The organism is Micromonospora sp. NPDC049201, from assembly GCF_055586805.1.
This window is the reverse complement of the sequence record NZ_JBVJHM010000015.1, coordinates 57672-173014: the sequence shown is the minus strand read 5'-3', so window position 1 is coordinate 173014 and position 115343 is coordinate 57672. Positions and strand designations below refer to the sequence as shown.

Here is a 115343-nt window from a genome sequence, read left to right as displayed (position 1 = left end):
GTCAACGACGTCCGGCACCGAGCCAGGGGTCTCCGCCTCTCCGGACAGCCGAAACGCAATCTCGACAATCTGTCGAAAGTCCAGCTCAGCCAGCCTCTGCGGCACGGTGGAGCCACCCTCGTCAGGCCGTACCGAAATCTCCCGGACGGCAGGGCCGGCTGAGGCCAGGTCCACAACGACCTTTATCTGCCCGATGCCGCCAATCTGCTCAACTGTGATGAGGTACTCGCTCATCAAAGCTCTCCTCTGTGCGGTGGGCTCGACCATGAGCAGCAGACTGCTACGACGGTTCACCGTTCAGCTTCCGCAGCCGGCCTATCCAACCCTTCGCGGTGTGCCGCGGAACCCCGTAGTGTTCGGCGACGCCGGTGACGGTACCGGCGGCTTCGTACACGGCCCTGACCTCTTCCGCATCAGGCATGCGGCGGTAGGCGCGACCCGATCCCGTCCCCTGACCGCGCGTCGCCTCTGCGGGTTGCACCGCGGCAAGGCGGCCATGATCCGCCGCATCGTCAACCGACTGCTGAGTGTCGGACCGCCCGCGAGTCGAAACCCGACCGCCGGCGGGCGCGCCGGGACCGACGACTCCGGCCGCCGCGCCGGCCCCCACTGCCGAACTACCGGCACGCGAGGCTCCCGCGCCCCCAATGAGTGCCTGCCCGATCGCCTCAAGATCTATCTCAGGCAGCGAGCCGACGGTCAAGCCGGCCGGGCCATTGCTGCGCATCGTTATCTCAGCGATCCGGTGCACGCCGCCGCTGGCTTCAATCCTGATCAGGAGTTGAAACGCACCAGCAGTTTCATCGTCATCCGTTGATATAGCGACACGAAAAGCAGTCATCCCGACATGCTAGTCCTTCGCCTTGCGGTGCCGGCAGTGCCGTCCGCCCTGGTCATGACAGGTTTGACGGCAAGGAGGGAACTTGTGCTCCTCGACCTGTCCAGGCTGCTCGTATCGGTGGCCACCACGGGCGAGGATGCCCGGGTTGGGCCTTCGCTTGGCGTACCTCGGCATGGACCTCCACGACGCGGCTGCCCGGCCCGTTTCCTGATCCGCGATCGGGCCGGCAGACGCCCGGCGCTGTTTGACACGATCCTCGCCGACACAGGGCTGACGGTCGCCCTCACCGGCGTCCGGACGGTTTCCGGCACCCGCGGCGGCGCCAGCGGGATCGGCGCCGCGATGGCGCGCCGGTTAGCCGCTGAGGGCGCGGCCGGCGTCTGAGTGGCGGATCGCGCCGGCGTGCCCGCCGAAACCGGCAGGCGGACGTTCCCGCGCTGGCGACGCGCACCGACGTGGCGGTGTGGAGTACGAGGTCGTCGCGCTGATCGACGCCGTCGAGCGGCAGCACGGGCCGACCGACCTGTGCTGCGCCAACGCGGGCGTCGCGTTCGGCCACGAGGGCTGGACGCCCCGGACCAGGACTGGGCCCCTCACCCGGCAGGTGAACGTGCTGGTCCACGTCCACTCCGCGCGTGCCTGGTGCCCCTGATGTCGGCCCCGCGGTGGCGGTCACCTGCCGCACACCTGCTCGGCGGCCGGTCTGCTGGTGCCCCGGGCGACGCGCCGTACACCGCGACGAAGCAGGCGCGGTGGCGTACGCCGAATGGCTGGCGGTGACCTACGGCGACAGCGGCCTTCGGGTCAGCGCGCTGTGCCCGCAGGGCGTGCGTACCCCATGTTGGTGGCTCGCCGGCCGCGGCGGAGGCCGTCACCGCGGCCGGCGAGCCGCTTGAGCCGGACGACGTCGCGGCGTGGTGGTCGAGGGTTTGGCGGCCGAACTGTTCCTCGTCCTGCCGCGCCCCGAGGTGTCCCGGTACGTGCAGTGCAAGGCCGCCGGGCGGGCGGTCGGAGGGTGGGCGGCCGGGTCAGTGGCGGGCGGTCAGTTTGACCCGCAGCGTGTTCAGGTGATGCTGGAACGGCGAGCTGGCATGCCAGTCCGGTGTCGCGTCGACCGGGTGCAGGTCCGGGAAACGATCAAGCAGGATGCGGAAACACTCGTCCGTTTCCATCCGGGCCAGCGCGGCGCCCAGGCAGTAGGACGCGCCCATGCCGAACGCGGTGTGTCGGTTGGGGGTACGGGTGATGTCGAAGCGGTCGGGTTCGTCGAACACCTCGGGGTCACGGTTGCCGGCCACCATGGCGAGGTAGATGGTCTGGTGCGCCGCAATGGGCACGTCGCCGATCACCACCGGTTCGGTGGTCATCCGCACGACGCCCCCGCCCGGGCCGTCGCAGCGCAGCATCTCTTCCACGGCTGACGGGGTCAGCTCCGGCTTCTCCTTGAGCAGGTCGAGCTGCTCGGGGTTCTGGAACAGCAGGAGCAGCCCGTTCGCGATGAGGTGGGCCGTCGTCTCGTGGCCGGCGAACAGCAGCAGCACGCAGTTGGCGACGATCTCGTCCTCGGTGACCAGGCCGTCCTTCTCGGCGGCCGCGAACGTGCTCAGCACGTCCTCGCGCGGCCGTTGCCGGCGCTCCGCCAGCAGTGGCCGCAGGTAGTCCTGCATCTCCAGGATGCTGCGCTGGCACCGGCGCAACTGGGGCAGGTTGGCGATCTTGAAGACCGTGAGGATGTCCCGCGACCAGGCCTGGAGCAGTTCGCGGTCACGGATCGGCATGCCGAGCATCTCGGCGATGACGTTCGCCGGCAGCGGGAACGCCAGGTCCTTGACCACGTCCATCCGGCCCTGCGGCGCCACGGCGTCGAGCAGCTCGTGGGTCAACTCGCGTACCCGCGGGCGCAGCGCGTCCACTGTGGGGCGCGTGAAGTAGCGCTTCAACAGCTGCTGGAAGCGGACGTGGTCAGCGGTGTTGGTGTGCCCCATCCACATGTCGATCGAGGCGCGCAGCGGCAGCAGTTCGTCCTGCTCGGCGGGACTCAACCGCCGGAGCCCCTGGGACATGTTCGCGTTGGCCAGGCGGCGGTCCTTCAACCCGGCGACGATGTCCGCGTGCCGGGTGACGAGGTACGCGTTGAGCTCCGGAACCCAGGTCACCGGGGTTTCCGCCCGAATTCGGTGGAACAGGCGGGTCGGGTTTTCCAGCGCCTTGAGGGTGAACAATCTGTCCTGCCGAATCGGCCCGTTCATATCCTCCATCCGGTGATTATGACGTGGGACGTACGCCGGCGCCATGCCCGCCAGCCCCCGGGCGCCTGTCGCTCGACCAGCCGGAAAAGCTCCCAGCAAAGCGCAGGAAATTGGCGGGAACCAGGTCGGGGCGGGTTTCGACCAGGGCCTGTCCCCCGATCATGGAAGCCAGATGGTGGCGGTGTCCGGACGCGGCTGGCCGGGGAGATGGATGCGCGTCTGGCGTAGCGGGTGGCCAGGTCACGCCACTGCCTGAGGCGGTTGAAGCAGCGTTTCCCGACGTTGCGCTTGCGGCAGGTCGGGTGGCGCGTCCTTCTTTAACGGAAAGTAGCCGGAGCGCCTTGTCATCACCTGCCCGGGATGGTCACTGAGCTGCAATCAAGCCGCTTATCCTTCATCGAGCGTCGTCACTCCTTGCTAATATTTGGCCCGGGTTTCGGGGGCAACCGGAATCCAGGGTCGGCTGTCCGAAATGCCTGGCCGTGGTGTTCAACCAAGACCGGCTAGGCGGCGGCGTGGACCGTGGGCGTCGGCACGGTCGAGGTCGGTGAGGATTCGCAGGGCGCTGACCGCCGCCGAGCCGACCGGCCACCTCGTACAGCGTCGCTCCCGGTCCGGCCCGCGCGAGCGTCACCCCGGCTGCCGGTCCGCTGGGGCCGGTTCCGACGAGGGCGACGTCGGCCGGGTGGCGGGCGCGGCCAGCCGGTCGAGTATCCATGCGGTGATGAACGCCTCCGCTCGCCACGACCGCTCCCGTCCGCTCGGTCCGCTGTGCCCGCCGTGCATCTCAGTGCGCAGCAGCACCGCTGTGGCCGGTGACAGCGACCGGATGCGGGCCACCCACTTCGCCGGCTCGTGACAGGCGACCCGGGTGTCGTGCAGGCCGGCTGTCGCAAGGATCGGAGGGTACCGGTGCTCGCCGACGTTGTCGTAGGGAGCGTACGACTTGAGGTATGCATAGACGTCCGGGTCGGCGACCGGGTCGCCCCACTCATCCCGGTCCCGCACGGTCAGCGGCCGGTCCGGGTCCAACATCGTGGTGAGAGGATCCACGAACGGCACCTCCGCCACGATCCCGGCGAATCGATCCGGCGCGAGGTTGGCGACGGCGCCGACGAGCAGTCCGCCGGCCGACGCACCCCGCGCCACGAGACGGCCGGAGGCGACCCACCCCGCGTCCGTCAGGTGCTCGGCGGCCGCCAGGAAGTCTGTGAAGCTGTTCTTCTTCGCCAGCAGTCGGCCGCCGTCCCACCAGGAACGTCCGAGTTCCCCGCCGCCACGCGGATGCGCGACGGCGAAGACCACCCCTCGATCCACCAGGGACAGCGTCGTCGGAGAGAACCACGGGTCAGCCGGCACCTGGTAGGCGCCGTAGGCATAAAGAACGCCGCCGGTACGGGGAGCGCCGCGGCGGGCCAGGATGGACACCGGCACCCGTACGCCATCCGGAGCCGTCGCCCACTCCCGGTGCTGCTCGTAGTGTTCGGGCCGGAATCCGCCCCCCACCCTGGTCCGCCGGCGCAGCAGCAACTCGCCCGAGCCGAGGTCGCAGTCGTAGACCGATTCGGGCGTGACGAGCGACGCGTATCGAAGCCGGAACAGTGTGGTGGCGTACTCCAGGTTCCGATCGGGCCGGACGGTGTGGATCGGTTCGGGGAACACGACGTCGCGGATCCCGGTGCCGTCCGGGGACAGGACGCGCAGCCCGGTCAGGCCGTTGCGGCGCAGCGCCAGCACCGTGTGCCGAGCGAACGCGTACACCTGGGTGAGTCGGACACCGGCGACGTGCTCCACCAGGGAATGCCAGGCGCCCGGGGCGGCGGCCGGGGTCCAGGCGAGCGCGAAGTCGGGGGCGCCGGCGTTGTGCAGGACCAGGAACCGGTCTCCTTGGTGGTCCACGGTGTAGTCGACGCCGGGGCGTCGGGGTGCGACGACGACCGGCGGGCCGTCGGCTCGGTCCGCGGCGATCACGTGCACCTCGCTGGTGGTTCGACTACGTGAGGTGATGACGATGAATCCGCGGGAGCGGCTGAGGGCGACCCCGAGCCGGAACTGACGGTCGGGCTCCTCGTGGACCAGCCGGTCGCCGGCCGATGAGCCGATCGTGTGCCGCCAGACCCGGTACGGGCGGCCGGTGTCGTCGGCGGTGACGTAGAACAGCCTGGTTCCGTCGGCGGACCAGGCCGATCCGTAGCTGACGCCGGGCATCCGGTCGGGCAGCAGGGTGCCGCCGCAAAGATCCTTGATCTGTAAGGTGAACCGCTCATCTCCGATGTGGTCGACACCGTGTGCCAGCAGCCGGCCGTCCGGGCTGACGTCGAAGATGCCGAGATTGAAGTACGGCGAGTCACCCGCGAGGATGTTGCGGTCCAGCAGCAGTTCCTCACCGGGCAGGGGGCCGCCGGTCCCGGCCGCACCGCCGAGCTCGGGCGGGGCTGTCGCACCCGTCGACGCCGGGACGCGGCAATGCAGGATGTAGGGCCGACCCGCCTCGGTGCGGTTGTAGTACCAGTAGCCGTCCTTGAGCACCGGCACGGTCAGTTCGGCCGGCGGCGTTCGGGACCGGAACTCGTCCAGCAGCAGGTCCCTCAGGCTGGCCAGGTGCGCCGTCGCCGTCGCCGTGTGGTCGGCCTCCGCACGGAGATAGGCGATCGCGTCGGGGTTGTCACGCTGCTGGAGCCACGCATACTCGTCGATGACCGTGTCGCCGTGGTAGGTGCGCTGGGTCGCGATCTGCTTGGCTCGTGGGGGCACCGGACGCTTCATGCGACCCACGCTAGGGCGGCGCCGGTCGCGGACGATAAGAATGTCTGGGCACGCCGAGCCTTTTATAGTACGGTTGCCGCATCGGGTTGACGTGGTCCCCGACATTCGTCCAGGTGGGCTCCCATCTTGAGGACTGATTCTTTCGCACCGCAATCCATTGCGTGACCAGGTCTATTGGCGCATCGATGGCATTGATTGGAGTGGAGATGGACCAGCCCCGCTGGAACGAGGTCTATCTGATCGCGAGCGCGCGTGGGATCTCGGTGTGCGGTGACCTGCTCGCCGCGACGGCGCTGGCTATCGTGCTCCAGCAGCAGGGTGCCGCCGGATACACCGTAGCCGCGCTGCTGCTCAGTGCGGCCCTGCCGCCGGTGCTACTGGCCCGGTGGACCGGACGGATCGCCGACCGGCTCGACAGCCGGCGGATCATCATGGCGGTCGCGCCGGTGCAGGCGTTGTGCTGCCTGGCGATGCTCACCACGTCGGTCCCGGGGATGCTCATCGCCCTCAACGCGCTGCTGGCATGCGGGGTCGCCGTCACCCAACCGGTGTTCGCCGCGCTCGCGCCCGCGATGGTGGGCGTGGACAACGTCCCACGGGCAAGCGCGATCACCCAGACGTTCACCTCCGCCGGGATGTTCGCCGGGCCCGTGCTCGCCGGCGCCCTCGTCTCGATCGACGGACCGAGGTTGCCGCTGGTGCTCGACGCGGCCAGCTTCCTGGCCGTCGCGCTGGTGGGTCTGGTGATCCGCACCAGCCGCGCCCACCGGCAGCCGGCGCCGTCCGCACCGCACAGCCCGCCGGTCGTGGCCTACCGGGTGCGCGACGACCGCGTGCTGCTCGTCGCGCTGGTCATGGTGGCAGCGGTCGTCGCGGCGGCGAACCTGATGGATGTCGCGGTCGTCTTCTTCGTCCGCGGCACGTTGCATGCCTCCGCATCGATGTACGGCATCGTCATGGGTAGCTGGATGCTCGGCCTGGTGTTCGGGGCCTGGGCGGCGGCGCGTGGCCGGACCGACGACCATGGTTACCTGATCAGGCTGGTCACCGGTCTTGCGCTGGTCAGCGCCGGCATCCTGGCCGGCGGCACCGTCAGCGGGGCAGGCTGGGTGATACCGGCGTTCGTGATCGGCGGGATCGGCAACGGCATGCTGGGCTCCGCGGCCGGAACACTCGTCGCGCGTCGCACCCCGGAGGAGGCGCGGGGGATGGGGTTCGCCACCCTCGGCGCGGTGATCAATGGAGCGATGGTGGCCGGATTCCTGATCGCCGGTGGACTACTGGAGGTCATCTCACCGCGTCTGGTGCTCATCTGGTCCGGCGCGTCCGCGCTGGCCCTGGTGCTCGCAAGTGCGGTGCCGGTCCTGACCATGAGTCGCCGGCAGCGGCACGCGGCAGACGATTCCGTCACGCTGGTTGGTGCAGCAGGCCGGAACGGATGATCACGGCGACCAGCGTCGCCCGATCGACCCCCTTGGGAAGGCCGAGTTTTTCGGCGACATACTTGATGTGGGCGTCCACCGCTCCCGCACTGATCGGGTGTCCCCTGCTGGACAGCCGGCGGGCCATCTCGGCCGACGTGGGCAGCACCGCGTCCATCTCGCCACGCAGCCGTTCCACGCACAGTTCCCCGAGCACCGCGAAGTACGTGGACCGTTGGTCGAGCAGCGGCCTGCGGGCCGCCACCTGCTGGCAAACGGAGCACGGCCTGGGCGACGCGCGAATGTATCGCGGTTCGTGGCCGAACACGGAGACCTTCGGTCCGGAAGACGAAGCGGTCAGGTCGATATGTGCGAGCTCGAACGGCACCGGCACGTCCAGCCGTTCCGGGTCGACGATGACGTACTGGTACCAGTCATCCATGTTCTGCACGGTGACCGGATGCCGATCGGACAGATTGCTGAGCAGCCAGAAGGTCTCCCCGGCGGTGATCCGCCAGCTCAGCGGTGGTGCGCCCGAAGCCAACACCCGCAGATCGAAGGGGCATTGATTGCATTGGCATACGCCAATGGTTGCGCTTTGCCCTGACGTCAAGGTGACCTGACTTGGCTGGACCCCCGGGCGCGTGGGGCCCTGAATAATGATCTTTTTCATTGTCCCCGTTCCAGTGGCTAGACTCACAGTTCACAGTGATATGTCTCACGAGCTGCCATGGAGTGCGACCCGAGCGTGGGCCAGCTTCGCCGAACTTACCTCGACCCCGAGTTCCCAACAAGGACCCGAGTTCCATAAACACGCATCGTAAACGTCCATGATTTGCGACAAGGACATTGACCAGCAGCATTGCCTATCTGGCCGCCATGCGGCATGACGCTCGGTGAGCCGCAGGCCCCTGTCATATCAGAGACCCCGCCCACTGGCAACTGCTGCCCGTCTCGGCTCTCCGCGATATCCGGCACTCTTCTCCTGTGCCAGGCTTGCTCTCGGTTGGCCCAACTGATGCATTTGGTCAGCCAGCTCGTCGATATCGCGAGGCAAATGTTCCGTCGATCACTGATTGGAGGTGTGGAAAATGGACCTCGAATTCATCGAGACCTCCGCCGACCTGCGGGCCCTCTCGTACTTCAACGCGATCGCGTGACCGAAACGTGGTGCTGGTGGAGCGAATCGCTCCACCAGCACCACCTCGCTTGTTACAGTTCTTGAGAATGGATGAAAATGCGTACTCCGACATTCGAGGAGCTCGCCGGCGACGAGGCTGAGTTCTTCGCGAATCACTTCAACCAGACCCCGCTGCTGCGGCGGGCCGCGCTGTCCGGAGACTCCCGCGACGTCCTGTCCGTCGCGGACCTCGACGAACTCCTGCACCTCGAAGCCATCCGCCCGCCGTACCTCGCCATCACCAAGGACGGCGACGGTGTCCCGGAACGGGCATACACCACCCTGACCCGCGTCCAGGGCACCACGGTCACCGACACGGTCGTGGCCGAACGCGTCTACGAGCTGTTCCGCACCGGGGCCACCCTCACCTGGAGTTCCCTCAACCACGTGCTGCCCTCGGTGCGGGCGCTGACCCGGATGCTCGCCACCAAATTCGCGGCCCGCAGCGACGTGGTGGCCTTCCTGACGCCGGCGGGCCGGCAGGGCTTCTCACCACACCACGACCCGGTCGACCTGTTCATCATCCAGCTCGAAGGCACCAAGCACTGGAAGCTGTGGGAGCCGCCGGCGACGCGCCGCGGCGACATCGGACACTACAAGCTCGAAGAACTCGGCACGCCGGTGATCGAGACGACCCTGCAGGCCGGCGACGTGCTCTACCTGCCCTACAACACGCCGCACGTGGCGGCGGCCGAGGACCAGGTCTCGCTGCACCTGTCGGTGATGGTGCGGCCGAGGATGTGGCGCGATCTGCTCGGGCTGGCCGTCGAACGGCTGCTGGACACCGAGGCGTTCTGGCAGTTCCCCTACCTGCACGAAGGCACCGTCACCGACCTCGTCCCGGCCTTCACCGACCACGCGGCGTTGCTGGCCGAGCGGCTGCGGGAGATCGACGTCGAGGCCGAGCTGCGCCGGTTGATGACGCTCGGACAACACTCCGAGGGCACCGCCCAGGGCAACGAGTTCCAGACCATCGCGGCACTGGACGCCATCGGCGGGAGCACGCTGCTGCGGCGTACCGACGTCGCCGTGACGTTCCAGGAGAGCCAGGACGGCCGGACCAAGACCAAGGTCAACGGCCACACCATCGCGATTCCCAGCGCGGTCGCGGCGACCCTCGAACGGATGACAAGCGGCGAGCCGGTCCCCGCCCGGGAAATCAATCCCGATGTCGAGACCGAGCGTTCGGTCGGCATCGCCCAGGCGCTCGCGCGACTCGGCGTCCTCACGGTCGCGCGCTGACCGGGCGGACTCCGATGTACACCCCGACGTTCGCCGAACTCGCGGGCGACGAGACACAGTTCTTCGCACACCACTTCAACCAGGCGCCGCTGCTGCGCCGCGTGGCGCTGGCCGACGATCCTCGGTCCGTCCTCTCGATCGCCGACCTGGACGGCCTGCTGCACCTCGAAGCGCTCCGGCCGCCGTATCTCGGCGTGACCGTCGACGGTCAGGCGACGCCACTGGCGGCGTACACCGCGCCGGTCCGCGTGCAGGGCGCCATGGTGACCGACGTCGTCGTGCCGGAGCGGGTGTACGAACTGTTCCGCACCGGCGCGACGGTGACCTGGAGCTCGGCCGAGCAGCTCAGCCCGTCGCTCCGGGCGCTCACGGCGGTGCTCGCCGAGAGGTTCTCGGCCCGCAGCAGCGTGACCGCCTTCCTCACCCCGGCCGGGCGGCAGGGCTTCTCTCCGCACCACGACCCGATCGACGTGTTCGTCATCCAGGTCGAAGGCACCAAGCACTGGAAGCTGTGGGAGACGCTGGCACCGCGCAAGGAGACCTTCGGTCACTACCGGATCGAGGAACTGGGTGAGCCGGCGTTCGAGGCGGTGCTGGAGCCGGGCGACGTGCTGTACATGCCGTACAACACGCCCCACGTGGCGGTGGCCGAGGACCGGGTGTCGCTGCACCTGTCGGTGAGCGTCCAGCCACGGTTGTGGCGCGACGTCCTGGCGGTGAGCGTACGGCGGCTCCTCGACAGCGGGGAGTACGGCGACGCCGCTCGTCCCGACGAAGCGGCACTGGCCCGCTTCGCCGCCCGGCTGGACCAGCTCGACGCGGCTGCGGAACTGCGCCGCCTGATCGACTCCAGGGAGCTCCCGTGATCCGCAAGGTCCTGATCGGTGCCCTGGGCGCGCTGGTCGCCGCATGGCTGACCGCCTTCGCGGTACCCGCCCATCCCACGCCGACCATCAGGGTGCCCGCCCCCGCCGACGTGCTCGACAGCCGAAACGGCGTGATCTTCGAGTCGCACGACGCGGACGGGGCCAACACCATGCTGCCCGCTGACCAGGCCATCGAGAGTGCGATCGGACAGGTCAATCCACGCCGACAACCCGATTCGGCCAACTCCGACCGCCAGTTCAACTGAAGGGAGCACACGCATGCCGCGGTTGGTGATCAGACCCCCCGGCTGGACGCAGTCCGGACCGGCCCGCGTCGCGCAACGGATCGCCCGCATCCTGCCCCTGCTCGTCGTCATGGCGTACGCGGTGTCCGTCATCGGGTACAACCTGCCGCCGTCACCGCTGAAGGTGCGGATGCAGTCGACCCTCGACGCCGTCGTCGACCCCTACCTGACGCAGCGGTGGCGACTCTTCGCACCCAACCCGCCCAACGGCAACTACGACGGCTGGCTCCAGGTCGAGTACCGCACCGGCGGCACCACGACGACCAGCCCGGTGCTGTCGCTCACGCAGCCGCTGATCGCCGAGGCCAAGGCGCACCGGCTCTTCCCGCCCCGGGTCGACCGCACCGTGCTGAACCTCGGCTATTCGCTCTCCGACATCGCGACCTCGGAGACCAAGCTCGAGCGGCTCATCACCAGTCGACAGAACGGGCAGCCGCTGACCGACCCCGCCGATCCCAGCCACCCGATCAGCGCGCAGGAGGCCAGCATCCTGCCCGCCGGCTGGCAGGAGTTGGAGGGCGCCGGGCAGATGAGTGACGCCGAGTACCTCGCCGCGGCCCGGGAGAGCCTGGCCGGTGCCCGCAAGCAGGTGAGCGGGCAGATCGGCCGGCTCGCCTCGATGATGGTGCCCGGCGTCCAACTCGACGGCGAACCGGTGCGGGTGCGGGTCTTCTACACCTGGACCGCGATCCTGCGCTTCTCCGAGCGGCACGAGGCGAACCCCGAACAGGACCCGCCCATCCGCATCGCCGACACCGGCTGGATGTCCTACCAACCCCCGGAGCGGTGAATGTCCCCCTTCCTCGACCGTTTCGCCACCGGCCGCCGACGACTGATCGGTTTGTCCCTGCTCAGAATCGGGCTCGGCGCCACCACCGCCCTCATCTACCTGGCCAACCTCCCGTACCGGGACGTCCTCTACGGGCCGAACGGGACCACCAGCTTCGCCAGCTTCAGCGCCTCCCAGCACTCCTCCGGGAGCGTCTTCTCCCTCTATCGCCTCAGCGACGGTGACACATGGTTCAACCTGGTCTACCTTTCCGGCCTGGTGGCTGCCTTGGTCTGGACCGTCCTGGGCGGAAGGGCACTGACCCTGGTCAACGCGATCTTCATCTGGTCACTTGACCAGCGCAATCCCAACGTGCTTGACGGCGGCGACAACCTGGCCCGGATCCTGTTGCTGCTGCTGGTGTTCGTCACCACCAACGCGTACCTCAGCCCGCTCGCCGCGCGAACCCGCGCCCGGCTGGCAGCGACAAGCGACCAGCCGACGCTGCTCAACAGTGTGCACAACGCCGCTGCGGTGCTGGTCGTCTTCCAGATCTGCGTCGTCTACGCCGTGTCCAGCTTCTGGAAGATCGTCGACACCCGCTGGCGCGAGGGCAACGCGCTCTACTACATCAGCCAACTGCACCAGTTCCAGTACAGCGACACCGCCACCGCGCTCATGCACAACGCGGCACTGGTGACGCTCGCCTGCTACCTGACCATCACGGTGCAGATGGCGGTGGTGTTGCTGGTGCCCGGCCGCAACCGGCGGCTCCGCGAGATCGCGCTGCTGCTGGTGATCGGCATGCACCTCGGCATCGGGGCCACCATGGGCCTCGTCAGCTTCGCGCTCTACATGATCGCCGCTGACTGTGCGCTGCTGTCCGACGGCGACTACCGCGCGACCCGCGACTGGCTCAGGCGGCGCTTCGCGTCGGTGTACCGCCGGAACGCTCCGGTCTCGCCGGCAGTACCGGCCCCCGAGCCCGACCTGGTCGGTGGTGCACGATGAGTGACTGGTCGTCCTCCGCGCAGTACCTGCGCAACGAGGCCGGGCACTACGACGACGAGATCGGTGCCGGCTGGCCCACCGAGCCGGCGGTCCGATTCCTCAAGGATCTCGTCGGTGCCGGCAGTCGGGTCCTGGAGTTCGGTGTCGGCACCGGCCGTATCGCCCTGCCGCTCGGGTCCGGCTCGGGCCTGAAACTCACCGGCGTGGACAACTCCGCGGACATGCTCGCCGTGCTGGGCACCAAGGACCCGGCCGGCCTGATCCAGACGCGCCACGCGGACATGGTCGACGTCCAGCTCGACGAACGCTTCGATCTCGTGTACTGCGTGTTCAACACCATCTATTCCCTGCCCGACCAGGACACGCAGGTCGCCTTCCTGCGCAACGCCGCACGTCATCTCGCCGACGACGGCCACCTGGTGCTGGAGACCCAGATGATCGGGTTGTCCGACTTCGTCAACAACAAGATCATCGCACCCACGCAGATCCGGCCCGACCGCACCGAGCTTGTCATGATCCTGCACGATCCGGCGGAACAGACCCTGGTGCGGCAGACGGTCAACTTCCGCGCCGACGGCGTGCACCTCGCGCCGTTGCGGATGCGCTACGTCTGGCCCGCCGAGCTGGACCTGATGGCGCGCCTGGCCGGACTGCGCCGCACCGGCCGATTCGGCGGCTGGTCACGGGAGCCCTTCACCGGAACCGGCGTCTGCATCTCGAGCTACCAGCACAGAAGGGATCTACAGTGACGTTCGTCGACATCTTCGGGTCGCCGACCGAGTTCGCCACCGTGCTGGCCCGCGAGGCCGTCGTGCGCAGGCAGGCCATGCGGTGCCCACCGGGTGACCTGCTCACCGTGCGCGACCTGGATCGGCTGCTGCGGTCCCGCACCATCCGCGCGGCGGACATCCGGATCGCCGCCGAGAACACCATCATCGTCCCGGTCGAGTACACCGCCGTGGCCGAGTCCTCGGGCGGTGTGCACGCCGAATACGCGGTGGCCGAGCGGGTGTACCGCTACTTCGAGGCCGGCGCCACGCTGATCTGGCCGCACCTACAGCGCTTCGTGCCGGCTCTGTTCGACCTGGCTCACGACGTGGCGGCTGCCGTGGGAACCCCGACCTGGGTCGACGGCTGTCTCACCCCCGCCGGACGGATGGACCTGGTCGTCCACGACCGGCCGGTGGAGATCGCCATTGTCCAGCTCACCGGTACCCGCCGGTGGCGGGTCTGGCCGACGAAGCCCCAGCACGCCGACACCAGCCGTGTCGGCGCATCGGGTGAGCCGGCCGTGGACACCATCTTGGAACCCGGCGACGTCCTCTACGTACCCTCCCACTCGCCGTACGTGGGTGACTACGGCGGCAACCTGTCGCTGCACGTGAGCGTGACGTTCCGCCAGCCCACCTGGCGGAACCTGATGACGGACCTGGTGGCCGACCTGCTCCTGGACGACGCCTTCCTGGATCGGCCGCTGCCGGTCGACGCGACCGGGCCGGGTCTGCCGGCCCGGCGCGACGCGCTGCTGCGCCGGTTGTCGGCGCTCGAACTCGACGACCTCGCCGCACGACTGCGTACCGACCCGGACGCCACCCCGTCGCTGGCCGTCCTTCCCGACGCGCGACCGTCAGGTGAGCCGGGCCGGTTCGCGCAGTTGGCCGACGCCGACCGGATCGGACTGGACGACGACATCGAGATCGGCCCGTCCTGCACCGTCGCCGACGGCGCGGTGACCGTCGGCGCGACCACGTATCGCCTGGACGCGAAGCTGGTCGACACATTGCGCCAACTGCGCGACACCGGGGGCCGGTGGCCGGCCGGCAAGGTGGCGGCCGTCGTCTCCGCCGATCCGCACCGCGTGATTCGCGCGCTGGTACGGGCCGGCGTCCTCCGCCAAGCCGCGTGAGTCCGACAAGCCTTTCCAGCCCGCGGACCGCCACCCGGGCGGTGAATGGGGACCGTCGGCACGGCCGACCCGACGAGGACGCCCGACATGCAAGCGATCGAGGCCGTGGCCGATGTTTCGCTGGCCACGGCCTCGATCGTGAAGTGCACCGCCCCGTGGTCGCCGCACATGCTCCTGGTCGGCCGGCCGGGCCCGATGCCGGATACCCGACGAATCAGTCGGACGACGGTCGACGCCTCTTCACCTTTTGCGCCACCTCTGCCACCCTGCATTCGCGGCACAACACAGTGGATGGGCGGGTCGAGGGCGATGACAAAGCGTTGGCTGGTCACGGGATGTTCGAGCGGGCTCGGTCAGGCTCTCGCGGCCCGGCTCGCCGCCGAGGGCGACCAGGTGGTGGCGACCGCCCGGCAGCCGGAGACCCTGGACGGGTTGGTCGCCCGGCATCCGAACAACGTGGTGGCCGCCGCCCTGGACGTACGGGATCCGGAGCAGTGCGCAGCAGCGGTCGAGCGTGCGGTGGACGCCTTCGGCGGCGTCGACGTTCTGGTCAACAACGCGGCCTACGGCCAGTTCGGCACCTTCGAGGAGATCTCCGACGCGGAGCTCGCCGCGCAGTTCGCCACAAACGTCTTCGGGCCGTGGCGGCTCACCCGCGCCGTGCTGCCGCTGTGGCGGGCGCAGCGCCGCGGGCACGCCGTCTTCGTCAGCTCGGTCTCCAACGTGGTTCCCATCCCAGGGCTCGCCGCGTACAACGCGAGCAAGTATGCGCTGGAGGGAGCGGCCGAATCGCTGGCCGCCGAGGCCGGGCACCTCGGGGTCAAGGTGACCATCCTGCAGCCGGGCGGCTTCGCCACCGGCTACAGCGGCAACCTGCGGAGACCGGAGCACGGTATCGCGGACTACACGCCGGTCAGCGAGGGCATGTTCCGCGCGCTGCACGAGATGAACACCTATGCGGAGATCAACTCCCCCGAGCTCTTCGCCGACGTGGTCTGGCGGCTCGCTCAGATGGACTCGCCGCCGCTTCGACTGCCGGTGGGATCCGACGCGGAGGCAGTCCTGACGCGCGCCTACGACGCCCGGCGCCGAGAGTACGACCAGGTGGTCAAGGCGGGCCATCACATCGCCCGGTGAGCAGTCGCGCGAGGTGGCCCTCGCCGGCCGAGCCGCCCAGCCGAGCCAGCGCCGTGACGAACCACAGGAGCATCCCGATGGCAGCAGGGCGCACCGGGGACCCGGCGCGCCCTGGCCAGAGTCAGCGAGTGGTTTCGGAATCACGTGCCGATCGCGACTCCGCAGTAGTCCGGCTGAGCGCCCTCAGCGGGTGACGCCTTCCTTGCTGGAGGAGTCGGAGCAGGTCCCAGGCTCTACCGCGGCGCCCAGGGTCTCGTGACCAGAGATAGATCGAGCCGAACAGGAGTGTCGGCGCCATGAGGAAGACGCCGGCAAGACCCAGGAAGTACACCGCCCCACCCCATTTGTTGATCCGTCATTCCCACCATGGGGTGGGCCGGCCCGTGAAGCCAGCCTTCTGACAGACCCTGACGTACGCGGCCAACTCTTTCCACGTGCCCGAGCCCAGGACCCGCCGGGATCGTGGCATGCTGGGTCGCCATGACGACGGATGCGGCGTCGGAGGCCCTTGACCAATTGAGGGCGCGCCTGAACCAGTTGCACCGGGAGAGCGGGGAGCCGAGCAGTCGGGAGGTCTCGCAGCGCACCCGCAGGGCGATCAGCCACACCACCGTGAACCAGGTCCTCCGATGCGCCAAAGCGCCGCGGTGGAACAACCTCGAAGTTGTGGTGGAAGCGCTCGGTGGCAGTATCACGGAGTTTCGCGCCCTGTGGGTCGCCGTCCGCAACGGCGAAAGTCCGGGCCCCGCGTCGGTCAGCCGGCAGCAGGAGATATTTGCGAGCATGGCTCGACGCGGCCAGACGTTGATCGACCAGTTCGCCGAGCAACTCTCGTACATGCAACGCGGCGAACTGGATCCCGGCCTGCATGCGGACGCGCTGGCGCTGGAGAGGATCGCGAACAGAATGCGGCGCCATAATGAGAACCTGCTGCTTCTTGCCAACGTCGACCTCGGTGGCGCCCCGAAGGACCCCGTCCCACTGATCGATGTCATCCGAGCAGCGCAGACCGAGCTCGGAGAGCACCGGCGAGTCGAGGTCAACTCGGGCCATCGAGAGGCGGGTGTCACTCCTTCGACAGCCCGGCCCGTCGTTCGCATCGTCGCGGAACTGCTGGACAATGCCTTTGCGTTCTCCGCTCCCGACGGTCCGCCGGTCACGATAGAGGTGACGCCCGCCAGTTCGGGAGTCGTGGTTCGTATCGAGGATCACGGGATCGGAATCCCCGCCGCCACGATCGCCGACTTCGAGCAGTGGCTCCGGAACCCGGGCAGTGTCGGGACCACGCCATCCCGAACGATAGGCCTGGTCATCGTCGCTCGGCTCGCCGTGCGTCATGCGATCGAAGTCAGGCTGCAACGCAAGGCGTCGCGAGGATCCCTGGCCGTGGTCACCATTCCCGGCTCGGCCGTGGCACGGATCCTGCAGCCATCGGCAAGACCACCCGCGCCCTTCCCCGATCGGGGGCACCGGGCCGTGTTCGCGGCAATGCCAAGGAACGATCGAGCCAAGATCGTCGACCTTCTTCCGCACGAGCAGGTCCGCCTGGTGCTGGCCGGGATCGCAGCCGACCAGGCGCAGTCCAAGCTGGACCGGACGCGGTCACCGGACTGGCCGGCCGCGAAGGAGCCACCTCTTCGTCGCGACAGGCCCGGGCTGCGCCCAGGTTGACGGGGGCCACCACCGTTCCGGCCAACCGGGGAACCTCAGGCCGATCCCTCCCCGGTCACCGGCGCAGGTGGCCGATGCCGTGCTGGTCGAGCCAGGTGACCGTCCGCAGCACGAACGTCGGCGCCGCCGAGCCGGCGCTGACGTCGGTGGCGACCAGCGGTACCTGGGCGGCGACCGGGAGCAGGGTGGACTGCCAGCAGGCCGGCGTGGCGCAGGCCGAGCGGTCGTCGACGCGCCAGGCGGCGGCCACGTTGCGGCCGTCCGGGTCGGCCGGGCGGTATTCCAGCCACCGGCGCAGGTCGTTGCCGCCGTCGATCCCGGCGGCGAGGACCAGGTTGAACGAGCCCCGCACGCGAAGCAGGCGGATCTGCTCCTGCACGCCGAAGGTCGGCAGGCCGGTGCCCAGGCATGCGGGACCGCCGTCGCGCCAGCAGGTCCAGACCACCGCGGGATCGGCACCGCCGGCCGCCGGGAAGTTGTAGGGCGAGATGTCGAGGACCACCGCGTTGTCGTCGCCGAACACCTCCGCCGCCGCGCTCCAGAAGGTGCGGGCGGCGAGATCGTCGCTCTGGCGCAGCGACACGATGGGTGTGATGCCGGCCCGGACGAGCCGGTCGACGTACCGGGCCGCCTCGTCGACGTAGCCGACGCGATTCTGCCTGTCGGTGGGGCTGCCGGTGTAGACGAAACAGGCGTCGCTCAGCACGACCCGCACCGCGTCGACGCCGCGGGCCCGCAGCGCGCCTACGGACGCGTCGTCGACCGGGCCATCCCAACGGATCGGTCCCCACGCGCACTCGCCGGGCGCGGCCGACCGGATGATTCCGCGTGGCCGGTACGGCCTCGGGTCGGTGGTGACCGTGCGGATGCGGTTGCCGATCGCCTTCAGCGCGGGTGCGGCACCGGGTGCCGGCGGCGGGAGCACCCGGATGCCGCGGACCTCGGCGGTGGCCCGGGCGCCGTCGCTGTCGTAGGCGGTGGCGGTGACGCGGGTGCCGCTGTTCGGCGGCGCGCCGCGCCAGTCGAACGCGTACGGCGCGGTGGTGTCCACGGCGAGCAACGTGCCGCGCTCCCGGAACTCGACCCGCTCGATCCGCCGGCCAGCCGCCGCCGTGGCCTCCGCACGGATCGGGATGACGCCCGGCGCGGCGAAGAAGTCGTTGGGCAGGGGCGAGGTGAGCGACACCGACGGGCCGCCCGGCTGCGGGCTGGGCTGCGGGCTCGCCGAAGCCGTCGGCTGCGACGAACCGGTCGGGCTGCCGACGTCCACGTTGCACGGCTGGCCGCTCAGGACCCAGTCGGTCGGCTCGGGCTCCGCATCCCGGTAGTTGCCGCCGAAGCGCACCGTCACCGAGGCGCCGGTCGGCAGCGTGGACCCCGCCGGTGGGCGGAGCATGGTCATCGGGTACAACTCACCGCTGCCGAGCGTGTAACCGTCCGGCAGCCGGTCGAGGCCCATGGTGATCGTTTGGCCGCTGACCTGACGGAACCGCAGCCACCAGTCGGTGACGGGAGGGCCCAGGTTGGTGACGGTGAGCTCGGCCCAGAAGCCGTTGGACCACTCTCGGGCGATGGTGTAGTCCGCCGTGCACGCCGTCGCGGCGTACGCCGGCGGCAGCACCATCGTCATGGCCCCGCCGACGACGACCGCGGCGGCGGTGGCCAGCGCGAAGATCCTGCGTCGCATCATGCCCCGTATTCATCGACAAGTATCGCTTGACACAGCCTCGGCGGTCGGGACTCTGTCTGTCAATACCGTGTGCACGTCACCCGCCACGGGCGCCCGGGTCACGGTCACGGGCCACCCGGCGGACGGCGGGCGGTGGTCAGTCGGGCGGGGCCATCCGGCGACGCAGTTCCCGCTTGAGCACCTTGTGGCTCGGCCCGAGCGGCAGGTCGTCGACGTACCGGACCTGCCGCGGGTACTTGTGCCGGCCCAGATGCTCCCGCGACCAGTCGATCATCTGCTGCTCGTCGGGCAGGCCCGGGCCGGCCGGGTCCGCCACCACCACCGCGCAGACCTCCTCGCCGTGGCGCGGGTCGGGCACCCCGATCACCGCCACCTGGCCGACCGCCGGGTGCCCGGCAAGGACCTCCTCCACCTCGCGTGGGTAGACGTTGAAGCCACCCCGGATGATCATGTCCTTCTTCCGGTCGATGATGGTGATGAACCCGTCGGCGTCCTTGCGTCCCAGGTCACCGCTACGGAACCAGCCGTCCACCACCGCCTCCGCGGTCGCCTCGGGCCGGCCGAGGTAACCGGCGAAGACGTTGTGCCCCCGGATGACGATCTCGCCGAGCTCTCCGGTCGGCAGCAGCTCGATCCGCTCGTCCACCTCCGCGCGGGCGATCTCCACCTCCACGCCCCAGACCGGGTGCCCGATGGTCCCGGCGCGGGTGCCGAAGTGCGGCTGGTTGGTGGTGGCGGTGGGTGAGGTCTCGGAGAGCCCGTACCCTTCGAAGACCGTCGTCCGGAAGGCGGCGTGGAACCGTTCCAGCACGGCCACCGGCAGCGACGCCCCGCCGGAGACGCAGAGTCGCAGCCGGGGCAGGTCGCCCCGGTCCCGGGCGGCGTCGAGCAACGCCACGTACATGGTGGGCACGCCGTGGAAGACGTCCACCCCCTCGCGCAGCATCAGGTCGATGGCGGCCGGCCCGGTGAACCGGCTCAGCAGCACCAGCGTCGCGCCGATCCGGAAGGTGCCGTTCATCGCCACCGTCTGGCCGAAGCTGTGGAACAGCGGCAGGCAGCCGAGCACGACGTCCGTGCTGCGCGCGTCGTTGGCGTCGAAGACGTTCACGGTGGCGTTCATGACCAGGTTGAGGTGGGTGAGCAGGGCCCCCTTGGGAACCCCGGTGGTGCCACTGGTGTAGAGCACCACCGCCGGGTCCTCCGCCGACCGGGTGACGTACGACGGCAACGGTGGCAGCGGGTGGCTCAGCTCCTCCAGGCGGGGCGCGACCGCGCCGCCGGCCGGCGGCCCGACGGTCACCAGCGGCACGCCGGACGCCGCCGCGGCGGCGGCGCCCAGGGCGAGCTGGGAGCTGTGGCACACCAGCAGCTTCGTGCCGCTGTCGGTCAGCACGTGCGCCGCCTCGTCCACGGTCAGCAGCAGGTGCACCGGGACGAGCACCGCGCCGGCGGCGAGGGCCCCGTAGTAGACCCGGGGGAAGTCCACCACGTTCGGGGCCAGCAGGGCCACCTTGTCGCCGGGGCCGACCCCCAGCTCCCGCAGCCCGGCGGCGTAGCTGCGCGCCTCCAGCCACAGCTCGGCGTACGTCACCCGGGTGTCGCCGTCGACCACCGCGACGGTGTCGGCGTGCCGGCGGGCGGACTCGGCCAGCACCATGGCCAGCGACAGCGCGGTCATCGGTCCACGTCCCGCACCAGGCGGCTGACCGTCTCGGCGACGCAGACCGGCTTGCCGCCGGCGTCGCTCTCCAGGGTGACCGCGGTAACCACCTGCACGCCGCCGTCCACCGGTGACACCTCGGCCAGGGTCGCGGTGGCGCGGACCGCGCTGCCGACCCGGAGCGGGGCCGGGAAGCGCACCCGGTTGAGGCCGTAGTTGACCCCCATGGCCACCCCCTCGACCCGGTACAGGCCACCGGCCAGCGCCGGCAGCAGGGACAACGTGAGGTAACCGTGCGCGATGGTGCCGCCGAACGGGCCGGCCGCGGCCCGGCGCGGGTCGATGTGGATCCACTGGCGGTCGTCGGTGGCGTCGGCGAACCGGTCGACCCGTTGCTGGTCGATCCGGAACCAGGGGCCGGGGCCCAGGGTCTCGCCGGTCGCCTCGGCCAACTCCTCGATGGACGCGAAGACCCTCATGCCAGGTGCCCTCCCAGCTTCGTGTAGCCGCGCAGCAGGTCGCGGGAGATGATCAGTCGCTGCATCTCGTCGGTGCCCTCGAAGATCCGGTACAGCCGGACCTGCCGGTACCAGCGCTCGATCGGCAGCTCGCGGGTGTAGCCCATGCCGCCGTGGATCTGCAGGACGCGGTCGACCACCCGATTGACCATGCCCGCGCCGTAAAGCTTCGCCATCGAGGAGGCGTGCCGCGGGTCCATGCCCTGGTCGACGGTCCAGGCGGCGCGCAGGATGAGCCAGCGGGCCGCCTCCAGCTCGGTCTCCGAGTCGGCGATCATCCACTGGATGGCCTGGTTGGTGCCGATCTTCGCGCCGAAGGTCTCCCGGGTGTTGGCGTAGTCGATGGCCATCGACAACGCCCGCTCGGCGATGCCGACGGCGTGCGACGGGATGGTGTAGCGGCCCTTGCCGATCCACTCCATGCCGAGGCTGAAGCCCTGCCCGGGCTCGCCGAGGATGTTGCGCCCGGGTACCCGGACGTCGTCGAAGACCAGCGAGGCGGGGCCACCCTCGCCCATCGTCTGGATGAACTCCGAGCGCCAGCCCATCGACCGGTCCACCAGGAACGCGGTGGCGCCACCGCGGCGGGCGCCCTTCTCCCGGTCGGTCACCGCGATCACGATGGCGAAGTCGGCATCGTGACCGCCGGTGATGAAGGTCTTCTCGCCGTTGAGGATCCAGTCGTCGCCGTCCCGGCGGGCGCTGAGCTTGATGTTGGCCGCGTCGGAGCCGGCGCCGGGCTCGGTGATCGCGAAGCAGCTGCGCCGCTCCCCCTCGATGGTCGGGACCAGGTACTCGCGCTTCTGCTCGTCGTTGGCGTGGAACAGGATGTTGTCGGCCTCGCCGCCGAACCGGAACGGCACGAACGAGCGGCCGAGTTCGGTCCAGATCAGGGACTGGGTGACGGCCGGCAGGTCCATGCCGCCGTACTCCTCCGGGGTGGCCAGCCCCCAGAACCCGAACTTGCGCGCCTTGAGCTGCAACTCGCGCAGCTCGCTGTGCTCCAGCCCGGGCCGGTGCGCCCGTTCCCGCCGCAGCAGTTCCTGCTCCAGCGGCATGACCTCCCTGGTGATGAAGTCGCGGGCGGTGTCGCGGATCGCCCGCTCGGTGTCGGAAAGCGCGAAGTCCATGTTTCCTCCGGGTGCTGGTCCGCCGGCGCGCCTCAGCGCGCGCCGCCGTTGACGTACAGGGTCTGTCCGCTGACGTACGACGCGTCGTCGCTGGCCAGGAAGGCGATCACCGAAGCGATCTCGGTCGGCTGGGCGACCCGGCGCAGCGGGGTGTGCTCGGCGACCATCCGCTGATGCTCCTCCGGGCTGCTGCCGACCCGCTGCGCGGTGGCGGCGGTCATCGCGGTGGCCACGTAGCCCGGGGCGACGGCGTTGACCGTGACGTTGTACGGGCCGAGCTCGATGGCGAGGGTGGCCGTCAGGCCCTGCACCCCCGCCTTGGCCGCCGCGTAGTTGACCTGGCCCCGGTTGCCGAGGGCGGAGCGGCTGCTGAGGTTGACGATCCGGCCGTAGCGGGCCGCGACCATGTGCTGTTGGGCGGCCTGGCAGCAGAGGAACATGCTTGTCAGGTTGGTGGTCAGCACCGCCTCCCAATGTGGCAGGGGCATCTTGAACAGCAGGTCGTCGCGGGTGATGCCGGCGTTGTTCACCAGCACGTGCAACCCGCCGTACGCCTGCACCACCCGGTCGGTCATCGCGGCCACCGCCGCGGGGTCGGTCACGTCGCAGCCGATGCCGACGGCCCGGCCGCCGGCCGCGGTGATCTCGTCGGCGACCGCCCGGCTGCGCTCCTCGTCGAGGTCGACCACGGCGACGGCGGCGCCCTCGGCGGCCAGCCGGTGCGCGGTCGCCGCGCCGATGCCCTGCCCGGCGCCGGTGACGACGGCCACCCGGTCGGCGAATCTGGTCACGGTTCTCCCCTTTTGTTAGAAGGCGTTGACGCCGGTGAGCGCGCGCCCGATGAGCAGCTGCTGGATCTGGCTGGTGCCCTCGTAGAGGGTGGCGACGCGGGCGTCGCGCAGGTACTTGCCGACCGGATACTCGTCGATGTAGCCGTACCCGCCGAAGACCTGGACGGCGTTGTTGGCCGCCCGGACCGCGGCCTCGCTGGCGAAGAGCTTGGCCATCGAGGCCTCGGTGGCGAACGGCTCGCCCCGGTCGACGAGGTCGGCCACCCGCCACACCAGCAGCCGGGCGGCGGCGGTGTCCACGGCGATCGCGGCGAGCAACTGCTGCACCAGCTGGTGCCCGGCGATCGGCTTGCCGAACTGGGTGCGCTGCCCGGCGTAGCCGACCGCCGCGTCGAGGCAGCCCTGGGCGATGCCGACGCAGCCGGCGGCCACCGACATCCGACCCTTGGCCAGGGTGGCCAGGGCCAGCCGGAACCCGCCGCCGGCCGGGCCGAGGCGCGCCGAGTCGGGCACCCGGACGGCGTCGAAGCGCAGCTCACCGGTTGCCTGCCCGCGCAGCCCGAGCTTGCCGTGGATCTCGTTCCGGGTGAGCCCGGCGACGTTGGTGGGCACCAGGAACGCGGTGATGCCCCGGTGTCCGGGCCCGCCGGTGCGGGCGAAGAGCAGGACCACATCGGCCCACGTGCCGTTGGTGATGAACGTCTTCGCGCCGGTGATCAGCCAGTCGTCGCCGTCGCGGGTCGCCCGGGTGGTCAGCGCGGCCGCGTCCGAGCCGCTGTCCGGTTCGGTCAGGGCGAAGCAGCCGAGCGCGGTGCCGGCGCAGAGCCGGGGCAGCCACTCGGCCCGCTGCGCGGCGGACCCGTGCGCGGCGATGGCCTTGGCGACCAGTCCGAGCGACACCGAGACGATGCCCCGGACGGCGGAGTCGCCCCGGCCGAGTTCCTCCAGCACCAGGCAGTAGGAGAGGTGGTCGCCGCCGGACCCGCCGTTCTCCTCGGGGATGGTCAGCCCGAGGAAGCCCAGCCGGCCCAGCTTGTCCACGATCTCCGGGTCGACCGACTCGCGCCGGTCCCAGGCCGCGGCCTGCGGGACCACCTCCCGGTCGACGAACTCGGCGGCGAGCTGACGAACCGCCGCCTGCTCCGCGGAGAGCTGAAGGTCCATACGGCATAAACTAGCGCTGCAAGTTTAAGTACGTCCAGACCCGGTTGTGGCAGAGTTGCCGCGGACCGACGAGTGAGCGAGGAGGCGCGGATGCCCCGGCCGAGGCAGGCGCTGCTCAGCCGGCAGCGGATCGTCGATGCCGCCGCCGCGCTGATCGACGCGAACGGGCTGGAGGCGTTCTCCACCCGCCGGCTCGCCGCCGAACTCGGCGTGAGCGGGCCCTCGCTCTACAACCACTTCGCCACCAAGGACGAGATTCTCGACGCGGTGGCCGACAACGTCACCGCCCAGGTGGACGTCTCCTTCTTCGGCCGCCTCGACTGGCGTGAGGCGCTACGCCGGTGGGGGCACTCGTACCGGGCGGCACTGGCCGCGCACCCGAACATCGTGCCGCACCTGGCCCGCGGGCCGGGCCGGCGGCCGGCGGCGCTGGCGATGGCCGACGCGGTCTACGGCGGACTCGTCGCCGCCGGCTGGCCGCCCGCGCGCGCGACGCACATCGGCGCGCTGATGCGCTACTTCGTGGCGGGCTCCGCGCTCGGGTCGTTCGCCCGTGGCTTCGTCGAGGACCCGGGGTTGTACGACGAGCGGTATCCGCACCTGACCCAGGCGCACCGGCTCGCCGAGCATCAGCAACGGGTGGACGAGGGCGCCTTCGCGCTCGGCCTCGACGCGCTCATCCACGGGCTCTCCCGCACCTACGAGGAGCACATCGGGCCGCTACCACCCCTCCCATCGGCCGATCCGGGGCACTAGAGTCGAAACTTGCAGCGCTAGTTTTCGACCACGGTGAGGGGCGCGATGGATCTCGCACGAACCGACATCTATCTCGACGGAGCCTGGGTCGCCCCCTCCTCCGGGCACACCATCCCGGTGCACAACCCGGCGACCGAGGAACTCCTGGCCCGGGTGCCGGCCGGCACGGCCGCCGACGTCGACCGGGCCGTCGCGGCCGCCCGGGCCGCCTTCCCCGGCTGGGCCGCCACCACCCCGGCGCAGCGGTCCGCCGCCCTGGACCGCCTGCACACGGCACTGGCCAGCCGGGCCGCGATCGTCGCCGAGACGGTCGCGCTGGAGCTGGGCACCCCGCTCAGGGTCGCCACCCGGGTACAGGTCGGCCTGCCGCTGACCGTACTGCGCAGCTACGTCGACCTGGCCGCCCGGCCGCCCGCCGAGGAGACCGTCGGCAACTCGCTCGTGGTCCGCGAACCGGTCGGCGTGGTCGGGGCGATCACCCCGTGGAACTACCCGCTGCACCAGGTGATGGCGAAGGTGGCGCCCGCGCTGGCCGCCGGGTGCACGGTGGTGCTCAAGCCCAGCGAGCTGACCCCGCTGACCGCGTACCTGCTCTTCGACGCGATCCACGAGGCCGGCCTCCCGCCGGGGGTGGTCAACCTGGTGCCCGGCACCGGCGTCGAGGTGGGCGAGGCCATCGCCGCCCACCCGGACGTCGACATGGTCTCCTTCACCGGCTCGACCGCCACCGGCCGGCGGATCTCGCACCTGGCCGCCGACCGGATCGCCCGGGTGGCGCTGGAACTCGGCGGCAAGTCCGCCAACGTGATCCTCGACGACGCCGACCTGGGCACCGCGGTGAAGGTCGGCGTGGGCAACGCCTTCCTCAACTCCGGCCAGACCTGCACCGCCTGGACCCGGATGCTGGTGCACCGGGACCGCTACGACGAGGCGTTGAACCTGGTCGCCAAGGCCGCCGACGGCTACCGGACCGGCGACCCGTTCGCGCCGGACACCCGGCTCGGCCCGCTGGTCTCCGCGACTCAGCGGGACCGGGTGACCGGCCACGTGACCCGGGCGCTCACCGACGGCGGCCGGCTGATCGCCGGCGGCCCGGACGCGGTGCTGCCCGAGCGGGGCTGGTTCGTCGCCCCGACCGTGCTCGCCGACGTCGACCCGGGCAGCGCGCTGGCCCAGGAGGAGGTCTTCGGACCGGTGCTCGCCGTCATCCCGGTCGACGACGAGGAGGCGGCGGTGGCCGTCGCCAACAACTCCCGGTACGGCCTGGCCGGCGCCGTCTGGTCCGCCGACGAGGAGCGGGCGGTGCGGGTCGCCCGGCGGATCCGCACCGGAGCCGTCGACATCAACGGCGCGCCGTTCAACCCGCTCGCCCCGTTCGGCGGCTACAAGCAGTCCGGCCTCGGCCGGGAACTGGGTCGTTACGGGCTCGACGAGTTCCTCCAGACCAAGGCGATCCAGCGGTGAGGGCGCTGCTCGCCCGAGGCGTGGACCAGCCGCTGACGGTGGAGGAGGTGGAGCTGCCGGCACCCGGGCCGGGCGAGGTACGGGTACGGGTACGGGCCGCCGGGGTCTGCCACTCGGACCTGTCCATGGTCAACGGCACGGTCGCGCCGCCGTACCCGCTGGTGCTCGGGCACGAGGCGGCGGGCGAGGTGGTCGAGGTCGGCCCCGGCGTCGACCGGGTCCGGCCCGGCGCGCACGTGGTGCTGAACTGGGCGCCGCCCTGCCGGAGGTGCTGGTACTGCGGTCGCGGAGAGCCGTGGTTCTGCGAGCGGACGGGCTCCCCCGCGACCGCCCGGGGCCGGACCTCGGCCGGGGCGCCGCTGCACGTCGCCCTCGGCCTCGGCGCGCTGGCCGAGGAGGTGGTGGTGCCGCAGGAGGCGGTGATCGACGTTCCGGCGCAGCTACCGTTCGCCACCGCGGCCCTGCTGGGCTGCGCCGTCCTCACCGGGGTCGGCGCGGTACGCCGGACCGCCCGGGTGGCGCCCGGCGAGTCGGTGGCGGTGATCGGTCTCGGCGGGGTGGGCCTGTCGGTGGTCTCCGCCGCCCGGGCCGCCGGCGCCGACCCGGTCCTCGCCGTCGACGTGTCGCCCGCCAAGGCCGAACTGGCCGCCGCCACCGGGGCCACCGACTTCCTCGTCGCCGACGACGCGCTGAGCCGGGCGATCCGGGAGCGTACCCACGGGCGTGGCGTCGACCACGCCCTGGAGTGCGTCGGCCGTGGCGTGACCATCCGCGCCGCCTGGCGGGCCGCCCGGCGCGGCGGCCAGGTCACCGTCGTGGGGATGGGCGCGCGGGACGATGTGGTCAGCCTGAGCGCGCTGGACATCTTCCACTCCGGGCGGACACTGCGCTCCTCGGTGTACGGCTCGTCCGACCCGGACCGGGACGTGCCCGAGCTGGCCCGCGCGGTGCTCGACGGCACCCTGGACCCGGCCGCTCTGATCACCCACCGGACCGGCCTCGACGGCGCCGCGGCGGCGTTCGACCGGATGGCCCGCGGCGAGGGCGCCCGTACCGTCGTGCTGCCCTGACCGTCGCGGCCCGCCGCCGCGCGCCGGGTTCAGTGCAGCGCGCGGGCGAGCTCGGTGCGGGACCGGATGCCGAGCCGGTGGAAGATGTTGCGCAGGTGGTGGTCGACGGTCCGGGTGGAGAGGAACATCCGGGTGGCGATCTCGCGGTTGGTGGCTCCCTCGGCGACCAGCTGCGCGATCCGTAGCTGCTGCCCGGTGAGCAGCCGGGCGGCCGGCAGCTCCGGTGTGCCGACCGACTCGCCGGCGGCCCGCAGCTCGGTGGCGGCCTGCTCGGCCCAGACGGTCAGCCCGAGCAGGCCGAAGGATTCCCGGGCGGCGTGCAGGTGCTCCCGGGCGTCCCGGGGACGGCGGCTGCGGCGCAGTTCCCGGCCGAGAAGCAGCTCAGTGCGGGCCCGTTCGAACGCCACCGCATCCGCCGGGTGCAGCCGCAGCGCGGTGCGGAAGCCGCGTTCGGCGTCGGCGCTGCCGCGCGCGGCCAGCAGCGCGTGGCAGCGCGCGGAGAGCGCCCGCCGGGACGGGCTGGCGGTGCTGCTGGCCCACTTGTCGAAGACGGCGAGCGCGGCGGCGGCGGCCGGTCGCCGGCCCGCGCCGGCGGCGGCCTCGACCAGGTACGGGGTGGCCATCACCTGGATCAGCACCTGCCCTCGGCCGATGCCGGGGCGGGCCAGCGCGGCCAGTCGGGCGGCGGCCGCCTCGTGCCGTCCGTTGACCAGGTCGAGCACCGCGAGCGCCCACTGGGCGAGCGCGCGCGGGCGGCTGTGCGGGGCGGGCGCCTCGCCGATCTCGCGGATCCGGCACAGGCTGGTTTCCCGGTCCGCCCGTACCGCCGCCAGCACCGCCAGCATGCCCAGGTGTACCCCGGCGGAGTTGACCTGGCCGGTGTCCCGGGCGACCCGCAACCCCTCCCGGGAGGTGTCCGCCGCCGCCTCGTGCCGGCCCAGCCAGTACTCCGCGATCGCGCGCAGCTCCAGCGCCCGGGGCAGCGCCGACACCTCGCCGCGGGCACGCGCCAGCTCGACGGCCCGCTCGGCGAGCCGGTGGGCGGCGCTGTCGACCGCGACCAGCAGGCCCGCGACCGCCGCGCCGGTCAGCGCGGCGGGGGTGAGGGCCGGCCCGGTCAGCCGGTTGCCGAGCACGACCGCCCGGCGCAGGGCCGGGCCGCCCCGCTCGTGGTCACCGCGCAACGTCGCCGCCACCCCGGCGGCCAGCGCGGTCAGCAACTCCGCGTCGGGCGGGTCCTCGGGCCGGCGCAGGACCGCCACTCGGCGCGCCACCTCGGCGTAGCGGAACTGGTCGCCGGTGTGGCAGGCCGCCTCACCGGCCCGGACAAGCGCGCCGAGGGCGGCGATGCGGTCGACCCCGGACACCGCCCGGGCGGCGGCGAGCAGGGTGGTCGAGGCCGTCGACGGCGAGCCGCAGCGCAGCTCCAGCTCGCCGCGGAGCAGCTCGGCCCGGCCGGCCGCGACAGGGTCGACCGGGCCGGCCGCGGTGGCCTCGGCGAGCAGCCGCCCGGCACGCCGCGGCTGCCCCGCCGCCCAGGCGCGACCGGCGGCGGCGACCAGGCGGGCGCTGGCCTGCCGCGGCTCGCCGCTGAGTTCGGCGGCCCGGCGCAGGGCGGCCACCCCGTCGTTCCCGCCGACCCCTCCGGCCACGGCCTCGAGTTCCGCCGCCAGCACCGGGTCCGGGCCCTCCGCCGCGGCGGCGCGGTGCAGCGTCCGGCGCAGGTGCTGTCCGGGGCCGTCGAGCACGCCGGCGAGCAGCAGGTGGGCGGCGCGCCGCTCGGCCAGCGGCGCGTTCGCCGCGACGACGGCCCGGGCCAGCGGTTGCGCCAGGGCCACCCGCTCCGGGCCGACCCGGACCAGCCCGGCTGCCTCGGCCGGGGCGAGCGCCTCGATCGCCGTGCCGTCGGCGCGGGCGGCCCGGACCAGGGTGGCCGGATCGCCGTGCTCGTCGAGCGCGGCGAGCAGCAGCACGCGGCGGGTGTCGGCGGGCAGCCCGGCCAGCCGGCCCCGGTACCCGCGACCCAGCGCGCCGTCGAGGGGCGGCCCGTCGGGCAGCGGCTCCTCACCGCGGCACTGGCCCGGGGTGAGCACCTCGGCGAGGTCGGCCAGGGCCTGTGGGTTGCCGCCGGCGACCGCGGTCAGCTCGCGGGCCACCCGGGGGGCCAGCCCGGGCAGCCGGTCGGTGAGCAGCGCGGCGCCGGCCCGGTCGTCGAGGGGGCGCAGCCGGTGCCGGGGCACGCCGGCGGCGACCGCGTCGGTGCCGGCGGTGAGCAGCATGGCAACCGGCAGGTGACGCAGCCGGCGGGCCACGAAGCCGAGCACCTCCGCGGTCGGCGGGTCGCCGCGATCGACGTCGTCGACCGTGCAGAGCAGTGGGCGCTCCCGGGCGGCGGCGGCGAGCAGTCCCCGCACGGCCATCGACAGGGCGAGCCGGTGGTCGGCCGGGCAGCCCGCGCCGGCCAGCGTCCGCCGCAGCACCCCGCGCTGCGGCTCGGGCAGGGCGTCGGCCCGGTCGAGCAGCGGGTCGAGCAGGCGTTGCAGGCCCGCGTACGGCAGCGCGGCCTCGTCCGCCAGGCCAGCGCCGGCCAGCCGGTGACAGCGGGTGGCGTACCGGTGGGCGTAGCCGACGAGGACGCTGCGGCCGGCGCCCGGTTCGCCCCACACCAGCAGCGCTCCCCCGGCGTCCGGCAGGCCGTCGACCAGCCGCCGGACGGCCGCACACTCGGTGTCCCGACCCGGCAGACCAGTTATTTGCACTGACGATGCAGCAACCATGCATCGAGTGTCACCTATCGGAAACCGGATGGAAAGAGTTCGGGCCGGTCAGCGGGGAGCGCCGGCCAGCAGGGCGCCCACCGTCCGGGCCATCACCGCCCGCGCCTGGTCCACACCCAGCCCCAGCCCGTCGCGCAGCATCGACCAGGCCGGCCACATGCTCGCCGCGACCACCGCGTGCAGCACCTGCTCCCGAGCGGACCCGGCCTGTGCCAGCTCGGCCGCGAAGAGCTGCTCGACCTCCTCGCGGACCCGCGAGATGTGCACCAGCCGGTTGCGGTGCAGCTGGTCGGAGACCGGCTCCCGCATCTGCGCCGCCCGCGCGGAGGGCGCGATGAGCTGCAGCAGCCGCGCCCGCTGCCGGCAGTACGCGTCGACCCGCTTGGCCAACGGCAGTGTCGGCGAGATCGGCCGGTACGCGGCGTCCTGCTGGCGGAGCACCTCCGCCCCGCTGGCCTCGAAGAGCGTCTCCATGTCCTTGAAGTTCGTCCAGAGCGTACGCAGCGAGATGCCGGCCCGCTCCGCGATGCGCTCGCCGGTCGGCCGCAGGTCCCCCTCGGAGATGAGCGCGAGGTGGGCCTCGACGATCGCTGCCCGGGTCCGCGCGGCCCGGGCCGTCCGCCCGTCCACCCGGCCGGGCGCCTGCACCCCACCCATCCGCGCTGCCCTCCTCGACGCTGTCACGCCTCACTGCCCGCCGAGTCTAGACGTGCGCCGTCGGCGCGTCGGAGCGGTGTCGGCGCAGCTCGCGACGGGCCAGCGACTGCCGGTGCACCTCGTCCGGGCCGTCGGCCAGGCGCAGCGCGCGGGCCCGCACCCAGAGCCGGGCCAGCGGGGTGTCCTGACTGAGGCCGGCCGCCCCGTGCGCCTGGATGGCCCGGTCCAGCACCCACTCGACGGTCCCCGGCACGGCGATCTTGATGGCCTGGATCTCGGTGTGCGCGGCCTGGTTGCCGGCGGTGTCCATCAGCCAGGCCGTCTTGAGCACCAGCAGCCGGGCCTGCTCGAGCCGGACCCGGGCCTCGGCGATCCAGTCCCGGACCACCCCCTGCGCGGCGAGCGGACCGCCGAACGCGTGCCGGCCGGAGACCCGCCGGCACATCAGCTCGACCGCCCGCTCGGCCATGCCGAGCAGCCGCATGCAGTGGTGCACCCGGCCGGGACCGAGCCGGGCCTGCGAGATGGCGAAACCGTCGCCCTCCGCACCGATCAGGTTGCCCACCGGCACCCGCACGTCGACAAAGTCGATCTCGGCGTGGCCACCGTGGTCGCTGTCGTCGTACCCGAAGGTGTGCAGCCCGCGGCGCACGGTGACACCCGGGGTCTCGCGGGGCACCAGGAGCTGGCTCTGCTGCCGGTGCCGGGGTCCGTCCGGGTCGGTCCGGCCCATCACCACGAAGACCGCGCAGGTCGGGTCGAGCGCACCGGTGACGAACCACTTGCGGCCGCTGACCACGTACTCGTCGCCGTCTCGCTCGATCCGGGTGGCGATGTTGGTGGCGTCCGACGAGGCGACCGCCGGCTCGGTCATCGCGAACGCCGAGCGGATCCGGCCGTCCAGCAGCGGGACCAGCCAGCGCTCCCGCTGCTCCGGACTGCCGAACTGGGCCAGCAGCTCCATGTTGCCGGTGTCCGGCGCCGCGCAGTTGAGCGCGACCGGGGCGAGCGCCGGCGACCGGCCGGTGATCTCGGCCAGCGGCGCGTACTGGAGGTTGGTCAGCCCGGCGCCGTGCGCGCCGGGGAGGAAGAGGTTCCACAGACCGCGCCGGCGCGCCTCGGCGCGCAGCTCCGCGACCACCGGCGGGGCGGCCCACGGATCGGCCCGCCCGCGCGCCTGCCGCTCGAACACGGGCTCGGCCGGATAGATCCGCTCGGCCATGAAGGCGAGCAGCCGCTCCCGTAGCCGCTCGGTGGTCTCGTCCTGGCGGAAGTCCATCAGCGGCTCCGTATCCTCTACCGACCCCGGGCGACCAGCGGCGGCAGACCCGGCCGTCGAGCCGGCCTGAATCTGCATTCACGATGCAAACAGTATGAGGCCCTTCGGTGAACGTCAACGACGAAACTCGCCCAACATCTCACATTCTGTTGACAGGGCTCACGCATAACCGCACCGTCGGTGCAAATATAATGTGCACTCCGGAGAGGACACCGTCATGCCGGAAGCCGTCATCGTCGCCGCCGCCCGATCCCCGATCGGCCGCGCCAACAAGGGTTCCCTGCGCGAGCTGCGCCCGGACGACCTGGCCGCCACCATCGTCCGGGCCGCCCTCGACCAGGTGCCGCAGCTCGACCCCCGGGAACTCGACGACCTGATGCTCGGCTGCGGCCAGCCCGCCGGCGAGCAGGGCCACAACCTCGCCCGGGTGGTGGCGGTGCTGCTCGGACTGGACCACCTGCCCGGCACCACCGTGAACCGGTACTGCTCGTCGTCTCTGCAGACCACCCGGATGGCGCTGCACGCCATCCGGGCCGGCGAGGGACACGCCTTCGTCTCCGCCGGGGTGGAGTGCGTCTCCCGGTACGACCGGGGCCGCAGCGACGGGCACCCGGGCAGCGCCAACCCGCGGTTCGCCGACGCGGTGACCCGGACCGCCGACCGGGCCGCCGGTGGGGTGCCCCGCTGGCACGACCCCCGCGACGACGGCCAACTGCCGGACGTCTACGTCGCCATGGGACAGACCGCGGAGAACGTGGCCCAGCTGCGCGGGGTCTCCCGCGACAGTCAGGACGAGTTCGCCGTACGGTCGCAGCACCTCGCCGAGAAGGCCATCGCCGACGGCTTCTGGGCCCGGGAGATCACCCCGGTCATCGTGCCCGGCGGCGGGGTGGTCACCGCCGACGACGGGCCACGTCCCGGGGTGACCCTGGCGGCGGTGCGCGCGCTGGCACCGGTGTTCCGGCCGGACGGCACGGTGACCGCGGGAAACTGCTGCCCACTCAACGACGGGGCCGCCGCGCTGGTGGTGATGTCCGACGTGCGGGCCCGGGAGCTCGGGGTCACCCCGCTGGCCCGGATCGTGGCCACCGGGCTGAGCGCGCTCTCCCCCGAGGTGATGGGGCTCGGCCCGGTCGAGGCGTCCCGGCAGGCGCTGCGCCGCGCCGGGATGTCCGTCGCCGACGTCGACCTGGTCGAGATCAACGAGGCGTTCGCCGCGCAGGTGGTGCCCAGCGCGCACGAGTTGGGCGTCGACTGGGACCGGCTCAACGTCAACGGCGGCGCGATCGCGGTCGGGCACCCGTTCGGGATGACCGGCGCCCGGATCACCACGACGTTGCTCAACTCGCTGCGCTGGCACGACCGGCAGGTCGGGCTGGCGACCATGTGCGTCGGTGGCGGCCAGGGCATGGCGATGATCGTCGAACGGCTGAGCTGACCGGACCGCCCGGCCGGCGCGGCCACGGTGCCGGGCGGGCGGGTCGTGGGTGACCCCGCCCGCCCGACGCGGTGGCTCAGGACGCGGTCGGGATCCCGTTGGCCGGCGGGGTCACCGGCTGGGCGGTGTACTCACGCACCGGCCCGTCGTGCTCGTCCGTCTCGTACGTCGGCCCGAAGTATGCCTGCACGCCCCCGCTGACCCGGGTCAGCCGCTCCCCGCCATAGCCGGAGTGGTCGCTGTCGGAGTAGCGCAGCGGCGCGAGCCCGGGGCCCTGGAAGCCGCCCTTGGCGACCGCCTTGAGCAGGGCCTCCCGGGTGAGGTCCTGGCCGGCGGCCTGGAGCGCCTGCACGAAGAGGTAGCCGACCGCCATCCCGTAGACGGTGTTGCCGTCGAACGGCGCGTCCCCGTTGTGCTCCTTGTTCACCTTGGTGAAGAGCTGGATCCACGGGTTGGCCGCGTCGTTCTGCATCGGCAGGTAGTTGGCGCCGACCATGCCCTCCAGCAGGCCGGCCGCCGCGCCGAGTTGTTTGGCCAGCGTGGGGTGGTCGGCGCCCACGTTGGAGACCAGCCACTGCGGCTTGAAGCCGAGCCGGGCGGCGGTACCGATCGACAGCGCGGTGAAGCCGGGCACGGTGGCCAGGACGACCACCTGGCAGTTGGCGGCCTTGAACGCGCCGATCTGCGGCGCCACGTTCGTGTTGCTGGTGACGTACGTCTGCTTGACCGCCACCGCGCCCGCGCCGAGCACCTGCTCCACCCCGGCCAGGCTGTCCCGGCCGAAGTCGTCGTCCTGGCCGAGGAAGCAGACCTTCTGGCCGGGCAGCGCGGTCTTCACGTGGTTGGCCAGGATCTTGCCCTCCACCGTGTAGTCGGGGTTGAAGCCGAACGAGCCCGGATACTTGTCCGGCTGGTCCCAGCTGCGGCTGCCGGAGGCGATGAAGAGGTCCGGGACGCGGTTGCTCTTGAGAAAGTCGAGCACGCCGGTGTGGGTCGGCGTGCCGAGCCCGTTGAGCACGGCGAAGACCTTGTCCTGCAACACCAGTTGGCGGACCACCTGCTGGGTGTTCGCCGGGTTGTAGCCGTCGTCCATGATCTTGTAGGTGATCTTCCGGCCGTGCACCCCGCCGTTGGCGTTGACGTAGTCGAAGTACGCCTTGGTGGCCGGGGCGATCTTCGAGTAACCGGCCGAGGCCGGCCCGGTCAGCGGCATGTGGGTGCCGACCACGATCTCGGTGTCGGTCACGCCGGGCACCGTCCCGCGCCCGGCGCCGCCCGGGCCCTCGTCGCCACCGCAACCCGCGGCGGCGACGAGCAGGGCGATGGTGCTGACGACCGCGAGACCACGTCGTGTCGTACGGTGCATGTGGAACACCGACCTTTCTTCGGTCCGGTTCTCCTGAATCGGGTGGTGGGTTGGGTGCCGGCGGCCGCGCCGCCGGGGCTTGCTAGGACCGCCGCCCCGGCCACCGGGCCAGCAGCTCCCGGCCGAGCCGGGACAGCAGTCCCTGCACGCCGCCGGGCGCGGCGATCATGACGACGACCAGGGTGATCCCGAAGATCGCCAACGGCAGGTTGCCCTCCAGCCGCTGCGCCACCGCGGGTGAGACGGTGAACAGGTCGGTCACGGAGTGCGTCAGGTCGGGCAGGGCGACCAGCAGGACGGCTCCCCAGAGCGCCCCGACGAGGCGGCCGAGACCGCCGATCACCACGGCCATGAGCAGGAAGAGCGACAGGGTCAGCGAGAACCCGCCGGGCGAGACGCTCTGCGCAAGCACCGCGAGCAGCGCGCCGCCGAGCCCGGCGCCGGCCGCGCTGACCACGAAGGCCAGCACCTGGGTACGGGCCACGTGGATGCCGGCGAGGCGGGCCGCCACCTCGTCGTCCCGGACCGCCCGGAAGGTGCGGCCGTACCGGCTGCGGACCAGGTTGGCCAGCAGCACCAGGGCGACCAGGGTGGCCGCCGTGGCGATCCAGAGCTGCCACCGCTCGTAGGGGAAGTAGGCGCCGAGCGCCAGCGGCGGCGGCTCGACCGGCACGGAGAGCCCCTGGTCGCCGTTGAAGACGTCGTCGAAGGTGACAGTGAGGGCGGGCACCACGACCGCGACGGCCAGCGTCACGCCGGCGAGGTACGGACCGCGCAGGCGGGCGGCGGCCGTCCCGACCACGGCACCGACGCCCACCGTGACCAGGACCGCCGCGACCAGCGACAGCGGGAGCAGCCAGCCGTCGGTCATCCCGTGGTCGGCGAACGCGCCCTGGCAGAGCGCCACCGTGTAGGCGCCGATCGCCATCAGTGCGCCGTGCCCGAGGGAGAGCTGACCGTTGAGTCCGGTCAGGACGGTCAGTCCGGCGGTCGCGCAGAGGTAGGCGGCCACCGTGGCGAGCTGGAAGTTGCGGAACGGCGCCAGGCCGTAGCTCGCCGCCAGCACCAGCAGTGCCGCGATGGCCGCCACCGCCAGGTGCCGCAGCAGAGTGGACCCGCGGCGGTCGTCGTCGCGCGTGCCGTTGGCCGCCCGCGGCGGCGCCGCCGCCCGGGTGGCGCTCACACCCGCCTCGCGGTGACCGAGGCGAACAGCCCGCCGGGCCGGACCAGCAGCACGGCCAGCAGCAGGACCAGTACCGCGAGCGGGGTGAGGTCGCTGCCGGCGTATCCGCTGACGTAGGAGAGCAGCAGGCCCACCAGCAGCCCGCCGACCACCGCCCCCGGCGGGCTGTCCAGTCCGCCGACCACCGCCGCGGTGAACGCCGAGACGAAGACCAGGTCCATGGCGTTCGGGTGCAGGCCCAGTTCGGTGGGGATCACCAGCATGGCGGCCAGGGCACCCACCCCCGAGGCGAGGGCCCAGCCGAGGGCGAGCATGCCGCCCACGTTGACCCCCAACAGGCGGGAGACCTCCGGGGCGAAGGCCGCCGCGCGCATCCGCAGGCCGACCGGGGTACGCGCGAAGATCCAGGCGAGCGCGGCCATGGTCACCCCCACCGTGGCGAAGACGAACAGGTCGTACGGTGAGCCGACGGCGAACCCTCCGACGGTGAGCGCGGCGCGGCTGAACGGCGTCCCGGCGGGACGGAACTCGTTGCCGTAGACCATGCCGAGGACGGCCTGGATCAACAGGACCAGCCCGAGCGCGACGATCACCGGGTTGAGCGGTGAGGCGTGGTCGACGAAGCGCATCACCGCCCGGTCCACGACCGCGCCGAGCAGCAGACCGGCGGCGAGCGCGGCCAGGAAGCCCAGCCAGTAGGAGCCGGTCGACACGGACACGCTGTAGGCGACGTAGGCGGCCGCGACGGCCATCGCGCCCTGGGCGAAGTTGACGATCCGCGCGGCGCGCCAGATGAGCACCAGTGCCAGCGCGAACGCCGCGTAGACGGCGCCCCGGGAGAAGCCGTCGAAGGTGAGGAAGACGAAGCGCTCCACAGTCCTCCTTCGGAGGAGACGAGGGGTTCAGAATCCGAGATACGCGTGCCGCAGGTCGACGTCGTCGCGCAGCCGCTGCGCCGGGGCGGCGCGGACCACCCGGCCGAGGGACATCACGATCCCCTGGTCGGCGACGGAGAGAGCGCTGCGGACGTTCTGCTCGACCAGCAGCACGGTCAGCCCGGTGCCGTCGCGCAGCTGGCGCAGCAGGGCCATGATCTGGGCGACCACCCGCGGCGCCAGGCCGAGCGACGGCTCGTCGAGCAGCAGCAGGCGGGGCCGGCCGACCAGGGCCCGGCCGAGGGCGAGCATCTGCCGTTCGCCGCCGGAGAGCTGGTGGCCGAGGTGGCCACGACGCCGGGCCAGCGGCTCGAAAAGCTGGTACACCTCGTCCCGGGCGCGGGCGGAGTCGGCCTTGTCGCGGCGCCACAGCCCGCCCAGCCGCAGGTTCTCGTCCACGGTGAGTTCGCCGATCACCCCGCGCCCCTCCGGGACGTGCGCCATCCCCCGGCGCACCAGTTGCTCGACCGGGGTGCCGCGCAGGTCCTCGCCGGCGAGCACGACCTGGCCGGCCAGCGGGCGCAGCATGCCGGACAGGGCGCGCAGCAGGGTGGTCTTGCCGGCGCCGTTCGCCCCGACCACCGCCGCGATGGTGCCGGTGGGGACGGTGAGGTCGACCTCGCGCAGCACCGGCGCGGCGCCGTAGCCGGCCACCAGCCCTCGCACGGTGAGCAGGTCCCCGCCGCTCGCGCCACCGCCGTGCGGGGCCGGCGCGTCGAGCCGGCTGATTCGCCCGCTCATGCGGCGGCCTCGTCCACGGCCGCGCCCAGGTAGGCGTCGGCGACCGCCGGGTCGTCGCGCACCTCGTCCGGTGTGCCGGCGGCGATCACCCGCCCGAAGTCGAGCACCACGATGTCGTCGCAGACGGACATCACCAGATCCATGTGATGCTCGACGAGCAGCACCGCGCAGGGGTCCGGGTCACGACCGGGCAGCTCGCGGATCAGCTCCGCGAGCTCGGCGATGTCCTCGGCGCCGAGGCCGCCGGCGGGCTCGTCGAGCAGGAGCAGCCGGGGCCGGGCCACCAGGGCGCGGGCCAGGGCGGCCCGCTGCCGTACGGCGAAGGGCAGCGTGCCCGGCGCGGCGGCGGCGTACCCGGCGATGCCCAGCCGGTCGAGCACGTCGAGGGCGTCCCGGCGCAGCCGGTGCTCGTCGCGGTCGCTGGCGGGCAGGCCGAGCAGCGCCGGCAGGAAGCCCGCACGGGCGGTGTGGGTGGCGCCGGCCATCACGTTCTCCAGCACGGTGAGCCCGGCGAAGAGCCCGGTGCCCTGCAGCGTCCGGGCGATGCCCAGCCGGGTCAGCCGGTGCGGCCGGGGCCGAAGCGGGCGGCCGTCGAGGGTGAGGGTGCCCGCGTCCGGGGCGACGAAGCCGCAGATGACGTTGAACAGGGTGGTCTTCCCCGCGCCGTTGGGGCCGATCACGCCGACCACCCGGCCGGCGGGCACCCGCAGCGACACGTCGTCGAGGGCGGTGAGACCACCGAAGCGGACCCCGATGTGGTGCAGCGCGAGCCCTTGCTCCATTGGCCCATCCCTCGGTCCGGCGGGACGCGATATTTACACTGGGAGTGTACGTTTCTCGCCTCCGGCGTCAATACCTCCACCCGGTGCCCGCGCCGGGCGGCGTTCCCGGGCCGCCCGGGCACGGCGCACCGGGCACCGGACGGCAGCCGGCCCACCGTCGCGCGGGGCGACGGCGGGCCGGGCCGGGGCGGTCAGGGCCGCCCGACGGGGTCAGGCGCTCGGGCAGGTGTTGCGGTACTCCTCGATCGCCAGACCGGTCGGTCCCGGGCAGAGGAACTGCTCGTACCGGGTGTCGTTGTCGACGAACCGCTTCAGCCAGGCCACCATCTGCCGGGCGGTGGGCGTGTTCACCGTCTGCGGGAAGAAGTGGCTGGCCCCGTTCAACTCCAGGTACGCCTTCTCGGCCGAGGCCGGGATGCTGTTGTAGAAGGGCTCGGAGTGCGTCGCGACCGGGGCGACGGTGTCCGCCTCGCCACCGACGATCAGGGTCGGCACCTGGAGCCCGGACCAGGTCTTGTCCAGGTTCCACGGCGCCAGCGGCACGGCGGCCTGTAGCGAGGGGCGCGACGCGGCGGCCTCCAGCGTCCCGCCACCGCCCATCGAGTGGCCGGCGACCGCGAGCCGGGTGGCGTCGATCCGGCCACGCACCGAGCTGCGCTGGGTCAGGTAGTCCAGCGCCGCCAGCAGCTGCCGGCCCCGGCTGTCCGGCTGGTCCAGACGGGTGATCGTCTCGATGCCGATCACCACGAAGCCGTGGGAGGCGATCCGGGGCCCGAGCCAGTCGATGCTGGACCAGGCGGCGGTGTAGCCGGGCGAGATGGCGATGGCGCCGAAGGTGCCCGCGCTCGTGCTGGTCGGGTAGTAGATGACTCCCCCGCCGAAGCCGGTGACGCTGAGCGAGGAGACGTTGTCCGTGGCGACGGCGAACGGGCCGCGGCTGGCTTCCAGGATCGCCACGGTGGGGTCGGGGCCGCGCTCGTACGGGTTTTCCGCGGCCTGCGCGGCGCCGGACGACGCGCCGAGCACGCCGCCGGCGGCCAGGACGGCGGCCAGCGCCATCCCGACGGCACGAGCAGCGAGGGAACGGGGATGGGTGGTGGTTGGTGATGACACGCCGGGCACTCCCTACGGGTGGGGTTACATCGACAGATGTCATCCTTTGCCCTGTCCGCCCTCGTCCGCATCGGCAAAATCGCCGGTACCGCTGCTGGTGCCGCTGACCCTGGTCACCGTGGGAGGAATCAACCTCTCGCCCTGGCCACTTCGGCGACCACGGACGGCCAGCAGGGACCTCGCTGTCCGTACCCCAAAATGGGTAGCCTCGCCAGTTCGTCCCGGCCTAGCTTCTAACTGGACCTTCTCCACCCGCTCACGAGAGGACTTCACCCCGCGTGACGCCGCCTGCTCTCTAGACCTGACACCTTCCCCACGCATCGGTCGCCGACGTCGCCGTCGGCTCCTTCCCATGCCGTCTGTCACGTCCGCAGAGAGATCAGACCATGTCTACGCATCCTCATACCGTGCTGTCCCGGGCCCTTCGGCGCACGCACCTTTCCCTCCTCGTGGGCCGCGGCAATCCCGGCCTCGGCGACGGCACGTTCCACGTCAGTGCAACCGGCGAACTCGTCGGCCACTCGCCCAGCCTCGCCGCCGGCATCCTTCTCGAGCCCCTGATCGCCCGGCGCAGCCGGTCCACCCCGGTGCGGGAGCCATCGTGCGAACCGCTCGTCCCGTCCGCCGAGCCGCAGAACTCACGGGGGTATCTCGTGGGTCCCGCGGTGGGCCGCCGTGGACCCGAACCGAGGCGGGAGGCGAGGTGGCCCCGCCCCGGACCGCATCACGCGGCGCTCCGCGCACGATCGCTCAACTCCAGCCGCGGACAGGGGCCAGCGCCTACCCGATACCGGCGACGGAGGTGATCGCCCGCCGGGGCCGTTAGGCTTGGCTCGTGATTCGCGCTGTGATTGTGGACGTCGACGACACCCTGTGCCTCACTCAGGCCGCCTCGTTCGCATTGGAGAACGAAGTCCTGGCAGAGATGGGCCGGCCCCCCATACAACGGGAGGTGCACCTGTCCACCTGGGGCGAGCCACTGCTGGACGCCATGCCCCGACGTTCACCCGGCCTGGACCTGGCCCAGTTCTCGGCGCTCTATCAGAGCGCGCTGGAAGGGTACATCGCCGACGGCCGTCTGGATCTGATTCCCCCGGAGAACCTGCGTGCGTTGGACGAATTCGTGATGGCCGGCCGGTCGGTGTTCCTGTTGACGTCGCGGACCGAGGACGAGGTTCGGCACATGCTGGCACCGGATCATGTCTTGGCCGAGCGGGTCAGTGGCGTCTACCACGCCGGCAACACGCTTTTCCGCAAACCTGATCCGCGTGCCTTCGATGAATTGCTGGCAGCGACTGACGTACCACCCGGGCAGTGCGTCTACGTCGGGGATTCGCCGGGTGACGCACTAGCCGCCGGGGGCGCCGGCATGCATTTCGTCGGCTGCCTGCAGAGCGGGGTCCGGAAACCGGCGGACTTCGATCCCCGCTACGTCGATGCCTTCATTGACGCCTTTCCCGACATCGTCGACGCGGTCAAGCAGCTCGACCAGCATTCACTGCCGACGGCTGGTGGCTAGCGCGCCGTCGGACGCCCGATCCTCCGTCAACGGCCGGCCAGGTGAGCGAGTCGCCCGGATCGCCAGCCGGGTCGAATCACTTGAGGAGCAGGGCCGGGATGCCGTCACGGACCGGAAAGCACAGTCCACAGCGGTCGCAGCGCAGCTCCTCGCTCTCTGCTGAGTAGCTGAGGCCCCCACGGTCCGCCGGACAGCACAGGATTTCGAGAAGCTCCTGATCGACGTTCATGATTCCTCCCAGCGTGGGCCCACACGTCGCGACGGCATGCCGAACGGGCGACAGGCTTCCGAACCAGGGCCGGCCACGGCTCGGCGGTCGTCAGCCCGTCGGGGGCCAAGGGTAGCGCGAGCTGAATGGCTTGCCTAGTTGTCGCGCTCCCCGGTGAACTGCCGATTCCCAATGGCCGAACAAAGCGGCTTCCGCCCTTGCGCTAACCCAAATTTGTCGAGCACGGGAATTGCGTCACGCGCCCCGGCGATCGGATTTTGCGTTGACCGGCGTCGATAGGGGCGCTAGGGTTGGCCACGGGGTGCAAGTTCCACAAAGGGTCTCAGCTGAAGGGCGCACTCCGTATCCACGATGCACGACGATGATCGGGGAAACCGAATGCCGGAAAGCCGATTGAACCGTCCGACAAAGTACGCGGTTTCCGTTCCTCCGCACGGCGACTACGGTGATCCGCGATTTCTGGTAACTCTCGCCAAAGAAGCTGAGGACGCCGGCTGGGACGGCTTCTTCCTGTGGGACCATCTCGCTTTCATGCGAGGATTTGACGGCCCTATCGTGGATCCCTGGATCAGCCTCGCCGCGATTGCCGCGTCGACCACCCGTATACGGCTCGGTCCCATGGTGACACCTTTGGCGCGACGACGGCCGTGGAAGGTCGCCCGGGAGACCGTCACCCTCGACCACCTGTCGCAGGGACGACTCATCCTCGGTGTTGGGCTCGGGTATCCGGCCGACTCCGAGTTCGAGGACTTCGGCGAGGACGGGGACGAACGTGTTCGCGCCGAGAAACTAGACGAGGCCCTGGACGTCATCGAGGGGTTGTGGTCGGGGAAACCGTTCAGCTACGCGGGCCGCCACTTCCAGGTCCGAGACTGCACGTTCCTGCCCCGGCCCGTACAGGAACCCCGCATCCCCATCTGGGTCGGCGGCTACTGGCCGAACCGCCCGCCCTTCCGCCGGGCCGCCCGATGGGACGGCGTGCTGCCCGGCCGGCTCTCTCTCGAACGTCGGCGCGCCTGGACCCCCACCATGATCCCCGTCGACCAGTACCGGGAAATGGCCTCATTCATCTCCGGTCGGCGAACGAGCGACGCGCATTTCGACTTCGCCATCGGCGGGTACAGCGACGGCGATGGTGGACCCGCCGACCGCGACCGGGTGATGGCGTACGCAGACGCCGGCCTGACCTGGTGGGTCGAGAACCTGCACGGTTTCCGTGGCGACCTGCCGCAGATGCGCGACCGGATCGCCCTTGGGCCTCCCCGGCTCTGACCGGGTCCGGAGCTCAGTCCACTTTTCGGTGGTATCAACCAGCCGTCAACGCTTCCACGGAGGACACCCATGCAGTCGGACATCGTGGAGGTGGGCACCGAACTGGTGTACCAGGACGACCGGGTCCGCATCTGGACGCTGGATCTCGCCCCCGGGCAGGAAACCAACATTCATCAGCACCCCTGCGACTACGTGTACGTGGTGCTGAGTCCCGGCCAGACGGAGACGATTTGCATCGACGGCACGGTCCTGCCGGGCGACGACAAGGTCGGCGACGCCGTCTACCACGAGGCCGGGCTACCTCACCTGCTCCGCAACGTGGGTCCCACACCATATGCGAACGTCATCGTCGAACTCGTCTCCACCAGGCGGTGACGGCGTGGGTGCGGAGAGCGCATACCAGGCGTTGGTCGACAGTGAGGTCGACCTCATCACTGCCGTCCCCGACTCCTTGCTGGCGCCTCTGCACCGGTGCGCGGCCGAGCGCGACGACATCCCGTACATCCAGGTCTGCGACGAGGCGACGGCGGTGGGCATCGCCGCCGGTGCCCGCCTCGCGGGCAGTCGAAGTCTGGTGCTGATGGAAAACTCCGGATTACGGCGGGCCTGCGAGACCCTGGCCCGATTCGCTCTCAGCCACCGTCTGCACACGGTTCTGCTGCTGGCCCGACGCGGCGCCTTCGGGGAGGCCAACTGGTGGGGCCTGCCGCACGAGGAGGGCATGCACCCACACCTGCGGATGCTTTCGGCGGCAACGGCGGAGGTCGACTCAGTTCACGCGTTGCCCGATCTGCTCAGGAAGGCGTACAACACACTCGACACCGGCCAACGCACCGTTGCGCTGATCGCCAACCCGCCGTTCGTCGAAGAACTGCGGAGCCAGTAGTGCGGACCTCCGAATTCATCGCCGCCCTGCTCGACCGGCTGCCGCCAGACAGCCTGCTCGTCTCCGCGCTCGGCCGCACCAGCGAGGAGTTGTACCAGCTTGCCGCAGATCGCACGCTGGTCACAGACACCATGGGCGATGTCGCCGCGCTCTCGACCGGTCTGGCGATCGGCGCTCGCCCGCTGTCCGTTGCGGGTGTCGACACCGACGGAAGCTTCCTGATGAACCTCTCGGTCCTGACCGCGCTGGGTGCGCGGCTGCCCGGTCTTGACAACCACACGCTGGCAATTGTCGACAACGCGCGCTACGAGTCGGCCGGGGGTATGCCGAGCCGCCTCGTCCAGCTCGACTGGCACCAACTCTTCGGCGCGGTGGGTCTCACCGTGGCGAGCGTCCACACGCCGAGCGACCTACCCGAGCGGCTCCCGACACCCGGCGTTGTCGTCGTGGGTCATGTCACCAACGACGACCCGGCCCCGTCCGCGACGAAGCCGGTCGACGGCGTGGAGTCCGCGTACCTGATCGAGAAGTACATCGCCCGCCGGCGCGGTGTGGCATACCGGCTGCCGGCGGTCAAGACATGAGACTCATCGCCACCGACGACGCCACGGCTCTGTACGAGCACCCTCATCCGGGCCCTGCCCGGGTGCTGCTCTGCTCGACCGCGCCGTCCCGGCGGCTGCTGACGGACCCGGTGGTCACCGGCAGCGCCTACCGGCACCTGGTGCGTACTGCGGTGGTGGAGGCCCTGATGCTGTTCCGCGCCGACGGGGCCGGCGGCGACGTGCTGTCCACCGACCGGATGTCGGTAGTCACCATCCTCCGGGGCGGCCTGAGCTTCGGCGTCGAGGAGGCGGTCAGCACCGCCTACGGCGCCGAGGCCGACGTGAGCTTCGTAGGTACCGAACGGTCCACGGACGCGCCGCTCAAGGTCGTGTACGAGCGCTGGGAACTCAACGCCGGCCCGGTCCTCGCCGGTGACATCATGGCCAGCGGCGGAACCATCACCGCGGTGCTGTCGCGCCTCCTGGCGGCCTCGACCCCTCGACGGCGTCGACCCGGGGCGATCGTGCTGGTGCTGATTGGCTCGGCCGCGGGCGTCGACGCGGTCCAGCGCTGTGTCGCCGCCGTGGATCCGGCCGAGAGGCCGCAGGTCACCCTCATCCTCTTGGAGGCCCTGTTCGTGACGCCGGCACCCGACACAGTGCCCTTTCCGCGGTTCTCCTTCGACCTGCTCCGGTCGGCGGCCGGCTCGACACCGGAGTACGAGGCGGCCCGCCTGGCCTCGGTCGGAAGCCTCTTCGAACGATGCGTCATCTACGACGGCGGCGTACGGGCCTTCACTCCGTCGGCCCATGTCACCGATCGCTCCTCCTGGTGGTCGACAGTTGTGGACCGAGACGTACCGCTGTCGGCGCTCGGCAAGCACGCCGCAGGGCTGTCCTCCTACGCGCTTCCACCACCCCGATGGCGTCGACACCTACCCTGGGCATCGCAATCCGGCGTTGACCTGGACCTCATCCACGACCTCGGCAGCCGGGCGCTGCGCTATGCCGAGAGAACAGCCATCGCCGACTACGTGCACGAACAGCTCGCCGGAGGACTCCACAACGATGACGCACGAGATTGACAAGATCGCCTGGATCCACCTCGCCGACGGCCGGGTGCTCTCCACCAGGTCACACGGCCGCGAACGCTACTACCTCCCCGGCGGCAAGCGGGAAGCCGGCGAAAGCGATCTCGACACGCTGGTACGCGAAGCAAAGGAGGAACTCACGGTCGACCTCGACCCTCTCACCGCCACCTTCTTCGGCGAGTTCCGCGCTCAGGCCGACGCGCACCCGGACGGAGTCGTGGTGCGCATGCGTTGCTACGAGTCCGCCTACCAGGGCCGCATCGAGGCGTCGGCGGAGATCGCCGAGGTGGCGTGGCTGACCTACGCGGACCGGCGCCTGACCTCACCTGTCGACCAGATCATCTTTGACCACCTGCGCGACCAGGGACGCCTCTAGACCACAACCGCAGCGCACCGTCTGGGCGCAGACCCCCCACCTCCAAGGAGGAGACGTGACCATCGCCGAATGGCTCGAGCAGAACATCACCACGGACAAGCGGGCGCTCGACTGGTACACCGGGCCCGAGTGCGAGCCGCGCATCGTCCGCGCCTACAAGGAACTGCTCAGCGGCTATGACATCGACACCTCGAAGATCCTCAAGACGACCTGTGTGGTCGAGGACGAGCACACCGGCGTCGTCGACATTCACGACATCAACTACTTCTCGATCTGCGCGCACCACTTCCTGCCCTTCTTCGGCAAGGTGGACATCACCTATGTTCCCGGCCAGCGGATCCTCGGTCTGGGCAAGTTCCCCCGGCTGGTGCAGGCGTTCAGTAAGCGGTTCCAGATCCAGGAGTACCTGGTCAAGGACATCGCGATGGAGATCATGAACAGCGGTGGCGCGCGGGCTGTTCGGGTCTCCTCGACGGGTCGGCACATGTGCATGTGCAGTCGCGGCCCGTCGGACCAGACGGCGATCACCGACACCTCGTTCGTCGCCGGCGACACCGACCTGCTGACCGCGTTCGGCGCGCCGCGGTCGGTCGTCCGGCGCGGTTGATCATCTCCGCTCCTACTGTCACCGGCCCCCGTCACCCATGTGGGTCCCGCAGTCACGGTCGCCATGTGCCGCCGCTCCCGGGAAGGCCAGATTCATGCCCGTCCAGACGTCCAAGCTTTTCGAATCAGTCCTGCACGACCTTCTTCTCACCCGGACCCCGCAGGCTGCGTTCGCGCAGAACGCCCAACTGCTGTTGCAGGAGCGGTACCTGGCACGGGATGCGGTCGGCCAGGTAGTGGAGACCCCGGAAGCGATGCTGCAGCGGGTGGCCCGGGCTCTCGCCCGGGCCGAACAGCCGGACGCCGCCGGACCTTGGGCGACGGCGTTCTACGAGGTGATGGCTCGCCTGGAATTCCACCCGGGCAGCCGGACCCTCGCCAACGCCGGCACGCACCGGCCCCAGATGGCCAACTGTTTCGTCTTCCCCGTCGACGACTCCCAGGAAAGCGTGTTGCGGACCTTTTCCGAGTCGTCGATCGTCAAGAGTTATGGCGGCGGGTGCGGCTTCAACTACTCGGATGTCCGGCCCCGCGGCGACGACGTTCGCGGCAGTTCCGGGCTCGCCGTCGGCCCGGTAGCACTGCTCAAGCTCTTCGACGACGCGACAAAGCTGTTCCGGCAGCGCGGCCGGTACGAGAGCGGCAACATGGCCATCCTCGATGTCGACCACCCCGATGTGCTGGAGTTCGTTGCGGCCAAGCGGCAGGACGGCTGGCTGAGCATGACGAACATTTCGCTCGGAGTGAGCGACGCCTTCATGCGGGCGGTTGAGGCGGACACCGAATGGACGCTGGTCAACCGCCGCACCGGCGCAGCGGTCCGGACCCTGCCCGCACGGGAGCTCTTCGCCGTGGCCTGCGACCTGGCCTGCGAAACGGGCGATCCCGGGCTGATCTTCCTGGACGCGATGAACCGGAACAACCCGCTGCGCGACTCCATGGGCGACATCGCCGCCACCAACCCGTGTGGTGAAATCGGGCTCTATCCCTACGAGGCCTGCAACCTCGGCTACGTGAACCTTCCCCGACTGCTCCTGCCGGCGGACCGTCGAGACGCCGCCCGTCTGTTCGACCTCGACCGGCTACGTGCGATCATGGCAGCCGGCGTGCGGATGATCGACAACGCTATTTCCGAGTCATGGTTCCCGGTGGCGAAGATCCGGGAGGCGGTGGGCGGCAACAGGCGTATCGGCATCGGGGTCACCGGCTGGGCGGAAAGCCTGGCGTTGGCCGGCATCCCGTACGATTCGGACGAAGCACTCGCGGCCGCGACAATGCTGGCCCGGTCCATGCGCGAGTTCGCCCATGACGCCTCGGTCGCGCTGGCGAGGGAGCGGGGCCCCTTCCCCAACGTCCAGCGGTCGGTCTGGAAGGACGCCGACGAGCAGCCACGCAACGTGGCCCTACTCGCCATGCCGCCGAGCGGCAACAACGCTGTCATCTTCGACACGAGTTTCAGCATTGAGCCGTTCTTCGCGATGTCCTACACGCAGCGGGTGTTCGGCGGCCGGGAGATCCGCTCCGTCAACCGGCTACTGCTGCGGGAACTCGCCGAGCACGGCGTGCAGGAGGCGGACCTCCTCCAGGAGATCGCCGGCAATGGTGGCGGCGTGCAGGGACTCTCTCTGGTACCGGAGCGGATCCAGCGCGTCTTCAAGACCGCCCACGACATCAGCCCCGAATGGCACGTCCGCATGCAGGCAGCCTTTCAGGAGCACGTGGACAACGCCGTCACCAAGACGGTCAACCTCCCGCGTACCGCAACGCCTGCGCAGGTGGCCGAGCTGTACCAGCAGGCGTGGCGGTTGGGTTGCAAGGGGATCACCGTGTACCGGGACACGTCCCGCGCCGACCAAGCGATCGAGGCGACCCGGCCGGCGGTGACTGCCGAGACTCACCAAGTGAGCTGCGACCCGACGGACGGCACGTGCGCTGTCTGTGAGTGACCACACCGAGTCTGCCGCGCGGCGCGGTCCCGCCTGACCTTTCCCGAATGGAGTGTCCAATTGAGCCGCGATCTCTGGGAGCGCGAGTATGTCAGCCATTCCATCTCGTCGTCGACCAACAACAGGCCGTCGCACGGTGCCGATTTCCTCCGCCGGCAACTTCCGAGGATCGCGCGAGTAGCCGGGCCGCCGCGCCTGCTCGACCTGGGGTGCGGCGGCGGCCGGAACACCACCGTGCTCGCCGAGACCGGGCTTGCCTTCTTTGGCATGGATTTCGCTCACCGGCCGTTGCTGGCGGCCCGTTCCCGTCCGGGTGTCGGGCCCTCGCGGCTGGTGCAGGCGTCGATGAAGGCGCTGCTGCCGTTCCGAGACGGCACGTTCAGCCTCGTGACTGCCTTCACCAGCCTCGAGAATGTGACCGAGGACGAGCGGCTCGAAGGGCTTGCGCGGGAGGTGTGGCGTGTCCTGTGCCCTGGCGGATTGTTCTTCGCGTACTTCCTCACCCCTGATGATGGCTACTACCTGCCGCTGATCAACCGGGACGGCATGGGGCGGAACCTCACCTACGATCCGGTCACGGACCTGCGCCAACGGGTATACCGGGTTGAGGAGCTCGGCGCGTTGTTCGAGCCGTCCTTCTCGCTGCTGGAATCCGAGACGTTCTCCTTCCCCGACGTCCGCTCGGGAGCGGTGCACCAGCGACGGTTGGCCAGCGCGATCTGGCGGCGCCGAGCCGATGCGGGAGAGCCGGCATGACGAAAACTGTGCTCGGTTCCGGCTCCCCGTCGCGGCTCGACGGCAAGCCACCCAAGCCGGACTCGGCACTCGACATGTGGCGGCGCATCTCGGGGCGGGCGGCCGGCGGCTTCAAGATCAACGGGCGAGGCGGGTGGCTCGTGGACCACGTCGCGGGCCATCCGTCGAACTTGGAGGGACTATCGCTGCCCGTCCTGCGACGCCTCCTGCGCCGGCTGGACGTTCCCACCGTTCAGCTTTGGACATGAGCATGCGAATCGGACGCGGCGCGCCGAGCGCCCCCACGCCCCCGCCTGCCACCGGCCACCCGTCCAGCCCGGTGCGGATTGTCGTCATCGGCGACGTGACCACCGATGTCGTCGCCCTGTTGAAGGCACCGCTGGCTTTCGGCTCAGACACACCAGGAACGGTGCGGACGCTACCCGGCGGGCAGGGCGCCAACACCGCCGCCTGGTTGGCCTGGCTCGGCCGCCCGGTCACCCTCGTCGGCGCCGTCGGTGACGACGACGCCGGGCAGGCGCGGGTACGTGAACTGACCGCGGCGGGGGTGCGGTGCGCCGTGCGCCGGTGCCCCGGCGTCCCCACCGGTACGGTGCTGGTGCTGTCTCGCGGCCACGACCGGACGATGGTGTCCCAGCGGGGTGCGAACCTTCACCTCGACGGCCACGACATCACCGAGGCCCTCGCCGCAGCCACCGACGCGCGCCACCTTCATCTGTCCGCATACCCGCTCCTTGACGAGGCGTCGCGGACGGGCGGGCTGAGGGCGCTCGCCGAGGCCCGCCGACGGGGTATGACGATCAGCGTGGACGCTGCCTCCGCTGAGCCACTGCGCCAAGCCGGGCCGGACCGCTTCCTGGAATGGGTGGCCGAGGTCGACATTCTGGTCGCCAACGCCGACGAGGCAACGGTCCTCACCGGCAGGGCGAATCCCCGCGAGGCAGCCCTGCACCTGGCCCGTATCGTCCGTAACCCGGTGGTGAAGCTGGGTAGGGACGGCGCGCTCTGGTGCGAGGGTGGCAACGTTGTACACCGCGTCGAAGCCCCGACCGCCCCGGTTGCGGACAGCACCGGAGCCGGCGACGCCTTCGCGGCCGGCCTCGTCGCCGCGTGGGTCGATGGATCCGCGCCGGCGGCGGCCCTACGCCGAGGCTGTGAACTCGGCTCTCTGTGCGTCACTCTGGTGGGTGGCCGGCCGGGCCCCGCCCCTCAACGAGCCGGAAGTGCTCCAGAGTCGCTCTCCCAGTAGCAGCGCCAAGGCGAGGCGGGGAAGAGTCGGCGTGGCGGCGAGCTGCTCAACGACCCTGCGGGGCGCTGCACTGTGGAGCAACGGTTCACGTACACCCCGCAGCGGGCTGCCGTCAGGGCAGAAGTCTGCGGCACCGTGTCGACGCCGCCTCAGCCGGGGCTCTCGGGCAGATTCTGCGATGCATCTGGGATGGTCGACGCTTCGATTGAGGGCGTGGCGGAGGTGCTCAGGTGGACGACCCGACTGCCCGCCCCCGGATCGGCGCCCGCCGCCACCACGTCAGGCACCGCCAGGCCCACTCCGCCGGCCCGTAGCGGAACGACCGCAGCCACAGCCTGCTCCACACCGCCTGCACGACAAGGATGCCGACGGTCAGGCCCACGATCCGGGGGAGGTCGTCGGTGCCGTCGATCCCGAGCAGCGGTCCGGCGAGCAGGAACAACGCGGTGGCGCTCAGGTAGTTCGTCAGCGCCATCCGGCCCATCGGGGACAGCACCGCCGACAGCGCCGGCCCCACCGGGGTACGCAGCGCCAGCAGCAGCCCACAGCAGTAGGCCAGACCGGTGGCGATGCCGGCGAGCGGCGGCAGGAGGCTGACCCCGCCTCCGGGGCCGCCCACGACACTGACGATCGGCGGTTCGATCCCGCGGAGCGTGAGCGCGACCCATCCCGCGGCCAGCGCGGTGAACACGACGAACGCGACCGCCACCCGGCCGGTGCGGCGGTCGAGCGCGGCCGGCACGTCCAGCTTCGCCAGGGCGTAGCCGAGTGCGAGGAGCCCGGGGATCGGTCCGTAGCCGACCACGACCTGCGCGCCGACGAGCAGGAGCAGGACCGCCACTACCAGCGCGGCCCGTCCGCCGAGGTAGCTCAACGGGAGCAGGACGATCAGGCCCGCCAGGGCGTACGCGGTCAGGGCCTCGCCGGGGTGGACGATGAAGTGCGCGATGCCGATGAACAGCAGCACCACCAACCGGCGGGCCAGCACCACCCGGGGCTGGGCGGTCCGGGTCGCGGCCCGGCGCAGGAAGATGCCGAAGCCGATGCCGAACAGGACCGAGAAGATCGGATAGAAGCGCTCGTAGAAGAACAGTTGGACGACCTCAGGCAGCCGCGACGACGTGCCGGCGGCCGCACCGCGGAATACGACCTGCTGGTAGATGTTGATGATCAGGATCCCGCAGAGCGCGAAGCCGCGCAGCGTGTCCAAGGCGCGGATGCGCGGGCCGGCGGTGGACACGTCCGCCGACGGCGGAGTCCGCGTCGGCGCCGAGTCCGGGGTCCAGGTCGGTTGCGTCACGGGTTGATTCGAGCGCAGCGGCGACCGGTCGCGACAGCGGGAAAGGTCGCCGCCCCGACCGACCTTCGTCGTAGGGCCACCGTCGATGGTCGTGACAGCGATCGCTCGCCGAGCCGTTTCCGGAGCGGGCGGCTACCCTACTGCCATGGGTCGTGACCGGGGCCTTGCCGTCGCCGCCGACGTGGCCCTGGCGGTCGTGGCGGCGGTGGCCGGCGGAGGTCTGGAACTGGCCGACCCGGACGTCGACACCAAGCTGATCGCTGCGCCGACGGCCTGGTACGTGCTCGCCCAGGTGGCCGCCGCGGGGATGCTCCTCGTCCGTCGCCGGCACCCCTATCTTGCCGCGTCGGTCATCGCGGCGATCAGCCTGTTCGCGCCTGCCTGGGCCGCCGTCCTGGTGCCGGCCGCGGTGACCGCCCACGGCGGGGGCGGGCGCTGGCGGCAGTGGGCGATGATCGGCCTGCTCACCGCAGCGTTCCTGGTGGGAGCGCGGGCCTGGGCCATCGACGACCCCTTCACCGCACCGATCGTCATCGTCTTCGCGGCGTTACTGGGCATGTACCTCCGGGCCCGGCGGAGCCTGCTGGCCGAGCTGACCGACCGGGCGGAGCGCGCGGAACGGGAACGGCTGCTGCTGGCCGAACAGGCCCGGGTCGACGAGCGGATCCGGCTGGCCGGTGAGATGCACGACGTGGTCTCCCACCGCCTCAACCTGATGGTGTTGCAGGCCGGCGCGCTACGGGTGAGCAGCACCGATCCGACCGTGCGGACGGCGGCTGAGGAACTGCGGGTGACCGGCTGCCAGGCGTTGGCGGAGCTGCGCGACCTGGTCCGTGTGCTGTGCGGCGAGGGCCGCTCGGCGGAGGCGGAGGCGGCGCCGGGCGGCGCGTCCGGGCTGGCGGACCTGGTCGAGGAGTCCCGTTCGGTGGGCCTGCCGGTGCGGCTGGTGGAGGAGGGCGACGGCGGTTCGGTCGTGGCGCCCGTACGCCGCACGCTCCGTCGGGTGGTGCAGGAATCCCTCACCAACGTGCACAAGCACTCCCCCGGTGCGGCCACCACCGTGACGGTGCGATACGGCCGGCAGGAGGTCCGGGTGCGCGTGTCGAACGCGCGGCCGAACCGGCCGCCCGACGCCGACCTGGCGCTGGCCGGCGGCGGGAGTGGCCTGGCCGGGTTGCGTCACCGGGTGGAGGTGCTGGGCGGCACGATGACCACGGGCGCCACGGCGGACGGTGGGTTCTGCGTGGGTGCCGTCCTTCCGGCGAGCGTGCCGGCCGGGGCGCGCCGATGATCCGGGTGCTGGTCGTCGACGACGAACGGATGGTCTGCGCCCACCTGCGGACCATCCTCACGTCCGCGCCGGATCTGGTGGTCGTGGGTGAGGCGTACGACGGCGCCGACGGGGTGGAGGCCACCGTGCGGCTGCGTCCCGACGTGGTGCTGATGGACCTGCGGATGCCCGGTGTCGACGGGATGCGGGCCATCGAACGGATCGGACAGTTGCCCACCCCGCCCCGGGTGCTCGCACTCACCACGTTCGACCTCGACGAGTACGTGCTGGGGGCGCTCCGGGCCGGCGCGACCGGGTTCCTGCTCAAGTCCACCCCGCCCGAGGACCTGCTCGACCTGGTCCGGGTCGCCGCGGCGGGTCACACGGTGCTGTCGCCGGCGGCGACCAGCCGCCTCGTCGCACACGGCGGGCGCGGACGGCATGCGCGGGATCTGGTCGGCTCGCTCACCGACCGGGAGCTCGAGGTGCTGGAGAGCCTGGGTGCCGGGCGGTCCAACCAGGAGATCGCGCGCGGGCTGCATCTGTCCGAGGCCACCGTCAAGGGCTACGTCTCGCGGCTGTTGGTCAAGCTCCGCTGCGACAACCGCACCCAGGCTGCGCTGCTGGCCCGGGAGGCGGGTCTGGGCCCGCGTCGCTGAGACCGGACGACGCGCCACTCCCCTTCGCCACGATGACCGGCCGGCGGACAGCCGGTCAGGCGTGCACCGGGGAGCCGAAGATCAGGTCGAGGTGAGCATCCAGCGCCACCAACGCCTGCTCGCTGGTGTACTGCCCACCGAGGAGGTAGACGCCCAGTCCTTCCATCAGCGCCAGCAGGCCGGCCGCGACATCGGCGGCGTTGCTGACCGGCAGCATGCTGGCGATGAACCCGGTCAGCTGCTCGGTGCCCTCGCGCAGTCCGGTCGCGGCCCGCGGCCGGACCGCGGTGTAGGCGAGGAAGGCCAGGGCCACCCGTCCGTCGTCGCGGGTCCGCTCGTCGAGCGGCAGCAGGGCGACGATCATCGTACGAAGCACCTGCCGAGCGGAGGGGTTCTCGCCCAGGCGGGCCATCGCCTCGGTCACCCGGTCCTGGCTGCGCTCGCGGACCACCGCCAGGGCGAACGTCATCATCTCGTCCTTGGTGCGGAAGTAGTGCTGGACCATCCCGGCGGACACGCCCGCCTGCGCCGCGACGTGACGGAGGCTCACGGCCTCCAGGCCCCGCTCGGCGGCGACTCGCATCAGCGCGTCAGCGATGAGGGTGCGCCGCTGACGGTGGTCGACCTTCTTGGGCATGGCCTCGATCGTTTCACAGTGGGTTACTCGGGCAGCCCGCCCGGGCGGCAGGCGGTCACCGGGTGACGCCTCCGGTCGCGGGCGTGCCTCGTGCGCTGCGCAGAAGCCCGTCGGGGTCGTCGGCGTACAGCCGCAACTCGTCCATCGGCTCGGACCGACCCTTGGGCAGGTCGAACACCGTCGGTTGGCGCAGCAGGACGTCGATGCTCGTCTGGCTGCCGACGGATAGGTTCAGCACGCGGCGGTCCCCTTCCTGCTCCACCTGGACCGACCTGCTGGAGGGCAGCGAGCGGTGACGTTTGCGCAGGGCCTCGACCTCCGTCCACGGGATCCAGATGTCGATGCTCGAATTCAGCCGGACCCGAAGGCCCCTGTCACCGACGACGTGTGGGTTGATCCGCATGCTCGCGTACAGGCCGATCATCCAGAGCAGGCCCCAGATCCCGAGAGCGAGCACTATCCAGCGGGCCGGCTTCCAGGGCACCACGTTGGCGACGATCAAGTCGAAGATCGGGATCTCCACGGCCGACAGGCCGATGAAGATGCCCAGGATCGGCTTCACCACGCCCAGGTAGCCGAACGGCTCGTCGCCCGGCACCAGCGCCGGCGGCCGGCGGCGCACCCACACGTACAGGCTGCGCCACATCGCGGCCTCCATCGCGGCCACCCGCCGCAGCGTGCCCGCCGTGCCCCCGGCAGCGGCCTTCATGTCAGTCATGGTCGTCCTCGCGGTAGTGGTGCGGCATTCAGTGAACGGTGACGGTCCCCGCGGCCCCGTCGACGGTGACGAGCTGACCGCTCGAGATCGTTCGGGTGGCGTCGGGCACGCAGATGACGGCGGGGATGCCGTACTCCCTGGCGACCGTCGGACCGTGGGCCATGATCGCCCCGGTCTCGGTGACCAGCGCCGCCGCGGTGAGGAACAGCGGCGTCCAGCCGGGGTCGGTGGTCGCGGCGACCAGGACCTCACCGGGCTCGACGTGGGCGGTGCCCGGATCGTGTACGACCCGGGCGGGGCCGGTCGCGCGGCCCGCGGACGCGCCGACGCCGATCCGGGCGCCGTCGAGGACGGGTGCCGCCGGAAGTACGGTCTCGAGGTCGGTGCCGTCGGAGAGCAGCGCCACCGGCACCGCCCGACGACGCAGTTCCCTGCGGTGCACCGCTCTGCGGGAGGCGACCGTGGGCCGGTGATCGATGCTCCCGTGCACCGCGCCGGGCAACTCGTCGAGCGTCAGGAACATGACGTCGTCGGGCTGCTCCAGGAGCCCGTCCTCCTGCAACTCGGCCCCGATCAGGAGCAGTTGCCGGCGCTTCTCCCGCAACGGGTACAGCCCCGCGAACTTGCCTGCCTCGCGCAGTCCCGCCAGCCGACGGGCTCGGCGCAGCAGGAAACCGGCGATGCCGCCCCGCACGGGCCGTCGACGGCGAGCCCGCCCGACCAGCTCCTCCAGAGTGGTCTCCGCCGTCACGGCGGCCCGTCGGAAGCGCTGGTCCGGCCCCTGTTGCGGATCGGTGATCCGCAGGTAGTTGGCGATCGCGGCGAACACCGGGGTGGGATCCTCCGCCCAGCGTGGGACCCCGAGGTCGACCTCGGCGACGCCACGGTGACCGTAGGCGTCCAGGAAGTCGGCGATCCCCACGTCCGGCAGCACCCCGGCCAGATACCGGGCGGCCAGCTCGCCCGGCGGCGTGTCGAGCAGCAACCGACGGTGCTCGACCGCCTCCTGCGCGAGCCGCCAGAGCGCGAGGTCCATCTCGATGGTGACGTTGTGCGGCATGCCACCCAGCACGGTGTGGATCTCGTCCTGGCTCACGATCCCCCTGAGCAGCGAGGCTGGCAACGCGCTCGCGAGCATCCCGGCGACGATCGGCCACATGATGGCGTCCACGCCGTCCTCGGAGTCCCGCGACTGCGGCTGGAGGAAGTGGAGCCTGTCGGCGGCGCTGCGCAGATCGGCGGGGGCCGCGGAACCTACCTTGAGTTCCTCGATCGCCTGGAACATCCGGATCCGGGCCGCGTCGGGACGAGCCAGCGCCCGGAGGATCCCCACCGCCGCGCGGACCGCCGTCCGCGGTGACACCCCCGCGGCGTCGCGCACCGCGCGGCCCCTGACCGGCGCGAAGCGCGGATCCGTCAGGATGTGCCGCACCACCGCCTGCGCCCGAGGGCCGAAGTCCACCGCCAGGAGCTTGACGAGCCGCTTACGTGATGACCTGCTCCGGACCAGGTCCGTCAGGTCACCGTAGAGGCGACCACCGATGTCGACGATCTCGACCCGCACGCCGAGCGCGGCGAGCATCCCCGCGATCTGTGCCCGCAGGGACGACATGCCCATCGGGGTGACCGGCTGCAGCATTCCCTGGACATGGCCGAACTCCAGATAGACCCGGGGGGAGGGCTTCCCGGTTTCCGGAGGGAGAGGAAAGAGGCTGCTGATCGGCCGGGACTGCAGCAACCACAGCGCGCCGTCCGCGTCGAACGCCCACTCCACGTCCTGGGGGCAGCGGAAGTGACCCTGTAGTCGTTCGCCCGTCGCCCGCAGCTCCGCCAGCTGCGTCGTGGTCAGGCAACCCGCGTCCGCTCGGGTCACCCCGTCCAGGACGTAGTGGTCCACCGCCGTCGCCCCGTCCACGACCGTCGTGCCGGGGCCCGGCACAGCGTCGACCGCCATCTCGTCGCGCCGGCCGGTCAGCGGATTGGCGGTGAACAGCACCCCGGCCACCGAGGGGACGACCATTCGCTGCACGACGACAGCCATCCACGCCGCCTGATGACCGACCTGGTGGGCATCGCGGTAGGCGGTGGCACGGACGCTGTGCAAAGAGTCCCGACATCTCCTGATCGCAGCGATCAACTCGTCGACGCCGACGACGTGGAGAATGGTGTCGTGCTGCCCGGCGAAGCTCGCCTCAGGCAGATCCTCCGCGGTGGCGCTGGAGCGCACCGCCACCGGACCCGCACCGAGCCGCTCGTATGCGGCCATGATCTCAGCCTGTGGCACGACGCCGAGGCGGTGCGTCTCGGCGGTGACGCAGAACCCCTCGGGAACCCGCTCGCCCCGGCGCATCAGCTCGCCCAGTCCGACCGCCTTGCCACCCACCAGGTCCACCATGCTGGCGGCGGTCTCGGACAGCGGGATCACGTACATGCGGGCCTCACTCCTCGATGCAATGCGACTGCATTGCATCGACCGTACCCGGTTGGCAATGCGATCGCAATGCAACCGGGTGGCCGCAGGGTCATTCCGTATCCTGGCGAGAGACGCGGCAGCGTGCGGCCCTGGTGCGGTGGCGCATGAGGCGGAGGGCTCGCCCGGGCCGCCGCCTTCGTTGAGCGCGACGGCCAGTGTGCCGCGCACGCCGGCCTCACCTCATGAGGTGTGTGACGCCGCCGAGGAGGCGCTGCCGAGAGCAGTGCGGATCTCGCGGGCTTCGGGCACCTGCAGGTCGGTGAACAGGATCAGGGCCTGCTCGATGCGCTCCCGAGCGGGGACCGCGTCGCCGAGGCCGTTGAGCACGCATGCCTCACCGCGGCGATCGCCCTCGGCGCGAAACGCTTCGAGCGCCCGTCGATAGTGCGAGGTGCCCTTTTCGTATTCGCCGAGGTAGTACAGTGCCCACCCCGCACCGGTGCGGTCGCTGAGCCGGTGGTAAGACTCCAGGGCCTGCCTCAGAAGACCGACGCCCGGGGATTGCGTCCGCTGGAGCGGCGTACGACTTGCCCGCGATGGGCATGTTGCATAGACCCTTTACGGAAGCAGATCGAGGACGCGCCGCCGGATGTGTTGCAGGCGATGGTTACCGGCCGCCGGACACCACCACCTGGGGTCCAGGGCTGCAGCCCGCACCTCGGCGAACCGAAGAGTCCGCCGACCACGATGCCCGGAGCACCTCGGCCGGCGGACGATGCCCTAGAGGACCGGGAAGGTGAAGCCCGACCCCGAGTTGCTCTCCAGATACCACTTGAAATTGACGCCAGCCACATCGTTCAGCAGATAAGAATGACCCGCGTACTGATAATTCGTGATCAGCGCATAGGCAACACCGCCCGGCTGACCCGGAATGGGCGGGCTTTGATGCCATTTCTGGGTGATGTCGGAGGCATCACATGGCTCCATCCGGAGGATTTTCACCAGCCCCGTACCCGGACCGTTCTCGAAGGTCAGGCACCGGCCCACGAGACTGAGCCGACCATTGGTGATCTGCTCGGTCAGCGGGTTATAGACCCAGCGCTGGTCCAGCGAGGCGGTATTGCAGCCGCGACCGACCATCGGATAGGGCGCGTTGATGTCCGTTCCAGCGCAGGTCCCCCACTGGACGGACCTGATCTGAAACGTCAGTGGCAGCGGATCTGCATAGGCGGCGCCCTGCGACACGATAATAAGTCCCGCGGCGAGCGCCAGCGCCGTAAGCGGGTTCAAGAGTTTCCTCATGCTGCGCCTCCAACGTCTTCCGGCTCGACGGTCGCACCCGTCGGCTCGGGGTTGCAGAAGAGAGTAGGCTGACTTCTTGTCAGATGATGCCGGGCGGCAACGGTTCACGGCTGCGTCTCCTTGGGGACGGCGGACGCATATGGCCAGTCCACCGAGGAAGTGAAAACCGGTCACGGCTCATTGCCGGCCCGCACACGTCGCATCGGACTGACGGCATAGGTTCGGTACGCGTCGGACGAATCGTGCTCCGTCATCGCCGTGGGTCATTCGTCTTGCCAGACCCTGCAGACGCCCAGGCTTTCGTGGACGCGTTGGTCGCTTTCTCGGACACTGACGGGGACGCGGCAACCAGTCCGGAATTGCTGGTGACACCCGTGCCGTTGCATCCGATCCGGCGTGGCGTCACCAGCGGCCTCAGCCGTTCTTGCTCGCCAGCGGCTACAGCAACCCGACCAGGTAGGTCAGCGCCTGCCGGCGCTTGGGTGATGCCACGCGGCAACGGCGGCCCGACTTCCGTAGTCACATGGCGACATCGGGCGGAGACACGAGCCGACCACGGCATCACCGCCCGCGAGAGAAAGGTCAGATCCGTGAGGGCTGGCATGGCACTCGGACGCCGCCCCAGCCGCGACCCACGATGTAGGGCGGGTGGAAGTAGGTGCGCGCGTTCGCCGCGACCAGCTCGGTGGCCGCGCCAGCCGGCGCGGCGCACCACAGCTAGAGGAACTGGTCCTGGTGGTGGCCGTCGAGCCGGACGGTGGTGAACGACTTCTTCCCCCGGACGAACCAGGTCGGGGTGCCGTGGCTGAGCCGCTCGCTGACCTCGCGCAGCGCCAGGCAGGCCCGCCGGATGCGCTCCACCATGTCGGACATCGATCCACCGTACGACAGGGGGAGGTGGGTCGATGGCGCGCGTGTCCTACCTTGCAGGGTGGAATGTCTGGAGGTGCGCATGCCGCGACCGAGGCGGGCCGTGCCGCTGCTGACCCTGGCGGCGGTCCTGACCGTGGTCCGCACCCTGCTGACCGAGGAGAGCCGCCCCGATCCGCGCGCGTTCCGGCGCTACGAGCCGCCGGGGGAGCTGAGCCGCGCCGAACGCGACTACCTGGACTGGGCGCAGGGTCACATAGCGTGGGTCGTGCGCACGGCCCGTGTCCGGGCGATCCGGCACCGGTGCCTGGCGTTCACGTCCGGGCTGTCAGCGCTGGCAGTCCCGTTGGCGCTCGCGGTCGCGGCACCGACCTGGGTGCCGGCGGTGCTCGGGTTCGTGGCCGCCGCCGGGCAGCTCGGGCAGCAGCTTCTGCGGGACTGGGAGCAGTCGCTGCTCGGGCACCAGGAGGCGGTCCGGCTGCAGAAGACGCTGCGCGTGTTCCACAGCGAGTCGGACGGGCCACTTCCCGCCCCCGAGTTGACGCGGCGGTTCCGTGCCTTCCGCGACACGTTCGAGGCGACCAAGGAGGAGTACGGCGGTCAGATCCTCGCCGTCCGCGGCCAGGAGCCACCGCCGGTGACCGCCGCGCCGTGAGGCCGTGGACACATCGGTCGCGGTGAGTCCACGGTCACCGCGCGTCGATGCTCCACGAGGAGGACGCCGCGCCCGGCGACCAGGGTCCGCCCGTTCGACGCAGTGCTGGACATCGGCCGCCGCTCGGTGCGCTGGCCCGGACGGAGGGCCGACTCGTCCTGCCCCCGGCGTGCCGGCGCGCTTCCCGGCGGTGACGCTCGCCCCCGCGCCCGGCGAGCGACGCGCGCTGCGGTTCCTCGTCGACCGCACGCCGGTCTGCTACGACAGCAGGGAGACGGTGGAGACGACCCGCGACCCGTGGGTGTTCGACCACCCTTCCATCTGATCCTCAACCTGGCCGTGGGCGGCGACTGGCCCGGCCCGCCGGACGCGTCGACGCCGAACCCGGCGCGGATGCTCGTCGACCACGTGCGCGTGTGCCGGTGACCGGCAGTCAGGCGACCGCGCCCGGCGCGCTCACCAGAGCGCACACTTCCCGCCTGTCACAACATCGTCATAACGCGTATCCAGGCGCCCATCAATGGTTGCCTTCTCGCGTCCGGTGACGTCACTGCCGGCTGGCGAAGGGATCGGCGATGGGGCTTTTCGCGCGAACACGCGGGGCGACCCGCAGGTTGGCCTGCGTATCGACGCTGGCGGTGCTGGTCGCCGTGGGCGGTTCCGCCGCCACTGCGTACGCGGCGCCCTCCCCCACGAACCTCAGGGCGTGGCAGGCGGAGATCACGAACGTCCCGCACCCGTCGGCGAAGGGCTGCTTCACCGCCGGCTACCCCCGACTGGCCTGGCAGAAGTCCGACTGCGTCGCCGCACCGGCGATCCCCATGACCCCCAAGCGCAGCATCCGCCCGCTGGTGGTGGGCAACGGCAACGACATCTCCGCCCAGGCGCCGAGTGGATTCATCTCCGAGTCGTCCGGCACGTTCGAGAACATCGTGAACGTGACGAGCGAGAGTTCACCCATCGCCAACGCCGGGCCGCCCGTCGCCGACGCCTACACCCTCCAGATCAACACCGACTTCTTCACCAGCACGGCCTGTACCGGATCGCCCAACCTCGGGTGCCGGGGCTGGGAGCAGTTCGTCTACGCCAACAACGGCTCCAGCGGCCAGGTGTTCATCCAGTACTGGCTGCTGCAGTACAACGCGGCCTGCCCGGCCGGCGGCTGGACCCAGTTCTCGTTCACCGGCGACCCGGACATCTACTGCTACCGCAACAGCCCTGGCGCGACCGCCGTACCCAATCAGCCGATCACCAACCTGGGCGCGCTGCGGCTGACCGGCACGGTCAGCGCGACCAGTGACAGCGCCACCCTGTTCGTCGGCTCGACCGCATACACCGCGGCGGGCTCCAACTCGGTCAACGCGGCGGCCGGCTGGACCACGTCGGAGTTCAACGTGTTCGGCTACGGCGGCAACAGCGACGGCGGAGGCGCGGCAGCCTTCAACGCTGGCGCGTCGCTCAACGTCCGCACGAGAATCACCTACGGGGGCACGGCGGCGCCCATCTGCGCGGCCCAGGGCTTCACCGGCGAGACCAACAACCTCAACTTCGGCTCACCCGCGCCGGCCGCCACCGCGCCCGGCCCGGCGGTCGTCTTCGTGGAGAACACCGCCGGCGGCGCGGCGACCAACTGCGCGGCGGCCGCCGTCATCGGCGACACCCACCAGCACACGTTCGCCGGCCTGCTGTACGACTTCCAGGCCTCCGGCGACTTCGTCGAGGCGCAGGCCGGCAGCGGCTTCGAGGTGCAGACCCGCAAGGCCTCCGGCGCACCGACCTGGCCCAACGCCTCGGTCGACCGCTCGGTCGCCGCGCGGATGGGCAGCACCAAGGTGGCCCTGTGCGACGGCAAGAGCCTCGTGGTGGACGGCCGGACCAGGGACCTTCCGTCCGACGGCGCCCTGCATCTGCCATCCGGCGTGGACATCCACCGGATCGGCAACGTCTACGTGGTGACGGACGCCGGCGGCAACAGCATCCGGGTGACGGTCAACAGCGGCTACATCGACGTGTCCGTCGGCCTCGGTACCTATCCGACCCCGGTGGTCGGCCTGCTCGGCAACCCGGACGGCGACCCCAAGCGCCTCGCCGCCAAGGACGGCACCCAGTTCGCCGTCCCGCTCACCTTCGACGACCTCTACCAGCGCTTCGGCGCCAGTTGGCGGGTCACCCCGACCCGGACCCTGCTGGCACCCTGCGGCGCGGTCGCTTCGGGCAACCCGTCCGCGCCGTTCTTCGCCCGCGACCTCAACGAGGACCTCCGCAAGCGGGCGGAGGCCACCTGCCTGCAGTACCAGGTCCGCCAGGAGTGGCTCGACGCCTGCACGCTGGACGTCGCGGTGGTCGGCGGCCGGGCCGCCCTGACGTACGTCGGCCTGGTCCCTCCGGTCGTCAACGGCAACCGGTAGCGGCGACGCCGGGGGCGGCCCGCAGGTCGCGGGCCGCCCCCGGCGGGGCTGTCGTTCCTATGCGCGCTTCGTGAAGGTGGAGCGCGCCCACAGGTAGCCGACGATCGCGATCGCCACGCACCAGGAGACGGCGATCGCCGCGTCGGTGGTGTCGGGCGAGCTGTCGAGCAGCCCGCGGATGGTTTCGATGATCGGTGTGAAGGGTTGGTACTCGGCGAACTGCCGCAGGCCCGGGCCCATCTTGTCGGACGGCACGATGGCGCTGCTGAAGAACGGCAGCATGACCAGTGGGACGGCGGCCATACCCGCCGTCTCCGGCGACTTCGCGAACAGGCCCAGCGCGACGGTGAACCAGCCGGCCGCGATCGCCAGCAGCAGCGCGACGCCACCCACCGCGAGCCAGTCGGTCACGTTCGCCGTCGGGTCGAAGCCCAGCAGAAGGGCCACCGCGACGAGCGCCGCGATGGCGATCATGTTGGTCAGCACGCTGGCGACGACGTGGCCGGTCAGCACCGCACCGCGGGACACGTCCATAGCCTTGAACCGGTTGATGATGCCCTTGGTCATGTCGGAGTTCACCGCCGTCGCGGTACCGCCCAGCCCGTAGCAGACCGCCAGCAGGATCAGGCCAGGCGTCGCGTAGTCGATGTAGTCGACGCCGACGTCGAAGGCGCCGCCGAACATGTAGACGAACATCAGCATGATGATGATCGGCATCAGGACGGCGTTGAACACCGACGTCGGGTTACGGATCAGGTGTTTGACGTTGCGGCGCAGCATGACCAGCGAATGCGACGTGGCACTCACCTCGCGTCCACCTCCGTGGTGTGGCCCGTGAGGGCGAGGAAGACCTCGTCGAGGTCGGGGGTGTGCACCGAGCACTCCTCGGCGCTGAGGGAGTGCTCGTCGAGCCGGTCCAGAAGTGCCCGCAGCGACTTCGTGCCGCCGTCTGCGGGTACCCGCAGGGCCAGCGCGTCGTCGTCGCGGGTCGCCCCGGGAAAGACCCACGTGGCGGCGTCGAGTTCGGCCACGGTGGCGAACCGCAGTCGTACGTAGGTGCCGGGGATGAGGCGTTTGAGCTCCTCCGGGGTGCCCTGAGCGACCAGGCGGCCCTGGTCGAGCACCGCCACGTGGTCGGCCAACTGGTCGGCCTCCTCCAGGTACTGCGTGGTGAGGAAGACGGTCACGCCGGTGGCGACCAGGTCACGCACGATCGACCACATGGTGCGACGGCTGCGCGGGTCCAGCCCGGTCGTCGGCTCGTCGAGGAAAATGATCTTCGGGTTGCCGACCAGCGTCATCGCCAGATCGAGCTTGCGGCGCATGCCCCCCGAATAGGTGGAGGCCGGCTTGTCCGCCGCCGCGGTCAGCTCGAAACGGTCCAGCAGGTCCGTGACGATCCGCTCGCCGTCAACGACGACGCTCCGGTTGAGGTCCACCATCAGCCGGAGGTTCTCCCGGCCCGTCAGCAGGTCGTCGACGGCCGCGAACTGGCCGGTGACGCCGATGGCCGCGCGGACCGCCTTGGCGTCGGTGGCCAGGTCGTGGCCGGCCACCCGAACCGTGCCGGCGTCGGCGCCGGCCAGGGTGGTCAGCACGTTCACCGTCGTCGTCTTACCCGCGCCGTTGGGTCCGAGCAGGGAGAACACCGTTCCCGCCCGGACCTCGAAGTCGACGCCGTCGAGGACGACCTTGTCCTTGTACGCCTTACGCAGGCCGGAGACCGATATCGCCGGGAGTGTCACGGGATCACCTCAGCGGGGGCCGCAGCACCGTCGCGCACCGCGACGGCAGCAGGAGGTTTGGCAAACACAGCAGGGAACTCCTTGAACATTGACGTGAGTGGGACCGGACGGCGGTGGTGATCATCCGGAGGACCCCGGTCTCCGGCGGAGCCGACGTACTTTCGCTGGCCGACCAGATCTTTCATGACAAACCTCTCTTCGGTGGCACGCCGCAGCCGCCCGTACCGTCGGGTGCGGGTCGGATAAGGCGGTTACGGCAGGGCGAGTTCGTAGCGGACGCTGCGCCCGACCGGGTGGAAGCCCAGGTGCCGACGCAGGGCGAGCGTGCCGAGGTCACCGTCGGCGGTTCGGGTCTCAATCTCCTCGACATGCGGGTGGACGTCACACAGTCGCTGGATCAGCGCGGCGTTGACCCAGACGCCCAGCCGCCGTCCGCGATGCCCGACCAGCACGACCGGCCCGTACTGGCGGGCGCGGCGCCGCAGCGGCGAGCCCGTCGTCGCCAGCGCGTACGCGACCACGCCGCCGTCCGTCTCCGCGGCGCTCACCACCGCCTCACCGGGGTGGCTCGGGCGTCGCAGCAGGTGCTCGACCCCGGCCGCGCCGCGCAGGTCGCCGGTCCAGTGGCGCAGCCGGTACCTGGGATGCTCGACGTCGACCAGCTCCCCCAGCCAGGCGCGGTGGACATCGCAGCACGGGAGCAGGTCACGGCCCCAGGATCCGACGCGCCGGAAACCGTGACGCAGACAGAACGACTCCCCGGCCGAACCCGCGGCGACGTCCCCGACCAGCCGAAGTCCCACCGCGTTCTCCACGACCGCGGTCAGCAGCGTCGAACCGATGCCTCGTCGGCGCCATCGCGGCTCCACGTGCAGGTCCAGCCCGAGGCCGCCCGCCCGCACCACCACCGGCGACTCGTCGAACGGCAGGACCGGACGCAGGTCGACGACCCCGGCCACCACGCCGGAGGGCGTCACCGCACGCCAGCGGGAGATCCCGGGACGGCCCGGCTCCGCCACGACGTCGATCAGGCGTTCGCTCATGCGTCCACCATCGTCCGGCCGCCCCGGCCGAACAACGCCGAAGATCGCACCGCCGCATTAGCCACCGGTAATCGATCGGAAACGGGTGCCGCGACGGCCCGTGCCGCAGGTCACGCTCGCGCAACCGGAGACGGTCGTGCACCTACACTGCCGAACCGGGGCCGCGATGATCGAAGGTGGGGCCGGCTGGTGGAACTGCGTGACATCGAGATCTTCCTGACGCTGACCGAAGAGCTTCACTTCGGTCGCACGGCTGAGCGCCTGCACGTGTCCCAGTCGCGGGTCAGCCAATCGATCAAACAGCAGGAACGCCGGATCGGTGGCGGACTGTTCGAGCGCACGAGCCGCGCCGTCCGACTCACGCCGCTCGGCGAGCGGCTACGTGACCGCCTCCGCGCCGGCTACGGCGAGATCCTCGCGGGTATCGAGGAGGCCACCGCAACCGCCCGCGGCCAGACCGGCACGCTGACGGTCGGCACGATGGCCACCCACTACCAGTCGATCGAGGCGATCCTCGACCTGTTCCGACAGCGGCACCCGCAGAGTGAGCTGCGCCTACGCGAAATCCTGCCGATTGACCCGCTCGGACCACTGCGGTCCGGCGCGGTCGACATCGCGATCCTCTGGTTACCCGTCCGCGAGCCCGACCTCACGGTCGGGCCGGTCGTGCACAGCGAGGAACTGGTCCTGGCGGTCGGCGCCGGCCACCCGTTGGCCGAACGGGGCCGGGCCGAGCTGGAGGATCTCGGCGACCATCCGGTCGTCTACCCCGAAGGACCCATCCCGGACTACATCTGGGAGGCGCACACCCCGTCCACCACACCTACCGGCCGACCCGTCCGGCGCGGACTGGGCATCCTCACGCTGGAGGAAGCCTTCCGGGCGATCGCCGGCGGCAGCATCGTGTCACCGGTCGGATCGGATGTGGCGTCCACCCGGCGGCGGGACGACATCGTCTTCCTGCCCATCACCGACGCACCGGTGATGCGGTACGCGCCGGTGTGGCGTACCAGCGGGGACACCCCGCTGGTACGCGCCTTCGTCCAGGCCGCCGCCGAGGCACCGCGGTAGAACGTCCGCACGCCGGTTCCCTCCCGCGCCGGGACGCCCCGTCGCGCGACTCCGGAAGCGACGCGCAGACCGGCAACCGGTACGCGTGCCACGGTTGCGGGTGACGTCACGACCTCGTCTCCTCGTGGGCCGTTGCACAGAGGCGGGATGCGTCGGAGGCCGTGTGGTGCGTACAGTTCCGGGTCGGACTTGGGGTGGGCCGGGGGAATCCGGCGCAGGGAACGGGACGAGACAGCGACGCATGACGGCGGACAACATTACCGAAACCGGTCAAGACGGCATTGACCGCGAACGGCTGGAGACCTGCCTCAGCGTCTTCGAGGCGTTGGAGAGCCTGCCTCCGGATCACCCCGACGTGGTGCGGGTGCAACGGGCCACCGCGAAGCTCTACAAGGTGATCAAGCAGCGGCGACGCGAGGAACGGCGGGACGCCATCGCGGCGGCCGACCGCGCGGTGACGGCGGCCACCGCCACCGGCGCCCCGGACCGGATCGACGACGAGACCCAGGGCATCCCGCTCGCCTCCTCCACCGTCGGTGCCACGGCCGGCTTCCTGCACAATCCGCGCGGCTGCTACGTCTGCAAGCAGCGCTACCACGAGGTGGACGCCTTCTACCACCAACTCTGCCCGCCCTGCGCCGCGCTCAACCGGGAGCGCCGCGACGCCCGCACCGACCTGACTGGCCGGCGTGCGCTGCTCACCGGCGGCCGAGCCAAGATCGGCATGTACATCGCGCTGCGGCTGCTGCGCGACGGCGCGCACACCACGGTAACCACGCGGTTCCCGCACGACGCGGTCCGCCGATTCGCCGCGATGCCGGACAGCGGGGACTGGCTGCACCGCCTGCGGGTCGTCGGGATCGACCTGCGAGACCCGGCCCAGGTGATCGCCCTCGCCGACTCGGTCAGCGCCCAGGGGCCACTCGACATCCTGATCAACAATGCGGCGCAGACCGTCCGCCGCACGCCCGGGGCATACGCGCAGCTCGTCGCCGCGGAGGCGGCGGCCCTGCCGGACGGCCCCCTGCCGGAGCTGATCACGTTCGCCAAACCTACCGGCCAGGGCGACCCTTCGGGCATGATCGCCTCGCCGCAGTCGGCCACGGTCACCCCGCAGGCGCTCACCGCGTTGGCGCTGACCAGCGGCTCCGCCTCGCCGGAACGGATCGCGGCAGCCACCGCCATCGACGCCGGCGGTCTGGTGCCGGACCTCGACCCGGTCAACAGCTGGGTGCAGCGGGTGCACGAGGTGGACCCGGTCGAGCTGCTCGAAGTGCAGTTGTGCAACGTGACCGCCCCGTTCGTGCTGGTCAGCCGACTGCGACCGGCGATGGCCGCAGCAACCGCCCGCCGGAAGTACGTGGTGAACGTGTCGGCGATGGAGGGCCAGTTCGCCCGCGGCTACAAGGGGCCGGGGCACCCGCACACCAACATGGCCAAGGCCGCGCTGAACATGCTCACCCGAACCAGCGCCCAGGAGATGCTGGCCGACGGCATCCTCATGACCAGCGTCGACACCGGCTGGATCACCGACGAACGGCCCCACCCGACAAAGATGCGGCTGGCGGACGCCGGCTTCCACGCCCCACTGGACCTGGTCGACGGCGCGGCCCGGGTCTACGACCCGATCGTCCGCGGCGAACAGGGCGAAGACCTGTACGGCTGCTTCCTGAAGGACTACGCGCCCTGCGCCTGGTGATCAGCGCCCCACCACACCCAGCCCTGCCGGTGCCAGGAGAGCAACCACGGCGTGGGCTGGGATCGGCCCAACGACGAGACCGGCCGACTGGCGGGAATTGAAGCATTCGACGCGGACGGCCGCGTCAGGGGATTTGCTCGTTCAGGCCGGGGGTAGATCGTGGCGCACCTCGCCCGCCGTCGCCGAGAGCGGTAGCGGGCACAACTCGGTGCCGGCCGCTGAGCAGGAGCGGCTCGCCGATGAACGGCTGCATGCGAAACGCTCATAGCGAACAGGAGCCACCTTGCTTCGATCCGCGTGATCGCCTCTGTACTCTGCGCTGTCAGGATGTCGTCCGGCAGTTGTGGGCGCCCCGACATGGGGCGGCATGCGGATTCCAAGGAGAGCGCAGGATGTCGCGGAAGAAGCGGAAGGCAACGGCGCGTACGACGAAGGCGGTCCCACCGAACAGGCAACCGAAAAAGCAGTCTCCCGTGCCGTGGTGGCGGCGCCTCAGCAAGCCGGCCGCCTGGATCGCCGGCGTGGCGACCGTGGTGGTCACCGGTGTTCTCGGCACACTCCTGGTGTGGGTGGGGCGCGAGGTGGTCGACGGCCCGGCCGCCAAGGACCGGATCCGTGAGGTCACGCGGGCCAAGGATGATGTCCGCTACACCATCACCCATGAGAATGATGGTTGGATCATCGCACTGCCCGACGGAGTCGCCCTGACCCCCGCGCAGAAGAGCTTCCTGGCGAAGTCGTCGTACACCGTGCCGGAGGTGGACGGGTACACCCTGGACCGGCTCGCCGGCGAACTGCGGGCGGTCGGCGGCGCCGAGGTTCCGAAGCAGACGCTGCGGCTGGCTGTCGAAGGCCGCCGTAACCAGCCAATCCGAGTCGACAGCATCAAGCCCGTCAACATCCACCACCAGAGGCCGTACGACGGCACGCTGCTGCTGGTCCCCCCGCAGGAAGGCGGCAACACCGCCGAGATGGTGTTCAACTTCGACGACGTCGAACCGCAGGCACGGATCGCGCTCGACGACGACAATGGAGACTACAAACCGGGCGAGCCCTACTTCCTGAAGAAGACCCTCACGATCAAAGACGCCGCTCAGGACGTCGTGGTCATCCGGTCGATGACCACCCGATCGGCGGTGTCCTTCGAGATCCAGATCGACTACCACATCGGGGACGAGGCCCGGCACATCGTCATAGACGACGGCGGTCATCCCTTCTCAGTCAGTCCGATGAGGTGCGTCGACCGCAGCACGTTGGACGCCGATGGAGCGCTGATCTCTCAGGGGCACGCCAGCTACCAGAGGATCCTGGCGCGGAGCGGCGCCTCGGGAGCAATCGACGATGTGCGGAACCCGGGACGCTTCGAACTCGGGACCCCGTTCTGCTGACCCGCCGTGCCGGACGCTGGTCGTCGGCGCTGCCGGCGCGTTCGGCGACGTCCCGATGGTCACCCTCGTCTTCCTGACGCTGCGCTGGTTGCGCCGGGGCAGGGGCGAGCCCATCCCGTTCCGCGGCGGCAGTCGCGGCCCTCGGCAGGAGAGCCGGCGGCGGTTCGCCGGCAGCGCCTCGGTCACCGCCGCGCCCGGGTCGGTGCTCAGCCCCGTCGCGGGCCTCCGAGCGCGGGTCACGGGTCCGTCGCCCTGGGCCCACTGAGCGCCTGAAACCCATGATCCGACAGATGGGGTCGCTCCTCAGGTTGTAATGATCACGTGGAGGTTTCGGGGGCCGTGCACGCCCTCGACCCGGTTCAGTTCGATGTCGCTGGTCGCGGACGGCCCGCTGATCCAGGTCAACGGCCGGCGCGGGTCGAGGCGGGCGAGCGCGTCCGGCACGGTGGCGACGACCTGGTCGGCGCGCAGCACGCACACGTGCAGGTCGGGCAGCAGCGTGATGATCCGGCGACCCTGGTCCAGGGCGGCGTCGAGCACGATGGTGCCGGTCTCGGCGATGCCCACCGCCGCCGCGGTGACGACGCCGTCCACGGACGCGATCCGCGCCGCGGGGAGATCCTCGTCCGGCACCGTGCGGACGGCGTCGGGCAGCCAGCGCCGGGGCAGCCCGACCGGCACCACCACCTGCCGGCCGCCGAGCACCTCCTCGACCACCCGGGCGACCTCGGCGTCGGAGCACCGGCGCACGGTGGCCCGGTAGGCGGTGAGCCGGTGCACGAGCACGTCCAGGTCGACCGCGACGGCGCCGGCGGCCCGGTAGGCGCGGGACACCTCGTCCGGTGCGGGTCGGGGCTCGCCGAGGGCGGCGCGGAGCCGACCGAGGATCTCCTCTCGCGCGTTCACCGCCCGGCCCACCACTGGCGGAAGGTCTGAGTGGGCGGGTCCGGCAGGTCACGGCTGGCCGTCCAGCCGGACAGCGGCCAGGGCAGGCGGCGTCCGCGCCGGCTCAGCTTCGCGGCGCGCTGCGCGGTCGCGTACACGGCGGGATGATCCATGGTGTACGCGGCAGCGGCCATCGCTGCCGCCTCCGCTCTCGGATGGGGTGCCTCGGCGCGCAGGTGCACCAGGATGGAGGGAATGTCGATCATCACTGGGCAGGCGTCGTAGCAGGCTCCGCAGAGCGTTGACGCGTACGGCAGGGAGGCGTTGTGCGGGGATCGACCAGGACGGTGGCGCTCGTGGTCAGCGGCGTCGAGGATCCGTACTTCTCCTCCATCGCCGGCGGCGTGATCGAGGGAGCCGAGGCGGCCGAGCTGATCGTCATGACGGCGGTGGCCGACCGCTCGTCGGAGCGGGAGCTGGAGATCGTCCGTACCGTGCGGGGAATGCGCCCTCGGGCCATCATTCTCACCGGCAGCCGCATCGACGGCACCGGCACCCGTCCCGCCCTCGTCGAGGAGTTGGGCACCTATCGGCGGACGGGCGGCAGCGTCGTCGTGATCAGTCAGCACGACCTGCCCTTCCACACGCATCGACAACTACGGCGGGGCACGGGAGCTCGCCAGGGCCCTCGTCGGCCGCGGCTACCGACGGTTCGCACTGATTCACGCCGGCCGTCGGGTGCGGACCTCCCGCGACCGATGCGACGGCTTCGTGGACGGCCTGCGCGATCTCCACCTCGGCCTCGACGACCGGTACGTGCTCCAGGCCGAGTTCAGCCGTGCCGGCGGGTACGCCGCCGGGCGGGAACTCGCCGATCGAGGGGTGGACCGCGGGTTGCTCGTCTTCGCCGTCAACGACGTCATGGCGATCGGCGCGATGGCAGCGTTTCGCGACGCTGGACTGACCCCCGGCACGGACGTGGCGGTGGCGGGGTACGACGACATCGCCGCAGCCACGGACGTCACGCCGCCGCTCACCACGGTCGCCGTGCCGATGCACGAGGTCGGCCTGCTCGCGATCCGGATCGCGCTGGCCAGCCCCGCCGATCCGCGGATCGCGCCGGTCGCCACCCACACGGTGCTGCGCGACAGCACCCCCGGGCCGACCACCTGAGCTGGGCGGTTGCGCCGCCGACGAGGTGAGGCAGCCAGCATCGAGGGTTGACGCTGCGTCGGGGTCAAGCCCACCGGACGGGCCAGCGCGCCAGGCGGTCGCGCTCAGGGCCGATAGCGGTAGCCCATGCCCGGTTCGGTGATGAGGTGCCGGGGACGGGCGGGATCGTCTTCGAGCTTGCGCCGCAGCTGGGCCATGTACTGCCGCAGGTAGTTGGTCTCGTGCTGGTATTCGGGTCCCCACACGTCGTGCAGCAACTGCCGCTGGCTGATCAGCTTGCCGGGGTGGCGCAGCAGCTTGTCGAGCATGGCCCACTGGGTGGGGGTGAGCCGGACCTCGGCACCGTCGTCGCGGGTGACGGTCCGGTCGGCGAGGTTGACGGTGTGCCGGCCCACCCTGGGGGCGGCCGTCGCGGGCGCCGGAGCATCGGCCGCGGTAGCCGTGAGGCGGCGGGTGACCGCGCGGATGCGGGCGAGCAGCTCGTCCACCCCGAACGGCTTGGTGACGTAGTCGTCGGCGCCCGCGTCCAGCGCGGCGACCTTGTCCTCGCTGCCGGCCCGGCCGGACAGCACGATGATCGGCACGGCGGTCCAGCCGCGCAGCCCCCGGATGACGTCGGTGCCGTCCAGGTCGGGCAGGCCGAGGTCGAGCACCACCAGGTCCGGCGGGTGGCCGGCGGCGGCCTTCAACGCGGCCGCGCCGCTGTCCGCGACCTCCACGTCGTAGCCGCGGGCCCGCAGGTTGATCCGCAGGGCGCGCAGGATCTGCGGTTCGTCGTCCACGACGAGGATCCGGGTCATTCGGACGGCTCTTCCGAGGTGGCCGGCGTAGTGGCGGGTAGCCGCAGCACCATGGTGAGACCGCCGCCGGGGGTGGTCTCGGGGGTGATGCTGCCGCCCATCGCCTCGGCCAGGCCGCGGGACAGGGCGAGTCCGAGCCCCACCCCGGTCTGGTTGTCCCGGTCGCCGAGGCGCTGGAACGGCAGGAACACGTGCTCCCACTGGTCCTGCGGGATGCCCGGGCCGGTGTCGATCACCCGTAGCTCGACCTGGCCGGCGTGGGCGCTGGCGGTGATGGTGGGCGGCTGCCCGGGTGGGCTGTGCCGCAGCGCGTTGGCGACGATGTTGACAAGCACCCGCTCCAGCAGCCCCGGGTCGGCCTCGGCGGCCGGCAGGTCCGCCGGGATGTCGGTCGTGACGTCGGCCGCCATCGGACCCAGTTCGTCCAGCGCCCGCGGTACGGCGTCCTCCAGCCCGATCGACGTCGAGCTGACGCCCAGCACACCGGCCTGCAACCGGCTCATGTCGAGCAGGTTCGCCACCAGTCGGCCGAGCCGGTCCAGCGACTCGTCGGCGGTGGCCAGCAACTCCTCCCGGTCGTCGGCGTCGAACTCGACGTCGTGGCTGCGCAGGCTGCTCACCGCGGCCTTGGCCGAGGCCAGCGGCGTGCGCAGGTCGTGGCTGACGGCGGCGAGCAGCGCGGTGCGCATCCGGTCGGCGGCGGCGAGCGGGCGGGCGGTGGCCGCTTCCTCGGCGAGGCGCTCCTGGCGCAGCGCGACGGCGGCCTGGGCGGCGAACGCCTCGACGATGCGCCGGTCGGCGGCCTCCAGGCGACGGCCGGAGAGCACGACGGTCAGCCGGTCGTCGACCGGTACCGCTGTCTCCCCCGCGCTGGGGCTGCACGCCGGTGTCTCCCCCACGCTGGCCACGACCCGCCAGGCGCCTTCCTCGCGGGCTCGGCCGGGTCGCCCCTCCGCCTCGGCGGTCAACTCCAGCACGCTGACCGCACGCAGGCCGAAGGTCTCCCGGAGCCGGTCCAGCAGGGCCGGCAGCGGCCGTTGCCCGCGCAGCACCCCGCCGGCGACGACGGCGAGGGTCTGCGCGTCGGCGGAGGCACGGGCCGCCTCCCGGGTACGGCGGGCCGCCACGTCGACCACCCAACTGACCGCGAGGGCGACGGCGACGAAGACGCCGAGCGCGAGCAGGTTGTCCGCCTCGGCGATGGTCAGCGTCCGGTAGGGCGGGGTGAAGTACCAGTTGAGCAGCAGCGAGCCGCCGAGCGCGGCGACCAGCGCCGGCCACAGGCCGCCGACCAGCGCCACGCCGACCACACCGGCGAGGAAGAGCAGGATGTCGTTGGTCAGGGTGAGGTCGGGCAGCGTCCGCAGCAGCAGGGTGAGCAGCGGCATGCCGAACCCGGCGAGGGCGAAGCCGAGCAGTCGGCGGCGGCGCGAGAGCGCCGCCGGGACGCCGCGCGTCCGCCGGCCCCGACCCGCCTCCGGATGGGTGACCAGGTGCACGTCGATGGCGCCGGACAGGGCGGTGGTGGTCACGCCGACGCCGCGGGAGAACACCTGCGCCAGGCGTCCCCGTCGGCTGGCGCCGAGCACGAGTTGGGTCGCGTTGACGCCCTGGGCGAAGTCGAGCAACGCCTGCGGCACGTCGGTGCCGAGGACCTGGTGGTACGTGCCGCCGAGGCTCTCCGCCAGCACCCGCTGCCGGGCCAGTTGGGCCGGGTCGGCGCCGGCCAGGCCGTCGCTGCGGGCGACGTGGACGGCGAGCAGGTCGGCGCCCTTGCTGCGGGCGGCGATCCGGGCCGCCCGGCGGATCAGCGTCTCGCCCTCGGGGCCGCCGGTGAGCGCGACCACGACCCGTTCCCGGGCCTCCCAGGTGTCCGAGATGCCCTGCTGGGAGCGGTACGCGTCGAGCTGCTCGTCGACCTTGTCGGCGAGCCAGAGCAGCGCCAGTTCGCGCAGCGCGGTGAGGTTGCCGACCCGGAAGTAGTTGCCGAGCGCGGCGTCGATCTTGTCGGGGCGGTAGATGTTGCCGTGCGCCATCCGGCGGCGCAGCGCCTCCGGCGTCATGTCCACCAGCTCGACCTGCTCGGCGGCGCGGACCACCTCGTCGGGCACCGTCTCGCGCTGAGTGGTGCCGGTGATCTGCGCGACGACGTCGTTGATCGACTCCAGATGCTGGACGTTGACCGTGGTCAACACGCTGATCCCGGCGTCGAGCAGCTCCTGGACGTCCTGCCAGCGCTTGTCGTGCCGCGAGCCGGGGACGTTGGTGTGGGCCAGCTCATCGACCACCACCACCTCGGGCCGGCGCGCGAGGACGGCGTCGAGGTCCATCTCGGTGAATTCGGCGCCTCGGTAGGTGATCGTACGGCGGGGCAGCTGCTCCAGCTCACCGATCATCGCGGCGGTGTGCTTACGGCCGTGCGTCTCGACGAAACCGATCACCACGTCCGTGCCACGCTCGGCCCGCCGTTGGGCCTCCTCCAGCATGGCGTAGGTCTTGCCGACGCCGGGGGCGGCCCCCAGATAGATACGAAGCTCTCCTCGTGACACGCAGAAGATCCTCTCTGGTGTGGACGGTTCGGGCAGGGCCGACCCGGGGCCGGCCCTGCCCGACGTCGTGCGTCAGCGGGCGGGGAACTTCTCATCGAGCGCGAGGTTGAGTTCCAGCACGTTCACGCCGGGCTCGCCCATGAAGCCGAGCGACCGGCCGGTGGTGTGCTTCTCCACCAGGGCCCGGATCGCTGCGGGGTCCGCGCCGCGCTCGCGCGCGACCCGGGCCACCTGGATGTCGGCGTACGCCGGGGAGATGTGCGGGTCGAGGCCGCTGCCGCTGGCGGTGACCGCGTCGGCCGGCACGGCCGGCTCCGCCGGCGCGTCGCCCCGGACCGGGACGATCAGTCCGCCGGCGGCGACGTAGTCCTCGTCCGGCTTGGCCAGCCCGACCGGCACGCCCTGCCACGAGCTGACGAACGGCGTGGCCGGGGCGACCTGGTTGACGCTGACCACCCGGGTGATGCGGCCCGTGAGGCCGTCGGCGCGGAACACGGCCAGCACCGCGCCCACCCCGTCCTGAGTGCAGTAGGGCCGCCGCCCGTCCACGCCGTCCCGTTCACCGACCGCCTTGGATCGGGCGCAGACCTGGGTGAGCAGGCTCTCGGAGGCTGCCTCCGGGTCGGTCGAGAGGGTGTCGACGACGCTCTCCGGGCCGAGGTTGCTGGCCGAGGTGGAGGTGGGGTCGTAGCCGTCGCCGGCGGCGGAGGGGCGGGACTGGAAGTAGCGCGGGACGGGGTTGCCGTCCGCGTCGGTGAACGACTGCCCGATCAGCGAGCTGCCGACGGTCTTGCCGTTCACGGTGATCAGGGAGCCGTCCGCCTTGCCGGACAGGCCGGGTAGCTGCCCGGCTGCGACAAGGGCGAGTGGATAGGCCAGGCCGAGCAGCACGGTGAAGACGAGTACGGCGCGCAGGGCGGCCAGGTGTTGGGTGAGCCAACTGGGAAGTCGCATGTCAGATCCCGGGGACGAACTGGATGAGCAGGTCGATGAGTTTGATGCCGACGAACGGCACCACGATGCCACCGAGGCCGTAGAGCCACAGGTTGCGGCTGAGCAGCTTCGAGGCGCTGGCCGGGCGGTAGCGCACGCCGCGCAGGGCCAGCGGGATCAGCGCGATGATCACCAGGGCGTTGAAGATGACCGCCGACAGGATCGCCGATTCCGGGCTGGACAGGCGCATGATGTTCAGCGTGTCCAGGCTCGGGTAGATGCCGGCGAACATGGCCGGGATGATCGCGAAGTACTTGGCGATGTCGTTGGCGATCGAGAAGGTCGTCAGGGCCCCGCGGGTGATCAGGAGCTGCTTGCCGATCTCCACGATCTCGATCAGCTTGGTCGGGTCGGAGTCGAGGTCGACCATGTTGCCGGCCTCCTTCGCGGCCGACGTGCCGGTGTTCATGGCCACGCCGACGTCCGCCTGCGCGAGGGCGGGCGCGTCGTTGGTGCCGTCGCCGGTCATCGCGACCAGCCGGCCGCCCTCCTGCTCCTTCTTGATCAGGGCGAGCTTGTCCTCCGGCGTGGCCTCGGCGAGAAAGTCGTCCACGCCGGCCTCGTCGGCGATGGCCTTCGCGGTGCGCGGGTTGTCGCCGGTGATCATCACGGTGCGGATGCCCATCCGGCGCATCTCGTCGAACCGTTCCTTCATGCCGGCCTTGACCACGTCCTTGAGGTGGATCACGCCGAGGGCGCGGGCCGGTTCCCCGTCGACGTGCTCGGCGACGACGAGGGGCGTGCCGCCGATGCCGCTGATCTCGTCGACGATCTGCCCGACCTGCTCGGTGGGGTGGCCGCCGTTCTCGCGTACCCATTTCATCACGGCGGCGGCGGCGCCCTTGCGGACCCGGCGCGCCGCTCCCTCACCGACGTCGGTGGTGAGGTCGACGCCGCTCATCCGGGTCTGCGCGGTGAACGGCACGAACGTGGCGTGCGGGATGAGGCCGGGCTCGCGCTCGCGCAGCCCGTACTCGTTCTTGGCCAGCACCACCACCGAGCGTCCCTCGGGCGTCTCGTCGGCCAGGCTGGACAGCTGGGCGGCGTCGGCGACCTCGGCCGCGGTCCGGCCCTCGACCGGGACGAACTCGGCGGCCTGCCGGTTGCCCAGGGTGATCGTGCCGGTCTTGTCCAGCAGCAGCGTGTTGACGTCGCCGGCCGCCTCGACCGCCCGGCCGCTCATGGCCAGCACGTTGCGCTGCACGAGGCGGTCCATGCCGGCGATGCCGATCGCGGACAGCAGCGCGCCGATCGTGGTCGGAATGAGGCAGACCAGCAGCGACACCAGCACGACGCCGGTGACGCCGGCGTCGGTGATCGCCCCGGAGTCCGGCGCGGCGGCCTGGTAGCCCTTGGAGAAGATGGCGAGGGGTTGAAGGGTCACCACCGCGAGCAGGAAGATGATCGTCAAGGCGGCCAGCAGGATGTTGAGCGCGATCTCGTTCGGCGTCTTCTGCCGGTTGGCGCCCTCGACCAACGCGATCATCCGGTCGATGAAGCTCTCCCCCGGCTTCTGGGTGATCTTCACGACGATCCGGTCGGAGAGGACCTTCGTCCCCCCGGTGACCGCGCTGCGGTCGCCGCCGGACTCCCGGATGACCGGGGCGGACTCGCCGGTGATCGCCGACTCGTCGACGCTGGCGATGCCCTCGACGACGTCACCGTCGCCCGGGATGACGGTGCCGGCCTCGACCAGGACGACGTCGCCCTGCTTGAGTTCCGGCGCGGGGACGGCCTCGTCCCGGTAGGTGTTCGCGGCGGCGCCCGGCGTCCAGCCGACCAGCCGGGTCGCGACGGTGTCCTTCTTCGCCTGCCGCAGCGTGGCTGCCTGCGCCTTGCCCCGGCCCTCCGCGACCGCCTCGGCGAGGTTGGCGAAGAGCACCGTCAGCCAGAGCCAGATCGCGATGGCGATCGCGAACACCGACGGGTCGGCGACGGCGAGCACGGTGGTGAACAGCGCGCCGATCTCGACGATCAGCATCACCGGGTTGCGCCACAGCGTGCGCGGGTCGAGCTTGCGCAGCGCGTCGGGCAGGGACCGGAGTAGCTGCTCCGGGTCGAGCAGGCCGCCTCCGACCCGGTTGCCCTGGGTGGCGGGTGTGCCGGCGGTGGCCGCGTCGGCGGTGCCGTGCGGCGCCGGCGTGGACGTGGTCATGTCCTTCTCTCTCATGGTGGTCACAGCCCTTCGGCCAGCGGGCCGAGCGCGAGCGCGGGCAGGAAGGTGAGCGCGACGAGGACCACCGTGACGCCGACGACCATGCCGACGAACAGCGGCTTGTGGGTCGGCAGGGTGCCCTCGGACGCGGGGGTGGGATTCTGGCGGGCCAGCGAGCCGGCCAGCGCGAGCACGAAGATGATCGGCAGGAACCGGCCGAGCAGCATGCACAGGCCCAGCGCGGTGTTCCACCAGGGCGTGCTCACGGTGATGCCGGCGAACGCCGAGCCGTTGTTGTTGCTCGCCGAGGTGAACGCGTAGAGCACCTCGGACAGCCCGTGCGGGCCGACGTTGAGCGCGGTGGAGTTGTTACCGGTCGCGAAGGCCGCCGCTGTCCCGGCCAGCACCAGCGCGGGGGTGACCAGGAAGTACATCGAGGCGAACTTGATCTCCCTCGAACCGATCTTCTTGCCCAGGTACTCCGGCGTGCGACCGACCATCAGGCCGGCGACGAACACCGTGATCACCGCGAGGATCAGCAACCCGTACAGGCCGGCGCCGACGCCGCCGGGGGCGACCTCGCCGAGCATCATGTTGCCGAGCAGCATGCCGCCGCCCAGCGCGGTGTACGAGTCGTGGAACGAGTTGACCGCCCCGGTCGAGGTCAGCGTCGTCGCCGCGGCGAACGTCGCGGAGTTCGAGACGTCGAACCGGACCTCCTTGCCTTCGAGGGCCGCGCCGACCGCCTGCGGCACGGTGCCATGCCCGGCGAGTTCGAACACGTTGGTCAGGGCGACGCTGGCGACAGCCAGGATGCCCATCACGGCGGCGATCGCGTAACCCTGCCGGTTCTGGCCGACCATCCGGCCGAAGACCCGGGGCAGGCTGAACGGGATCAGCAGGATCAGGAAGATCTCGACCCAGTTGGTCCACGAGGTGGGGTTCTCGAACGGGTGGGCGCTGTTGACGTTGTAGAAGCCGCCGCCGTTGGTGCCCAGCTCCTTGATCACCTCCTGGCTGGCCACCGGCCCACCGGTGATCGTCTGGGTTCCCCCGGTCAGGGTGGTGACGTCGGTGCCGCCGGAGAGGTTCTGCACCGCGCCGCCGATCATCAGGACGAGGGCGCCCAGCACCGCGATCGGCAGCAGGATCCGCAGGACGATCCGGATCAGGTCGATCCAGAAGTTGCCCAGCTCGCCGGTACGACTGCGGGCGAAGCCCCGGACCAGCGCCACCGCGACGGCGATGCCGACCGCGGCGGAGACGAAGTTCTGCACCGCCAGGCCGGCCATCTGCACCAGGTGGCCCATGGTCGACTCACCCGAGTACCACTGCCAGTTCGTGTTCGTCACGAACGACACGGCCGTGTTCCAGGCGCCGTGCGGCACCACCGGATCCAAGCCCAGCGACAGCCACAGCTTGTCCTGCACCCGCTGCAACAGGTAGAGGAACAGGATCGAGATCGCGGAGAACGCCAGCACGCTGCGCGCGTACACGCCCCACGACTGCTCGGCGGCCGGGTTGACCCCGACCAGGCGGTACATGCCCCGCTCGACGCGGGACTGCTTGGTGCCCGACACCACCCGGAACATGTAGTCGCCGAACGGCTTGTAGACCGCGACGAGGGCCGCGACCAGGGACAGGGCGAAGACGACGCCCGCTGTTGTCATGGTCATCAGAACCGCTCCGGGAACAGCAGGGCGACCACCAGGAACACGGCCAGCCCGATCGCCAGCACCAAGCCGACGGCGTTGACGGCACTCACAGCTTCTCCACACCCCTCACCACGAGGGCGAGCGCTGCGAACAGCCCCACCGTCAACACCACGAACAGCACGTCAGACACCGCTGACTCCTCTAACCGGCAATGGAATCGTCACGACCGCCATCCGGTCGCGCCGGGCAATCAAAGCGCCTCGGACGTGCGGCGAACAGGGTCGTTAACGCAACCATGACGCCGCCCGGGCGATTCTTGACGCCCTTTTAACGCCCACACGCTGATCAGGTGAAACGGGTCACCAGCGGCGCGCGGCGGCACCGCCTGCGATACCGGCGGCGCGGGGCCGCGAACCAACCGACCTGGGAGTCCCAGGAGGGCAGGATCGGCGGCAGGTCCGACAGCAGCGTCGACGATCCGCGCGGCGCAGCGGCGCAGATCCTGTCGTCGGCCCGGTGACGTCCGTACTGGTCGGGGAGATCGCCCCAGCCGCGGTCGGGTCGGGGGCGGCTGCGGCACCGCGATTCGGCGGTCGGGCGGACGGTGCACAGGTGCGCCCAGTCCTCGCCCAGGTCGAACACGTAAGCGCAGGCCGTCTCTGCGGTGAGCGTCTCCAGGCGACTGGAGCGGCCGTCGCGGGTGCCGGGGAACGCCGGCCCGTCGCGCCAGGGCGACCAGCTCACATCGACGCTGTCGGGCAGGACGAACATGCGCAGGTGCGCCAGATCCCACCGGCCGAAGGCGACGTCGATCGCCTCGGCCAGTTGGGCGAAGGTGTGCCGGCGGTGGGCGGTGAAGACGCGGCCGGGCCGCGGCCACCAGTCCCGGCCACGCCCGGTGACCAGCTCCACGCAGATGGACAAGGAACCGTCCGAGGTGGCGGCGCACGTCGACTCGGGGCTGGCCGGGCCACCGCAATCCATCGTGCCCAGGCGGGCGCCCGCGAGGTCACGCCCCGCGAGAGTTACCGAACGGGGTGTCTGGCGGTGAGCCCACCGCGTCGGGTCCGCAGGTGAACGGTCGCGGCCCCACCCCTCCGGCGAGGCTCATTTTCGGTCGACCCCGGTATGGAGCGCATGAATCGGTAGCCGCTGCCGAGAGCGCCGGCGAAGCCGATCACCACGGCGTACGACCAGGCGTCGGCGGTGGCGGTCAGGTCGCCGAACTGGTTGGCCAGGAATCCGACGTACGTGGCCATCCCGAGCGCGGTGACGACGGCCACCGCGCGCAGGTCCGCCACCACCGACGCGAAGACCCCGGCCGCGACGGCCATGACGAGCATCCGCCCTGGCGCCTCGGTCGGCGGGCACACCGCCGCCGACAGCAGGGCCGCGGCGATCATCGCCGCCCATCCTGCCGCGACACTGATACCAGTCGGTGTCGGTTGGCGGCCGGCCGGGGCCGACGGATCCGGATCGACAGTCACCACGCGCCTCCTGCGAGGGTGAGGGATCGCATCTCGATCCCTCGACGCCATGTCACCCCCGGCGGCCGGCCACCGTCGACAGTTTTCACGCACCCGCTACGGCCACGACCCGATTTTTGACACGGCCGTGACGGCGAACGCTCCGCCGCAGGGGCCGGTCCGATTTCGGCTGATCCGGCTGCGGTGTGAAGACGGCGTAGAAATTGGTCAGCACCACGCCGGACGACACGTCTTCGTGATCATCCCGGAGGTGGACCCGGCCCGGCGGTTGGAGTGTCCTGAGATGCCCCGTCGGCGCGGAGGGACGCGAGTCAACCGCCCACATGGATGCCGGGACGACGGGCGGGGTCCGGTTCGACCTTGCGGATGATCTCCCGCACCACCGGCGGTGTGTCACCCCGGCCCAGCAGGAGATACCGCAGCAGATGCGCGATCGGGTTGCCCTCGGACCACTCGAAGTACGCGTGCGGGCGCAGGCCGGTGGCGTCGCGCAGGGCCAACAGGATCGCCGCGACGGCGTTCGGGGCGGCCGGACTCTGCGCCCGCAACACCCGGTAGCCGTCGACCTCGACGCCACGCACACGCAGCACGTCACTGAACTCCGACGGGTCGATGACCTCGATCTCCAGGAACACCACGTCCGCGGCGCCCGGCACCGGATTCATGCCCCGCTGCGCGCGTTCCTTCGCCCCGTACTCGGCACCGGTCCCGGCGTCCGGGCGGTGCGCGACGATGTCCAACCGGCCGTCGAACTCGATCGAGTCGGTGACGAACCGGCGGGCCGGCTCGTCGAACTCGATCCGCTCCGCCCGCAGCTCCGTGGTACGCGACACCCGCGAGACCAGGGACACGGTGATGATCCCGGCGATGAACAGGCCGGAGATGGCGATCCCCTCCGGCTTCTCGATCACGTTGGCGACCAGCGCGTACACCAGCACCAGCGTCAGCGCCGCGAACCCGGCGGTGGCGCGGCGCTGCCGGCCGCGCAGCGCGGAGATGGTCACCGCGACCGCGCCGGACACCATCATCGCCAGGATCCCGGTGGCGTACGCGCCGGCCTGGGCGTTGACGTCGGCGCGGAACGCCACCGTGATCGCGACGCTGATCAGCGTGTAGACGATCACCACCGGCCGGACCGCCCGACCCCACTCCGGCGCTGGTCATGCGGGACCACCCCCACGAGCGGGGGTGCTCCCGTACGGGGGCGGATTCCGGCTACACCCCGCCGGCACCGACGGCCGGCGGTGCCACCAGGCGCACGATCGACGGCTTGATGGTCGCCGCGCGTCACCGGTCATTCTGGGCGCTGGCCGTAGCATTCGCGATCTGCGGGGCGACCACCAACGGTCTGATCGGCATCCACTTCATCCCGTCCGCCCATGACCACGGAATGGCCACCACCACCGCCGCAGGCCTACTGGCCGTCGTCGGCGTATTCGACATCGTCGGGACTGTGGTCTCCGGGTGGCTTAGCGACCACTTCGATCCCCGCAAGCTGCTGGTCGCCTACTACGCGTTCCGAGGCGCAGGCCTGCTGATGCTGCCTTGGCTGCTGACCGAAAGCGTCCACCCGAGCATGATTCTCTTCATCGTGGTCTACGGTCTCGACTGGGTGGCCACCGTGCCTCCTACCGCAGCCCTGTGCCAGAAGATCTTCGGCGAGCGGGACGGCACCATCGTCTTCGGCTGGGTGTTCGCCTCCCACCAGCTGGGTGCCGCCGCTGCGGCCCTCGGCGCCGGCGTCATCCGAGACTTCTTCGGCACGTACACCTACGCTTGGTGGGCAGGAGCGGTGTTATGCGTCATAGCCGCCGCCCTATCCCTCATCACCACCCACACCGCCCCGGCTACTCGCCGGCCGCGCTCGCGGACCGGTGTTCCTCGCCGACCGCAAGCCGGCCCGGCCCGTGTCCACCGTCGACCGACGCGGAGCACGCCGCACTCGGCCGGCTGGCCGGACGACTGCCGCTCGCGCTGGGCTGACCCGCCCGGCCGTGAGCCGGGCCGGCGACCACGACGCCGGTCCCGGTCACGACCGCGGGCTCGTCGGGACACCGCCCCCGGGGATCACGGCGCGATGCTGAAGGTGGCGACCACCCCGTTGTGGTCGGAATTGGTGCCGCCCACGATGGCATAGTCGGTCATCCACATCTCGCGGTATTCCTCGACACGCTTCCAGAAGTAGATGTAGTCGATGTGCCGGTCGCCGTGCGTCCCGGTCCCCTTCTCGCCGTAGAGGTTGTAGCAGGACCGCAGGTTGGGCAGTTCGTTGACCTCGAAGACCTGCCACGGGAACTTCGCGTACCCGTAGGCGCGGTCGGCGCTGAAGTCGACGTTGAGGTCACCGCTGACGATGACCTGGCCGGCGTCCTTCTTGCTGGCCGCCAGGTCCTTGAGGGCCTGGAACTGCTGCTCGGCGCAGCGGGTACGCGGCAGGTCCTCGGGCCGCCCGCCGCTCTCGATGCTGGCGTTGGCGTGCGCGTTGAGGTGGAAGACGCTGCGCCCGGTCGGCTTGTGCCGGTAGCGGACCCAGTTGTTGTACCGGGCCGGTGGCACCTCGCCCGGTCCGTTGGTGTCGCACACGAAGTTCGACCCCTTGTCGAGCACGTCGAACATGCTCTTGCGGGCCAGCAGCGCCTCGTTGGCCGCCTGGGTCGGCTCGGGCGCGTACAGCCACCAGCCGTTCGCGGCGGCCCAGTCCTGCAGGAACGCCCGGCGGTTGCCCACCTCGTTGAGGCCGACCAGGTCCGCCCGGGACGTGATCAGTTGCAGGTCCTGGGTGAACTGGGCCTGGTTGAGCTCGTAGAGGATGTTCAGCGTCGCCGCCCTGAAGGTGGCGTTCGCGGCGGCGGCGGGAGCCGCCGGCACCAGGCTCACCAGCAGCACTGCCGTGCCGACGAGGGCGCCCGCGCTGCGTGCCGACCACCGTCTTCTGTGTTGCATGGGGCAATCCCTTCCCGAGGGGTGCGGACCGGCCCGTCGCGGCTCGGATGGGGGATCGCCGCCGGCCGGGCAGCTCGGCTACCGCAGCTGCACATTAGCACCACATTGACCAAACTGAATGGCGATTGTTGACAGCCGGGCGGTGCTAACGGCACGCTCGGCCGTGCCACCGACGCCACCCGCCGCACCGCTGTCGCGCCGAGGAGACCCATGCGTCCACGAGGGACCCGACGCCCGTTCCTGGCCGCCGTCTTGGCGGCGGTGGTCGCGGTAGGCGTCGCCGCCGCGCCCGCTGCGGCCGCCACCCCGCAACCGGTGTACGCGCCGGCCGGCGGGATCGCCGATCCCGGAGTGGTCAGACAGGGCGACGCCTTCGTCGTGTTCGCCACCGGCGGCCGGGCCCCGGCGTACCGGGCTGACACCGCGTCGGGGCCGTGGACCGACCTGGGCGCGGTGCTCGGTTCGGTGCCCGACTGGGCCGAGAGCGGCGCGGTGTGGGCACCGGACGCGGTCCATACCGCCACCGGGTGGGTGCTCTACTACTCGGCGCCGGCCAAGGGCAAGGACGGGCAGCGGTGCATCGGCGCCGCCACCGCCGACACCGCCACCGGGTCGTACACCCCGGTCGGCGCCGCGCCCCTGATCTGCCCGGGTGGCGCGCACGACGCCGACGACGCGGTGCCCGGACGGCCGGTCGCCGCCGCCGGCGTGATCGACCCGTCGCCCTTCGAGGACGCCGACGGCCACCGGTTCGTGCTCTACAAGACGCAGCAGACACCCTCGTCGATCCGGATGCTGCGGGTCGACGACACCGGCACCCGCGGGGTCGGCACCGACAGCCGCGAACTGGTCCGCAGCGACGGGATCATCGAGAACCCGGTGCTGCGCCAACGCGGCTCCACATTCGTGCTGTTCGCCTCCCGGTACGGCTACCAGAACTGCAGCTACGCCACCGTCTATCTCACCTCCACCGACCGGTGGGACTTCCACGGCAGGACGGAGCGCCCGCTGCTCACCACCGGCGGCACCGGGATCTGCGGCCCGGGCGGCGCCGACCTCGTCCCCGCGTTGGTCGACGACGAGCAGCGGATCTTCCTGCACGGCTGGATCTGCGCCGGCACCGCGCCGTGCCGACAGCAGGCCGACGGCTCGCTGCCCAGCACCGCCCGCCGCGCGCTGTACGCCGCGATTTTCCGCTGGGACGGCGTGACGCCGCGCGTCGGCGCGTTCCTGTGACAGCCCGGCTCGACACCACGCGGGGCACCTTCCGGTGCGCGGACGACGCGACACCGCGCGTCGGCGCGTTCCGCTGACGGCCCGGCCCGACGCCGCACGTCGGCACCTCGCGCTGATCGGGCCGCCGGGGCCGCCCCCTTGACGGCCGCCGGCGACCCGACCGGTGTCACTCGTCGCCCGGCCGGCCCGACCGGCGGCCCGGACGGGCAACCACGATCGCGGCGAGGCTGAGCGCGGCAGTACCCAGTTGCAGCAGGCCGCTGAGCAGGTCGACCAGGTGGGTGAGGGGGACGGCGTCCATACTGGCCTCCGGGGTCGGTCCGCGCCGTCCGCATGGTGCGGAGGCGTCCCCCCGGGCCGGTGGCATCCACCAGCGCCACTGCCGATTATGGCAGCACCCGCCCAGCGCCGGAACCCCGCTACGAATGACCGCGATGCGTGCTGACCAGCAGGCCAGCGAGCGCGGTGCCAGCTTCACCGTGGGTTGCGGGCCATGGCCGGACACCAGGCCGGGGGCCTGTGCCAGCTGGTGGGTGGCGTCGGTGAGGTAGGCCGTCGGCCGCTTCAGGTCGATCCCGGTCGAGACGGTCGCGATGTCGACGTCGGCGCCTACAGGCGTGGACAGTTGCCTCAGCAGATCCTCGGCGGCGAGGCCGTTGATGGTCATGCCGCTGACGTGGTGGTCGTCGCCGAGCGCTGCGAATGATGTCGGGCCGGTGGCGACAGCCACCCAGGAGACCGTGACGTCGGCAGGTGGGGCGTGGTCGGCTCTGCGACGGGCCGCTCGTAGAGGACCGCGGCCCGCGTCGCTTAGTCGTCTGGGGGCGAATCGCCATCATCCGCGCTGTCGGCGTCCGCCTCCGCCAGGACCAGGGCGCCGATAGGCGCTGACTGCGGAAGCGCTGCGCCGGTCGGAGAAGCGGAGAGCACCGAGAAACCGGGGAGAACCGGTCTTGCCGAGGCGGGGATCGAGCAGCACCCGCCATTGTGGGCGAAGCTGTGCCGCCACCGATGCGCGTCCACATCCGGCACCCCAGCTGCATTGCCCAGCCGTTTGAGGAGGATCTTGATGCCGTTCGGGGTCAAGGCCGCGCTGCCTCGTTCCGCCAGCCACAGGTTCGGCAGACAGGCGCCCCTGTGCTTACCCCGGGCCCGCAGGTAGCGGCTGAGTGCCCGGGCGGTCTTGGGTCCGAACCATACCCCTCGCGGAGGAACCCGGCCCAGGTCCCGGGACGGTCCCGAGGCGAGCTTCTGAAGATCCAGTAGTGGCATGACAACCTGCCCGATTCAAGGAGTCCAACAGTGGCGTGCTAGACCAGGCCTTCATGCCGAGCAACAAAAAGAGGGCTTCCGCAGGTCGCTGACCTGTGGAAACCCTCTCGCTGTCGGGACGGCCGGATTCGAACCGACGACCCCTTGACCGTGAGTAACCGCGAGCAGAACCCGAGCCCCCGAAGGGCGCCACCGACACCGCCGCAAACTGGCCGGCGACGAAGCCACGCCGCGCGATCAGACGATCCCTCTTCTAGATCGTCGGCCTCTTCTTCATTGGGCTGGCGAACCCCCTCGCGGGTTGGTCGCGATCTCCGCTTCCTGCCGAACTTCTCGCTGCGCTGCAGGCAGATGGCATGCTCACCGCCCTGTTTGCAGTCAGACACATCGATGGTTTTAATCGGACGAGATGGCCGATCATCGAGGAGGAACCCGGATGACCTTTCGACCGTGGCGCGCGTTGCTCACCGCGGCAGGTGCGGCGCTGATGGCGCTCACCGCCGCGCTGGCCGCACCGCCGAGCGCCGGCGCCTGGAGCTACGGAGTCAACCGGGTCCAGACCGCCGCGGAGGACAGCCACGCCCAGACCGGGATGGGTCCGGGCTGGGTGATGTTGACCTACAAGGCCAACGGGCCGATGGTCGGTTATCTCTTCGCCCAGGACTTCGTCTTCGCCGACGGCACCGTCAAGACGAGTTTCGACCACATGGACATCCGAGACACCGGGGACAGCGCCGCGGGCAACACCGAGGGCATCACGCGGTGGCCGTGGGGCTACGCCTCGGGCAGCTTCGGTGGATGCGCCTACGCCTACGGCACCAGCAAGTTCGCGATCGAGCGCACCGGCTTCATGAGCACCTCCTGCGCGGGCGGCCCGACGGTCGTGGGTTCCAGCAACGCCGACGGCTCGCCGGACTCGCTGCGCTGGTGGCACTCCGAGCAGGTGTTCTGCACCGCCTCCAGCACCGATCCGCTGTGCAGCCCCTACGGGGTGTGGAGCGAGAACAAGGGTGGCGGGCTGAAGGTTACCGTCAGCACGACCGCTTGCACCGTGTACGGCAACATCGGCGCGGCAGCCGCGTACGGGTCCGGCGCAGCGGCCCCCACGCACTACGTGGGTACGGTGCCGGCCGGCCAGCAGATCGACGTCCGTTACGTGACCAAGAGCCGCGCATACGTCATGGCCAAGTGGCACGGTCAACGTCTCGCCGGCGGCATCGCCTGGGGGTTCTTCCCGCGTGGCTGCCTGAGCTGACGTCCACGTGCCCGGCAGCGGCCCGGTCCGCGGATCCAGCCCCTCGTCGGCAGATGGATGGCGAGGCGGCGGATCGGAAGGCGGATGCCGTGCCGACCGTCGTGACCGTCGCGGTGACCTGCCGGCCGTGAATAGCCGACGCGGCTCAGTGGAGTCTCAGGAATAGAGACGTGCGGACATCCCCACGGCGGTCACAACGACCACAAGGCTCGTTCCCGGACTTCGGGGTGGACCTCTCGTCGGTGTCGGGCCTGACGTCACCGAATCGCGACGTCGGCGGCATGACCGTCAGGCTCATCGACGTCGGAGAGGATCCTGACCGCTACCCGCGCCGATTCTGAGCCCGCGCGGGCGACCGGTGCCGGCCGTCAGCCGGCACCGGTCGTTGCGCATCAGCAGAACCAGCCGTTGTACGTCCACCCGTAGAGGCCGCGCTCCATGAAGACCCCCCACGCGTGGTTGCCGCTGTCCGCGAAGTGGTCGATGTTCAGGTGCGTGCCGCGGCCCATCGAGTAGTCGCCGCCGGACGTGTGCAGGGTCAGGCTGTTGGCGCACACCGTGTGGACGCCGGTGAGGTTCGCCCAGGCAGCCGAGGCGGGTTGTACATCGGCGACCATGACCGTCACCAGTGTGGCGGCCAGAGACGCGGCCGCGACGCCCCCGCGACGCAACAGTTTCGCTCGTAGATGACTCACATTGCCTCCAGGTGGCTGATTGATTGCGTTTCCGCTGATCAGCGTTCCAGCAACGCCTGAACGCTCACCTGAACATCTGACTGAACATCGGTGCATGACTATTGTGATGAAGGCGTCGCCCACAGTGATCGAGTGACCAGTGTCGAACGGACGCGGAGAGGGAGTCTTGGAGATCAGAATCCTGGGTCCGTTCGAGGTACGCGTGGCCGGGTCACTCGTGTCGGTGCCACGACGGCAGGCACGGTTGCTCGTGGCCCTGCTGGCCACCCATGCCAACGAGGTGGTGTCGGTCGGTCGGATCACTGAGGTGCTCTGGGAGGGGGAACCGCCGGTCACCTTCGAGAACCAGATCCAGGTGCACATCCGCACGCTGCGGAGACTGGCCCTCGACGGGGCGGCCGGTGATGCGCTGGAGACGCGCGCCAACCTCGGATACCGGCTATGCACCCCACCGGTGGTGGTCGACCTCGTGTCCTGGCGGCGACAGGTCGAAGCGGCCGACCGGACGGCCGCCGCGGGCCGCCTGACCGAGGCCGCCGCGGCCTATCGGCGCGCGTTGGAGTGCTGGCGGGGGCCCGCGCTCGACGGCCTGCGGGGACGGTTCGCCGCCGAGCAGGCCGCAGTGCTGGAGGAGAGCCGACTGGCTGTCCTGCTGCGCCGGCTGGACCTCGAACTGCGACTCGGTCGGTACGCGGATCTGGTCGCGGAAGTGACCGCGCTGGTGCAGGCCCACCCGCCGCACGAAGGGCTGCGGTGCCGGCTCATGACCGCGCTCTACGGCGCCGGTCGTGCAGCCGAGGCACTGGCGGCATACCGCGCCGGGTTACGGCTACTCGCCGACGAGCACGGCGTGGATCCCGGCGAATCGCTCGACCGTACCCACGCGGAGATCCTGGCCGGTGTCCCGGTCACGCAGGTCGTCGCTGGCCTCGTCAGGATCACCGTCCCGCCCGCCGGGCCGGCGTCGACGCCAGCCATCACGGTGCCCCGGCAACTACCGGCCGGCGCTTCGGCGTTCACCGGACGTTCCGTCGAGCTCGAACTGCTCGAGAGGTTCGCGCTCGACGAGCGCGTCGACGACGTCGCCCCGGCCGCCGTCGTGGCCATCGTCGGCATGGCGGGTGTCGGCAAGACGGCGCTGGCGGTCCGGTTCGGCCAGCGGGTCGCCGACCGCTTCCCGGACGGACAGCTCTTCCTGGACCTGCGGGGCCACGATCCGGGTACCGCTATGCCCGTGGCCGAGGCACTGGCCCGCTGCCTGCGCGCGCTCGGGGTGCAACCGGCGGCGATCCCGGCCGATCCGGACGAGGCAGCCGCGACGTACCGGTCCTTGATCGCCGGTCGCCGCGTGCTCGTGGTCCTGGACAATGCGGTCGACGCCGACCAGGTCCGCCCCCTGCTGCCCTGTACCGCCACCTGCCTCGCGGTGGTGACCAGTCGCCACCGTCTGTCCTCGCTCGTCGCCCGCGATGGGGCACGGAGAGTCGAGGTCGGACCGCTCGCCGCTGGCGAGGCACTGTCACTGCTGCGCCACATCGGCGGCGATCACCGGACACTGGCCGAGCCCCAGGCCGCGGCCAAGCTCGTCGAGCTGACCGCCGGTCTACCGCTGGCGCTGCGGATCGTGGCGGAGAAGGTGGCCGCCCTGCCCGGGGCAGGCCTGGCCGACCTCGTTGACTCACTGGCCGACCCGCACCGCCGGTTGGACGCACTGGCCACGGTCGACGGGGATCCGACCACGGCGGTGCGGACCGCCTTCTCGTGGTCGTACCGGTCTCTGCCTGCCGACGCGGCGATCACGTACCGGACGCTCGGCCTGCACGCGGGGCCCGACTTCGGGCTTCCCGCGGCTGCGGAGTTGGTCGGCAGGTCTGTGTCCGAGACCCGCCGGCAACTGGAGTTGCTGGCCGCCGCGCACCTCGTCGTCCAGGAGACTTCCGGCGAGCGGTACCGGCTGCATGACCTGCTGCGCTGCTACGCCGCCGACCTCGCCCGGATCGGCGAGCCCGCCGAGTACCGGGCTGCCGCAGTTCGCCGGGTCCTGCGCTGGTACTGCCACACGACCGCGGCCGCCGACCGCGTCCTGCTACCCCGCAAGCTGCACCCGCCAGCGAACCCGGCGGACGGCCGGGAAGACCCGGGTGACGGCCCGCAGTGGTCCATCCTGGACGGGGCGGACCAGGACCGGGCGATGCACTGGTGTGAGACCGAGCACGCGAACCTCGTCGCGGCCGTGCACCAAGCCCATGATCTCGGCGAGGACGACATCGCCTGGCGACTGGCCGCATCGTTGTGGGGCTACTTCTACCTTCGTAAGCCGTGGACAGACTGGATCACCACCTATCGAGTGGCGCTCGGTTCGGCTCGGCGGTCCGCCGACGGGTACGGTCAGGCCTGGCTGCTCAATGGCCTCGGGGTGGCCCACTGGGATCTGCACCGCTTTGCCGAGGCAGTTGATTTCCACCGCGAGGCACTCAGGCACTGGCGGGCGATCGGCAATCGCTGGGGCGAGGCCACGACGCTGAACAACCTCGGCGCTGCCCAAGCCGGGCTGCGGTGCTTCGGCGAGGCCGGCGACACGTTCCAGCAGGCGCTGGCCGTACGACGGGCCCTCGGCGATCGACATGGTATCGCGCAAACCCTGTCCAATCTCGGCCATTTCGACATTGAACTGGGCCGGTTCCGCGACGCCGTCCGCTGCTGCGAGGAGGCGGTAACGATCTTCGACGAGGTTGATCGGCCGTTCGGTAAGGCCGCCGCCCTGCACAATCTGGCTGCCGCCGCGCAGGGCCTCGGCCGCCTCGACGACAGCGTCCGGGCCTGCCGCGAGGCCCTCCGGCTACGACGGCACCTGGGCGATCGACAGGGCGTGGGCGACACGCTGTTCTTGCTTGGCAAGTCCCTGGCCGATGCCGGCCAGTACGCCGAGGCGGACGAGTGCTGGCAGGACGCGCTCTCCGTGCTCGACAAGCTGGAGGATCCCCGTACCGCCGAGGTCCGTGCCCACATCTCGCATCACGGACGCCCAACAGCTGCGGGCCCGCAGCGCAGACGATGTTGATCGGGCACGGCAGCGCCCGGGGCGTGGCGTGTCGGTGGTCGATAGAGAGCGAGGTTTCGGTAGCGAGTTCGTCGACCAAGAAGAACCCATCGACGCCGGCGTAGCCCAAGAACACCCCGACCTGGCTGTTCTCGACCCGGCCGGCCGTGCCGGTGTACTGCCGCTGCACCCCGACCGTGTGCATACCGAGGGGCTCATCGAACCGGTTCGCACCGAGCAGGTCGGCAAATTCCCCGCTAGCACGGTCTACCGGCTGGCTCCAGAGGGCCACGCGGCACTGGACCGGTTGCGGGAGTACGGCCTGGGCCCGGGTTGCGGAGGCCGGGTCGACCAGCGGCCCGGCGACGAGCGCCACGTCGGCGTGTGCACCTCCCGTATCGGGGACGCCAAGGAGCCAGGCCTGGTGTGCGGGAAGCAGAAAGGCTACCTCCCGTCTCCGAGAAATGGCCTTTGACCTGCGCGGGTGATCCTGCACGCTGACGCGTACGACGAATCGGGCGCCCAGGGGCACGGCCGGATTCTCACGGGCTGGATCGCATCGCCGCGTGGGCGAGGCGGGTGAGGCCAGCTCGTATCCGTTGTTCGCCGAGTTCCGGCAGGAGTGCGGCTACGTGTTCGGCGGCCAGGGCGGCGAGCAGCGCGTGGGCGGTGTGTTCGGGGTCGGGTGTGGGGCCGAGCAAGATTGACATGTGGCGGTGCCAGAACCGGTAGGCGCCGATCCGGTACCGGGCACCGGGTGTCGAGGTCTCTGACATTCGGATCAGGGCCAGGTGTTCCAGCAGGTAATCGAGGTAGGCCTCGATGAATGCGGTCAGGCGTTCCTCGGCCGGTGCGCCGGGGCCGAGGGGTGGCGGCCCGTGCAGGATCGTCTCCTGCAGCACGGACTCCCGGGAGTCCAGCAGCGCCGCGGCCAGCCCGGACTTGTCGCCGAAGCGGCGGAACAAGGTGCCCTTGCCGACACCGGCGGCTGCCGCCACCTGGTCCATGGATACCGCTTCGACGCCGTGTTGGGCGAACAACCTGCCCGCGGCCTCCAGCACGGCGGCGCGGTTGCGTGCCGCGTCCGCGCGCTCCTTGGCTGGCGGGGTGCGCAGGAGTTCCAGGGGTGTTGCAGAAACGGACTGCGGTCCGCTATCGTGGTGAGGCACAACCGGACTATAGTCCATATCTCTCGGAAGGTAGCGACATGACCGCACTCATCACCCGCGACGAGCTGAAGACAGCGATCGAGGCCGGCTCTGTGACTGTGCTGGACACGCTGGGCGGCGAGTACTACGCCAAGCAGCATCTGCCCGGCGCCATCGAACTGGTCCTGGCCGACGTGGAAGCCGAGGCGTCCACCCTGCTTCCCGACCGCAGCGCCGCAGTCGTCACCTACTGCTCCAACCCGGCCTGCCCCAATAGCGGACAGGTGGCCGACCGCCTCACCGCTCTCGGTTACACAAACGTGCGGAAGTACCGCGAGGGCATCCAGGATTGGGTGGAGGCCGGGCTCCCCACGGAGTCCGCCTGAGCTCTGCCGAGGGAGGAGCAAACGTCGAGCGCATGCTCTCCCTCGGCAGTCACGCACACGCGCATCCGTCGGGCGCACGAAGCCCGTCAGGCATTCAGGGGGCACGAACAGCACGGATGGCGAGCCCGCCCCGCCGCGGTTCCGCCGCGCCCTCGTCATCGAGAAAGGTGGCGACCTCGCCCTACGTCCACTGGGAGACCCCGACCGCCCGGCCGCTGGCCGGGGGTGTTGCTCGCCGACAGGCGCACCCGCCGCCGGGCCCACACCGGCACTGGGAGACATCTGCCCGGACACCGGCGGGGCCGGCTTTCCTATCCGCGCGCCGAGTACCTGTTCAAGCAGGCATCCAAGCTCCACGACCCGCACGGCGTCGGGTACACCCTCCACCAGCTGCGCCACTCCAGGCTGACCTGCCTCGCGACCAGAGGCCGCAGCGCCGCCGAACTACAAGCCAAATCCCGCCACCGGCACCTCGCCACCCTCGGCAGCCACATCCGGCTCGGCGAGGAAACCTCCGCCCGCATCACCGCCGAGAACGACGAGCACCACCGGCGGCACCGCCGCTGACCTCGCCTCCCACCTACCGGGACCACGAGAAACGACGAAGTAGCGCCCCCTGCAACCCGCTCCCGTGAGGCAGCCGCCCAGGTACGGTCCTAGATCAACTCCCTGGTATTGCTCCTGGTCTGGAAACTACGGATGGACCAGATCGGCTGGGCAGGGCTCATCGTCGGCCGTCGGGTCGGTGCACGGTGAGCTCGCCGTACGCCTTGAGTCGCGCGGCGAGGTCGCCCGGCGCGTTGCGCAGCGTGGCGTCCAGGAAGGCGGCCGTGGTGGCGATGGTCATGCGCAGCGCGCCGGTGCGACTCTGGGTGCCCACGAGCGAGGGGACCGGCGGTAGGAAGAGTGGCGCGTCGGTGAACGTCAAGTGCGCCGATCCAGGAACGACGAGCAGGTAGCCAGTCGAGGTGCCGAGGTTCAGCACGTGTGTCAATTGGGGAAGGTAGGTGGGGTTCACCGCCGGGTCGACCGGGTGGGCGAGCGCCAGTACGGGCTGGTGGAACGGCTGCGGGTGAGGATCGTGGGGGGCGCCGTCGATGTCGATGACGGCTGCGAACCGGGCATCGTGCCGGGCGGCCAGCAGGGCGGCGGCTCCGCCGGCGGAGTGGCCGGTCACCGCGGCCCGGTCGGTGTCGAGGCGGTCGGTGAACGGCCCCCTGATCTCGCCGCGGTTGAGGCGGCCCAGTTGGGTCAGCACGAAGCGCAGGTCGGCGGCGCGGATTGCCGTCCAATCGTCCACGTTCCGTCGGTCCACGGCGTCGTCGCCGGTGGCACCGGCCCGGGTACGGACGGTCGTGCCGTCGGCGAGGACGACAGCGGCGGAGTCGAACGGATGGTCGACGCCCACGACGACATAGCCCCGGCTGGCCAGTTCCTCGGCCCACGCGGTGTTCTGGGTGCGCACACCGCCGAGCCCTGGCGAGAACAGCACGATGGGGAACCGCCCGCCGGTGTCGGCCACGGCCGCTTCGGGCACCGACCAGGTCCGGCCCTCCGCGGCACCGTCGAGCAGGAAGCCGGGTGCGCCGAGATAATCCGCCAGGGCACCGAACACGACGTGCGCCTCGTGCGCGGTGCGACCGCCGTACCGGGCCCGCTCAGCGCCCACGGCGCTCGGGCGCGCCGGATACCATAGCTGCACCACGACGGTGCGGCGGTCGTCTGGCGCGGGTGTGGCGCTCTCCGGGCGGTCCGGGTCGGTCCACTGCAGCACCGTGGTGCCGACCGCGAGCTGCCCCGACGGTCGCGGGAAAACCGGCACGGGCAGCGCCCACGCCGCAGCTGGCCCGGTGGCGATGAGCCCCAGACACACCACCGTCCCCGGTAGCGCCAGCCACGAGCGAGCCCGCCACGCCGGCCGCCCGTCGCGCCCTCGCACCAGCGCGGGCACGGCGAGCGACAGCATCACGGCCGCACACACAAGAACCGGCACCAGTTGCCACCGCACCCCGACGACGACGAGCACCACGGTGGACGCCGCCACCACCGCCCCAGCACCGATCGTGGTCGGGCGGCGGCCAGCGGGCGGCAGCCAACGGGCAAGCACCAGCCCGACAGCACCGAGCACCGCGATGATTTCTGGCAGCGACATTCCGAGGCCCTGGATCGATTCGGTCACCCCGCAACCTTCGGCCCAACGGCCCAGCGGCCACATCCGTCTCAGGTCACCGGTCCGCGTACGACTCAGGTCGCACCCGACCGGGGACCGTAGTTCAGAGGTCGCACCTGAGCCCGGCTCGGCTGGGCCCCGAGGGCTGTCTCACTGGACATGTGTTCAAGGGATCTTGGTAGCGGCATGTGGCGCGTCGGCCGTCGCTACGAGTTGTCTGACGTCGAGTGGGCGGCACGGTCGCCGTATCCGCTGCCGGCGGTTACTGGTGGTCAACCTCGGGCCGATGACCGACGGGTGCCAACAGGATCGTGAGGAGGATGCGGGGCCCGGCGCGGCGTGACGGACGTGCGGCCCGGTCGACCGGAACATCACGGAACGCCATACCGGCAGTTCAGCCGCCTCATATCAGACTCGGGAGTGACCGTGTCCACCCAACCTCCAGTGACGACCTCGCGTTTGAGCGCCCTCGCGCTGCCGTTGATCTGCGTGGCGCAGCTCATGGCGACGCTGGACGTCACGATCGTCAACCTGGCCCTGCCGGCCGTGCAGACCGAATTCACCTTGTCCAACGCGTCGCTCGCCTGGGTCATCGACGCCTACACGCTCACCTACGGCGGGCTGCTGCTGCTCGGTGGCCGCGCCGGTGACCTCTTCGGGCACCGGCGGACTCTGGTCGTCGGGGTGCTGCTGTTCACTGCGTCGTCCCTGCTCGGCGGCCTGGCGCAGGACGAGTCGGTGCTGCTGGCGGCGCGCGCGGTCCAGGGCCTCGGCGCCGCCCTCGCGACGCCGACGACGCTGTCGTTGATAACCACGCTCCATCCGCCCGGGCCGCGTCGGAACAAGGCGATGATCGCGTACGGTGCGATGGCGGGACTCGGCATCACGCTCGGGCTCGTCCTTGGCGGCATCCTCACGGAGGCGGCGTCGTGGCGTTGGGTGTTCCTGGTCAACGTGCCGATCGGCCTGCTTCTCGCCGTCGCCGCACCGAGGGTGCTGCCCGACACCGTGGGACGCCGGCGGCGGCTCGACCTCCTCGGCGCTCTGTCGGGCACCGCCGCCTTGACCTCGCTGGTGTACGGAGTGATCCGGGCCGGTGGCGAAGGCTGGGACGACCGCGCCGCGCACGCCGCGCTCGTGCTGTCAGTCCTGCTGTTCGGCGTGTTCGTGAAGGTCGAGCGAGCAGTCGCAGAGCCGATGCTCCCGCTGAGCCTGCTACGACACCGCACACGCCTCGGCGCCTACCTGATCGCCATGCTGCTCTTCGCCTGCCTCTACCCTTCCTTCTTCTTCCTCACCCGCGCGCTGCAGGACGTCTTCGCGCGACGGCCCATGGAAACCGGACTCCAATTCCTCCCCATTGGGGTGGGCGTGCTCATCTTCGCCGTGGCCACTCGCCGTTTCGTGCCGGTCTACGGCGCGCGCCGGATGGTGATCGGCGGCACGGCAGCCGCCACGCTCGCCGCGCTGTGGCTCGCCCAGCTGGATGCGGGCGACGCCTATGTGACCATGCTGCTGCCCTGTCTCGTCGGGCTGGGCGCCGGGGTGGGCACGACCTTCGTGGCCAACGCCGCTGCCGCGATGACCGACGTGCCCGAACACGAGACGGGCATCGCGTCAGGGCTGCTGAGCACGTTCCAGGCAGTGGGCGGCACGGTCGGAGTCGCGGTGCTGGCGTCCGTGGCGGCCACGGTCACCGAGGACCAGGTCGCTGATGCCACAGCCCTGGGCCTTCCCTCTACGGCAGTCGTTCAGGATGCGGTGATGTCGGGCTTCGCCCGTGGGTTCGTACTGGCAGCCGTGCTCGCCGGGCTCGCCTGCGCCGTCGCGATCTACACCTCTCCCGGACGCTCGACAGGTCTCCGCGGCCCGACACCTCGGCGACAGGCCGTCGCGGTGCTCGACGACGACCGAGGTTAGGTCAACGCCGCTGGCAGGACGAGGAGTGCGAACCGGATCACTCGCCCGGCCAGGCATGCGGCGGCGAACTCGCGGTGTCGGAGGCCCGCGGTGCCGGCGGCGAGGCTGACGACGACCAGCGGTGGGACCCCGACCGTGGCGGAGGCGAGCACCGTCGGTAGGGCGGTGCGTCGGCGGGAGAGCCAGCGCTGCATCCGCCCGGCCCAACGGGCGCTCCCGGCCGCCGCGCGACCTGACCGGCTCCGATGTGCGAGTTTCTGGGCGAGCCGCCCGCTTCCGCGACGCGCGGCGTCGAACAGGAGTAGCTTGCCGGCGGTCTGCCCGAGCGCCAGGGCGAGGACGGCGACCAGGGCGTGGCTGCCACGGTGTCCGGCGACGACGGCGTAGGCCTCGGCGTTGACGACCGGGACGAGGGCCGAGGCGAGACCGTACCCGAGCGCCAGCACCGCCTCGACGAGGACGCTCATGACCGGCCGTCCCGGTCGAGCAGCCGGACCATCGCCGCGGCCGACCACAGTTTGACCGCGACGAGGGCGACGGCGACAGCCAGCGCGAGTCCGTACTGCCCGAACGCGACAGCGCCGATGACCCCGGCGGTGTTTGCGGCCTTCGCCAGGGGTGACCAGTTCACCGCCCACACCCGCCGGTCGATCAGGTAGAAGTAGTTGGGGCTGAGCACGGGCCAGCACAGGAACGCCAGCGACAGCATGGTGTCCAGCACCAGGAAGGAGAGCAGAAACACCACGGCCACGACCGCGACGTCGGGCACGAGCGAGACCAGACCCGCGCCGAGCACGGCGGTGCAGGCGCGGTCGCTCACAATGTCCAGGACCGCCCCCGCCCGGGTCTCCTGTCCGAGCCTGCGTGCGGCCCAACCGTCGAGCACGTCACCGAACCAGTAGATGCCGTACGCCACCGACAGCAGGACGGCGGAGCCGGCGACGACGGCGGCGACACCGACGGCGACAGAGATGACCGTGCGGATGGCCGTGATGTAGTTGGGAACCGTACGGAGCGGGCCGACGGTGACAGCGGTGCGGGGCTCAACAAGCGTCACCTCCGCAGCGTCGTACGGTGGCGTTCCGGACGGAACGTGCCGCGGTGCCGATCTGGTCGCGGGAGCGGCACCGGGGTGCCGGCCGGTCTGGTACCGGGGTACCTGGTCGGATTCGGGCCGGATCGTCGAAACTATGCAGGTGAGGACCAGGAATCGGGAGGGGTTGCGCGACCCCGGGCGGGTACGCCGGCTCGCGTACGGCGCGGCGGGCTTGATCATCGCCGTCGTGGTCACCACCGTCGAGGGGGGCCTGGCCGTACCGGCGGGTTGGGCGCGGCTGGTGCTGCCCATCGGCCTTGTGGCCGTGGCGCTGCGGCCCCGGTACCGGGCCCTGGTGTTCGCGGTCTGCGCCGCGTTCGTGGCGGTGGTGAGCACCGGGGAGTCGGTGCAGTTGGGCCTCGCGGCCGCTGGCCTCGTGTTCGTCTCGACCTGTGAGGACCCGGCCCGGCGTCCGTGGCTGGGGTGGGCGGGGGGCCTGGCCGGGGCCTTCGGCGCCCTCGCTGTCGCGCTGCTTGACCAGCGTGGGCTGTACGAGCAGCCGGTCGGCTTCGTGACGGTCGGGTACCTCCTGGCGATTCTGTTCCGGTCGTGGTCACGCGGCTACGCCCTGACCCGGGAGGCGGGCGAGCTGCGCGGCCAGGCAGCCTGGCTGGAGCAGCGGACGAACCTGGCCCGCGAGTTGCACGACGTGGTCGGCCATCACGTCACCGCGATGGTGGTGCAGGCCGAGGCGGGCCAGTTCGGTGCCGACCCGGGGGCGGCGCTGCGGGCGATCGCGGACAGCGGTCGTACCGCACTGAGCGAGCTCGACACGCTCGTCGTGCACCTGCGCGATCCGGACGCGGCGATCGCGGTGAGCGCGCCGCCGCGCCTGTCCGACATCGACGAGCTGCTCGCGCAGCCGCTGCGTCAGCAGGGCGTGACGGTGCGGGTCCGTCTGGACCCTGAGCCAGGACTGGACGAGCTCGGCGTGCTGACCATCTACCGCATCGCCCAGGAGGCCCTCACCAATATCGTCCGCCACGCGAAGGCCACGACCGCCTGCGTCGAGCTGGCCCGTATCGGCGACCGCGCCCGTCTGCGGGTCACCGACGACGGCATAGGTCTGCCCCCTGCGCCCACCCGCGGCTCGGGCCTGCTCGGCATCGAGGAGCGCGTGCGAGCCCGCGGTGGGAGCTGGGAGCTGGGCCGACGACCGGGCGGCGGCACCCTCGTCGAGGTCACCCTGCCGGTGGCGAAACCGTGATCCGGGTAGCGATCGCCGACGACCAGCAGCTCATCCGGGACGGCTTCAGCCTGATCCTGCGTTCCCAACCCGACATCCAGGTGGCCGCCGAGGCCGCCGACGGCCGGCAGTTCCTCGACGCCGTACGCCGCGACTCCCGCATCGACGTCGCCCTGGTCGACATCCGCATGCCCGTGCTCGACGGTCTGCAAGCCACCCGCGAGCTGGCCACGATCCCGCACGCCCCGGCCGTGATCGTCGTCACCACCTTCGACGACGACGCCTATGTCCTGGACGCCATCGCCGCCGGCGCGCGCGGATTCCTGCTCAAGCGGGGCAGCGCCCGCGACCTGATCGCCGCGGTGCGCACCGTCGCGGCCGGGGAGGCGATCCTCTCCGCCGAGGTCACCGGCGCGGTCCTCGACCGGGTACGCACGACCGGGCCGGCCACCCGCGTGGAACTGGCGGCCTACCACCTGACCGCCCGGGAGACCGACGTGCTCGCCCTGATCGGCGCCGGACTCAACAACACCGAGATCGCCGAACGCCTCCACCTTTCCATGAGCACCGTCAAGACCCACGTCACCAACGTGCTGGCCAAAACCGGCAGCCGCGACCGCGTACGAGCCGCCATCCTGGCCATCCAGGCCGGCCTCTTGCCCTGACAAGAACCGGCAGCCGTCACGCCTCTCCGCTCCTACCCGCATGTCACCCAAAATCAGCGCCGGTTCGCCGAACTGGCCAACTGCAAACTCCGCCGATCCGGCCACCGCGGCCTGACGAGTCTCAAGCCGAGTCACAGAGACCCAGGACTCAGAGGTGGGCGCGGCTGGGACGGCGTGATCTGCCAGCGTGACGAACCCACAGGTGTTGGCCCGCCTCATCCGCCGCCTTCCCGCACACAGGTTCAGGGCTAGTTTTGGCTTTGGGCCTACAGACCATCGGAGGTTGGGAGACCATCGACCGGGGAGGCGTCACCTACACCCGAACGTGCGCTGACGGGGTCGACGACACCAGCCCGTCGGGCAGGCATCAAGGAGTAGCGGACAAGACGATGGCCCGCAAGGATGAGGAATCCAACAAAGTCGCTGAGTTCTTCAAGGAGCTGAGCGAGCAGCCGCGGATGCTGTCACCGGCCGTCGAAACGACACTCAGGTTCGACCTTGAAGTCGATCACGAGGTCGAGAACTGGCATCTGCGGATCAGCCGAGGGATGGTCCACGTCCGACGCGAGCCCTTGCCGGCGGATTGCATAGTCAGGGCGAGCAAGGCGACCTTCGTCGAGCTGGTCACCGGCCGCGCGAACCTCATCACTCTCACCTCACGCAACCAACTCGCCGGGACCGGCGACCTGGAAGTCCTCGCCACCTTCAGAAAATTCCTCCCCGGCCCTGCCGAAGCCCGCGATCCTCGGTACATGCACCCGAGGTTGTCATTGGGAGGTGGGTGATGAAACTGGCCAGGCATCCTCGACGGAAACCCCCAGGCATGGTCAGCAGGAGCCCCACTGCTCCTGATCCGCGCGATTCTCGGCATGGAACCGGATGGTGAGGTCCTGACGGTTGATCCCGTGCTGCCACCCGGATTCGGCAGCCTGGAACTCCGTGGAGTCCCGGGCAGATGGGGCCGAGTTGACGTCCGGTCGTGATGCAGTCCGCGCCGCGTTGCCGTTGGCGAAGCTTCCTCCCGCGACACGTGGTCGTCTCAGTGCGGGCGACAGCGCCGCGGCACCCGACACGTCGTCAGGTACCGCGGCGCCCGGCAGAGGTGAGCCTCAGCCTCCGATGATCTGGTGGCGTACGGGACCGCTGGTGTTGCCGAGCACGTACCTCAGGTCCAGTGCCGAGCACGAGGAGTTGCCGTCGGGGATGTCCGGACAGCTGGCGGCCTCGATCGTCACCGCCTTGATGTCGTAGTAGTGGTTGGTCTCCATGGTGAACGTGTAGGGCGTGCCCGTGTAGCCGTTGGGTCCGCACGTCCCGCCGGAGGTCCACTGCGGGTCGAGGCTCGCCTTTCTCTGCCACGCGCCACCCGTGGTGAGGTCGCGGGTCCAGATGCTGACGGTCCACTCCGACGGCGTGCAGTTGTAGAGCACCGCCGACTTGTAGCCGGCACCGGGCGTCGGCGTCGGGGTCGGCGTCGGCGTCGGGATCGGGGTCGGGGTCGGGGTCGGCGTCGGCTCACCGGTGCTCGGGAAGCCGGAGCAGCTCAGGTTGTCGCAGTGGGCGAGCTTCACGCGATCGGTGTCGCCGTCCTGGTAGGTGATGACCGGCAGTCCGTCCGCCCCGATGAGGATCGAGTTGAGGCGGCCCTGGTCTCCACCGTTCTCCACCGTGTAAGTGTTGGTCGAGGTGCAACCCAGGTCGGCGCACTTGACGACCTTCAGGTCGTTCCCGGGGCCCTTGAACGAGGCGATGACCGTCCGGTCGTCGCCGAACGCAAGGCCGATCTCCCCGGTGACCTCGCCGCTGGGCACGAGTACCTTGCGGTCACCGCTGACGCAGAATCGGAAGTTGCAGCGGCGGATGACGAGTTCCGACAAGCCACCGGCGTCGCGCTGCGTCCACGCGACATAGGTGAGGTCACTCGCGTTGTCCCGGGCAATAGCGACATTGTCCACACCTCCGGTCGGGCCCGCTTCCGCCTGGATGTTCTCGAAGGTGTTGCACGCGACAGTCTTGCATCGCGCGAGTACGAGGTTGAACTTGCCCTTGTAGAAGAAGTTCGGGAGCCCGTCGACACCGTTCTCGACCTTCAGCGACGGAATGTAACCGCTGGCAAGCCCGGTGTTGGTGACCGTCGCGCCGGTGCAGGAGGCGTTGTTGCACCGCGCGACCTTGATGATCTTGTTACCGCTGCTGGGGTCGGTGGCGTACACCACGACCGGCAGGCCGTCGCCGCCGACCGTGAGGGCGACCTCGTCCTCCAACGGTTCGCTGTCGTCGATCACCGAGACCGTGCTGGCGGTGCAGGCCACGTTCTGGCACTTGGCGACCTTGAGCACCACCGGCTGCGTCCTGCTGATGTACTGCGTGAAGGCGATGACGGGCAGTCCGTCCCAGCCGGTCTTCACCGCCACCCGCTGCGGAGTGGTCACACCCTGGACAATGGTGCTGGTGCTCGTGGCGCAGGCGGCATCGTTGCAATGGGTGACACGGAGGGCGCCGCTGGCTATCTGCGCGGTCAGTGGCAGGCCATCGAAACCGACGGTGCTGGCGACCCTCGACACCATCTGCGAGTCGACGGTGCGGACGCTGCCCCCGGTACCGAACGGCGGGGTCACGCCGGCGGGCAGTTGCGTCCACCCCGACCATCCCCCACCGGTCAGCTGCTCCCGGTAGAACGCGTCGCCGTTCGTGCTCACGCCGACGACCATCACCCGACCGTCGATGCTGGCGTCCGCGGCGACGGATCGCAATCGGGTGGAGTGACTGATGTTGACCCAGCGCGACCAGCCACCGTCAACCTGGTAGCGATGGAAGACGTCGCCCTGCACCGAGGTGCCGAACAGCTCCAGCCGTCCCGCGCCGTTGCGGGCGACAGCGACGGAGCTCATGTTCCCGTCGAACAACGCCCAGCCCGACCACGTGCCGTCAGTCTGCTTCCACCGGTGGTACACCATGCCCTGCTTGTTGACGCCGAACACCTCGAGGCGCCCGTCGGCGTTGGTCTCGGCGGCGACCGAGACGAGTTGACCGTCGAACGCCTGCCACGGGCCCCACTCGTTGGCGTTCGCCCTCTCCTGGCTGCGGTGGAACACCGCACCCGACGCGTTGGTGCCGAACACCTCGAGGAGCCCGTTACCCGCGCGCGCGACCGCGATCGAGTTCAGGTTGCCGTCCAGCTGGGCCCAGTTGGACCAGCCGCCGTCCCGCTGCCACCGGTGCCAGATGTCACCGTTCTTGTTCAGGCCGAACAGTTCCAGCGCCTTGTCCTGCCGAGCTTCCACGGCCAGGGACCGCACCTGCCCGTTGAAGGCGTTCCAGCCGGTCCACTGGCTGCTGCCCGGGGTGGACTGCCAACGGTTCAGCGCGGTGTCGTACGCGTCGGTGAGGAAGAACTCCATCCGACTGTCGGAGTTGGTCGCCAGGGCGGGCGTCCTCGACGCGAAACTGGTCGACAAGTCGCCGCTCACCGCGCCGGCCTGCGACGGCGGGAGCAGCGACAGCGCCGGAACCGCCGCCAGAATGCCGACGGCGGCGACGACGCTGCGCCATTTAGGCATTCGCCAGCGGTCCCCGCTGACGTTTCCTCTTTTCATGCTTTCCCAATCTCTCAGGGTCTGTCATGCGGTCTCGCGTTCCGCCTGGTTCCGGTGACGTTCCACTACCACGCGGTGTGGGACTGCCCGGTCCGCCGGTGAGACGCCGCAGACGGCCCGTCCGCTGGCCGGCTGGTGGGGAAGGCACGAGGCAGGCACGGGTCGCATCAGAGGTTCGGCGCGTGTGCGCGCTCTCACCGCTCACCCGGGAGCCACTTCACGTCGCGCAAACCGCTCTCAGGGACGCTCTTGCGTCAACACCCTTACCAGCTCGGTCCGCGTGGTGACGCCCAGCTTGCGAAAGGCAGAAGTGAGGTGAAGTTCGACCGTCCTGGTCGTCAGGTACAGCTTCTGCGCGATCTCCTTGTCGGTGAGACCGTGCACCGCCAGGTCGGCCACTCTCGCCTCACTCGGAGTGAGGCCGCGTCTGCCCGTCACGTCGCCCGTGCGGGGGCGGACGCCCACCTCGTGCAACCGTTCCGCGAGTGCGTCACGCAGTGGGATCGCCCCGCATCCGGCAGCGAGCCGGTGACCCTGCTGAAGTCGTTCGCGGGCGTCATCCGTGTACCCCAGATGCAACAGCGCGCTGCCGAGTGCGTACAACGTCTGAGCGCGGTCGAGGCGGGCTTCCGTACTGCCGAGCAGCTCCGCTGCTTCCGACAGGAGTTCTGGTCGCTTCCGGAGGGGTGCCACGGTGGCGCCCAGACGCAGGCTGCGTGCGACGGCCCGGGGCGTACCCCACGCTCGCGCCACGTCGATGAACTGCGCGGAGACATCCTCCGCTGCACGCCGCCGGCCGAGGGCATCCAGGGTGATGATCATCGGCGAGCGCCAGTCGGCAAGGATCGGGTTCTCGATGGCGAGGTTGTCACACTCGTCCCGCAGGGCGCCGGCGAGGCGGTACGCCTCGGGGATGTCGTCCTCGGCCAGCGCCAGGGCGATCAGTGCCTCGCCGAACAGCCGGGTGCTGATGTCCGCGGGGCAGCCGCCCTGGACCTCGGCGAGGACCACCCGCGCGCCGGTGACGTCGCCGCTGTGCAGCAGGGCAAGGGCGAGATAGTTCCCGATGTAGGGAAGACCGACATGAATCGACGAGGTGGTCACGGCTTCCCAGCCGGCCCGGCCATCGGAGACGGCCTCGGCGAGGTGGCCTCGGCTGAGCATCAGGGCCGAGCGGAAGCACATGGCCGGTGCGAGGGCGCGCAGTGAACCGGAGCGCCGGGCGTGCGCGATGGCGGCATCCACGCTGGGCAGCGCCTGCGGTGCGTCACACACGTCCAGCACCTGCCACGCGCAGGCCAGGGTGCTCTCGGCCAGCGGATGGCGGATGAGCACATCGCCGGCAACGGCGCGCTCGGCGCGTCGCTGAGCCGACCGACGGTCGTTGCGGCAGGCATCCCAGACCGACAGTGCGGCGTCGCGCATCAGCCCGCCGTCGCTGTCGTCACCGGACAGGTGACGTTGCGCTTCGATCATCTGCGCCAGGCCGAGAGCATCGCGGGCCGGGTAGGCGGCGTCGATCATGCAGGATTCCAGCCCCTGCCGCGCGGACGTCGAGATGCTGCCGTCTGCCAGCGCCTCTCGGCAGACGGTGACCGCCTGCGCCGCGTGGCCCGCGAAGAACTGGGCTCCGGCCAATGCCAGGGCGGTTCGCGCTCGTGTCTCGGGATCGGTCTCCAACGCCAACCCGGCAGCCAAATGCCCCACCGCCGCACCCGTATCCACCAGAAACTCCGCCATCCCCAACCGCGTCAGCACACCACCCCGACCCTCACCCAGATCCTCCTCCAACAACCGCCGCAAAAACGCCACCGCAGAATCCACCGCACCCCGCACCAGACACACCCGCGCCGCCTCACCCAACACCCCCACCGCATCCACACCACCCCACCCCGCCGGCACCCGCAACAACTGCGAACCCGCACCCACCACATCCCCCACCCGCAACGCCACCCCCGCCGCACGCACATGCAACCCCGCCCGCACCCCCGACCCCACCCCCTCATACACCGCCTCACAAATCAACGGGTGAGCGAACCCGAAGCCGCCTGCCGTCTCCGTGACGTAGGCGCTGTCGCGAAGGATGCTCAGCCCCTCCACGACCTCCTGTGGCCGGGCCTGCACGACCTGGGCCAGGGCGTCGACCGAGGCGCCGTCGCCCACCACCGACAGGGCCTGGGCCGCTACCGCGGCAGCGGGCGGGAAGTAGTCCAACTGGGTCCTGACCAGCATCGAGATGACCGGCAAGCCGGTCTCCAGTGCCGACGCCGGGTCCTGTCCGCTGGCCACGGCGCCGTTGATGCGTTTGGCGAGCTGCCCCAGCAACAGCGGGTTTCCGCTGCTGAGCCGACGGCATTGGGCTGTCACGGGATCGTCGGGAGGCATGCCCGTCAGCGCGTTCAGAAGGCGCGCCGAGCCAGCGGCGGTCAGCGGCGCGAGGATGTGGGTGACCGAGGCGAAAGCCGACAGCAGAGGCTGAACCCGATGGTCGTCGCCCTTGCGGAGGCCCATGACCAAGATGATCGGTAGCGCTTCCAACCGGGCGCTCAGATAGGCCAGGAAACGCACCGAAGGCACATCCAGCCATTGGAGATCATCCACGATGAGCGCGACCGGAGCGTGTTCTGCCACGTCGGCGACCAGCCAGTAGAGCGAGTCGAGCAGGGCGTACTCGCCGACGGCGCGCTCTCCACGTGCCTGGTCCCAGCCCAGCAGCGCCTCGCGCGCCAGCGCGCTGCCGGCCGACGCGGAACGGCCAGACTCGCGAGAGGCACGCGTCTCGCCGTGGAGTAGGTGCCGGACCCCGGCCCAGGCGGCGTCGCTCTCCCCCGGCCATCCACCGACACTCATGACGGTGAAACCGCGCTGCCGGGCCCGCCCTTCGGCGTACTCCAGCAGAGAGGTCTTCCCCATTCCCGGGGGCCCCTCGAAGAGCAGAACAGTGCCGGCAGAGGCAGCCGCGGCCCGCATCGCCTCATCGATCAGGCCAGTCTCATGATCACGGTCGACGAGTTCGTCCCGGCCCTCCCCGCCTGCGTCCGGTGGGGCTGCCGGCTTCCCGCTGAGGGAGGCTGTGATGCCCGTGGCGGTGAGGTCGAGTTCGGGTGCGTGCCGGAGTATCGCCGTGTACAGCTCGTTCGTCGCCACCTGCGGCCCGGTATCCAGGTCCGCCGCGAGAGTTCGTTTGAGGCGCTGGTAGACCGACAGCGCGTCGCTCTGCCGTCCGCTGCGGTAGAGGGCGGTCATGAACTGCCGGTGCAGTTCCTCGTCGAGCGGCTGCTGCTCGATCGCGTGTGCCAGCTCGGCCACGAGTTGATGGTGCTCGCCCAGTGCGAGCCGGGCCTCGACGAGAGCGTTGGTGGCGGCCCGGCGGATGCCGTCGAGGCGTACGGCCTGGTCGTTGAACCAGGTGAGGTCCCGCAGATCACTGAGGGAGGGGCCGCGCCAGGCGGCGAGCGCGTCCCGCAGTTCGCCGACGACCTTCGCGGGATCATCGGCGAGCATCGCGTCGTGGATCCGCCGCTCGGCGAGTTGCAGGTCGGTGAACTCATCGCCGAGCTGGAGTACGTAGCCGGAGCCTCTCGCGAGGATCAGACCGCGTAGCGCGTACTCCCGGCGCAGATGCGTCAGGTGGCTCTGCAGCGTGTTCATCCTGGTCGCGGTGGTCCGACCCGGCCAGGCGATTTCCAGCAGCCGCCGTGAGCTGACGACGTCACCGGGTTGCAGGGCGAGCGCCGCCAGCAGGGCGCGTCGCCGTAGGCCACCGACGGGACGAGGCGCGCCGTCGACGACTACCTCCAGGGTGCCGAGAAGTCTGACTCGACTTACCGGTGGTTTGAGCACCTCCATCACCTCACAGCTGTCGCGGCGTCGGGAATGATGGCTCGCCTCGGCGTCGGTGATATGCGGGTCCACATCAGGCCTACTGGTATCGCCTGTCGTCAACTCCGGCAGGAGCCGACGTTTCCGAGTCCGACGCGCGTGATACCTGGGCCAGTTGCCCACGGCCGGAGACGCCGAGCTTCCGGTATGCACTCGTGAGGTGGGTCTCGACCGTCTTCAGCCTGATGAACAGGCTGTGTGCGATCTCGCGGTTGCTGTGGCCCGCCGTCGCCAGTTCGACGACACGCCTCTCGGCCGGCGTCAGGCGCTCCGAGCGGCCTCCCTGCTCCGTACGAACGCGGGTGCCCAGCAGGCGCAGACTGCCCGCGGCATCGCGAGCCAACGCTTCGGCGCCGCACGCCACGGCGATCTCGTGTGCTCGGCGCAGGTGCTCACGCGCCTCCATCGGCGACCCCGTCTGGCGCATCGACTCACCCAGCCGGTGGAGGGACTGGGCCAGTTCCCATCGGGCTTCAGCAGCCTGGAAGTGCTTCGCCGCCTCGTGCAGGAGTTCCGTACGCCGCCGCGCGTGCACCACGTCAGCCATGGCCGCCAAGGACCGCCCGATGGCCCGGGCGGTGCCCCAGGTGGTAGCCGAATCGATGAACTCCTGGGCCGTAGCCAACGCGTCGTCTCCCCGGCCGAGATCGGTGAGGCAGCGGATCATCAAGGTACGCCAGTCCGGATCCACCGCGTTGGTGATACCGCTGACGCGGCACTGGTCCCGCAGGGCGATGGCCCTGGCCAGGGCGAGGGTCGTCCTGCCCTGCGCAAGCAGCAGGCTTGCCTCCGCGTACGTCCTCAGTCCATTCGTGACATCAAGCGCCGGGCCATCCTTTAGCTGGGATCGGATGGTGTCGGCGGCGTCCACATCACCTCGCCGCAGGAGGGCGATCATCAGATGGCTGCCGGCGAGGATCTTGCCGAGTCGCAACTCGTGCCGCACTGCCTGTGCCCAACTGAGGCGCAGGTCGTCGACAGCCTCGCGTACGTCGCCATGGGCCAGCAGGACGGCGCCCCGATGGCACCTGGCCAGCGTCTGCCCCCACCGGGAGCCGGTCGTCTCGACGTGGGTGAGGAACGTGTCGATGGCGGGTAGGGCTTCCGGGGCGTCGCACGTCGTGAGCACCTGCCAGGCTCGCGCGGCAGCGTGCGCGGCGAAGGGCTGTCGGCTCAGATCGGCTGCCGTCGCCACCGCGCTCGCCCGCCTCAGGGCCGAGACGCGGTCGTTTCGAAGGGCAGCATGGACAGCCAGCGCGGCCTGCAACATCAGGTCGCCGGTCGTCGAGCCCGGCGGACGGTCCCGCCACTCCTTCACAAGCGGCTGGATGTGCGGAAGGTGACGAGCGGCGATGGCGGTGTCGACGATCATGGCCTGTAGTGCGCGGTGTGTGCTGCTGAGCGGGTCAGGGCTGTGGTGCAGGGCGTCCTGTGCCACGTGCATCGCCTCGGCGGGCTGACCGTCGGCGTGCAGCGCCGCAGCCAGTGTCAGGGCGGTTCGCGCTCGTGTCTCGGGATCGGTCTCCAACGCCAACCCGGCAGCCAAATGCCCCACCGCCGCACCCGTATCCACCAGAAACTCCGCCATCCCCAACCGCGTCAGCACACCACCCCGACCCTCACCCAGATCCTCCTCCAACAACCGCCGCAAAAACGCCACCGCAGAATCCACCGCACCCCGCACCAGACACACCCGCGCCGCCTCACCCAACACCCCCACCGCATCCACACCACCCCACCCCGCCGGCACCCGCAACAACTGCGAACCCGCACCCACCACATCCCCCACCCGCAACGCCACCCCCGCCGCACGCACATGCAACCCCGCCCGCACCCCCGACCCCACCCCCTCATACACCGCCTCACGAATCAACGGACGCGCCAGCGCGAACCGCCGACCCCCGTCGCTGGCAGCCACCAGTTGATTCGCGCGCAGCGCAGCCAGGTGGTGCATCGCCTCCGCGACATCGATCCGAGCCGTCGCCGCCACCGCCTCTGCCCCGGCCGGGCCCCGCCACACCGCCAAGGCCTGCGCGACGCCGGCTGCTCCCGGCGGCAACTGGCGCACCTGCGCCTGAACCAGGCGTCGTACGCTCGCTGCGCCCCGCTCCACCCCACGTTCGCCACCGAGGTGGCGGCCGAACTCCCGGACCAGAAGCGGGCTGCCGCCTGTCAACTCATGACACTGCTGCGCCAACTCTTCACCTCCATGGCCCAGCACAGCAGCACAACCATTCACCGACAGGGGCGCCAGGACCCGCGTGAACCGAGCAAGCCCAGTCAGGACCTGATCGATCTCCGCCACGCCCGGCCGCGATGTCCCCAGCAAGACCATCGGCAGGCCGCAGGCCCGCGCGGCGAGGTAGGCCGTCAGCCGCACCGAAGGAAGGTCGCACCACTGCAGGTCGTCAAGGGTCACCAACAACGGCCCCCGCTCACACGACTTGGCCATCAGCCGATAGAGCGCATGGATTTCCGAGCGTTCCAGGTCCGACTCGCGCTGACGTCCCGAAGGTGTCGGCAGCTCGCCGTGCGCATCGGAAGCAGGTGTGCCCGCGGAGAAGCTGAGGGGGCCGAACAGCGAGCCTTCGAACAGTTGACGCGCGCATCCCCAGTCGTAGGTTGCCTCCAACTGCCGACCGACGGCGGCGGCGAGGTTGAACCCCAACTCTCGGGCCCGAGCCCGTGCGTGTCCCAGCAGCGCCGACTTGCCGATACCGGCTGGACCCTCGAACAACACGACCGAACCTGTTCCCGCGCGTGCCTCCGCGAGCGCCTGCTCCAGCAGGCTCATCTCCGCCGCGCGCTCCACCAACGCCCCTTCCCGCGCCGCGGGTCGCGCCACTACGCGTCCCGCACCGCCAGGCTCGGTCGTCCCCGGGAGAGTCAACGCCTCGTCGTGACGAAGGATCGACGACTGCAGCCCACGTAACACCGGCCCGGGATCAACTCCCAACTCGTCGGCCAACCGACGTCGCAGCCTGCCGAACACGGTGAGCGCGTCACTGGGCCGACCGCACCGGTACAACGCCACCATCAGCTGTCGATGCAGCTCCTCGTCGAAGGGATAGCGTTCCGCCAGGTGCTCCAGTTCTCCCACCAGAGCACCGTGCTCGCCCAGCACCAGACGCGCCTCCGTCAACGACGACAAAGCCCCCCGCCTCACCCCGTCCAACCGCGCCGCCTGATCCGCGAACCAGGTCAGATCCGCCAGCCCGGCCAGGGCGGGACCACGCCACCAGCCCAGTGCCGACCTCAGCAACCCGGCCCGGCGCGCCGGATCCGCCTCCTCCGCGGCGCGTCGAAGCAGCTCTTCCATCACCTCCACGTCCGTACACCCGGCGCCCAGGTCGAACAGGTAACCCGGAGCACGGGCCAGGATCGCCTCCCGTAGGCCCGGCTCGCGACGCAACGACGAGACGTGACTCTGCAGTGCGTTCAGGGCGGTGACGGGACCGGCGCCGTTCCAGACGACATCGATGAGGTCGTCCGCCGAGACGACCTGCCGGACCTGCAGCGCCAACGCCGCCAAGACAGCACGTTTGCGCAGTCCGGCGACAGGCCGGTGCAGCCCGGCCGCAACCACCTCGATCGGGCCCAACAGCCGAACCCGGACGTCAGCGCGCATGTCCGTCCTCGGCTTCGGACGCCAACCGCGGCCACGCGGTCGGTTCGCGCCTCTCCACGCCCCATCTGCCCTGACGCCGACAACCGCGGTGCGCGACCTCGCCGCGCCGACAGACCGGCCCCGTCGAGGGCGACATCATCCGGCTCGTATCCATCAGTTAAACCGCCGAACCCGCTTGCGTCTGAAGGAGATCAATACCACTTAGCCCCGCCGTTCCGGCGTTGACGCCGTGGAAATTCTACGTCGATCTGCGTCTGCCCATTCGACGCAGACCGTTCCGCACAGTCATTCAAAGGGTCGAACAAGCATCAAAAGCGCGTCGACTACCGGCCGGTCACGAAAGGTGCCGAGAGGTGCTGCCGTCAGCCAGCGACCGCATACCTACCGGCGTCGGCCAACTGTGCGGCCGACAGCACGTCACCCCTGCCATCCTTCAGCACGACCATGTTCATGAGATGGGCCAGTGCCCTGCCCCGCCGCGCCGCACCCGCCTCGGCGGAGGCCGCCGGCGGCGCTTCCGGACCGGACTCCGCAGACTCGCCGAACGGTCCGTCGAAGCCCTGTTCGGCGGCGATGACATCGAGCAGCATCTCGGCCTCGGTTCGTCTGGCGATCGCCGCCCGCAGCACCGCATCGACGTCGTCTTCCGCAATGTCCTCGGCTGCCAGGTAGTCCTCGAGGGCCACCCCGAGAGCACCCAGCGAGTGCGAGATGTGCCGCTTCTGTTCGTCCAGTAGCCGCTGCACGAGGTCGTCCGGTGCCGTGATGCCAGTCCTCGCGGCCGCCAACGCCACCGCCTTGTCGTAGGTTGCCGCCCGGTGCCGGGCGGCGGCCCGCGCCGCCAGCCGCCGCGCCAGCGCCGAGCGCAGCTCGTCGAGGGTCTGAAAGTCACCCATCACGCCGGCGAAGGCGTCGTTCAGCTCCGGCAGGGTCCGGCTGGACACCTGCGTGACCGTGACGGCCAGCTCGGCAGCCTGCCCGCGGTGCCGGCCACCGACAAGCGTCGTCGTGAAGGTGGTGGCCTCACCGGCACTCATGCCGAGCAGCGTGTCGTCCAGCCCTTCGAGCGCATGCCCCGCACCGACCTCGTGCACCACACCACGCCACTCGCCCCGCTCGATGTCGCGCCCACCCACGGTGGCTCGGAGGTCGACGGTCACGAAGTCGCCACTGCGGGCCGCTCGGTCCAGCGGCGTCAGGATCGCCGCGTGCTCGCGAAGATGGGCCAGATACCCCTCGACGGTCCTGTCGTCGGGTATCGCGTCGACGGTGACCTCGAGCCCGGTCAGTTCGGGCAGCGTGACCGCCATCCGAACCTCGGCCGTCACGCTGCCCTGCCCGGACTCGTCCACGTGGATGTCGGGCGGACGGCACAGCGTCAGGCGCCGATCGGCGAGCAGGTCGCTCAGGTGAGTGCGGATCGCTTCGGGCTCGGAGTGTGGCACCATGACCCGGATCGCCCTCGCGGAGAGCCATTCGATGGTGCTCATGGCAGACACGTCCTCTCGTGAGATCTCTGACGCTGTGCCATTCGCACGTCGCCTTGGTGGACGCGTTCCCTCACGTTCCAGCGCGGCGGCACGACCTCGGGCGCTGTCACCCGGCTTGGATCCCGTAGCGGAGGAGGATGAGGCCCGCGGTGACAACGCCGGTGGCGATGAGGTCCGTCAGCGCGATCCGCTGGACGACGGACCTGAGCACCGTCCTCCTCCGACGGCGCGGGACCGTGCGGATCGTCACCGCCGGTCGAGACGGGGCCGTCGAGGGCCGGGCGGCCGTGCGACCGTGCACCTCGGTTCCCTGTACGCAGGGGTGTCCGCACCGTTCTGCCGACAAACCCCGCGGCCGCGGTCAGGTCGGCATCCCACGTGCGAGCAATGCGCTCAGCGGCGAGCGTGCGTAGGCCGGCGTGGATGCCCTCAGCCCCGGCCGCCGACTCGGCGGCGGTCGCCGAGGCGCGCAGCGATGCCGCCGCATGCCGGTCCGGGCACAGTGCGCTGATCTCGCGCAGCAGGCGGGCCCAACCTCGCGCGTCTTCGTCGGCGCGAAGCGCGGTGCCGGCGAAAGCGCGGGCGAGACCGACCTCGAGCAGCATCACCTCACCCGAGGGAGCGATGCTGACCGAATCCAGGTGCAGACCCCCGTGCGACAGGCCGTCGGCGTGCAACGCACTGAGCGTACGGCCCGAGGCGGCGGCGACGGCGATCGCAGCCGGTCCCGGGATTCCACCGGCCGCCGTCGCCAACCGCGCGAGGGTCGGGTGGGGTGGCGTGTCCGTGATCAGCCACATCTGCTGCTCGTCGTACAGGCAGTCGACAACCTTGACCAGTCCCGGGACGCGAGCGGCCATGATCTGACGGACCCGCGCGGTCACGCGGAGGGCGAAGGCCGGATCGGCCGGCGGCACCCCTCTCACCAGCAGACCCTCGTGCAGCGAGCCAGCGGTGCTGGCGAGCGGATACCACGACCCGATGCGGCTCTCGCGCGGCGGTCCCACGAGCGAATAGCGCTGCTCGGTGATCCAGTTCAGTCGAACTGTCGGTGGTTCATGCGTCTGCATCGGTTCTCCTCACAGGAAAAGTCGCCGAGGTGTGCGGCGCTCTTGCGCGCGCACGGGTCGTCGTAGGGGTGTGTGGGGCCTCAGCGGCCCGTCAGCTGAACTTCAGCGGGCTCTGGGACCGTTCTCGCAACCCGTAAGAAGGCGGCGTGGCGATCGATGACAGCTGAGCGACGGCGTCTCTGCCGGGGACATGCCGAACGGCGAGCAACCTCCCCCCGTTCTCGCCGTTCCCGGCAGGAGCGTGAGACGCCGAACTACGGGCATATTCGGTCCTCACGCTCCTGGCGAACTGTCACCTCGGCATGTAGCAGCAGCGCATGCCGGTCCGCACATAGGAACGAAGATGGTCACCGATCACCGGATCCGCGGCGGTTGCCTGCATGACCGCACGCCTGATCGCCTTGCCGACCGAGATGCGCGCGCGTTCGGCGGCGTCGGCGAAGCTGCGGGTACGCCCGCCCAACCCGGTCACGGCCGCCAGCTCCTCGATGAGCCAGCCGCGCTCCGCCCTGGCCCGCTCGGCCCGGACGAGGTCGTTGTGCGCCTCATACTCCGCGATGGCGTCGTCGAGTTGGGACAACCTGGCCTTGTACGCGCGCTTCGCGGCCTCGTCGAGGACAGGTTGCGAAGAGCCGGTCGTCAGGCTGCCGTTGAGCGAATCCGCCGCGGTGCCCGGACCGGCGGCCAGTTCCACCGCGGATATCTCGAACCCGGGGTTGGCGATCAGACTGGCGAGGTAGGTCATGCCCTTGCTGGCGTCCAGCACGGCCACCCGGTCGCCGAAGCGCAGATGCCAGCGCAGCCCGCGGCGCTCGCAGCTGAGCACCGGCGCAGCCGCTCTGCCGGCGTCTGCCGCGGGTCGCTGGGAGATGTGCTCGGTCGATCGGGGCAGCGGCATGGCCAGCTGCTCCGCTTCCTCACGAGCCTGGTTGAGCAGTTCATGAGCCCGGGAGTGCTCGCCCTGTCGCCACAGCGCCTCGGCCAGCCGGGCGCGCGACAGCAGCGCCGCCGGCCAGTGCTGAAGCGCGTGGTTGGCGTGCACGGCCGCCTCGAGGTGAGCGACCGCCTGGTCGCCGTGTCCCGTCGTCAGTGACGCGACGCCGAGCGCGTGTTCCGCCGATCCGAAGCACGCGATCCCCATGCTCGCCATGATCGGTAGATGCCCGAACGGCCGTAGCTGGTCGTAGGCGGCGGCTGCCGTCTTCGCGTCGCCGAGCAGATTCGCCGCCTCGATGACGCCGTACATGGTGGCGAGCCAACTGCTGGTCATCGGTAGCTGGCTCCATGAGGCGCCCGCGAGCCGGGCCAGCGAGCCACGGGCGAGCCGCTCGTCGCCGGCGCTGGCAGCCGCGACGGCGAGCGCCGCCAGGTGTGAATTGTCGACGGTGCTCAGCAGCGGCGAGTTGACCAGTTCGCGCAGAGTGGGGATCAGCT

Annotated in this window: 99 protein-coding genes and 5 pseudogenes (2 of these 104 cut by a window edge); 48 read left to right on the top strand and 56 right to left on the bottom strand. The window is 70.7% G+C overall.

Features of this window, described 5'->3' with window-relative positions; translation table 11 throughout:
- On the bottom strand, window positions 1-234 hold the beginning of the coding sequence (locus ACZ6O5_RS28165) for a hypothetical protein (RefSeq protein WP_465980886.1). 279 nt of this gene lie to the left of the window's left edge; 234 of the gene's 513 nt are visible here — the first part of the coding sequence; its start codon is at window positions 232-234; its stop codon lies off the left edge, out of view.
- Window positions 235-265: 31 nt separating this feature from the next.
- On the opposite strand from ACZ6O5_RS28165, the gene ACZ6O5_RS28160 reads away from it, so the two are divergent.
- From ACZ6O5_RS28160 to ACZ6O5_RS28150, 3 genes are all read left to right on the top strand, one after another.
- On the top strand, window positions 266-817 hold the full coding sequence (locus tag ACZ6O5_RS28160) for a hypothetical protein (RefSeq protein ID WP_465980884.1): 552 nt from the start codon (window positions 266-268) through the stop codon (window positions 815-817).
- A gap of 108 nt (window positions 818-925) precedes the next feature.
- Window positions 926-1225, top strand: a complete 300-nt coding sequence (locus ACZ6O5_RS28155) for a hypothetical protein (RefSeq protein ID WP_465980882.1) — start codon at window positions 926-928, stop codon at window positions 1223-1225.
- Between the two features lie 79 nt (window positions 1226-1304).
- Window positions 1305-1493 (top strand): hypothetical protein, encoded by a 189-nt coding sequence (locus tag ACZ6O5_RS28150; protein WP_465980880.1) that lies wholly within the window; start codon window positions 1305-1307, stop codon window positions 1491-1493.
- A 376-nt stretch (window positions 1494-1869) separates the two neighbouring features.
- Here the strand turns inward: ACZ6O5_RS28150 and ACZ6O5_RS28145 are convergent, their stop codons facing one another.
- The 3 genes and pseudogenes from ACZ6O5_RS28145 to ACZ6O5_RS28135 all read right to left on the bottom strand — a co-directional run bounded on the left by ACZ6O5_RS28145 (window position 1870) and on the right by ACZ6O5_RS28135 (window position 5856).
- Complete coding sequence (locus ACZ6O5_RS28145; RefSeq protein ID WP_465980878.1) at window positions 1870-2997, bottom strand: cytochrome P450; 1128 nt, start codon at window positions 2995-2997, stop codon at window positions 1870-1872.
- 252 nt (window positions 2998-3249) lie between these two features.
- Window positions 3250-3389, bottom strand: a pseudogene (locus ACZ6O5_RS28140) (IS5/IS1182 family transposase); the annotation flags it as partial.
- 331 nt (window positions 3390-3720) lie between these two features.
- A complete protein-coding gene (locus tag ACZ6O5_RS28135) occupies window positions 3721-5856 on the bottom strand; it encodes a S9 family peptidase (protein ID WP_465980876.1) in 2136 nt (711 codons plus the stop codon).
- A 185-nt stretch (window positions 5857-6041) separates the two neighbouring features.
- Between ACZ6O5_RS28135 and ACZ6O5_RS28130 the strand changes: the two genes are divergently transcribed.
- On the top strand, window positions 6042-7298 hold the full coding sequence (locus ACZ6O5_RS28130) for an MFS transporter (protein WP_465980874.1): 1257 nt from the start codon (window positions 6042-6044) through the stop codon (window positions 7296-7298).
- On the opposite strand, the gene ACZ6O5_RS28125 is transcribed toward ACZ6O5_RS28130, so the two are convergent.
- Window positions 7264-7950 carry a helix-turn-helix domain-containing protein gene (locus ACZ6O5_RS28125; protein ID WP_465980872.1) on the bottom strand — a complete coding sequence of 229 codons (687 nt, stop codon included), beginning with the start codon at window positions 7948-7950 and terminating at the stop codon, window positions 7264-7266. The two genes, ACZ6O5_RS28130 and ACZ6O5_RS28125, sit on opposite strands and share 35 nt — an antisense overlap.
- Window positions 7951-8514: 564 nt before the next feature.
- On the opposite strand from ACZ6O5_RS28125, the gene ACZ6O5_RS28120 reads away from it, so the two are divergent.
- The 9 genes from ACZ6O5_RS28120 to ACZ6O5_RS28080 all read left to right on the top strand — a co-directional run bounded on the left by ACZ6O5_RS28120 (window position 8515) and on the right by ACZ6O5_RS28080 (window position 17364).
- On the top strand, window positions 8515-9699 hold the full coding sequence (locus ACZ6O5_RS28120) for a cupin domain-containing protein (RefSeq protein ID WP_465980870.1): 1185 nt from the start codon (window positions 8515-8517) through the stop codon (window positions 9697-9699).
- Window positions 9700-9713: 14 nt separating this feature from the next.
- Window positions 9714-10565: a JmjC domain-containing protein gene (locus ACZ6O5_RS28115; RefSeq protein WP_465980868.1), complete on the top strand. Its 852-nt coding sequence runs from the start codon at window positions 9714-9716 to the stop codon at window positions 10563-10565.
- A complete protein-coding gene (locus ACZ6O5_RS28110) occupies window positions 10562-10831 on the top strand; it encodes a hypothetical protein (protein WP_465980866.1) in 270 nt (89 codons plus the stop codon). Before ACZ6O5_RS28115 ends, ACZ6O5_RS28110 begins: the two co-directional genes overlap by 4 nt.
- Before the next feature lie 25 nt (window positions 10832-10856).
- On the top strand, window positions 10857-11660 hold the full coding sequence (locus tag ACZ6O5_RS28105) for a DUF5819 family protein (protein ID WP_465980864.1): 804 nt from the start codon (window positions 10857-10859) through the stop codon (window positions 11658-11660).
- Entirely contained in the window at window positions 11661-12650 is a 990-nt protein-coding gene (locus ACZ6O5_RS28100) for a hypothetical protein (RefSeq protein WP_465980862.1), read from the top strand.
- Window positions 12647-13399 (top strand): class I SAM-dependent methyltransferase, encoded by a 753-nt coding sequence (locus tag ACZ6O5_RS28095; RefSeq protein ID WP_465980860.1) that lies wholly within the window; start codon window positions 12647-12649, stop codon window positions 13397-13399. The genes ACZ6O5_RS28100 and ACZ6O5_RS28095 overlap by 4 nt, the downstream gene beginning before the upstream one ends.
- A complete protein-coding gene (locus ACZ6O5_RS28090; protein WP_465980858.1) occupies window positions 13396-14556 on the top strand; it encodes a JmjC domain-containing protein in 1161 nt (386 codons plus the stop codon). The genes ACZ6O5_RS28095 and ACZ6O5_RS28090 overlap by 4 nt, the downstream gene beginning before the upstream one ends.
- Window positions 14557-14643: 87 nt before the next feature.
- A complete protein-coding gene (locus ACZ6O5_RS28085) occupies window positions 14644-15693 on the top strand; it encodes an SDR family oxidoreductase (RefSeq protein WP_465980856.1) in 1050 nt (349 codons plus the stop codon).
- A gap of 480 nt (window positions 15694-16173) precedes the next feature.
- The gene (locus ACZ6O5_RS28080; protein WP_465980854.1) at window positions 16174-17364 is read left to right on the top strand and encodes a sensor histidine kinase; all 1191 of its coding nucleotides are present in this window, start codon (window positions 16174-16176) and stop codon (window positions 17362-17364) included.
- A 55-nt stretch (window positions 17365-17419) separates the two neighbouring features.
- On the opposite strand, the gene ACZ6O5_RS28075 is transcribed toward ACZ6O5_RS28080, so the two are convergent.
- From ACZ6O5_RS28075 to ACZ6O5_RS28050, 6 genes are all read right to left on the bottom strand, one after another.
- On the bottom strand, window positions 17420-19054 hold the full coding sequence (locus ACZ6O5_RS28075; RefSeq protein WP_465980852.1) for an Ig-like domain-containing protein: 1635 nt from the start codon (window positions 19052-19054) through the stop codon (window positions 17420-17422).
- A gap of 136 nt (window positions 19055-19190) precedes the next feature.
- On the bottom strand, window positions 19191-20735 hold the full coding sequence (locus ACZ6O5_RS28070) for a long-chain-fatty-acid--CoA ligase (RefSeq protein WP_465980850.1): 1545 nt from the start codon (window positions 20733-20735) through the stop codon (window positions 19191-19193).
- Window positions 20732-21196 carry a MaoC family dehydratase gene (locus ACZ6O5_RS28065; protein ID WP_465980848.1) on the bottom strand — a complete coding sequence of 155 codons (465 nt, stop codon included), beginning with the start codon at window positions 21194-21196 and terminating at the stop codon, window positions 20732-20734. Before ACZ6O5_RS28065 ends, ACZ6O5_RS28070 begins: the two co-directional genes overlap by 4 nt.
- A complete protein-coding gene (locus ACZ6O5_RS28060) occupies window positions 21193-22365 on the bottom strand; it encodes an acyl-CoA dehydrogenase family protein (RefSeq protein WP_465980846.1) in 1173 nt (390 codons plus the stop codon). Before ACZ6O5_RS28060 ends, ACZ6O5_RS28065 begins: the two co-directional genes overlap by 4 nt.
- 32 nt (window positions 22366-22397) lie before the next feature.
- A complete protein-coding gene (locus ACZ6O5_RS28055; protein WP_357384687.1) occupies window positions 22398-23156 on the bottom strand; it encodes an SDR family NAD(P)-dependent oxidoreductase in 759 nt (252 codons plus the stop codon).
- Between the two features lie 15 nt (window positions 23157-23171).
- A complete protein-coding gene (locus tag ACZ6O5_RS28050) occupies window positions 23172-24320 on the bottom strand; it encodes an acyl-CoA dehydrogenase family protein (RefSeq protein WP_465980844.1) in 1149 nt (382 codons plus the stop codon).
- Window positions 24321-24410: 90 nt separating this feature from the next.
- Here ACZ6O5_RS28050 and ACZ6O5_RS28045 point away from each other — a divergent pair, with 90 nt between their 5' ends.
- Genes ACZ6O5_RS28045 through ACZ6O5_RS28035 form a run of 3 tightly spaced genes read left to right on the top strand, consistent with a single transcriptional unit; the run spans window position 24411 to window position 27610 of the window.
- A complete protein-coding gene (locus ACZ6O5_RS28045) occupies window positions 24411-25076 on the top strand; it encodes a TetR/AcrR family transcriptional regulator (RefSeq protein WP_465980842.1) in 666 nt (221 codons plus the stop codon).
- Window positions 25077-25121: 45 nt separating this feature from the next.
- A complete protein-coding gene (locus tag ACZ6O5_RS28040) occupies window positions 25122-26540 on the top strand; it encodes an aldehyde dehydrogenase family protein (protein ID WP_465980840.1) in 1419 nt (472 codons plus the stop codon).
- Window positions 26537-27610, top strand: a complete 1074-nt coding sequence (locus ACZ6O5_RS28035; protein ID WP_465980838.1) for an alcohol dehydrogenase catalytic domain-containing protein — start codon at window positions 26537-26539, stop codon at window positions 27608-27610. Before ACZ6O5_RS28040 ends, ACZ6O5_RS28035 begins: the two co-directional genes overlap by 4 nt.
- Window positions 27611-27639: 29 nt before the next feature.
- Here ACZ6O5_RS28035 and ACZ6O5_RS28030 read toward each other — a convergent pair whose 3' ends face one another.
- The 3 genes from ACZ6O5_RS28030 to ACZ6O5_RS28020 are packed head-to-tail and all read right to left on the bottom strand — an operon-like array spanning window position 27640 to window position 32323.
- Window positions 27640-30387: a helix-turn-helix transcriptional regulator gene (locus tag ACZ6O5_RS28030; RefSeq protein ID WP_465980836.1), complete on the bottom strand. Its 2748-nt coding sequence runs from the start codon at window positions 30385-30387 to the stop codon at window positions 27640-27642.
- A gap of 48 nt (window positions 30388-30435) precedes the next feature.
- Entirely contained in the window at window positions 30436-31044 is a 609-nt protein-coding gene (locus tag ACZ6O5_RS28025) for a TetR/AcrR family transcriptional regulator (protein ID WP_465980834.1), read from the bottom strand.
- Between the two features lie 46 nt (window positions 31045-31090).
- Window positions 31091-32323, bottom strand: a complete 1233-nt coding sequence (locus tag ACZ6O5_RS28020; RefSeq protein WP_465980832.1) for an acyl-CoA dehydrogenase family protein — start codon at window positions 32321-32323, stop codon at window positions 31091-31093.
- Between the two features lie 217 nt (window positions 32324-32540).
- On the opposite strand from ACZ6O5_RS28020, the gene ACZ6O5_RS28015 reads away from it, so the two are divergent.
- Entirely contained in the window at window positions 32541-33761 is a 1221-nt protein-coding gene (locus tag ACZ6O5_RS28015) for an acetyl-CoA C-acetyltransferase (protein WP_465980830.1), read from the top strand.
- A gap of 76 nt (window positions 33762-33837) precedes the next feature.
- Here ACZ6O5_RS28015 and ACZ6O5_RS28010 read toward each other — a convergent pair whose 3' ends face one another.
- From ACZ6O5_RS28010 to ACZ6O5_RS27985, 6 genes are all read right to left on the bottom strand, one after another.
- Window positions 33838-35127 carry an ABC transporter substrate-binding protein gene (locus ACZ6O5_RS28010; protein ID WP_465980828.1) on the bottom strand — a complete coding sequence of 430 codons (1290 nt, stop codon included), beginning with the start codon at window positions 35125-35127 and terminating at the stop codon, window positions 33838-33840.
- An 82-nt stretch (window positions 35128-35209) separates the two neighbouring features.
- Window positions 35210-36310, bottom strand: coding sequence for a branched-chain amino acid ABC transporter permease (locus ACZ6O5_RS28005; RefSeq protein WP_465980826.1), 1101 nt, complete (start codon window positions 36308-36310; stop codon window positions 35210-35212).
- The gene (locus ACZ6O5_RS28000; RefSeq protein ID WP_465980824.1) at window positions 36307-37185 is read right to left on the bottom strand and encodes a branched-chain amino acid ABC transporter permease; all 879 of its coding nucleotides are present in this window, start codon (window positions 37183-37185) and stop codon (window positions 36307-36309) included. Before ACZ6O5_RS28000 ends, ACZ6O5_RS28005 begins: the two co-directional genes overlap by 4 nt.
- A gap of 27 nt (window positions 37186-37212) precedes the next feature.
- Complete coding sequence (locus tag ACZ6O5_RS27995) at window positions 37213-37986, bottom strand: ABC transporter ATP-binding protein (RefSeq protein WP_465980822.1); 774 nt, start codon at window positions 37984-37986, stop codon at window positions 37213-37215.
- Window positions 37983-38768 (bottom strand): ABC transporter ATP-binding protein, encoded by a 786-nt coding sequence (locus ACZ6O5_RS27990; protein WP_405093691.1) that lies wholly within the window; start codon window positions 38766-38768, stop codon window positions 37983-37985. The genes ACZ6O5_RS27995 and ACZ6O5_RS27990 overlap by 4 nt, the downstream gene beginning before the upstream one ends.
- 210 nt (window positions 38769-38978) lie before the next feature.
- Window positions 38979-39827 (bottom strand): alpha/beta hydrolase family protein, encoded by an 849-nt coding sequence (locus ACZ6O5_RS27985; protein WP_465980900.1) that lies wholly within the window; start codon window positions 39825-39827, stop codon window positions 38979-38981.
- 889 nt (window positions 39828-40716) lie between these two features.
- On the opposite strand from ACZ6O5_RS27985, the gene ACZ6O5_RS27980 reads away from it, so the two are divergent.
- A complete protein-coding gene (locus tag ACZ6O5_RS27980; RefSeq protein ID WP_465980820.1) occupies window positions 40717-41400 on the top strand; it encodes an HAD family hydrolase in 684 nt (227 codons plus the stop codon).
- Window positions 41401-41476: 76 nt separating this feature from the next.
- Here ACZ6O5_RS27980 and ACZ6O5_RS27975 read toward each other — a convergent pair whose 3' ends face one another.
- Complete coding sequence (locus ACZ6O5_RS27975) at window positions 41477-41629, bottom strand: Trm112 family protein (RefSeq protein ID WP_465980817.1); 153 nt, start codon at window positions 41627-41629, stop codon at window positions 41477-41479.
- Between the two features lie 351 nt (window positions 41630-41980).
- On the opposite strand from ACZ6O5_RS27975, the gene ACZ6O5_RS27970 reads away from it, so the two are divergent.
- From ACZ6O5_RS27970 to ACZ6O5_RS27920, 11 genes are all read left to right on the top strand, one after another.
- The gene (locus ACZ6O5_RS27970) at window positions 41981-42901 is read left to right on the top strand and encodes an LLM class flavin-dependent oxidoreductase (RefSeq protein WP_465980815.1); all 921 of its coding nucleotides are present in this window, start codon (window positions 41981-41983) and stop codon (window positions 42899-42901) included.
- 69 nt (window positions 42902-42970) lie between these two features.
- Entirely contained in the window at window positions 42971-43276 is a 306-nt protein-coding gene (locus ACZ6O5_RS27965) for a cupin domain-containing protein (RefSeq protein WP_465980813.1), read from the top strand.
- A gap of 4 nt (window positions 43277-43280) precedes the next feature.
- Window positions 43281-43787: a thiamine pyrophosphate-binding protein gene (locus tag ACZ6O5_RS27960; RefSeq protein WP_465980811.1), complete on the top strand. Its 507-nt coding sequence runs from the start codon at window positions 43281-43283 to the stop codon at window positions 43785-43787.
- Window positions 43787-44371, top strand: coding sequence for a thiamine pyrophosphate-dependent enzyme (locus ACZ6O5_RS27955; RefSeq protein WP_465980809.1), 585 nt, complete (start codon window positions 43787-43789; stop codon window positions 44369-44371). The genes ACZ6O5_RS27960 and ACZ6O5_RS27955 overlap by 1 nt, the downstream gene beginning before the upstream one ends.
- The gene (locus ACZ6O5_RS27950; RefSeq protein WP_465980807.1) at window positions 44368-45417 is read left to right on the top strand and encodes a type I phosphoribosyltransferase; all 1050 of its coding nucleotides are present in this window, start codon (window positions 44368-44370) and stop codon (window positions 45415-45417) included. The genes ACZ6O5_RS27955 and ACZ6O5_RS27950 overlap by 4 nt, the downstream gene beginning before the upstream one ends.
- Window positions 45401-45799, top strand: coding sequence for an NUDIX hydrolase (locus ACZ6O5_RS27945; RefSeq protein ID WP_465980805.1), 399 nt, complete (start codon window positions 45401-45403; stop codon window positions 45797-45799). The genes ACZ6O5_RS27950 and ACZ6O5_RS27945 overlap by 17 nt, the downstream gene beginning before the upstream one ends.
- Window positions 45800-45854: 55 nt before the next feature.
- A complete protein-coding gene (gene folE / locus ACZ6O5_RS27940) occupies window positions 45855-46406 on the top strand; it encodes a GTP cyclohydrolase I (RefSeq protein WP_465980803.1) in 552 nt (183 codons plus the stop codon).
- 94 nt (window positions 46407-46500) lie between these two features.
- Entirely contained in the window at window positions 46501-48351 is a 1851-nt protein-coding gene (locus tag ACZ6O5_RS27935) for an adenosylcobalamin-dependent ribonucleoside-diphosphate reductase (RefSeq protein WP_465980801.1), read from the top strand.
- A gap of 60 nt (window positions 48352-48411) precedes the next feature.
- Entirely contained in the window at window positions 48412-49107 is a 696-nt protein-coding gene (locus ACZ6O5_RS27930; RefSeq protein WP_465980799.1) for a class I SAM-dependent methyltransferase, read from the top strand.
- Window positions 49104-49355 carry a Maf family protein gene (locus tag ACZ6O5_RS27925; protein ID WP_465980797.1) on the top strand — a complete coding sequence of 84 codons (252 nt, stop codon included), beginning with the start codon at window positions 49104-49106 and terminating at the stop codon, window positions 49353-49355. The genes ACZ6O5_RS27930 and ACZ6O5_RS27925 overlap by 4 nt, the downstream gene beginning before the upstream one ends.
- 2 nt (window positions 49356-49357) lie before the next feature.
- Window positions 49358-50356, top strand: a complete 999-nt coding sequence (locus tag ACZ6O5_RS27920) for a carbohydrate kinase family protein (protein ID WP_465980898.1) — start codon at window positions 49358-49360, stop codon at window positions 50354-50356.
- 226 nt (window positions 50357-50582) lie between these two features.
- Here ACZ6O5_RS27920 and ACZ6O5_RS27915 read toward each other — a convergent pair whose 3' ends face one another.
- The gene (locus ACZ6O5_RS27915; RefSeq protein ID WP_465980795.1) at window positions 50583-51656 is read right to left on the bottom strand and encodes a DUF418 domain-containing protein; all 1074 of its coding nucleotides are present in this window, start codon (window positions 51654-51656) and stop codon (window positions 50583-50585) included.
- Window positions 51657-51801: 145 nt separating this feature from the next.
- On the opposite strand from ACZ6O5_RS27915, the gene ACZ6O5_RS27910 reads away from it, so the two are divergent.
- Together ACZ6O5_RS27910 and ACZ6O5_RS27905 are read left to right on the top strand one after the other, a co-directional pair.
- Entirely contained in the window at window positions 51802-52947 is a 1146-nt protein-coding gene (locus ACZ6O5_RS27910; RefSeq protein ID WP_465980794.1) for a sensor histidine kinase, read from the top strand.
- Window positions 52944-53585, top strand: a complete 642-nt coding sequence (locus ACZ6O5_RS27905; protein ID WP_465980792.1) for a response regulator — start codon at window positions 52944-52946, stop codon at window positions 53583-53585. The genes ACZ6O5_RS27910 and ACZ6O5_RS27905 overlap by 4 nt, the downstream gene beginning before the upstream one ends.
- 55 nt (window positions 53586-53640) lie before the next feature.
- Here the strand turns inward: ACZ6O5_RS27905 and ACZ6O5_RS27900 are convergent, their stop codons facing one another.
- The 6 genes from ACZ6O5_RS27900 to ACZ6O5_RS27875 form a co-directional block, all read right to left on the bottom strand.
- Window positions 53641-54222: a TetR/AcrR family transcriptional regulator gene (locus ACZ6O5_RS27900; RefSeq protein WP_465980790.1), complete on the bottom strand. Its 582-nt coding sequence runs from the start codon at window positions 54220-54222 to the stop codon at window positions 53641-53643.
- 55 nt (window positions 54223-54277) lie between these two features.
- A complete protein-coding gene (locus tag ACZ6O5_RS27895; RefSeq protein ID WP_465980788.1) occupies window positions 54278-54931 on the bottom strand; it encodes a PH domain-containing protein in 654 nt (217 codons plus the stop codon).
- Between the two features lie 37 nt (window positions 54932-54968).
- The gene (locus ACZ6O5_RS27890; RefSeq protein ID WP_465980786.1) at window positions 54969-57581 is read right to left on the bottom strand and encodes a PEP/pyruvate-binding domain-containing protein; all 2613 of its coding nucleotides are present in this window, start codon (window positions 57579-57581) and stop codon (window positions 54969-54971) included.
- 12 nt (window positions 57582-57593) lie between these two features.
- The gene (locus ACZ6O5_RS27885; protein WP_465980896.1) at window positions 57594-57836 is read right to left on the bottom strand and encodes a tetratricopeptide repeat protein; all 243 of its coding nucleotides are present in this window, start codon (window positions 57834-57836) and stop codon (window positions 57594-57596) included.
- Window positions 57837-58133: 297 nt separating this feature from the next.
- Window positions 58134-58655: a hypothetical protein gene (locus ACZ6O5_RS27880; protein ID WP_465980784.1), complete on the bottom strand. Its 522-nt coding sequence runs from the start codon at window positions 58653-58655 to the stop codon at window positions 58134-58136.
- Between the two features lie 717 nt (window positions 58656-59372).
- The gene (locus tag ACZ6O5_RS27875) at window positions 59373-59528 is read right to left on the bottom strand and encodes a hypothetical protein (RefSeq protein ID WP_465980782.1); all 156 of its coding nucleotides are present in this window, start codon (window positions 59526-59528) and stop codon (window positions 59373-59375) included.
- 79 nt (window positions 59529-59607) lie between these two features.
- Between ACZ6O5_RS27875 and ACZ6O5_RS27870 the strand changes: the two genes are divergently transcribed.
- The 3 genes from ACZ6O5_RS27870 (at window position 59608) to ACZ6O5_RS27860 (ending at window position 62588) form a co-directional block, all read left to right on the top strand.
- Window positions 59608-60180: a hypothetical protein gene (locus tag ACZ6O5_RS27870; protein WP_465980780.1), complete on the top strand. Its 573-nt coding sequence runs from the start codon at window positions 59608-59610 to the stop codon at window positions 60178-60180.
- 169 nt (window positions 60181-60349) lie between these two features.
- Window positions 60350-60505: a hypothetical protein gene (locus tag ACZ6O5_RS27865; protein ID WP_465980778.1), complete on the top strand. Its 156-nt coding sequence runs from the start codon at window positions 60350-60352 to the stop codon at window positions 60503-60505.
- Window positions 60506-60755: 250 nt separating this feature from the next.
- Entirely contained in the window at window positions 60756-62588 is a 1833-nt protein-coding gene (locus ACZ6O5_RS27860) for a VWD domain-containing protein (RefSeq protein WP_465980777.1), read from the top strand.
- A 57-nt stretch (window positions 62589-62645) separates the two neighbouring features.
- Here ACZ6O5_RS27860 and ACZ6O5_RS27855 read toward each other — a convergent pair whose 3' ends face one another.
- From ACZ6O5_RS27855 to ACZ6O5_RS27845, 3 genes are all read right to left on the bottom strand, one after another.
- Complete coding sequence (locus ACZ6O5_RS27855) at window positions 62646-63368, bottom strand: ABC transporter permease (RefSeq protein WP_465980775.1); 723 nt, start codon at window positions 63366-63368, stop codon at window positions 62646-62648.
- 23 nt (window positions 63369-63391) lie between these two features.
- Complete coding sequence (locus ACZ6O5_RS27850; RefSeq protein WP_465980773.1) at window positions 63392-64333, bottom strand: ATP-binding cassette domain-containing protein; 942 nt, start codon at window positions 64331-64333, stop codon at window positions 63392-63394.
- Between the two features lie 251 nt (window positions 64334-64584).
- Window positions 64585-65376 carry a GNAT family N-acetyltransferase gene (locus ACZ6O5_RS27845; RefSeq protein ID WP_465980771.1) on the bottom strand — a complete coding sequence of 264 codons (792 nt, stop codon included), beginning with the start codon at window positions 65374-65376 and terminating at the stop codon, window positions 64585-64587.
- Window positions 65377-65565: 189 nt separating this feature from the next.
- Between ACZ6O5_RS27845 and ACZ6O5_RS27840 the strand changes: the two genes are divergently transcribed.
- The 3 genes from ACZ6O5_RS27840 (at window position 65566) to ACZ6O5_RS27830 (ending at window position 69534) form a co-directional block, all read left to right on the top strand.
- A complete protein-coding gene (locus ACZ6O5_RS27840) occupies window positions 65566-66447 on the top strand; it encodes a LysR family transcriptional regulator (protein ID WP_465980769.1) in 882 nt (293 codons plus the stop codon).
- Window positions 66448-66688: 241 nt separating this feature from the next.
- Complete coding sequence (locus tag ACZ6O5_RS27835) at window positions 66689-68146, top strand: SDR family NAD(P)-dependent oxidoreductase (RefSeq protein ID WP_465980767.1); 1458 nt, start codon at window positions 66689-66691, stop codon at window positions 68144-68146.
- 392 nt (window positions 68147-68538) lie between these two features.
- A complete protein-coding gene (locus tag ACZ6O5_RS27830; RefSeq protein ID WP_465980765.1) occupies window positions 68539-69534 on the top strand; it encodes a hypothetical protein in 996 nt (331 codons plus the stop codon).
- A gap of 303 nt (window positions 69535-69837) precedes the next feature.
- Here ACZ6O5_RS27830 and ACZ6O5_RS27825 read toward each other — a convergent pair whose 3' ends face one another.
- Together ACZ6O5_RS27825 and ACZ6O5_RS27820 are read right to left on the bottom strand one after the other, a co-directional pair.
- The gene (locus tag ACZ6O5_RS27825) at window positions 69838-70440 is read right to left on the bottom strand and encodes a LutC/YkgG family protein (protein ID WP_465980763.1); all 603 of its coding nucleotides are present in this window, start codon (window positions 70438-70440) and stop codon (window positions 69838-69840) included.
- Window positions 70437-70745, bottom strand: a pseudogene (locus ACZ6O5_RS27820) (lactate utilisation protein LutB domain-containing protein); the annotation flags it as partial. The gene ACZ6O5_RS27825 and the pseudogene ACZ6O5_RS27820, both read right to left, overlap by 4 nt.
- A 316-nt stretch (window positions 70746-71061) precedes the next feature.
- Here ACZ6O5_RS27820 and ACZ6O5_RS27815 point away from each other — a divergent pair.
- Window positions 71062-71592: pseudogene (locus ACZ6O5_RS27815) on the top strand (substrate-binding domain-containing protein); the annotation flags it as partial.
- Window positions 71593-71696: 104 nt separating this feature from the next.
- Here ACZ6O5_RS27815 and ACZ6O5_RS27810 read toward each other — a convergent pair.
- The 9 genes and pseudogenes from ACZ6O5_RS27810 to ACZ6O5_RS27770 form a co-directional block, all read right to left on the bottom strand.
- Entirely contained in the window at window positions 71697-72392 is a 696-nt protein-coding gene (locus tag ACZ6O5_RS27810; RefSeq protein ID WP_465980761.1) for a response regulator, read from the bottom strand.
- Window positions 72389-74941, bottom strand: a complete 2553-nt coding sequence (locus ACZ6O5_RS27805; RefSeq protein ID WP_465980759.1) for a sensor histidine kinase — start codon at window positions 74939-74941, stop codon at window positions 72389-72391. Before ACZ6O5_RS27805 ends, ACZ6O5_RS27810 begins: the two co-directional genes overlap by 4 nt.
- Window positions 74942-75013: 72 nt before the next feature.
- On the bottom strand, window positions 75014-75895 hold the full coding sequence (locus tag ACZ6O5_RS27800) for a potassium-transporting ATPase subunit C (protein WP_465980757.1): 882 nt from the start codon (window positions 75893-75895) through the stop codon (window positions 75014-75016).
- 1 nt (window position 75896) lies between these two features.
- Window positions 75897-78089 carry a potassium-transporting ATPase subunit KdpB gene (gene kdpB / locus ACZ6O5_RS27795; protein WP_465980755.1) on the bottom strand — a complete coding sequence of 731 codons (2193 nt, stop codon included), beginning with the start codon at window positions 78087-78089 and terminating at the stop codon, window positions 75897-75899.
- A gap of 20 nt (window positions 78090-78109) precedes the next feature.
- Window positions 78110-79765, bottom strand: coding sequence for a potassium-transporting ATPase subunit KdpA (gene kdpA, locus ACZ6O5_RS27790; protein ID WP_465980753.1), 1656 nt, complete (start codon window positions 79763-79765; stop codon window positions 78110-78112).
- A complete protein-coding gene (gene kdpF, locus ACZ6O5_RS27785) occupies window positions 79765-79854 on the bottom strand; it encodes a K(+)-transporting ATPase subunit F (RefSeq protein ID WP_074475088.1) in 90 nt (29 codons plus the stop codon). Before kdpF ends, kdpA begins: the two co-directional genes overlap by 1 nt.
- A 235-nt stretch (window positions 79855-80089) precedes the next feature.
- Window positions 80090-80668, bottom strand: a complete 579-nt coding sequence (locus tag ACZ6O5_RS27780; protein WP_465980751.1) for a plasmid pRiA4b ORF-3 family protein — start codon at window positions 80666-80668, stop codon at window positions 80090-80092.
- Between the two features lie 101 nt (window positions 80669-80769).
- The gene (locus tag ACZ6O5_RS27775) at window positions 80770-81147 is read right to left on the bottom strand and encodes a hypothetical protein (protein WP_465980749.1); all 378 of its coding nucleotides are present in this window, start codon (window positions 81145-81147) and stop codon (window positions 80770-80772) included.
- 395 nt (window positions 81148-81542) lie between these two features.
- A pseudogene (locus ACZ6O5_RS27770) lies at window positions 81543-82388 on the bottom strand (amino acid transporter); the annotation flags it as partial.
- A gap of 5 nt (window positions 82389-82393) precedes the next feature.
- Here ACZ6O5_RS27770 and ACZ6O5_RS27765 point away from each other — a divergent pair.
- Window positions 82394-83368, top strand: coding sequence for an MFS transporter (locus ACZ6O5_RS27765; RefSeq protein WP_465980747.1), 975 nt, complete (start codon window positions 82394-82396; stop codon window positions 83366-83368).
- Here ACZ6O5_RS27765 and ACZ6O5_RS27760 read toward each other — a convergent pair.
- Window positions 83299-84174, bottom strand: coding sequence for an endonuclease/exonuclease/phosphatase family protein (locus ACZ6O5_RS27760; protein ID WP_465980745.1), 876 nt, complete (start codon window positions 84172-84174; stop codon window positions 83299-83301). The genes ACZ6O5_RS27765 and ACZ6O5_RS27760 overlap by 70 nt on opposite strands.
- Window positions 84175-84384: 210 nt before the next feature.
- Here ACZ6O5_RS27760 and ACZ6O5_RS27755 point away from each other — a divergent pair, with 210 nt between their 5' ends.
- Window positions 84385-85410, top strand: coding sequence for a family 43 glycosylhydrolase (locus tag ACZ6O5_RS27755; RefSeq protein WP_465980743.1), 1026 nt, complete (start codon window positions 84385-84387; stop codon window positions 85408-85410).
- A 166-nt stretch (window positions 85411-85576) separates the two neighbouring features.
- On the opposite strand, the gene ACZ6O5_RS27750 is transcribed toward ACZ6O5_RS27755, so the two are convergent.
- Window positions 85577-86140 (bottom strand): hypothetical protein, encoded by a 564-nt coding sequence (locus ACZ6O5_RS27750; protein WP_465980741.1) that lies wholly within the window; start codon window positions 86138-86140, stop codon window positions 85577-85579.
- A gap of 978 nt (window positions 86141-87118) precedes the next feature.
- On the opposite strand from ACZ6O5_RS27750, the gene ACZ6O5_RS27745 reads away from it, so the two are divergent.
- The gene (locus ACZ6O5_RS27745; RefSeq protein ID WP_465980739.1) at window positions 87119-87937 is read left to right on the top strand and encodes a hypothetical protein; all 819 of its coding nucleotides are present in this window, start codon (window positions 87119-87121) and stop codon (window positions 87935-87937) included.
- A 392-nt stretch (window positions 87938-88329) separates the two neighbouring features.
- Here ACZ6O5_RS27745 and ACZ6O5_RS27740 read toward each other — a convergent pair whose 3' ends face one another.
- Window positions 88330-88554, bottom strand: coding sequence for a hypothetical protein (locus ACZ6O5_RS27740; RefSeq protein WP_465980737.1), 225 nt, complete (start codon window positions 88552-88554; stop codon window positions 88330-88332).
- Between the two features lie 244 nt (window positions 88555-88798).
- Between ACZ6O5_RS27740 and ACZ6O5_RS27735 the strand changes: the two genes are divergently transcribed.
- Complete coding sequence (locus ACZ6O5_RS27735; protein WP_465980735.1) at window positions 88799-91693, top strand: AfsR/SARP family transcriptional regulator; 2895 nt, start codon at window positions 88799-88801, stop codon at window positions 91691-91693.
- A gap of 70 nt (window positions 91694-91763) precedes the next feature.
- Here ACZ6O5_RS27735 and ACZ6O5_RS27730 read toward each other — a convergent pair.
- Window positions 91764-91880 (bottom strand): annotated as a pseudogene (locus ACZ6O5_RS27730) (transposase); the annotation flags it as partial.
- A 334-nt stretch (window positions 91881-92214) separates the two neighbouring features.
- Complete coding sequence (locus ACZ6O5_RS27725; protein ID WP_465980733.1) at window positions 92215-92841, bottom strand: TetR/AcrR family transcriptional regulator; 627 nt, start codon at window positions 92839-92841, stop codon at window positions 92215-92217.
- Between the two features lie 38 nt (window positions 92842-92879).
- Here ACZ6O5_RS27725 and ACZ6O5_RS27720 point away from each other — a divergent pair, with 38 nt between their 5' ends.
- Together ACZ6O5_RS27720 and ACZ6O5_RS27715 are read left to right on the top strand one after the other, a co-directional pair.
- Complete coding sequence (locus ACZ6O5_RS27720) at window positions 92880-93206, top strand: rhodanese-like domain-containing protein (RefSeq protein ID WP_465980731.1); 327 nt, start codon at window positions 92880-92882, stop codon at window positions 93204-93206.
- A gap of 225 nt (window positions 93207-93431) precedes the next feature.
- Window positions 93432-93773, top strand: coding sequence for a hypothetical protein (locus ACZ6O5_RS27715; RefSeq protein ID WP_465980729.1), 342 nt, complete (start codon window positions 93432-93434; stop codon window positions 93771-93773).
- A 157-nt stretch (window positions 93774-93930) separates the two neighbouring features.
- Here ACZ6O5_RS27715 and ACZ6O5_RS27710 read toward each other — a convergent pair whose 3' ends face one another.
- The gene (locus ACZ6O5_RS27710) at window positions 93931-95385 is read right to left on the bottom strand and encodes an alpha/beta hydrolase family protein (RefSeq protein WP_465980727.1); all 1455 of its coding nucleotides are present in this window, start codon (window positions 95383-95385) and stop codon (window positions 93931-93933) included.
- Between the two features lie 435 nt (window positions 95386-95820).
- Here ACZ6O5_RS27710 and ACZ6O5_RS27705 point away from each other — a divergent pair, with 435 nt between their 5' ends.
- The gene (locus ACZ6O5_RS27705) at window positions 95821-97296 is read left to right on the top strand and encodes an MFS transporter (protein WP_465980725.1); all 1476 of its coding nucleotides are present in this window, start codon (window positions 95821-95823) and stop codon (window positions 97294-97296) included.
- Here the strand turns inward: ACZ6O5_RS27705 and ACZ6O5_RS27700 are convergent.
- Both ACZ6O5_RS27700 and ACZ6O5_RS27695 read right to left on the bottom strand, forming a co-directional pair.
- Window positions 97293-97763, bottom strand: coding sequence for a VTT domain-containing protein (locus ACZ6O5_RS27700; RefSeq protein ID WP_465980723.1), 471 nt, complete (start codon window positions 97761-97763; stop codon window positions 97293-97295). The genes ACZ6O5_RS27705 and ACZ6O5_RS27700 overlap by 4 nt on opposite strands.
- Window positions 97760-98353 carry a CDP-alcohol phosphatidyltransferase family protein gene (locus ACZ6O5_RS27695; protein ID WP_465980721.1) on the bottom strand — a complete coding sequence of 198 codons (594 nt, stop codon included), beginning with the start codon at window positions 98351-98353 and terminating at the stop codon, window positions 97760-97762. Before ACZ6O5_RS27695 ends, ACZ6O5_RS27700 begins: the two co-directional genes overlap by 4 nt.
- Window positions 98354-98492: 139 nt before the next feature.
- Between ACZ6O5_RS27695 and ACZ6O5_RS27690 the strand changes: the two genes are divergently transcribed.
- The 3 genes from ACZ6O5_RS27690 (at window position 98493) to ACZ6O5_RS27680 (ending at window position 101028) form a co-directional block, all read left to right on the top strand.
- Entirely contained in the window at window positions 98493-99599 is a 1107-nt protein-coding gene (locus ACZ6O5_RS27690; RefSeq protein WP_465980719.1) for a sensor histidine kinase, read from the top strand.
- Window positions 99596-100243: a response regulator transcription factor gene (locus ACZ6O5_RS27685; RefSeq protein ID WP_281939971.1), complete on the top strand. Its 648-nt coding sequence runs from the start codon at window positions 99596-99598 to the stop codon at window positions 100241-100243. Before ACZ6O5_RS27690 ends, ACZ6O5_RS27685 begins: the two co-directional genes overlap by 4 nt.
- A gap of 389 nt (window positions 100244-100632) precedes the next feature.
- On the top strand, window positions 100633-101028 hold the full coding sequence (locus ACZ6O5_RS27680; protein WP_465980717.1) for an SCP2 sterol-binding domain-containing protein: 396 nt from the start codon (window positions 100633-100635) through the stop codon (window positions 101026-101028).
- Between the two features lie 324 nt (window positions 101029-101352).
- Here ACZ6O5_RS27680 and ACZ6O5_RS27675 read toward each other — a convergent pair whose 3' ends face one another.
- The 6 genes from ACZ6O5_RS27675 to ACZ6O5_RS27650 form a co-directional block, all read right to left on the bottom strand.
- Window positions 101353-103839: a PLL family lectin gene (locus ACZ6O5_RS27675; protein ID WP_465980715.1), complete on the bottom strand. Its 2487-nt coding sequence runs from the start codon at window positions 103837-103839 to the stop codon at window positions 101353-101355.
- A 237-nt stretch (window positions 103840-104076) separates the two neighbouring features.
- The gene (locus tag ACZ6O5_RS27670; RefSeq protein ID WP_465980713.1) at window positions 104077-107754 is read right to left on the bottom strand and encodes a BTAD domain-containing putative transcriptional regulator; all 3678 of its coding nucleotides are present in this window, start codon (window positions 107752-107754) and stop codon (window positions 104077-104079) included.
- Between the two features lie 7 nt (window positions 107755-107761).
- Window positions 107762-111349, bottom strand: coding sequence for a BTAD domain-containing putative transcriptional regulator (locus tag ACZ6O5_RS27665; protein ID WP_465980711.1), 3588 nt, complete (start codon window positions 111347-111349; stop codon window positions 107762-107764).
- Window positions 111350-111711: 362 nt separating this feature from the next.
- Entirely contained in the window at window positions 111712-112839 is a 1128-nt protein-coding gene (locus ACZ6O5_RS27660; protein WP_465980709.1) for an FKBP-type peptidyl-prolyl cis-trans isomerase, read from the bottom strand.
- Window positions 112836-113909: a hypothetical protein gene (locus ACZ6O5_RS27655; protein ID WP_465980707.1), complete on the bottom strand. Its 1074-nt coding sequence runs from the start codon at window positions 113907-113909 to the stop codon at window positions 112836-112838. Before ACZ6O5_RS27655 ends, ACZ6O5_RS27660 begins: the two co-directional genes overlap by 4 nt.
- 292 nt (window positions 113910-114201) lie before the next feature.
- Window positions 114202-115343: the 3' portion of an ATP-binding protein gene (locus tag ACZ6O5_RS27650; protein ID WP_465980705.1), read on the bottom strand. 877 nt of this gene lie beyond the right edge of the window; the window shows 1142 of its 2019 coding nt (coding positions 878-2019); its start codon lies beyond the right edge, outside the window; the stop codon is at window positions 114202-114204.

Coding starts and splice junctions, on each gene's coding strand:
- ACZ6O5_RS28160 (WP_465980884.1), top strand. CDS start 266: ATGAGCAGCAGACTGCTACGACGGTTCACCGTTCAGCTTCCGCAGCCG.
- ACZ6O5_RS28135 (WP_465980876.1), bottom strand. CDS start 5,856: ATGAAGCGTCCGGTGCCCCCACGAGCCAAGCAGATCGCGACCCAGCGC.
- ACZ6O5_RS28130 (WP_465980874.1), top strand. CDS start 6,042: ATGGCATTGATTGGAGTGGAGATGGACCAGCCCCGCTGGAACGAGGTC.
- ACZ6O5_RS28125 (WP_465980872.1), bottom strand. CDS start 7,950: ATGAAAAAGATCATTATTCAGGGCCCCACGCGCCCGGGGGTCCAGCCA.
- ACZ6O5_RS28120 (WP_465980870.1), top strand. CDS start 8,515: ATGCGTACTCCGACATTCGAGGAGCTCGCCGGCGACGAGGCTGAGTTC.
- ACZ6O5_RS28115 (WP_465980868.1), top strand. CDS start 9,714: ATGTACACCCCGACGTTCGCCGAACTCGCGGGCGACGAGACACAGTTC.
- ACZ6O5_RS28100 (WP_465980862.1), top strand. CDS start 11,661: ATGTCCCCCTTCCTCGACCGTTTCGCCACCGGCCGCCGACGACTGATC.
- ACZ6O5_RS28095 (WP_465980860.1), top strand. CDS start 12,647: ATGAGTGACTGGTCGTCCTCCGCGCAGTACCTGCGCAACGAGGCCGGG.
- ACZ6O5_RS28085 (WP_465980856.1), top strand. CDS start 14,644: ATGCAAGCGATCGAGGCCGTGGCCGATGTTTCGCTGGCCACGGCCTCG.
- ACZ6O5_RS28080 (WP_465980854.1), top strand. CDS start 16,174: ATGACGACGGATGCGGCGTCGGAGGCCCTTGACCAATTGAGGGCGCGC.
- ACZ6O5_RS28075 (WP_465980852.1), bottom strand. CDS start 19,054: ATGATGCGACGCAGGATCTTCGCGCTGGCCACCGCCGCCGCGGTCGTC.
- ACZ6O5_RS28070 (WP_465980850.1), bottom strand. CDS start 20,735: ATGACCGCGCTGTCGCTGGCCATGGTGCTGGCCGAGTCCGCCCGCCGG.
- ACZ6O5_RS28065 (WP_465980848.1), bottom strand. CDS start 21,196: ATGAGGGTCTTCGCGTCCATCGAGGAGTTGGCCGAGGCGACCGGCGAG.
- ACZ6O5_RS28060 (WP_465980846.1), bottom strand. CDS start 22,365: ATGGACTTCGCGCTTTCCGACACCGAGCGGGCGATCCGCGACACCGCC.
- ACZ6O5_RS28050 (WP_465980844.1), bottom strand. CDS start 24,320: ATGGACCTTCAGCTCTCCGCGGAGCAGGCGGCGGTTCGTCAGCTCGCC.
- ACZ6O5_RS28045 (WP_465980842.1), top strand. CDS start 24,411: ATGCCCCGGCCGAGGCAGGCGCTGCTCAGCCGGCAGCGGATCGTCGAT.
- ACZ6O5_RS28040 (WP_465980840.1), top strand. CDS start 25,122: ATGGATCTCGCACGAACCGACATCTATCTCGACGGAGCCTGGGTCGCC.
- ACZ6O5_RS28030 (WP_465980836.1), bottom strand. CDS start 30,387: ATGGTTGCTGCATCGTCAGTGCAAATAACTGGTCTGCCGGGTCGGGAC.
- ACZ6O5_RS28025 (WP_465980834.1), bottom strand. CDS start 31,044: ATGGGTGGGGTGCAGGCGCCCGGCCGGGTGGACGGGCGGACGGCCCGG.
- ACZ6O5_RS28020 (WP_465980832.1), bottom strand. CDS start 32,323: ATGGACTTCCGCCAGGACGAGACCACCGAGCGGCTACGGGAGCGGCTG.
- ACZ6O5_RS28015 (WP_465980830.1), top strand. CDS start 32,541: ATGCCGGAAGCCGTCATCGTCGCCGCCGCCCGATCCCCGATCGGCCGC.
- ACZ6O5_RS28010 (WP_465980828.1), bottom strand. CDS start 35,127: ATGCACCGTACGACACGACGTGGTCTCGCGGTCGTCAGCACCATCGCC.
- ACZ6O5_RS27995 (WP_465980822.1), bottom strand. CDS start 37,986: ATGAGCGGGCGAATCAGCCGGCTCGACGCGCCGGCCCCGCACGGCGGT.
- ACZ6O5_RS27990 (WP_405093691.1), bottom strand. CDS start 38,768: ATGGAGCAAGGGCTCGCGCTGCACCACATCGGGGTCCGCTTCGGTGGT.
- ACZ6O5_RS27985 (WP_465980900.1), bottom strand. CDS start 39,827: ATGGCGCTGGCCGCCGTCCTGGCCGCCGGCGGCGTGCTCGGCGCGTCG.
- ACZ6O5_RS27975 (WP_465980817.1), bottom strand. CDS start 41,629: ATGAACGTCGATCAGGAGCTTCTCGAAATCCTGTGCTGTCCGGCGGAC.
- ACZ6O5_RS27970 (WP_465980815.1), top strand. CDS start 41,981: ATGCACGACGATGATCGGGGAAACCGAATGCCGGAAAGCCGATTGAAC.
- ACZ6O5_RS27965 (WP_465980813.1), top strand. CDS start 42,971: ATGCAGTCGGACATCGTGGAGGTGGGCACCGAACTGGTGTACCAGGAC.
- ACZ6O5_RS27950 (WP_465980807.1), top strand. CDS start 44,368: ATGAGACTCATCGCCACCGACGACGCCACGGCTCTGTACGAGCACCCT.
- ACZ6O5_RS27945 (WP_465980805.1), top strand. CDS start 45,401: ATGACGCACGAGATTGACAAGATCGCCTGGATCCACCTCGCCGACGGC.
- ACZ6O5_RS27935 (WP_465980801.1), top strand. CDS start 46,501: ATGCCCGTCCAGACGTCCAAGCTTTTCGAATCAGTCCTGCACGACCTT.
- ACZ6O5_RS27925 (WP_465980797.1), top strand. CDS start 49,104: ATGACGAAAACTGTGCTCGGTTCCGGCTCCCCGTCGCGGCTCGACGGC.
- ACZ6O5_RS27920 (WP_465980898.1), top strand. CDS start 49,358: ATGCGAATCGGACGCGGCGCGCCGAGCGCCCCCACGCCCCCGCCTGCC.
- ACZ6O5_RS27910 (WP_465980794.1), top strand. CDS start 51,802: ATGGGTCGTGACCGGGGCCTTGCCGTCGCCGCCGACGTGGCCCTGGCG.
- ACZ6O5_RS27905 (WP_465980792.1), top strand. CDS start 52,944: ATGATCCGGGTGCTGGTCGTCGACGACGAACGGATGGTCTGCGCCCAC.
- ACZ6O5_RS27900 (WP_465980790.1), bottom strand. CDS start 54,222: ATGCCCAAGAAGGTCGACCACCGTCAGCGGCGCACCCTCATCGCTGAC.
- ACZ6O5_RS27895 (WP_465980788.1), bottom strand. CDS start 54,931: ATGAAGGCCGCTGCCGGGGGCACGGCGGGCACGCTGCGGCGGGTGGCC.
- ACZ6O5_RS27880 (WP_465980784.1), bottom strand. CDS start 58,655: ATGAGGAAACTCTTGAACCCGCTTACGGCGCTGGCGCTCGCCGCGGGA.
- ACZ6O5_RS27875 (WP_465980782.1), bottom strand. CDS start 59,528: ATGTCCGACATGGTGGAGCGCATCCGGCGGGCCTGCCTGGCGCTGCGC.
- ACZ6O5_RS27870 (WP_465980780.1), top strand. CDS start 59,608: ATGCCGCGACCGAGGCGGGCCGTGCCGCTGCTGACCCTGGCGGCGGTC.
- ACZ6O5_RS27860 (WP_465980777.1), top strand. CDS start 60,756: ATGGGGCTTTTCGCGCGAACACGCGGGGCGACCCGCAGGTTGGCCTGC.
- ACZ6O5_RS27855 (WP_465980775.1), bottom strand. CDS start 63,368: ATGCTGCGCCGCAACGTCAAACACCTGATCCGTAACCCGACGTCGGTG.
- ACZ6O5_RS27845 (WP_465980771.1), bottom strand. CDS start 65,376: ATGAGCGAACGCCTGATCGACGTCGTGGCGGAGCCGGGCCGTCCCGGG.
- ACZ6O5_RS27835 (WP_465980767.1), top strand. CDS start 66,689: ATGACGGCGGACAACATTACCGAAACCGGTCAAGACGGCATTGACCGC.
- ACZ6O5_RS27830 (WP_465980765.1), top strand. CDS start 68,539: ATGTCGCGGAAGAAGCGGAAGGCAACGGCGCGTACGACGAAGGCGGTC.
- ACZ6O5_RS27810 (WP_465980761.1), bottom strand. CDS start 72,392: ATGACCCGGATCCTCGTCGTGGACGACGAACCGCAGATCCTGCGCGCC.
- ACZ6O5_RS27800 (WP_465980757.1), bottom strand. CDS start 75,895: ATGCGACTTCCCAGTTGGCTCACCCAACACCTGGCCGCCCTGCGCGCC.
- kdpB (WP_465980755.1), bottom strand. CDS start 78,089: ATGACCACGTCCACGCCGGCGCCGCACGGCACCGCCGACGCGGCCACC.
- kdpA (WP_465980753.1), bottom strand. CDS start 79,765: ATGACCATGACAACAGCGGGCGTCGTCTTCGCCCTGTCCCTGGTCGCG.
- ACZ6O5_RS27775 (WP_465980749.1), bottom strand. CDS start 81,147: ATGATCGCCGCGGCCCTGCTGTCGGCGGCGGTGTGCCCGCCGACCGAG.
- ACZ6O5_RS27765 (WP_465980747.1), top strand. CDS start 82,394: ATGCGGGACCACCCCCACGAGCGGGGGTGCTCCCGTACGGGGGCGGAT.
- ACZ6O5_RS27760 (WP_465980745.1), bottom strand. CDS start 84,174: ATGCAACACAGAAGACGGTGGTCGGCACGCAGCGCGGGCGCCCTCGTC.
- ACZ6O5_RS27755 (WP_465980743.1), top strand. CDS start 84,385: ATGCGTCCACGAGGGACCCGACGCCCGTTCCTGGCCGCCGTCTTGGCG.
- ACZ6O5_RS27745 (WP_465980739.1), top strand. CDS start 87,119: ATGACCTTTCGACCGTGGCGCGCGTTGCTCACCGCGGCAGGTGCGGCG.
- ACZ6O5_RS27740 (WP_465980737.1), bottom strand. CDS start 88,554: ATGGTCGCCGATGTACAACCCGCCTCGGCTGCCTGGGCGAACCTCACC.
- ACZ6O5_RS27720 (WP_465980731.1), top strand. CDS start 92,880: ATGACCGCACTCATCACCCGCGACGAGCTGAAGACAGCGATCGAGGCC.
- ACZ6O5_RS27700 (WP_465980723.1), bottom strand. CDS start 97,763: ATGAGCGTCCTCGTCGAGGCGGTGCTGGCGCTCGGGTACGGTCTCGCC.
- ACZ6O5_RS27680 (WP_465980717.1), top strand. CDS start 100,633: ATGGCCCGCAAGGATGAGGAATCCAACAAAGTCGCTGAGTTCTTCAAG.
- ACZ6O5_RS27675 (WP_465980715.1), bottom strand. CDS start 103,839: ATGAAAAGAGGAAACGTCAGCGGGGACCGCTGGCGAATGCCTAAATGG.
- ACZ6O5_RS27665 (WP_465980711.1), bottom strand. CDS start 111,349: ATGCGCGCTGACGTCCGGGTTCGGCTGTTGGGCCCGATCGAGGTGGTT.
- ACZ6O5_RS27660 (WP_465980709.1), bottom strand. CDS start 112,839: ATGAGCACCATCGAATGGCTCTCCGCGAGGGCGATCCGGGTCATGGTG.
- ACZ6O5_RS27655 (WP_465980707.1), bottom strand. CDS start 113,909: ATGCAGACGCATGAACCACCGACAGTTCGACTGAACTGGATCACCGAG.